Raw genomic sequence first — 112001 nt, forward strand, 5'->3', positions numbered from 1 at the left:
GCGGGTGTACCCCACCGTGCTCGACGAGGCCGGGCTGCGCGCCGCGCTGGAGGCGGTGGCCGAGCGCTGCCCGCTGCCGGTGCGGCTGGACTACCGGCTGCCGGCCGAGCCGGATCCGGCGGTGGCCGCCGTCGCCTACTTCGTGGTGTCGGAGGCCGTCACCAACGCGGTCAAGCACTCCGGCGCGCGAACGGTCTCCGTGCGCCTCGCGCCCGGCGACGAAGCGCTGACCCTGACCGTGACCGACGACGGCGCGGGCGGCGCCGACCCGACCGGCGGCGGCCTTCTGGGCCTGGCCCGCCGCGCGGCGGCGCTGGACGGCACCCTGCGGGTGGACAGCCCGCCCGGCGGACCCACGACGATCACCGCGGAGCTGCCGTGCGCGTGATGCTGGCGGACGACTCGACACTGCTGCGCGAGGGCCTGGTGCGGCTGCTCGCCGAGGAGGGCCACGAGGTGGCGGCGGCGGTCGGCGACGCGGAGGCCCTGCTGGCGGCGGTGGCCGCCGACCCACCGGAGGTGGCGGTGCTGGACGTGCGGATGCCCCCGACGCACAGCGACGAGGGCCTGCGCGCCGCCCTGGAGATCCGCGGCCGCTGGCCGGGGGTGGGCGTGCTGGTGCTGTCGCAGTACGTCGAGGGCCGGTACGCCACCGAGCTGCTGACCGACGAGGCGACCGGCGCGGGCGGCCTGGGCTATCTGCTGAAGGACCGGGTGGCGGAGGTGGACGAGTTCCTGGACGCCCTGGAACGCGTGGGCGCGGGCCGGACGGCGTTCGACCCCGAAGTGGTCCGCCGCCTCCTGGCCCGCAGCACCCACACCGACCCGCTGGCCCGCCTCACCCCCCGCGAGCGGGACGTCCTGCGCGAGATGGCCCAGGGCCACACGAACGCGGCGATCGCGGAACGCCTGTGGGTGTCGCGCAGCGCGGTGGAGAAGCACATCAACGCGATCTTCGACAAGCTCGATCTGCCCGCCTCCGGCGGCTACAGCCGCCGGGTGCTGGCGGTGCTGCGGTATCTGGGGTCATGAACGGCGCGCGGCGCGGGGAAGGATGGCGAGCCGGCGGAGCTGGTCCAGCCATCCGCGCAGGAGCGCCGCGGCGTCCCAGCCGCATGAGTACGGCCGGTCCGCCGCGACGACCACGCAGACCACCTGTGTGACAGGCCCGTCGGGAAAACCGTTGCGAGCCTCGCAGCGGGCGCCGACGGCCGGCTCGCTCCGGCCGTCCAGCCGTGGGTGGACCGGCCGGATGACGAGAACTCATCCCGGTGCCGCGTGCTTCTCCGCGGAAGCGCCTCAGCGCACCAGCCGCAGGGACATCGCCCCGATGAAGCGGAACTCCTTTCCGAAGGCCGTGCGTGCCGCGCCGACCACCAGTGCCACCATGCCGACCAGCACGTAGCAGGCCGCCAGCATCATCGGCAGCGGCTGTGTCCCCGACGAGGAACCGGATGTCTCGTCCAGGTCGAGCAGGACCGACAGCAGGGCGCCGGTGACCAGGACGATCAGGGAGGTCAGGCCGAAGTTCACGGCGGCCGTGGCGTGGTGGCGCGTCGCCGGGTCGTGCGTGCGGGCGCGGATGATCAGTGGCGGGAGCCAGAGCGCGAAGACGCCGAACAGCGTCCACGCGACCACGGCCGCGCTCAGATAGGACCACATCGGACCCCTGCGGCTCGCCGTTGCCTCCATCACCGCGCCCACCTCGCTTCTTCCTCTCGGTGGGAACTGTCTATCCCTTCGTGCCCGGGAGGGGTCCCGGGGCGGTGAGCCCCTGGAGGCCCAGGAGGAACGGTTTGACGTCCGTGGCGTCCACCGGGTCGCCGGTCAGGGCGTCGGGGGCGGAGCACAGCAGCAGCGGGCCGTCCCCGGGGGTGTCGGGGAGGCGGCCGTGGCTGCCGCGCACGTAGGACGGGTCGAGGGGGATGACGTTCATGCGGTAGCGCAGGCCCAGCTTCTTGCGGGCCAGGGCGAGGGCGGCGCGGGGTTTGGCCAGGCGGTCGGCGGGGTCGAAGAACAGCTCGGCCGGGTCGTAGCCGGGCTTGCGGTGGATCTCGACCGTGGGCGCGAAGTCGGGGGCGCGGGCGTCGTCCAGCCAGTAGTAGTAGGTGAACCAGGAGTCGGGCTCGGCGACCGCGACCAGTTCGCCGGCGCGTTCGTGGTTGAGGCCGTGCTTGGCCAGGCCCGTGTCGTCGAGGAGTTCGGCGATGCCGGGGACGTCCGCCAGGACCTCCCGGGTGCGGCGCAGGTCGGCGGGGTCGCGGACGTAGACGTGGGCGACCTGGTGGTCGGCGACGGCGAACGCGCGGGAGACCCAGGGGTCGAGGTACTCCATGCCGGCCTGGGTGTGGACCTCCAGCAGGCCGGCGGCGCGCAGGGCGCGGTTGATGTGGACCGGGCGGCGCACGGGCGTGATGCCGTATTCGGAGAGCACCACGACGGTGGCCCCGGCGGCCTCGGCCGCCTTGAGCAACGGGGCGATCTCCGCGTCGAGTTCGGCCGCGGCGGCGCGGGCCCGGGCGCCGCGCGGGCCGTACCGCTGGAGGTCGTAGTCCAGGTGGGGGAGGTAGACCAGGGTGAGGTCGGGGCGGTGGGTGTCCAGGATGTGGCGGGCGGCGCCCGCGATCCAGCGGGAGGAGACGATGGAGGCGGTCGGGCCCCAGTACTGGAAGAGGGGGAACGGGCCCAGCAGGGAGGTGAGTTCGTCGTGCAGGTCGGCCGGGCGGGTGTAGCAGTCGGGGTCCTTGCGGCCGTCGGCGTGGTAGACGGGGCGGGGGGTGACCGTGAAGTCGGTGTCGGCGCCCATCGCGTACCACCAGCAGACGTTGGCCACCGTGTAGTCGGGTCGGACGCGGCGGGCGGCGTCCCAGATCTTCTCGCCGCCGACCAGCGCGTTGTGCTGCCGCCACAGCAGCACGTCGCCCAGGCCCCGGAAGTACCAGCCGTTGCCGACGATGCCGTGCCGGTACGGCGGGGCGCCGGTGAGGAACGTGGCCTGGGCGGAGCATGTCACCGCGGGCAGCACGGTGCCCAGCGGCGCGGACGAGCCGGTGCGGGCGAGGCGGGCCAGGCTCGGCAGCGCGGGCAGCAGGTCGGGAGTGAGGCCGACGACGTCGAGCACGACGACCGGGCGTGTCATGGCAGCTCCTTGAGGCCGAGGCCGGTCAACAGATCGCGGGCGAGGGCGAGTTCGGCGGCGATGCCGTCGGCGAGCGCGTCCGGGGTGGTGGGGCGCAGCGCCGGGGGCAGGACCTGCCAGGTGTAGGTCTCGACCTCCAGGTGGCGGGTCAGCGGCGCCGGTCCGCCGACGAGCCGGGTCAGGGCACGGGTCAGGTGCGGCAACGTCGAGGTGAGCGGCGGGGCCGGGCGGTGGTGCAGCGGAACGTGGAGGTGGACGCGCCAGGGGCCCCGGCCGGGCAGCGGCTCGGGGCCGAACAGCGCGGTGTCCAGGTCGTCATGAGCTTCGACGATGCCGCCGGCGTTCTCCCTCGTCTGGTGCAGAAAGCGCGGCTCGGCGAACTCGGCGAGCGCGGCGCGGACTTCGGGCCGGTCGGGGTGTTCGGCGTGCAGCGCGGCGGAGAGCTGCGACTTGACGACGGGCACCCCGGCGGCGGCCAGGCCGTCCAGCGCCCGGTCGGGGTCCTCGAACGCGGTGGCCAGATGGCAGGTGTCCAGGCAGACGCCGACGCGGTGTGCGGGCGGGGCGCCGGGCGAGGTCAGCACGCGGGCGGCCTGCTCGGTGGTCTCCACGACGCAGCCGGGTTCGGGTTCGAGGGCGATCCGGATGGAACGGCCGGTGGACTCGGCAAGGTCGTCCAACCGGTCGGCCAGCTCGGTGAGATGGGCCAGCGCGCGGTCCTGGTCGGCCGGGGAGTACGGCTCGCGCCAGGCCAGCGGCAGCGTGGAGATGGTGCCCTCGGGCTCGTCGTCGGGCAGCAGCTCGGCCAGGACGCGGGCGAGGTCGGCGGTGTGGTCGAGGCGTTCGCGGCTGGTCCAGTCGGGTGTGTAGACGGCGTACTTGACGCGTTCGCCGCCGAACCCGCGGTAGGGGAAGCCGTTGAGGGTGACGACCTCCAGGCCGTGGCCGTCCAGCGCGGCGCGCAGGGCGCGGCGCGCGGCGGGCTCGGCGACGAGGGCGCGGGCGGCGTCGCGGGCCAGCCACAGGCCGATGCCGAGGCGGTCGCGGCCCAGGCGGCGGCGGACGGGCGCGCAGTGCTCGGCGAGCTGCGCCAGCACGCCGTCCAGGGTCTCGGCGGGGTGGACGTTGGTGCAGTAGGCGAGGTGGACGGTGGAGCCGTCGGGGTGCCGGAAGCGCATGGCCGTCACCGCCCCGCCGGCTCGGCGGGGGTGCCGCGGAGGATGGAGTTGCCCTCGTAACTCTCCGGCTGGGGGCGGCCGTCCAGGTCGAGCCGGCCGCTCTGGGCAAAGAACGCGACGGGGTTGCGCCACAGCACCCGGTCCACGTCGTCCTCGGTGAAGCCGGCGTCGAGCATGGCGTCGGCGACGCGGCGGGTCTTGAGCGGGTCGCTGCGGCCCCAGTCGGCCGCGGAGTTGACCAGCATGCGGTCCAGCCCGAAGCGGCGCAGCACGGCGACGGTGCGGCGTTCGTCCATCTTGGTGTCGGGGTAGACGGAGAACGCCATCCAGCAGCCGGAGTCGGCGGCGCGTTCCACCGTGGTCTCGTTGAGGTGGTCCAGAACGACGCGCTCCGGGGCGAGTTCGGACTCGGCGAGCATCGCGAGGGTGCGTTCCAGACCGGCCGCCTTGTCGCGGTGCGGGGTGTGGACGAGGGCGGGCAGGCCGTGCCGGGCGGCCAGTTCGAGCTGGGTGGCCAGCGCGGTGTCCTCGGCGGGGGTGAGGGAGTCGTAGCCGACCTCGCCGACGGCGACCACGTTGTCCTTGTCGAGGTAGCGCGGCAGTTCGGCGAGCACCGGGGTGCAGCGCGGGTCGTTGGCCTCCTTGGGGTTGAGGGCCAGGGCGCAGTGGTGGGCGATGCCGTACTGGGCGGCGCGGTAGGGCTCCCAGCCGAGGAGGGAGTCGAAGTAGTCCAGGAAGGTGGCCGCCGAGGTGCGGGGCTGGCCGAGCCAGAACGACGGCTCGACGACGGCCGCGACGCCCGCGGCGCGCATTCTCTCGTAGTCGTCGGTGGTGCGGGAGGACATGTGGATGTGGGGGTCGAAGATGCGCATCATGCCTCCGGGATGAGAGTGAGGACGTAGGCCACGTCGGGCGGCACGGGGCGGCCCGCGGCGGTGCGTTCGGCGGCGAAGTCGGTGAGCATGCGGGCGAGTTCGGGGTCGGCGCGGTCGGCGAGGGCGGCCACCTCGGTGACCGGGACGCCGGTGAACACGCACTTGAGAACGGCGTGCCGCCACAGGTGCTGGCCGAGGTGGCGGGCGGCGTAGGGGCCGACGGCGGCCTCGATGAGCCGGGCGTCGTTGGCGCGCAGCGCGTCCTCGACCAGCGGCAGCGCGTCGGCGCCGACGGGCAGGTGCGGCAGGGCGCGGAGCACGGCGCGGCGTTCGGCGGCGTCGCCGTGCTGGTAGAGGCGGGTGACGGTGGCGGCGTCGGCGCGGGCGGTGCGCAGCAGCAGCACGCGGACGGCGTCGGCGGCGGCGCGGCCGACGTGCCGCCCGGCCGCGGTGAACGCGGCCTCCCAGTCCGGGCCGCCCAGCACGGAGTCCAGCCAGGCGCGGCCCTCGGCGGTGAGCCGGATGTCGGTCAGCACGGCACGGCCTTCCGCTGGGCGGCGGTGAGGAAGTCCATGGATTCGCGGGCCAGTTGGGGCCCGGCGTGCGAGTGGCGCGGCAACTCCACAGATATCAGGCCCGGATAGCCGGTGGCGGCCAGCGCGGCGAGCACCGGCGGGAAGTCCATCTCGCCCTCGCCGAACGGCAGATGCTCGTGCACGCCGCGCCGCATGTCCTCGATCTGGACATGCGCGAGCCAGGGCGCGGCGGCGCGGACGCAGTCCGGCACCGGGTCGGGCTCCAGACAGTGGCAGTGGCCGAGGTCCAGGGTGAGGCGCACGCCGTCCAGTTGGCGGCGCAGCCGGTGGAACGCGGCGAGGGTGTCGACGAGCATGCCGGGCTCGGGCTCGACGGCGAGCGGCACGCCGAGGCGGGTCGCGCGCTCCAGGACGGGGGCGAGCGCGCCGGTGAGCCGGGACCAGGCGTCGGCCTCGGCGGTGCCCGGCGGCACGCGCCCGCTGAAGCAGTGCACGGCGGTGGCGCCGAGGTCGGCGCCGACCTGCACGGCGTCGAGCAGCAGGCCGACGCGCCGGGCGCGGGCGTCCGGGTCGGGATCGAGCAGGCTCGGCCCGTGCTTGGCGACGGGGTCCAGGACGTAACGCGCCCCGGTCTCCACGGCGACGCCGAGCCCGAGCCGCGCCAGCCGCCGGGCGACGCGGGCGGTGCGGTCGGCCAGGCCGGGGGCGCACGGGTCGAGGTGCATGTGGTCGAGGGTCAGCGCGACGCCCCGGTAGCCGAGGTCGGCGAGCAGCCCCAGCGCGTCGTCGAGCCGGAGGTCGGTGAGGCCGTTGGTGCCGTAGGCGGAACGGAGTTGAGCGCTCATGTGGGCGTGACCTTCCGCGACAGCCGCCGCGCGGCGGCGAGCATGAGGAGCAGGCCGGGCACGGCGCGCGGCGCCCCGGCGCGGGCGGCGAGCGCGGCCTGGAGGGGCACCATGGCCTGGAGCCCGGCGACGACACCGCCGCGCACGCGCTCCCCGCTGGGCCGCCGGGTGGCGCGCGCCAGCGGCGGCACGGCGGTGAGGAGGTAGGCGGCGGCCCCGGCGCCGACGGGTACCTGGGGCCGGCGGCCGGCCAGGGTGGTGCCGATGGCCGCGGTGGCGGCGAGGGTGGCCAGGGGGGCGGTGCGGGGGCCGCCGTGCGCCTCGTGCCGGGAGAGCGCGGTGACGGCCAGGGTGTGGCCGGCCGTCAGGGCGGCGGGCGCGAGGGCGCGGCCGGGAACGCGGCCGGTGGCGGCGGCGCCGAGGAGGACGTTGAGGCCGCGGGCGGTGGCCATGGCCGCCGGGCCGGCGGGGGTGTGCTTGAGGCCGAGGTCGTAGGCCCAGACGGTGGTGGCGATGGCCGTTGCGGTGGCGAATGCCTGGCGGGGGCCGGTGGCGGCGAGGGCGAGGCCGGTGGCGGTCAGGCCCGCGGCCGCGGCGAACGCGGCGGCGGGGCGGATCCGGCCGGACGGCAGGGGGCGTTCGGGTCGTTCGCGGGCGTCGATGTCGCGGTCGGCCCAGTCGTTGAGCGCCATCCCGGCCCAGTACAGGCACAGCGAGGACGCGACGGCCGGGGCGAGCCGCCGCGGCCGGCCGCCGCCGGCCGTGACCGCGCCCGCGACCAGGTCGCCCGGCACGGTCAACGCCGCTGGTCCGCGCAGGAGTTCGACCCAGGCGCGGGTCACGGGCGGGCCCGCAGCGCGTCGGCGAGGGCGAGCAGTTCGCGGTGCTGGTCGGCGAGGGCGGCGGGGCCCGTGTCGGGGTCCTTGAAGTAGAAGCCGAGGCCGGGCACTGGCCCGGACAGGCCGGCGGCGTGCGCGCGGGCCAGCAGCCGGGCGAGGTCGAGGACCAGCGGCGCGGCCAACGCGGAGTCGCAGCCCTGCCAGATGGTCTGGAGCACCATGCGGGTGCCGAGGAAGCCGTCGAACGCGACGTGGTCCCAGGCGGTCTTCCAGTCGCCGAGGGCGGGGACGTTGTCGATGTGCACGGTGCCCTCGGGGGTGGTGCCGAGGGTGTCGGCGAGGACGCGGGCCTTGCCGGCGTTCTTGGCCGCGGCGGCGGCCGGCTCCTCCAGGGCGGCGCCGTCGCCGCCGCCCAGCAGGTTGGTGCCGGACCAGGCGCGGACGTCCAGGGCGCGCTGGGCGAACATCGGGGCGAGCGCGGCGCGCAGCAGCGTCTGGCCGGTCTTGCCGTCGCGGCCGGCGTGTGGGAGTCCGGCGCGGTGGGCGCGTTCGGCGAGGCCGGGGGCGCGCATGCCGGTGGAGGGCGTGAAGTTGACGTAGGCGCAGCCCGCCTCGATGGCCGCGGACGCGTAGGCGGTGCTGATGGCCGGGGCGGTCTCGGTGGTGGCGACGTTGACGACGACGGTGCGGGCGAGGCCGTGGCGGCGGGTGAAGTCGGCGATGTCGGCGGCCGGTTCGGGGCCGGGGGTCTTTATCTCGGCGTCGGCGGCGGCGAGTTCGGCCGCGATGGCGGCGGGCAGGCCGGGCGGCAGGACGCCGGCGGCGACGAGCTGTTCGGCGCGTTTGGGGAGCGGGGTGTCGGCGATGTCGTGGCCGCCGACGACAAGGTCGTCCAGGGCGGGCAGGGCGCAGTCGGCGAACGGCGGCAGGGCGGTGACCAGGCCGGTGGGCGGGAAGAGTCCGGCGGCCAGCGCGGCGCGGCCGGCGATCGTGGTGGTGGCGACGGAGCCGCGGGCGCCGATGAGCCAGAGGCCGGCGCGTTCGGGGGAAGCGGTTGTCATGGGCCCTCCTCCTTGATGGGGTGCGGCGGCGGGGTGGGTTCGGCGTCACCACCCGCGCCGCCGGCTTGCCGGCCGCGCGTGGATCCGCGCGGCCGGGTCCGTCGCCGCCGCGGCGCGCGGCGGGGACGGGTCTGGTGGGGGAACGGGAGTCGGTGGGGACGGGGGTCATTGCGTCGGCACCGGGGTGCGGTCGGTACGGAAGGAGACCGTGCGTCGTTCATTCATGATTTTGCAGCCGGACACGGCTTCGCGTCAGGCTCCGTGCGGGGGTTGGTCTGGGTGAAGTCGTTGACCGGCGGCCACGTTCCAGGTCCCGGACCCGGCGACAGCAGGAACATCCGCCTGACGACGGCGGTGGAGACAGCGGCCCAGCCTGCCCGAAGCGTCCGTTTCGCCGGATCCCGCACGGGTACTCGCCACGCGGGCGCGGTCCGGGGGCCGGGTCGGCCGAGCCGTGAAGCAGAAGGGCCGGATGCCGATGCCGCAGCACAACCAGGACCGACGGGAGCAGGGCGACCGTTACGCCACCCTCACCCCCGATGAGCTGGCGGCGGTCGACGCGCAGTGGCGGGCGGCGAACTACCTCTCCGCCGGCCAGGTCTACCTCCTGGCCAACCCGCTGCTGACCGAGCCGCTGGAGCCACGGCACATCAAGCCCCGGCTGCTGGGCCACTGGGGCACCTCGCCGGGGCTGAACCTGATCCACGCCCATCTCAACCGGGTGATCCGCGCCCGCGACCTGGACACCATCGCCGTCTGGGGCCCCGGGCACGGCGGTCCGGCCGTGATCGCCAACTCCTGGCTGGACGGCAGCTATTCGGAGACGTATCCGGACATCACGCGGGACGCGGCGGGCATGGGGCGGCTGTTCAAGCAGTTCTCCTTCCCGGGCGGCGTCCCCAGTCATGTCGCGCCGGAGACGCCCGGTTCCATCCACGAGGGCGGCGAGCTGGGGTACTCGCTCGCGCACGCCTACGGCGCCGCGTTCGACAACCCGGACCTGCTGGTCGCCTGCGTGGTCGGCGACGGCGAGGCGGAGACCGGCCCGCTGGCCGCGTCCTGGCACGCCAACAAGTTCCTCGACCCGCGCCACGACGGGGCCGTGCTGCCGATCCTGCACCTCAACGGGTACAAGATCGCGAACCCGGCGGTGCTGGCCCGCCTCCCCGAGTCCGAGCTGGACGACCTGCTGCGCGGCTACGGCCACCACCCGCTGCATGTCAGCGGCGACAAGCCGGAGGTGGTGCACCAGGAGCTGGCCTGGGCGCTGGACACCGCGCTGGAGCGGATCGCCGCCGTGCAGCACGCCGCCCGCCACGAGGGCGCCACGCGCCGCCCGCGCTGGCCGGTGATCGTGCTGCGCACCCCGAAGGGCTGGACGGGCCCGGCCGAGGTGGACGGCCTGCCGGTGGAGGGCACGTGGCGGTCGCACCAGATCCCGCTGAAGGCGGCCCGCGAGAACCCCGAGCACCTGCGCGAGCTGGAGCGGTGGCTGCGTTCCTACCGGCCCGAGGAGCTGTTCGACGCGGACGGCCGGCCGACCGCCGACGTCCTCGCCCAGCTCCCGGCCGGGCAGCGGCGGCTGGGCGGCAACCCGCACGCCAACGGCGGGCTGCTGCTGCGTTCGCTGCCCACCCCGCCGGTGGAGGACCGCGCGGTGCCGGTGGACACCCCGGGCACCACGGCGCACGAGCCGACGGAGGCGCTGGGCGAGGTGCTGGAACGGCTGATGGAGGCGACGGCCGAACGGCGCGACTTCCGGCTGGTCGGCCCGGACGAGACGGCGTCCAACCGGCTCCAGGCGGTCTACCGCGCGACCGGCAAGGCGTGGGAGGCGGAGACGCTGCCGGTGGACGAGAACCTGGCGCGCGGCGGGCGGGTGATGGAGGTCCTGTCGGAACACCTGTGCCAGGGCTGGCTGGAGGGCTATCTCCTCACCGGGCGGCACGGGCTGTTCTCCAGCTACGAGGCGTTCGTGCACATCGTCGACTCGATGGCCAATCAGCACATCAAGTGGCTGCGCACCTCCCGCCGGCTGCCCTGGCGCCGGCCGACCGCCTCGCTGAACTACCTGCTGACCTCGCACGTGTGGCGGCAGGACCACAACGGCTTCTCCCACCAGGACCCGGGCTTCGTCGACCACGTCCTCAACAAGAGCCCCGAGGTGGTCCGCGTCTACCTGCCGCCGGACACCAACACCCTGCTGGCGGTGGCCGAACACGTGCTGGCCAGCCGCGACTACGTCAACGTGGTGGTCGCCGGGAAGCAGCCCTGCTTCGACTGGCTGAGCCTGCCGCACGCCCGGGCACACTGCGCGCGCGGCGCCGGGATCTGGGAGTGGGCCGGCTCGGAGGCGGACAACCGCGAGCCCGACGTGGTGCTGGCCTGCGCCGGCGACGTGCCCACGCAGGAGACGCTGGCCGCCGCCGACCTGCTGCACCGCCACCTGCCCGGGCTCGCCGTCCGGGTGGTCAACGTGGTGGACATCGCCCGGCTGATGCCCGCCGACCAGCACCCGCACGGTCTGTCCGACCGCGACTACGACGCGCTGTTCACCCGCGACCGGCCGGTGATCTTCGCCTACCACGGCTACCCATGGCTCATCCACCGGCTCACCTACCGGCGGGCCCACCACGACGACCTGCATGTGCGCGGCTACATGGAGGAGGGCACCACGACCACGCCGTTCGACATGGTCGTGCGCAACAACCTCGACCGCTATCGGCTCGTCATGGACGTCATCGACCGGGTGCCGGGCCTGGCGGTCCGGGCCGCGCACGTCCGGCAGCACATGGTGGACACCCGCTACCGGCACGGGCGCTGGATCCGCGAGTACGGCACCGACCTGCCCGAGGTGGCCGACTGGAAGTGGGGGGCACGTGGCTGACCCGACAGAAGAGATCGAAGAGAACCGAGCGAGAACCGAGAAAGGACTGTCCTCTCATGCTGGCCCTGGGCCTGTTGGCGGGCTTGACCGGCTATCTGCTGGGCGCGCTGCTCACGGCGCGCGTGGCCTACGGGGTGCAACGGGCGAGCCTCATCGAGCAGGAGGAGCTGTGGCACGCGGGTCAGGACCCGGTGGAGAGCTTTGAGGTCAACGACCGTTCCTCGGCGGTCACCGGCGCGTTCCTGTTCGGACTCGCCTGGCCGGTGACCGTTCCCGCCTCCTGTGTCCGCCGCTGCGCTACCTTCGTGATCACGGCGCGCCCTCCAACGACCCGTCAGGATCGTGAGCGGCGCGCCCAACATCTCCGGCAGCGGATCCACGCTCTTGAGGAGTCGCTGCTCGAGGATTCCCTGGACGCCCCGCTCGAAGAGTGAACGTCCACCCAACTCCCGTACAGCGCCGGGCAACCGCGCGCTTGCCACAGAGGTCTATGTCCGCATGAAGATTTCTTTCCTCCTCCACAACGGATATGGGATCGGAGGGACCATCAAGACCACGTTCAACTTGGCCCAAGCCCTTGCCGAACGGCACGAGGTGGAGATCATCTCCGTGCACCGGCACCGGCAGGAGCCGACGTTCACCCTTGGCGGTGGTGTGCGGATGCGCCATCTGGTGGATGTGCGGACCGAGAAGGACCACCCGCTGCACCAGCGGCCCGCGAAGATCTACCCCGCGACCGAGTACCGCTACGACCAGTACAGCGAACTGACGGACCAGCGGATCACCGAGTGCCTGACCGGACTCGACTCGGACGTGATCATCGGCACCCGGCCGGGCCTCAACGTGCACCTCGCGCTGCACGGCCCCAGGCGCGCGGTGCTGGTCGGCCAGGAGCACCTGACCCTGGACAACCACTCCCCCGAGCTGCGCCAGGACCTGCGCGCCGCCTACCCCCGGCTGGACGCGATCACCACGGTCACCGAGGCCGACGCGGAGACATACCGGCGCAAGATGCGGCTGCCCCGGGTACGGGTGACCGCGCTGCCCAACAGCGTGCCCGAGCCGGCCCTGCCGCCGGCCGACGGCCACGGCCGGTATGTGGTGGCGGCGGGCCGGCTGATCCGGTCCAAGCGGCACGAGCTGCTGATCCGGGCGTTCGCGAAGGTCGTCGCCGAACGGCCCGACTGGCGGCTGCGGATCTACGGCCGGGGCGAGGAACAGGACCGGCTGCGCCGACTGATCAACGACCTGGGCCTGTACAACAACGTGTTCCTGATGGGTGCCGCCTCCCCCATCGAGGCGGAGTGGGTCAAGGGCTCCATCGGCGTGGTGACCTCCAGCTACGAGCCGTTCGGCATGACGATCGTCGAGGCGATGCGCTGCGGGCTGCCCGTCGTCTCCACCAACTGCCCCTATGGACCGGCCGAGATCATCCGGGAGGGCGAGGACGGCCGGCTCGTTCCGGTGGGTGACCGGGACGCGCTGGCCGCCGCGCTGCTGGACCTGATCAACGACGACGAGCTGCGGTTGCGGATGCGCGCCGCCGCGCTGGCCAACTCCCGGCGCTACGACCCCTCGGGCATCGTCAAGGAGGCCGAGGCACTGTTCACCGAGCTGGCCGAGGCCAAGGGCACCAAGCGCGCCCGGGTCCACGTACCGCTCGGCCGCCGGCTGGCCGCCGCCGCCGTCAGCGGCGGGCACGCCGTCAAGGACGCGACGCTCGCGTTCGTCTTCTCCACCCTGCGGACCGTTCGGAAGGGCGGACGATGACCACCACCGTCACCAAGGACAAACTGCCGCGCGCCGACTGCGCGATGGACGCCGAGGGCCGCCTCACCACCGAGCTCAGCAGCCTGCCCGGCGACGCGGCCGAGCCCGAGCTGCGCATCGGCCTGCGGCCGAAGAAGGGCGAGCCCGAGACCACCGCCCACACCGTGCCGCTCTCCCCCGACCCCGGCGCGCCCGGCCGGTGGCGCGCCGACCTGGACGGGCTGCCCCAACTGGCCGAGGGCCGCTGGGACGTCTGGGTGCTGCCCGGCCCCGGCGCCGACCGGCTGCGCGTGGTGCCCGGGCTGCGGGACCTGCGGGTGCTGGCCGGCGGCCGGAGCGCGGTGGCCGACGGCCCGCTGGCGGTGCGCGTGCCCTACGCCACCAAGGACGGCTACTTCGCGATCCGCGCCTGGGTGCGGGCGGCGCACGCCGAGGCCGGGGACCTGCGGGTGGCCGGCCGCGAGCTGACCGTCCGGGGCACGCTGGTCGGGGCCCGGGCGGGTGCGGGGGCGGCGGGCCTGCTGAAGCGGCGCGGCAAGGGCGGCCCAGTGGTCGAGGTGCCGCTGAGTGACGGCGGGGACGGCTCGTTCTCCTTCACCGTGCGCTACGAGGACCTGCCGTCCGAGCCGGTGGAGGGCGAGCCGGTGTTCTGGGACGTGTTCGTTCGGCCCGCGGCCAAGGCGAGCCGCGTGCGCGTCGCGCGGCTGCTGGACGACGTGGCGGACAAGAAGCACGTGTTCGTCTACCCGGCGACCGGGATCGGGCCGCTCTCCTTCCGCCCCTACTACACGGTCGACAACGATCTGTCCGTGGAGGTGGCGCGCGGATGAGGGCATGCTTGGCTCATGAGCGGTGGTGACGCGCACAACAGCATGTCCGGGGGCACGGCGCGCAATCTGATCCAGGCTCAGACGGTGGGCGCCGTCTATCTGGACGGCGCGCCGCCGCCCGTTGCCTGGGAAGTCCCGCCGCCGCGCCCCGGCTTCGTCAACCGCACGGCCGAACTGGTTCGGCTGAACGCCCTGTTGGACCGCGACGGGGACCGGCCCGGGCCCCGGGTGCTGGCGCTGTGCGGGCTGGGCGGGGTGGGCAAGTCGGAGCTGCTGGCCCAGTGGGTGGACCGCCGGGCGGAGCGCTTCGCGGACGGCGTGCTCTATGTGGACCTGGCCGAGTGGCGCCAGCAGGGCGCGGTGGAGGTGGGCGACGTGCTGGCCGAGTTCGCCCGCTCGCTCGGGGTGCACGAGTCGTACATCCGGCCCACGCCCGCCGCGCGGCGGGCCGTCTACCGCTCGGCCACGCGCAACCGGCGGCTGCTGGTCTTCATCGACAACGCCGACCACGCCGCCGAGGTCCGCGCTCTGCTGCCCGCCTCGGGCGTGACCGTGGCGACCAGCCGGAACCACCTGGGCGGCCTGAGGCTGGACGGCGCGGACGTGGTGACCGTGGAGCCGCTGGCCGCGCCCGCGGCCGGCGAGCTGCTGCGCGGCTGGCTGGCCGGCGGCCCGGGCGGCGACGACGAGGTGGCCGAGCTGGTCCGGCTGTGCGGCGGCCTGCCGCTGGCGCTGCGCGCGCCGCGTCCGTCACGGGCCGCAGCGCGCCGGGCGTGAACTCCTTGGCGGCCCGCAGCAGTTGACCGTACAGATCGCCGTCCGGGTCCAGCGCGGGCGCGCGGCGCCCGAAGGCGTGCATCGGCGAGGCCGGGTCCAACTCCGCCTCGCCGCTGGCCGCCAGCAGCGTCACCAGGTCAAGACCCGCGCCGTAGAAGGTGACCGAGCCGGTGTCGCCGATGACCCAGTCGGCGGCGATCAGCGCGGCCTGCCAGCCCTTCTCCGGCGGCACGATCATGAGCCCGGCCTCGGTGGCGTCGGCCAGTTCCCGGTCCGCCACCTGGTAAGGGCTGTGCCACGCCCACACGTTGGGGTGCAGCACCAGGGCGACGGCGAACTCGTCGGCGGGCAGCGCCTCCATCAGGCGCACCGGCAGCCGGGGATGGCGGCCCAGTAACGAGTGCTCGCCCCAGGTGGAGTTGAGCACGACGAGGCGGCGGCCGTTCACCGCGCCGAACAGCGCGCGGTAGTGGTCGTGGAACCGGACGTTCTCCTGGATCCGGTCGGCGCACGGGTCGCCGACGACCCGTGCGCGGGGCACCGCCTCGGGGCAGGAGCGGGCCAGCCGGTCGAGTTGTTCCTCGTGCGAGAGGCAGATCATGGCGGGCACCACCCGCCCGCGGTGGGTCAGCTCGCGGCGCGAGAGCCCGGCCGCCGAGGTGGCGTCGCCGGTGGACCGGCGCACCAGCCGGTTGTAGCCGACGCCGTGCGGCAGGACGACCAGCGGCGCGTCCAGCCGCCGCATGGACGCGTTCACGGCACAGGCCACGGCCAGGCCGAAGCGCTGCCGCACGGCCTCCCGCCAGGGCAGCACGTCCAGCAGCCGGGTGGCGGAGGTCAGGGTGCGGGCCACCGCCAGGACCTCGATGTGCCGCGGCAGGGTGTCCCAGGGCGCGGGCTCGCGCCTGCGGAACAGCGACACGGGCACTCCGGATTCGGGTCGGCGCGGGCGGGCAGCGGACGTTTCGCATCGTAACCGGCGCCCGCCGGCGCGCGGCGCGGGCCGGGAAGAGGTTCGATGGAGACAGGGACGCGCAGCGACGGAGGTGCCGGGATGATCTACGCCGACCGTATCGACGCCGGGCGGCGGCTCGCCCATGAGCTCGCGCATCTGCGCGACGCGGACGTGGTGGTCCTCGGCCTGCCCCGGGGCGGGGTGCCGGTCGCCGCCGAGGTCGCGTCCTCGCTGGGCGCGCCGCTGGACGTGGGGGTGGTCCGCAAGCTGGGCGTGCCGTTCCAGCCGGAGCTGGCGATGGGCGCCATCGCGGAGGACGGCGCGCGCGTGATCAACGACCAGGTGGTGACCACCGCCCGCGTCGACGACGGGGACATCGCCCAGGTGGAGGAGTCCGAACGGGCCGAGCTGGACCGCCGGGCCCGCGAGTACCGGGGCGGGCGGCCGCCGGTCTCGGTGGCGGGCCGGACGGTGGTGGTGGTCGACGACGGCATCGCCACGGGCGCGACGGCGCGCGCGGCGTGCCGCGCCGCGCGCGCCCGGCACGCGGAACGAGTCGTGCTGGCCGTCCCGGTGGCGCCGCGCGACGCGAAGGCGCGGGTGGGCGCGGACGCCGACGAGTTCGTCTGCCCCGAGCTGCCGTACGACTTCGCGGCGGTCGGCCAGTTCTACCGCGACTTCGCGCAGACGACGGACCACGAGGTCGTGGAGTGCCTGCGGCAGGGCAGCACCCGGCAGGTGACGATCCCGGCCGGCGAGGCGGAGCTGCCCGGCGAGCTGAACATCCCGCAGGGCGCGCGGGGCGTCGTGGTGTTCGTGCACGGCAGCGGCAGCAGCCGCCTCAGTCCGCGCAACCGCTTCGTCGCCGACGCGCTGAACGGCGCGGGCCTGGGCACGCTGCTGTTCGACCTGCTGACGGAGGCGGAGGAGCACGACCGGGCCAACGTCTTCGACATCGGAATGCTGGCCGACCGGCTGGCGACGGCCACCCGCTGGCTCGAAGGGGACCTGCCCATCGGCTACTTCGGCGCCAGCACGGGCGCGGCGGCGGCCCTGTGGGCGGCGGCGGACCCGGACCTCCCCGTCGCGGCGGTCGTCTCCCGCGGCGGCCGGCCCGACCTGGCGGGCGAACGCCTGGGCTCGGTCACGGCCCCCACGCTGCTGATCGTGGGCGGCAACGACCCGCAGGTGCTGGAGCTGAACCACACCGCGCTGCTGTCGCTGGGCGACGGACACGACCTGAAGGTGGTCCCCGGCGCGACCCACCTCTTCGAGGAACCGGGCGCGCTGTCCCAGGTGGCGGAGCTGGCCCGCGACTGGTTCACCACGCATCTGGGAGGCTAGGTCAGCGGCCCGGCCGGCCCGGTGCGCGGAAGAAGCGGCGCAGGCGGCCCAGCGGCCAGGTGTTGATCACCTCGTCCGCCGTCAGCCAGCCCCGCTGCGCCGTGCCCACCCCGTAGCGGATGTGGCCCAGCTCGCCCGTCGTGTGCGCGTCGCTGTCGATCGCGAACTTCACCCCGTGCCGCCGCGCCAGCAGGATGTGCTCGTCGCGCAGGTCCAGCCGGTTGGGGTGGCCGTTGACCTCCAGCGCCGTGCCGGTGCGGGCGCAGGCCGCGAACACCTCGTCCAGGTCGGCGTCGATGCCCGCGCGCGAGCCGATCTTGCGGGTCGTCGGGTGGCCGATGACGTTGACGTGCGGGTTCTCGCAGGCGCGGATCAGCCGCCGGGTCTGTGCCGCGCGGTCCAGGCCGAAGTGCGAGTGGATCGACGCCACGCACAGGTCGAAGCCGGCCAGGAACTCGCCGGGCCAGTCGACGTTCCCGTCCGGATCGATGTTCAGCTCGGTGCCGTGCAGCAGCCGCAGCTTCCGGTGCTTGCCGTCCAGCGTTCGGACCTCCTCCCGCTGGGCGAGCATCTTCTCCTCGGTCATCTGCTGCATGCGCAGCTCCGGCGCGTGGTCGGTCACGGCGTAGTACGAGTAGCCGCGCGCCGCCGCCGTCTCGACCATCTGGGCCAGGGAGGCCAGCCCGTCCGTCAGGTCGGTGTGCGTGTGCAGGTCGCCGCGGATGTCCTCCAGAGTGACCAGTCCGGGCAGTTCGTCGCGCTGGGCGGCGGCCACCTCGCCGCGGTCCTCGCGCAGCGTGGGCGGGATCCACGGCAGGCCGAGCCGGTGGTAGACGTCCTCCTCGGTGCGGGCGGCCCGTTTCTTCCCGGTCTTGGCGTCGAACAGCCCGTACTCCGACAGCTTCAGCCCCTTGCGCAGCGCGATCTCGCGGGTGCGGATGTTGTGCGCCTGGGAGCCGGTGAAGTACTGGAGGCCCGCACCCCAGGAGTCGGGTGGCAGCACCCGCAGGTCGAGCTGGAAGCCGGCCGTGGTGCGCACCGTTGTCTTCTTGCTGCCGTGCATGACGACCTCGGCGACCAGCGGCAGCGCGGTGAACGCGTCCATCACCGGGTCCGGGTCGGTGGCGGCGGCCAGGATGTCGATGTCGCCGATGGTCTCCTTCATGCGCCGCAGCGAACCGGCGAAGGCGACGCGTTCGCAGCCTTCTGCCCCGGCCAGTTCGCCCACGGCCTCCTCGGCGAGGCTGCTCGCCGCGTCCAGCAGGATCCGGCCGCCCGCCTGCCGGGCCAGCTCCACGCCGTGCAGAATGTTCTCCTGCGTCTTGGGGCCGAAGCCCTTCAGCCCCTGGAGCTCGTCGCGCCGGATGGCCGCCACCAGGTCGTCCACCGAGGCGATGCCCCGGTCCTCGTAGAGGCTCATGGCCTTCTTGGGGCCCAGCGTGGGGATCGACATCAGCTCCCGCACGCCCGGCGGGATCGTCGCGCGCCGCTCGTCGATGACGGAGACATGGCCGGTGTGCAGGTACTCGTCGACCTTGTCGGCGATGGACTTGCCGACGCCCGGGATCTCGCGCAGGTCCGCCGGCTCCAGCCGGGAGATGTCCTCCGGATGGCCGCCGATGGCGCGCGCGGCCCTCTCGTAGGCGCGTTGCTTGAACGCGTCTCCGCCGGTGATCGCGATGAGGTCGGCGTACTCCCGCAGGAGCGCCTCGACCTCCTCGTTGGGCCGGGCCATGTCTCCACTGTAGGGAGGGCCGCGCGAGTCGGCATGGCGAGCGGCGGGGCCGGGTACCCGGCGCCGGTCCCACGCGGAGCCGATGAGAAGCGGGGTGAAACGCTGTGCGGGCGACGTTCTCACTGGGGCGGATCGCGGGTGTCCGGGTCGGGGTGCACTGGAGCGTGCTGCTGATCTTCGCCCTGATCGCGACCGGCCTGGCCACCGGCCGGCTGCCGGAGGCGTACCCGGACCGGGCCTGGCCGCTGTACGCGACGGCCGGCCTCGGAACGGCCCTGGTGTTCTTCGCGTCGCTGCTCGCGCACGAGCTGGCACACGCGGTGGTGGCGCGGCGGAACGGGGTCGGGGTCGACGACATCGTGCTGTGGCTGCTGGGCGGCGCCACGCGGATGCGCGGCGAGGCGCCGAACCCGGGCGCCGAACTGCGCATCGCCGGGTCCGGGCCGCTGACGAGCCTGCTGGCGGGCGTGCTGTTCGCGGCGGTGACCTGGCTGATGGACGCGACGGAGACGTCCGGCCTGCTGGTGGAGGCGGCGGCCTGGCTGGCGGCGATCAACCTGCTGCTGGCGCTGTTCAACGTGATCCCCGCCGCGCCGCTGGACGGCGGCCGGCTGCTGCGCGCGCTGCTGTGGTGGCGCACCGGGGACCGGCTGCGGGCGCAGGTGGGCGCCGCGGCGGCGGGCCGGGTCTTCGGCTGGCTGCTGCTGGTCGCGGGGATGTGGTGGTTCCTGTGGTCGGCGTGGTTCGGCGGGCTGTGGCTGGCCCTGATCGGCTGGTTCCTGGTGGCGGCGGCGACGGAGGAGGCCCGGCAGGCGCGGGTGCGCGAACTGCTGGGCGGGATCATGGTCTCGGAGTCCATGACGCCGGACCCGGTCACCGTGCCCGCGCGGCTGCCGGTGGCCGAGCTGCTGTCGGACCGGGCGTTCCCGCGCCGGCACGCGGCGTTCCCGGTGACCGAGTGGAACGGCGACGGCGACGCGGCCGGGCACCCGATCGGGCTGGTGACGGCGGACCGTGCCGGCCAGGTGCCGCCGGAGGAGCGTGAACGCACGACCGTCCGGGAGATCATGCAGCCGCTGGAGGAGAGCCGGGTGGTGGCGCCGGACGAGGCGCTGGCCGATCTGGTGCCCCGGCTCGAACCGGGCGCCGAACACCGGGTGCTGGTGCTGGAACGCGGCCGGCTGGTCGGCATCGTCGCGCCGTCGGACGTCAACAGGACGGTGCGCTGGCTGGCCGCGGCCCGGCCCCGGGAGGACGCGGGGATGTAAAGCGGTCGTTGCTGGGCCGGGCCGGCGCTGCCTGGCGTGGGACTCCGCTGGGAGGTGGCGGCGCCGGCCCGGCGGTCTTGGGGTCAGATCCTCTGGTCGCCGGCGGGTTGGCGGCCGCGGCGGCGCAGCAGCAGGAGGCCGCCGGTGAGCGCGGCGATGCCCGCCCCCGCGCCCCAGGCCAGGGTGTCGCTGTCCGAACCGGTGTCGGCCAGGTCAGCGCTGCCGCCCTGCGGGCGCGCGCCGTTGCCACCGGCCTCCGGGCCGGCCTCGGTCGACGGTTCGCCCGGGGCGGGCGTTGCCGATTCAGCTGGTGCGGCCGGTGCGTCGGCCGGGTCCTGGGTCGAGGTGAGGGTGCCGAAGCCGAGGTGGTCGAAGCCGCCGCTGTTGGGGCCGCGGTGACCGCCGCCGTCCTCGGGTGCGATCTTGTCCTTGTAGGCGGTGATGTTGGGGACGTCCAGGCCGCGCCGGAACGCGTAGTGGTTGTGGATCAGCGCCCAGATCGGCCGGGTGTTGCCCCGGCCGCCGGCGCCGAGCGCGGACTCCGTGTACCAGCGGCCGTCCTGTCCCATCTGGCGGGAGTACTCGGTGTACGGCACGTCGTGGCCCAGGTTGTAGCGGGCGACGTACTCGGCGCCCTTCATGAACCGGTTGTCGTCGTAGCCGTAGAGGTCCTCGCCGAGGTTCCACGCCATCTCGCACACCACGGCCATCGCGCCCAGGCCGCCCATGGTGTGCTCCTGGTCCCGGCCGCTCTCCTCCCACTGACCGAGAGTGCCGTCCTCGTGAAGGAAGTTGACCGCCCGGTGGATGTTGCCGTTGCCGGAACCGTTTTTAAAGTAGTCCACGGCCTGATCGACCATGGCGTCGTCCTCGGTGAACGCGCCGATGGCCAGCACGGAGGCCATGTTCACCGCGTCCCAGTTGTTGCGGTAGTTGGTGTCGACCGCGCCGTTGTGCTCGCGCAGAAAGTGGTCGTTCATCGGGTAGAAGATGTCGGTCAGCATCGTGCTGAACCGGTCCAGTTCAAAGCCGCCGTAGTCCCGGATCAGCTCACCCGCGGCGGCCAGTTGCCAGCCCTGGCTGCCGGCCATCAGGAACCGGTCGGCGTTGCCGCCGAGTTCGCGCAGCGTGCCCGACCAGGCGTTGAGGATGTCCCGGGCCGTGTCGCCGTGCGCCCGATCGCCGCCGATGTGCCAGCGCAGCGCGTTCTGGTAGGCGGCGTGCGCGTCCTGGAACAGCAGCACCGCGTTCTGGCCCTCGCCGCCGCGCAGCACCCGGGCGGTGGCCCGCGCCTGGTAGTCGGCCTGGGCGTAACGGCCGCTGATCAGCTTCTCCCAGCCCGCGGTCCACGGCTGCTCGCCGGCGGCGACCTTCTCGGCCATCCGGTCCAGGTCGGCCCGGGTGTGCAGCAGACCGGGGTGGGCGTACGTCCGGCCGGCCGGCGCGGCGGGGCGGACCCGCGGCCGGGCCTGCGCGGTGGGCCCGGCGGCGAGGACGGCGCTCGCGCCAAGACCGGCCGCCCCGGTGAGCCGGAACAAACTCCGGCGGCTGACCGGGCGTTGGGGGGTGGGGGTGAGGTGCCGCACGTGGGTGACTCCCGTTTCCGTTTCCGCGTTCCCGTATCGAGTGGGCTTACGGACTGGGAGACGGACGGGCCGGGGCCGGATAACGGAAACCGTCAGATCTTCTGCAGATCCGCGACGCTCGCCGCGTCCATATAGTCGCGAACGTGGACGATCCGGCCGTCCCGGACGCGGATCACGAGCAGTCCCGGGACCTGCGCGTGCTCGGCGCCGTCGGGGCCGGCGAGCACGACCTGCTCGGCGATGATCACCTGTGGGTCGGTCGTCTCGTGCACCGCCACCTCCCGGACGGACCGGGCCCGGACGGCGGTGGCGCCCCACAGTTGCCGGTATCCGGCGCGCACGGCCTCCCGTCCCTCGAAGCGGCCCGGCAGCCCCGGGAAGCGGAACGGGAACTCGTGCACGGCGTCATCCGCATACAAATCGGCCAAATCATCGGCGGACTTGTCCAGCATGGCCTGCTGGTAACGGGCCAGCACGTCGCGTGGGTTCATGGCGCTCCCCGAGGCTCGAATACCCTCAACGGGCGTTGAGGCAATTTCACTCAACGAGTGTAGAGCACGGATCACGACAGTCAACGGCTGTGGAGCCAGTTGTAGAGTCGTTGCCCATGAGCGAGTCCCCCCGCCTCTCCCGGGCCGAGCGCCGCCGCAGGACCGAGGAGCGCATCCTCGACGCGGCCCGGGAGCTGTTCGCCGAGCACGGCTTCGAACGCACCACCATCCGCGCGGTCGCCGCCGCGGCCGGCGTCGATCCCGCCCTGGTCATGCAGTACTACGGCTCCAAGCAGAAGCTCTTCGCCCAGGCCGCCGCGGTACGCCTGCCCCAGCCCCCGGCCGAGGGCCCGCGGCACCCCGATGAGCTGATCGACGCCCTGCTCACCGCCCTCGGCGTCAAGCTCGACGGCCTGCCCGCCACCTCGCTGGCCACGATGCGGTCGATGCTCACCCACCCCGAGGCCGCCGAGCTCGCCCGCGAGACCCTGACCCGGCAGATCGACGACATGACCGGCGCGCTTTCCGGCCCCGACGCCCGGGCCCGGGCCGCGCTGCTGATCTGCACCACCGTGGGTGTGACCATCGGCCACCAGTTGCTGAGCCTTGAACCGCTGCGCGACGCCCCGCCCGAGCGGCTGGCCGACCTGCTGCGGCCCGCGCTGCGCGGGCTGATCACCCCGCCCGAGTCGCCGGCGCCATGAGAACGGGTCCCTCCGGCCGGAGCCGGAGGGACCCGTTCTCACGTACGCCAACGGCTCATGAACCGGCGTAGATCGTGGCCTCCTTCGAGGTCTCGCCGATGCCGTTGGGCCCGTTGAGGAACCGTTCGCCCCAGCTCGTCAACGAGTTGGGGTCGAAGCCGTTCACCATGTCGAGGTACTCGACGCCACCGCCGTTGCCGCTCCAGGACCAGCCGATGTAGCCGAGCCCGAGCGACTGGGTCACCGACATGATGGCGTCCTCGTCCGGGTCGCCGTCGGAGTGGTTGTGGCCGAACTCCCCGACCAGGATGGGCAGTCCGGCGTCCACGAACGCGTTCAGGTAGCCGCTGACCAGCGACTCGTTCGGGTAGACGCCGTACATGTGAACCGAGAAAATCAAGTTCCCGGTCGGGTCGGAGGCGTAGACGGCCGCGGCGTTGTCGCGCATGGTGTTCGACCAGTCCTGGCCCCAGTTGGGCGCGTCCACCATGATCGTGTGCTCGAAGCCGGCGTCGCGCAGCTTTCCGACGGCGGCCCGGGTGTCCGCCGTCCACTGCTGGTAATGGGTGTTGCCGAACGGCTCGTTGCCGATGTTGAGGATGACGTGGTCCTCCTGGCCGGCCAGCGCGGACTGCACGCGGATCCAGTAGTCGGCGGCCACGTCGAGCGAGACGGCCGCGCCCTGCTCGCCGTAGCCGGTGGTGTCGTGCACCTCCAGCACGCAGATAAGGCGGTTCTCCTTGCACTCGGCGACGATCGTGGACACCTCGGCGGCGCTGGTCTCGGTCCACTGGTCGCCGCTGGACAGGACGACGCGGACGGTGTTGGCGCCCTCGGCCTTGATGGCGGCCAGCGAGTCCAGCTCCTGCTGATACCAGGCGTGGGGGTGGTTGACGCCGCGGATGACGAAGTCGTTGCCGTTGCTCTCCAGCAGCCGGCCGTCACTGATGTGCAGTCCGGTGGCGGCGGTACTCGGCGGCTCGGCGACGGCGGCGGGCACCGCCGCCACCAGGCCGACGAGCCCGGCGACGACGGCGGCCAGCAGGCCGCCCATTCGGGTCTTGGTGATCAAAGGTCTTCTCCTCAAGGAGTTCCGTCCTTAGGGCCTGTATCGAGTTCCCGCCCGGGCCCGCGACGCCAGTCACGGCACCTCGCCGCTCCCCCAGACTCCGTCTGGGAGGTGCCCCCAGCCGAATCGCGCGAATACGGCCGGGTATGAGCTGCGATCCGGTGCCTTGCTGGGGGTACCTCCCAGGCCCCCAAGGGCCTGGGGGGGCACCGCGTCTGACGCCGCGGGCTGATCCGACCGGGAACTCGACACAGGCCCTAGGACTCCGAGTGGGTGGGGGGTTGAGACCTGACCCCATGGCAGGCATGGAAGCGCTCCCACGAGTCCTGCCCATCACGCCATCGCGGCGGTCACCCCGTCAAGACGCGGGACGCACCGAACGTCCCCGGAGCCGCGTCCCGCCTCTCAATTCCCATCCTCATTTGTAGTGATTTGCACCGCCATTCGGCCGCATCTACCCTGAGAACGACTGCGGAGAGTGAGGAGGCGTGCGATGTCCCGGTCCCCGGCCGGCCGGCTCTCGGCCTTCGCGGCGACCGGTCTGCTGGCCGCCGCGGCATTCGGCGCGCCGCCGGCCGCGGGCGGCGGCACCCCGGACGACGGCGCGGGCGCCGGCGAGGCGCGCGGCGAGGTCGTCGCCCGCGCGGGCGCACCCCTGCGCCAGGCCCCGGCGGCCACCTCCCCCGCGCCGGCCACCGCGGCGCACGGCGAGCGGGTGTCCGTGCTGTGTGCGGCCGAGGGCGAGAGGCGGTCGGCGTGGTACCTGGTCCGCACGGACCACTACGCGTGGGCGGCGGCCGGGGACATCCGCGTCCCGGGGGCGGCCCCGCCCCGGTGCTGAGCGGCCGGCCCACGCCAAGTGCGTTCGGCCGCCGTGACGTTACTCCCAGGTGGGCAGGGACTGGCCGGCGTAGCGGGCGCCGAAGCCGCCGGTGGGCAGGATGTCGTGGATCGCGGCGAGTTCGGCCTCGGTCAGGGTGACGTCGGCGGCGGCGGCGTTCTCCTCGGCGCGCCGGGGGCTGCGGGTGCCGGGGATGGGGACGATGTGCTCGCCCCGGGTGAGCAGCCAGGCCAGGGCGAGTTGGGAGACGGTGGCGCCCTTGCCCGCCGCGAGGTCGGCCAGCCGGTTGACGGCCTCGACGTTCTTCTCGAAGTTTCCGGGCTGCCAGCGGGGGTCGGTGTTGCGCATGTCGGCGGGGTCGTACTGGCCGGCGGGCTTGGCGGTGCCGGTGATGAAGCCGCGGCCGAGCGGGGAATAGGCGACGAAGCCGATGCCGAGTTCGTCCAGGGTGGGGAAGAGCCGCTCGACGTCGCGCTCGAAGAGGGAGTACTCGGTCTGCAGGACGGAGACCGGCTGCACGGCGTGGGCCTTGCGGATGGTCTCCGGCCCCGCCTCGCTCAGCCCGAAGTACTTCACCTTGCCCGCGTCGATCAGCTCCTTGACGGCGCCGGCCACGTCCTCGATGGGCACGTCGGGGTCGACGCGGTGCTGATAGAGGACGTCGATGCGGTCGACGCCGAGGTGGCGCAGGCTGTTGTCCGCCACCTCGCGGATGTGCTCGGGGCGGCTGTCGGTCCCGAAGTCGCGGGTGAAGCCGAACTTGGTGGCGATGACCACCTCGTCGCGGAAGCCGGCGACGGCACGGCCCACGATCTGCTCGTTCTCGCCCCAGCCGTAGAGCTCGGCGGTGTCGAAGAACGTGACGCCGAGGTCGTGGGCGCGCTGGATGGCGGCGACGCCCTGCTCCGCGTCGCCGGGGCCATAGAACGCCGAGATGCCCATCGCGCCGTAGCCGAGGGCGGAGACCTTCAGCCCCTGACCGCCGAGAGTCCTGTGCTGCATGACGCGCTCCTCCTCATGTCAAACCGAACTGTTTGGTTTGATGCTACTGCGGCCTTCCACCGGGACCAAACCAATCAGTTCGGTAGCCTGGACGTATGTCATCCCAGCCCGGCGCCGACTCCACCCGTGACCGCGTCGTCACCGCGGCCACGGCCGAGTTCTCCCAGTACGGGATCGCCGGAGCCCGTATCGACCGCATCGCCAGGGCCGCCAGGACGAGCAAGGAACGGGTCTACGCGTATTTCAGCAGCAAGGAAGCGCTCTACCGCTTCGTCTCCGCCCAGGCGCTCGCCGCTGTCGCCGAAGCCACCCGCATGGACCCCACCGACCTGCCCGGCTACGCGGGCCGGGTCCACGACTACTTCGCCGCCCACCCCGAACGGTTCCGGCTGATGACCTGGGGCCGACTGGAACTGAGCGACTCCGGCACACCGGCCTACGACCCGGTGCAGCAGACCGTCGCCCACAAGGTCGAACAGTTGCGCAAGGCCCAGGAGGCCGGGCACCTCGATCCGGCCTGGGACCCGCTCGACATCCTCGTCTTCGTCAATCAGCTCGCCGTGTCCTGGGCCGACCAGCCCGACCTCACGGGCACGCTCCCGGCACACGAGCGGGCCGACCACCTGGCCACCCGCCGCGCGGCCATCGTCACCGCGGTCCAGCGCCTGTTCCCCGCCGCCGCCTAACGCCCCACGAGGGCCGGCCAACCGCCCGGTAGCCGCCGCTGATCGCGGGCCCGTCCTGGTGCTGGCACCTCCGGCCGGGGCCAGATCCGACGCCGAGTCGCCGTGGCCGAGGGGGAATTGACCCCGGCCGCCTCAAGACAACCACTGAGTGGTCATCGCGGTGTCCACCTGTGCAAGCGGGGGCCGAGGCGGCGGCCGCACAGCACGCAGTTGTCGCCCCGCCATTGGCCACTTGTCAGCCGCTCGTCGAGATCCAGCCCCATCAGCGCGATCGGCAGGCGCTCCGGCGGCGCCGGGCACAGATGCCGCGTTCCCTCCGGGTAGAGGCCGCGGCATCCACCGCAGGTGAGCAACGGCCGGGCGGCCGGAAGACGTTCAGGCACGGCCCGCCCTGCCGAGGCCGAGCACGTGACGCAGCGCGTCGTACAACGCCCCGGGGTCGGTGAGGCAGTCGCCCCGCGCGGGCCTCAGCCACCGCGTGGACGGCCCGCAGCGCCAGGACGCGGGCGGCACGGCCAGCGACCGGCCCGCACCGAGCACCGCGACCCCGGGCACCCGCTCCTCCCAGCCGTCCGCTGCCCCGGGCTTCACCAGCCACGACAGCGTCTCGGCCACCTGATCCTCGATCACCGGCCCGGAGCGGTCCAGCATCCGGGAGATGACGCGGGCCCCGACGAACGTGGGCAGTTGCAGGGCGTCGAAGCAACGGCCGCACGGCAGCAGTTCCACGCCCTCCACGGGCATCCACTGGGGCGGGTCGCGGTACCAGTCAGGGCCGATACCGGCAGCGGCCTCGGCGAGGGTCGCGCGACGATCGAACTGGGCGGCGATGCGCCGGGGCACGTCAGGCATGATCGACTCCTGTGACGCATCGATTACGGAACGTCGACGCAGGAGACGTTATTGAGCACCCGATACGCACTCAATGGCACTTCGCACGCGGGCAGTTCAGAAGTGCCACAAGCTGCTACAGGGGCAGCCTGACCAGGTTCGCGAGCCGCCGCATCTCCGGGGTGAGAGTCCGCCGCCGGCGCACGACCAAGCCCAGAACCTCGCGGGCGTACCGCTGGTGCGGCAGCCACTGCGGGGCGTCCTCCTCGATGGTGAGGAACGTCCCCACCGCGTCGGAGTGCCGCCTCATGAGGACTTGGGCGTGCGCGACATCCAGCAGGTGCCGGTTCCTGTTGCCGGTGGTGGGCGGCAGCTTGTCGGCGCGGATCTTGTCCGCGAGGCGCAGCACAGCGTCCGGCCGGTCCTCGACCATGGCGTGCTCGGCTTGCTGCATCGCCACCGTCAGCCTGGAGTACCGGCGAATGAAACCAGCCCGCTTCGTGGTGGCCGACGTGCTGGCGCGTCCAAGGGTGACGGCCGCCGCGGTCGCCAGCCGGAGCGCGTGCTCGGCCTCATCGGGCCTGTTGTCGCGGGATGCCGTGGCGGCGACACGCAGAAGCAGCCAGCCCCAGGCGCTCAGTTCCCCGGCTGTGGCCCGGGACAGGCGTCCCGGCTCGGTGTCATCCGCCCACTGGATCGCGAGCGCCCGGGAGTCCGCCAGCCGACCTCGTCGCAGCAGGAGCCACACCCGGTTGTTCGCCAGGGCGGCGCCGTGGAGGGTGTCGGGAGCGTCGCGCTCGGCGCGGTCGAACGCGGTATCGGCGGCGTCGTAGTTCCGGGTCTGGGTCATCAGGCGGCCCGCGATCTGCATGACGCCCATCCGTAGGGCCCGGCCGCGCGGGTCGTGTTCGGCCAGTGCGTGGGCGTCCCGGATCAGCCGGGGCAGTGCCTCACCGATCCCTGCGAGGTCTCCTTCGGAATACAGGGCGATGGCGGAGTCGAGTTCGGTCCGCACACCGACGACCGTCGGCAGCTCCTCGACGTCGTCCCGAGCGGGCCCTGCCAGGGCAGCGCGGACGGGCGCCCACCGGTCCGCTTCCGGGCCGACGGCGGCCTCGGCGTCCGTGGCTTCAGCGGGAATCAGATGGCTGGTCGGGATCCGCAGCGCCGAGGCAAACCGCCGCGCTGTCTCCAGCCGGGTGTCCTGCCGTTCCCCTTGTTCCAACTTCCGGATGAGAGAGAGCGATACCCCGGAGGCGTCGGCCAACTCCCGCTGCGAGAGTCCGCGCCGCTTTCGGGCCTCCTTCAGGCGCTCTCCAATGCTGCGCGCAGCCATGGTTCAACGAGCTCCGTTCTGGTCTCGACAATCGGAACGGTACCCCTGCTCGTTGACCGGGGAACAGCGAACGGCCCCGCCTCGGCGGGGCCGTTGTGCGTGCGCCCAGCGCGGGCGATCACATGCGGGGGCCCATACATGTCCTGGCCCACGTTCCAGTGCCAGAGGTAACCGGACTACCGGATCACTTGGAGGTGTGAATCAGCTCGCGGTTGCGCGGCACACCCCCAGCCGTGCCTCGACCACTCCCTATGTGCGCTCTTGACGCCCTGCGCCCGACCGAACGATTCTTATGCAAGTTCATGCAACCCACTCAATAGGTGAGGTCACCATGGCACTACGGTTCGTCGGGATCGACCCGGAGACCGGTGGCGGTAACTGCCCCGCTGTCTGGGTCGACGACGAGAAGCAGGAGATCGTTCTTCAGGGCTGGAAGGCGGACGGCGAAACCACGGCTCGAACCCGGCAGGACAGCCCTCTCCCCAACACCGAGGCGGTCATCCGCCTCCCTTACCGCATGATCGATACCGTCAGGAAGGCCCTTGATGAGGCAGGTTCCTAGCTTCGACGAACTCCTCTCCTCCGCCACTCGCTCCGCCGTCCATCTGGAGATGCGGGACGTGTACGCGGTCGTGGAGGAAGCGGGGGAGTTGAAGCTCTGGCGCTCGGGCCGCTGGACCCTGGACGACGGGCGCAGGGCTCTCGGGGAGTGGATGGAACTCGTCGCGAGCGTGGCGAAGAGGGGAGTCGCCGTCCGACGCGCTCGTATCGTGTCCGAGCCCGTGACCGACTACATCAAGTACGAGCACGCCCTCACTCCCCTGAACGTCCGGGCCGGCGAGGAGGTGCGGTGGCTGCCGCGCCGCCAAGCGCTGGGCATCCCCCTGCCCGCCGCCGACTTCTGGCTCATCGACGACCGCCTCGTGCGCTTCAACCACTTCTCCGGCGCCGGAGAGGCCGTCGAGCCGGAGATGAGCGAGGATCCGAAGATCGCCGCGTTGTGCTCCTCCGCATTCGAGGCCGTGTGGAACGCGGCCGTTCCCCACGATAAGTTCGAGGTCTGAGTCAGCCACCGCACCGGACAGTCAGTCATGTCGTCGCCGTCTTCCAGCGCCCAAGAGGCCCGGAGAGCCATCGCTACCCGGCTTGGGCACTTGCGCCGGGACGCCAGCCTCACCGGGCGCGACCTGGCGATCCGGTGCGGCTGGCACCCGGCCAAGGCGTCTCGCATCGAAAACGCCAGGACCAGACCCTCGGACGATGACATCCGTGCCTGGTGCGCTGCCTGCGGCGCCGAATCCGAGGCCGCCGATCTCATTGCCGCCTCGCGCGACGTGGACTTGATGTACCGCGAGTGGCGGGAACTTCAGCGCACGGGGATGAAGCGCAACCAGACGTCCGACGTCCTGCTGTACCAGCGCACCCAGCACATGCGCGTCTACTGCTCGAACGTCATCCCCGGCTTGTTGCAGACGCAGGGCTACGCGGAGGCTTTGCTCGGCACCATCGCCGACGTCTTCGACACGCCCAACGACGCTCCCGAGGCCGCGACCGCTCGCGTCGAGCGTTCCAAGGTGCTCTACGACGGCTCGAAGCGCTTCGCGCTGCTCGTTGAGGAGGACGTGCTGTACTTCCCCTTCGGGGACGCCGAGACCATGGCCGGCCAGCTCGGCTATCTGATGACCGCGATGTCCCTCCCGACCGTGTCCCTCGGCGTGATTCCCCGGGGGACGCCCCGTCGCATGTGGACCCTTGAAGGGTTCCTCGCTTTCGACGACAGGCGCGTGCAGGTCGAAACGCTGTCCGCCAACATCATCGTCACCCGACGAGCCGAGATCGGACTCTATTTGCGGGCCTTCGAGCGGCTGTCGAAGATGGCCGTCTACGGGGCCAGGGCTCGCGCGCTCATCCTGGAGGCCACCGCCGCTCAGGGGTGAATTTCTGCAATCCTGTGCAATCTCGTAGCCTCGCAACTCCCCTCCTCCCTAGCGTTGTCGGTGTCGCGAAGCGACAGAAGGAGGCGGAGAGCCACTCTCCGCACACCGAGGCAGCAGGAGGTTGGATTCATGAGCAGGGACCTCTACGACCTCCCCATCGAGGGAGCGGACTTCACGAACTTCTGCGGAGGCAACCTCTCGGGCGAGCACGAATCATGCGTCGAAGTCGCGCGAATTCCTGGCGAGGCCGCGGCTTTCGCCATCCGCGACAGCAAGCCCGAGGGCGCCGGCAGGGAACTTCGCTTCACCGGGGCGGAACTCGACGAATTCGTCATCGGGTACGCCACGCGGCGGGGACTGAAGCTCTGACCTGGCCCCTCCCACGCTCCGGAAAGGCGTCGATGAGCTGGTCAGGTCACTGGCACGGTTACGGTCCGTGGATCGGGACCAGGGACTCCTACGGTGCGGAGAATCTGCGCCGGCCGGGAACTTCCCCGAACGATGAGCAGACCCGCGTCTTCCTCTCGCAGACTCTTCCGCCGATGCAGCTCGGCCACTGGTTGATGCGCCGGGATCAGACCGCGGCGGACCGCACCTGGACCGAGGTGACCGGCGCGGTGAACTGGCTGAGGGAGAGCTACGACGCGAACCCGCCCATGGAGCGCGATGACGGCAGGCAGGCGTACGTGGACCTCGACACGAAGACCCGCTATGCGGCCGACTCCCTTCCGCGGGGAGTTGATGTGTCCTGGGTCCACTACATGAGATCGCAGAACTTGGTGTCGTTCTCGGTCGTGTGCTGCCCGCACCGGTTCCACCCGCGGACCCCGTGTCCCCTACCGCCTGGCTGATCAGGCACCAGAGAGAGGAGAGCAACGATGTCGCTCGGCTTTCTGCTTCCCGAAGAGGGAGTCGCGGATCTCCTGACATCGTGGCCGGACGAGCCCCGCGTGTACGAGCGTGACGCGGGCGACTTCGATCGCAACGTCACCGCCGACCGTCTCAACGAGTACGTCGACACGGGCTGCGTGCCGGCCACCGAGATCGCCGTCGTGAAGGCGCCCGGACCGTCCCTGAACCAGAACGCCCACCTGACCAACGGGCGCACCGATCCGGTCAAGCTTCGCAGGCTCTATGAGAACGGGTTCACGATCCGCCTGGGCAACCTCCAGCGGGTCATCCCGTTGATGGCGGCAGTCTCCCGCGCCATTCAGCGGGAAACCGGGTACAGCAACTACATCCACGCTTTTTTAACGCCCCCCGCCAACCAGGGACTTCGCCACCAGTGGGATCAGCAGATGGCCGTGATCGTGCAGACGGCGGGCGTCAAGCGGTGGCGCCTGTGGCGCCCGCCTGTCGAGGCGCCCATGCGTGAATACAACGAGTCATGGCGGGTCTGGCGCGAGAGCTACATCCCGGACTGGGAGGCCGCAGGCCCGGATATGGAGATCGACCTCCGGGCCGGACAATCGCTCCTCCTGCCGAGAGGCTGGGTGCACAACCCCTACGTGGCCGACGCCCAAACGCACAGCGTCCATCTGACGTTCGCCATCCGCGAGCGCACTCCGCTGTGGCTGGCCGAGAAGCTGATCCAGGGTGCGATCGAGGACCCGGAGTTCCGCCGAATCGTCCTGCCCGGCGACCTCAACGGCTCAGCGCTCACTGAGCACCTACGAGAAACCCGTCGGGCACTCGTGCGGTACTTGAACGGCCTCGACCTGAACATGCTCACCCCGGCCGTGCGCCGGGCCGCCATGACCGAGCTCGATTACTCGACCTAACTCTCAGCCCCGGGGAGTCGCAACATCACCATGCACAGCCACGTCTTCGGCCGCGTCGCCCCCGCCCTCCCCGTCGTGGACGATCCTGGGCTCTGCCCCGTCCAACGTCGCTCCTTGGCAGGCAGTTCAGGGCATCGTCCAGGACTTCCAGTACACCGACACGGTCCGCGTCACTCCTCCCACACCGGCACGAGCGGCAGACCGCGAGCGGCGCGCTCTCGATCGACGACGTGCTGGATCAGCTCCGTCTTGCGCTTGGTGTAGGCGAGTCCATCTTCTTCCTCGACGGCGGCGCGCCGCTTCAACTCGCCGTACTCGGTGGCCACTTCGGGATGCGCTCGGAGGTGGTCGCGGAACAGCCGCTCGTTACGGGTCTCCCAGGTGTCGGCGGTGACGATGTGCAGGTGATGGCTGCGCCGCCCGGCATCGGTGTCCCGGTAGTAGAACAGCCGCCCGGGCATCCCCGTCTCCTGCGACCGGTAGCCCAGCCGCTCCAGCACGGCCTCCCGGTCGGCGGTGACGTCGTCCAGCGCGGCGACCGACGCCATCAGATCGATCACGGGCTTGGCGACCAACCGCGGCACAGAGGTACTGCCCACATGCTCGACGTTCAAGAACAGCCCAGGCAGAGCGTCAATCAGCTCCGCCCCGGCCCGCGCTCCCTGGTCGGGCCATGAAGGGTCGTGGTCCGCTATGTCAATGGCCATGCGCACATCCTAGGAACCGCCGGAGCCCGCATACGGCGCGGCCCCGCCGGGCGCGTCTTCCGCTATGCGCGCGGGGACGCGGCCGGGCGCCGGGCGGCCGAGGAGTACGCCCGCTCGGGCGGCGTGCCCGACGCGCAGCTGGACTGGGCGGATTAGAACGCCGCGATCGGGCCGGTGGCGCGTTCGCGGCGGGACAGGGCGCGCATCACCGGGAGGGCTCCGTGCCGGGCCACCGCGATGCGGGTGAGGCAGACGGTGACCGCGTCGCTGGCCTCGGCGGGCACCGGCGGCGTGGTGACCTCCAGGCTGACGGCCAAGTCGTCGAGGTGGACGACGAGTTCGACGAGCCGGGTGAGCAGGCACTGCTCCAGGGGCAGCAGATGGGCGAACACGCCGACGGGCCGGTCGAGCGGGAGGGTCGGCAGCAGCGCCGCCAGCCGGGCGCGGGCCGCGTCGAACTCCTTGGCCAGGGCGGCGGGTCCACCGGCCGCCTCCTGCTCCCCCACCTCGCGGATCCGGCGCGGCACCGCGCCGTCCAGATCCGGGGCCGGGTCGGCGCCGGACAGGAAGTAGGCGACGGCGTCGATGGGTGTCCCGCCCGACCGTGGCGGCTCCGCGAGCCAGCGCTCGACGTTGAAGACCGCTCGCGCCAGGTGCCCGGCCAGGCCGCTGACCCGGAACTCGGCCAGCGCGCTGGGCCGTTCCCAGCGTTCGGCCAGCGCCGGCGAGCGCAGCAGCCCGGACACGACCTGGGCGGTGTCGAGAAACGGGGTGATCACGCCGGGAGGTTAACGGCCTCGGGAATATCAGTACAGCGGTTATCGGTGAGAACGATCACGGTCCGATCGGTGCGAGAGTGCCGACCCTGGTGGAGCACGTCCCCGCCGGGCCGGCCGCAGGTGCTCGCTACTCGGCCGAGCCGGTAGCCGGAGGCACCTCCAGAACGAAGAGGAGGAAGCACATTCTGGTCGACAGGTCGTCGAAGTCGTCGGGGTACAGCTCGCGGGCGGCCGGATCGGGCTGTGGCTCGCTGATGACGGCCAGCCGGAAGCCGGCTGCCGTGAAGGCATCGGTCATCGCGTGCAGTGGCCTGCGCCAGAAGCTCATCCGGGCGGCCTGCCCCACCAAGTCGGTCCAATCCTGGGTGTAGTTGGTGGTCGCGTGATAGTCGGGCCGAGGATCCTGGGTGGCGTAGTCCACGAAAGGGTGCTGCACCGATGTGATCAGTCGACCGCCGGGCCTGAGCACTCGCCGCATCTCGGCCAGCGTCGGTCCCCAGTCCTCCAGGTAGTGCAGCACCAGCGAGGCGAGGACGTCGTCGAACGCGCCGTCGGCGAACGGCAGCGGGTCGCCCAGGTCGGCCACGTGCAGGTCCGCGTCTGCACCCAGCCGCCGCCGGGCCAGCTCCACCATCCCGGCGCTGGAGTCGAGGCCGGTAACGAGGGCACCTCGTTCGCGCAGTGCGGCGAACAGGGGGCCGGCGCCGCAGCCGGCGTCGAGGATCCGGCGGCCTGTCACGTCCCCGGCGAGGGACAGCATCGCGGGCCGCTCGTAGTAGGCGTTCAGGAGGCTGGTCTCGCCGAGGGCCGAGTACGCCTCGGCGAAGCTGTCATAGTCGTTCACCCGGGCCGGAGGTGCGGGCTGGGCATGGTGGTCGGCGGTGGGCAAGCTGCGGTCTCCGTCATGTCATCTCGGCATATCGCACTGGCGTCGTCCTGGCGATCGACGTCAATTCGGCGCGTCCCGGTTCCGGCGTCGCCGGAGGGCCCGCCTGCCACGGCGGGTGGCGTCAGCCGTGGGCGCCCAGCAACTTGCCGAAGAGATCGGACAGTTGCTCCCGCTCGGCGGGGGTGAGGGACTCGAACGTGTCATCGAGGAACGCGGGCACCGCCGCCTCGGCCCGGGCGAGTTCGCGGTGGCCGGAGTCGGTGATGGTGACGGCGTAGGCGCGGCGGTCGCCGGGTGCGCGTTCGCGGCGGACGTGGCCGGAACGTTCCAGGCTGTCGCAAATGCCGACCATCACGCTGCGGTCGATGCGAAGTTCGTCGCTGAGGACCCGCTGCGAGCTGGGCCGACCGCCGCGAGCATCTTCAGGACCAGGTGCGGCCCGACGCCCAGGCCGAGTTCGTTCGCCCGGGCCTCCGCGGCGCGGGCGACGGCTGCCGAGGCCCGGCACAGGGCGATGTCCGGGCGCTCCCCGGCAAGGCGCGGAAAGGCCCGCCCACCGGATTCCCCGGGATCAAGTCCTGCACTGGGAGCGGTGGTAGCGCCTCAGTCCGTGTCGGTCGCCGCCAGCACCGCCAGCCGCCGGCGGCCGTCGGTGAGCGCGGCCAGGCCGATGTCCCATGATTCGCCGAAGTACCAGCGGCTCTGCGCGCCGAACCGGTACAACTCGGCCCCGGCGGCCCGCCGTTCGATCTCCTCGACGAAGGGCCAGGGGTCGGCTCCGGACAGCGCGCCCAGCGACTCCCAGGCGGCCAGCCGGCCGTGGGCCCCGTACCAGCCGCTGCTGTAGGCGCCGCCGGCGGAGGCCGCCCGGAACAGGGTGTCCCAGACCTCGGCGGGCGGACAGGCGGCGAAAAAGAAGCCGGTGCGGGGGCCGAGCCCGCGCAGGCAGTCCAGGTCCAGGGCCGCCAGCGCGGCGGGCACGTCCCCGACCGGCTCGGCGAAGGCGAACGTCCGGGCCTCGATCCGGCCGTTGGAGCCCTCGGTCCAGCTGGTGACGGCGCGCGCGAGGGCCCGGGCCGTCGGCGGAGCGGTCGTCTCCGCCACGACGGGCACGGCGGCCGGACGCGGCAGCGGGTCGTCGTGGTCCCGGAGCCAATCCAGGCCGGCCGAGCTGCCCGAGCCGTTCACGCCGTAGTGCGGCATCGGCGGTCGCCCCTCCAACTCCCGGAGAAACAACGGAAGTCGGCCCAGCGGATGATGCCGCTGGCCGGGTGACTGACCCCGCAGCCCGGCGACGATGCCCTCCGCACCACCGGTCGCGGCTACTCGTCGGCCACGGGGCACAGTTCCTCCGGAAGCATCGAGCCGAGCCACGCGTCCACCCGTTGCCCGCGGTGCACCACGCGCTGCCGCAGCGTCGCCTCGACCCGGAACCCGGCCTTCTCGGCGACGCGGCGCGAGGCGTCGTTGCCGACCTCCGCGCGCCAGTGGACGATGCCCAGGCCCAGGGTGGCGAACGCCCAGCCGCACAGGGCGGTGACCGCCGTCGTCGCCACGCCCCTCCCCCGGGCGGCGGGGTCCACCCAGTAGCCGACCTCGGCCGCGCCGCCCGTCTTCAGGCTCAGCCCCGCGCGGCCGAGGCGTTCGCCCGTGGCGGCGTCCTCGGCCAGGTACTCCACGCGCCGCCGGGTGGCCCAGCCCTCCCTCACCAGGCGCTCGACGAAGTGCTCGGCGTGCTCCCGCCGGTAGGGCGACGGCAGGTCGATGAACGTCCGCATCAGCGGGTCGAGCGCCACCTGGTGCACCCAGTCGATGTCATCCGCGGTGAACGGCCTCAGCCGCAACCGCCCCGCGTCGATCGTCGGTTGCTCCACCCGATCGAGCCTAAAGCGCGCTGCGGTGGCGTGCCAACGCCCTTCTGTGCGGCGGATGGTGACGGAATGTCCGCCTCCCGCTCCCCCACCTCGCGGTTTCGGGAAGTAGGCGACGGCATCGATGGGTGCCCCGCCCGACCGTGGCGGCTCCGCCAGCCAGCGCTCGACGTCGAAAACCGCTCGCGCCAGATGCCCGGCCAGGCCGCTGACCCGCAACTCGGCCAGCGCGCTGGGCCGTTCCCAGTTCAGGGCACCGGGGTGGTGTACAGCTCCGGCGGCGTCGGGCCGGGTGGGGTCTCGATGATCGGCACGGGTTTGCCGCCCGGGTCGCCCTGGCGATCCGTGGTGAAGTGCAGCGTTCCGCTGGCGGCCTCCACCGCGTTGCCCAGGTGCAGCAGGAACAGCGCGTCGCCGACCCGGTCGCTGGTCATCGGCGACTCCGGGTCCTGGGCGTGGCTCACCCGGATGGCGCGGATGGCCGTCGCCATCGCGTCGTGGTTGGCCACGGCGTAGCCGTCCGCCAGGGCCGCCGGCACGTCCTCCACATACCCGATGTGCGTGTCGTACTGCTCGAAGAAGCCCTGGAACCCGGCGGGCGCGTCCGACTCGGGGCCGAAGTCCCGGGACCAGGCCGGATCCATCGCCGACGCCTGGACGATGGTGATGTTGTTCTCGGCGAGGCGCTGTTCCGCGTCCACGTCGACCACGGGGCCGGTCTCCACGAAGAGCACCGTCATCGGCTCCTCCCGGCAGGAGCGGCTGTGCAGGGATTCGACGAACGCGTGCAGGTCGCCGGTACGGCCCGCGAAGAGCACCATGTCGACCTCGGCCTGGCAGATGTTCCGCACCGCGGCGTCGAACAGGGCGGCCGAGGCGTCCCGGTCCACCGTGGTGCCCTGGAAGGGCTGGTCCGGGTTCGCGCCGAGTTCGTCGGCCATCAGCTCGCGGAACGCCTCGGTCAGGGTGGTCACGTGCAGATCGGGCGCGTTCTCGTCGTAGACCAGGATGGCCTCGGTCAGCTGCTCGCGGTCCCGGACGTACTGGCGCAGCGCCGTGACGAAGTCGGTGTTGCTCGCGGTGACGCGGATCAGACCGGGCACCGAAGCGGAGTTCAGCCCGTCCGCGCTGGCCGACGAGGCGACGATGGGAATGCCGTGGTCGGCCAGTCGCTTGGCGGCCTCCTGGCTGTGCCGGGTGCTGACGGACAGGCCGACCACGGCGACCAGCGGGTCGGTGTCGTCGGCCATCGACACCAGCCGGTCCACCGCGGGCTGCCACTGTTCATGGCGGCTGCCCACGTTGGCGAGGTGCAGCTGGATCTGCGGCGCGGGGTCGCCGAGCTGCCGGGTCTGGTTGGCGCGCATCTGGGCGGTGTACGCGCCCTCCAACGCGTGCAGGACCCGCTGCGGCGCCTGCGGGCCCTCGTCGTCCGGGGTCAACGTGGCCAGCAACCCGACCTTCACGTACGGGTCTCCCTGCTCGGCCACCCGGTCGTTCTCCTCCTTGATCAGCTCCTGGACCGCGCGGAACCCGTCGTCCAGTTCGTCGTCACCGGTGGGCAGGAAGGCGGGGGAGCCGTCCGTGACGCCGACGCACTCGCCCTCGCGCTCCGTCAGGTCGGCGCCGTCGCAGTCGAGCCGGTCCGGCAGCCAGACGACCAGGAAGGCGACGAGCACGACGGTGATGACGCCCGCCACGCCCAGAAGCAGCCTGGCCCCGCGGCGAGGCGGGTTCTCGAACTCGTTCCTGCCGGCCGCCTGGCGAAAGGACATGGGCCCTCCTCGGACATCGGCGTCAGCCCCACCACTGCGCCTGCTGCTGGTACTCGGACACGGCCCGCTGCAACACGACGAGGCCGTCCGGCGACTTCGGGGCCAGGGCACTCAGCGTGCTGGCGATCTGGGCATGGAGAAATTCCCGGGACACGCCGCACAGCGGATCCTGGACGATCCGCAGCGCGGCCACCAGGTGAACGACCTGGGTCGCCGTGGCGTCGAGGGAGACGACCGACATCCCGTTCACGCACTCGTGGAACAGGGCGTAGGGATCCCGCAGGTGCCGCTCGGCCGGACCGATGGGCGCGGTCGCGGTGGCGCGCAGCAGGTCCAGCCACTCGCGGCCCGGCGTCGCCGGCAGCCGCCGGGCCAGTTCAAGCGCCACGTCCGCCAGGTCGTCCATGGCCAGCCGGTGGTACAACTCCCCGGCCTGGTCGCCGCGTTCCTCGCAGAAGCCGCGCAGCCGCCGGTGCACGGTCATCCAGTCCGCCGGATGGTCCGGCGACCTGGCGGCCAGTCGGCGCAGCAGCAGCCGCCGCAGCACCGCCGTGCCCGTTTCGCTCTCGGCCGCCCAGGGGGCCGCCCGCCGCACGCGGTCGCCCGACACCGCGTCCACCAGGTCCGACTGGTGGCTGAGCCACAGGCCGCTCGTCTCGCTCCGGGCCGCGGCACAGGTCGCGAGCGCGGCGAGCTGGGGCTCCTCGGCCGCCCCCAGACGGGACAGCAGCCACTCCTCGGCCGTGCCCGCCGCCGTGGTATCGGGCTCATCGGCGGCCGGCACGGGCTGCGCGAGCAACTGTCCAACGCCGTCGGCCGGATAGGGCGGGCGCGCGGCGACCGCGGCCAGCACCCCCACCGCCTCCGGATGTCCGGCGGTGAACTCGTGCACGAGCCGGACCAGCCGCCGGTCCACCCGGCCGCGGCCGGAAGCACCGTCCATGAGGCGCTGGATGTCCGCCCGCGTCAGATCCGGTAGCCGGTAACGGAGCCACGCCGGATACTCGTCGCCCGGCCCGTCGGAGCTGCCGACCACCTCCTCCAGCCGGGCCACCGGGCCCTCGGACATCTCCGGAATCGGGCCGCGGCCGGTGGCGACCACGGTCAGCGGCTCGGCGTGGTCCGTCGGCTGGAGTGGAGGCCGCGCCTCCTGTAAGCGCCGCAGGAAGACCCGGCCGGCGGGCTGGTCCGCGTTGTCGAGCAGGAGCAACGGGGTCTGGAGCCCGCGCACCCGCCGCGGGCAGTCCCGCAGATCGGCGAGGAACGCCTCGCAGAGCAGGCCCGCCACCCGGTCCCGGGCCGCCCTGCCTTGTGGGCCGGCCGGATCGTTCCGCGCCTCCTGCGCCCAGGCGTTCAGCTCGACGAGGGTGTCCACTCCCTTGTTGGTCAACCCGCGGTCCCGGTGGCCGAACCACCGCTGCGAGCGGCTGGTGAAGGTGAAGCCCATCAGCGCGGCCAGCGCGTTGAGCGGCAACTGCACGAGCAGTCCGATGAGCAGCCGGGGAAAGCGGAGTCTTGCGTACCGCGGCCGGTACCGGGTGAGCTGCCCGGCCAGGTCGGACAGGGTGTGCGGGATGTCCTCGTGCCGGGGCTCGGCGAAGTCGACGCGCCCGTACGGCACGTGCTGCTCGATCCGGGCGGTGAGGTCGTCCAGGAGCAGTGTCTTGCCGCTGCCGTGCCCGCCCTCGAAGAACACAACGGGACGGCGGTGCTCCGGTGGCAGCGGATAGGTCGGCTGGATCAGCGCGCGTATCCCCTGGATGGCCGTCTGCCGCTCGAAGACCGGCTGTCTCGCCCCCGCCATGTAACCCCCCGGGTGCCCGTCGGCACGGCATCGACTGACGCTTCATCACCTTAACGAATTCGTCGCCGCGGTGCGGGGCTCCGCCCGTCCTGTTGCCGGACAGTGACTCTGCGGTGTCCTCGCCGGGGCGCACTCGGGTGCCGGTGGTGGCGTTCACGATCGGCACCGACTTCAGGCCCGCCCACCGGATCCCCCGGGATCAAGTCCTGCACTGGGAGGGGTGGTAGCGCCTCAGTCCGCGTCGGTCGGTCAGGACGAGGAGACGCTGAGCGGCAGAGCTCGGACCACCGTGGCGCCCGCCAGGCGTGCGATGTCGGTCGACGCGGTCACCGGACGGCCGGTTCCGGCAGGGCCCGCGTCAGCAGCCAGGACAGGACGGGCAGCGCGATCAGCGGGGCGAGCGCGGTGCCCAGGGACGTCGCGTCCGCCAGGGCGCCGATGAGCGGGGTGGCGATGCCGCCGATGCTGACGGTCAGGCCCAGGGTGACGCCGCTGGCGGTGCCCACGCGGGTGGGCAAGTAGTCCTGCCCCAGGGTGACTTGGAGCGAGAACGGGATGTACAGCGCGGCCGAGGTGAGCGCCACGAACCCGTACCACGCCGCGCCCGGCACCAGCACGACACCGGCCACGGCGGGCACGGCCGCCGCGTACGACGAGGCCACCACGCGCACCCGTCCGAACCGGGTGGCCAGCGCGCCGCCCAGCACGGTGCCGACCGCGCCGCCGAGGTAGAGCGTGAACAGCGCGACGGCGCCCGCCGTTTCGCCGCCGCCGGTCCGTTCGCCCGCGTAGACACCGATGAACGAGCTGAGGCCGACGAACACGATGGCGCGGAAGACGATGGCCCCCGACAGCCTGCGGAACGAGCCCAGGTCGTCGGCGGCGGCCGGCGACCGCTCCCCGGGGGCCGCGCCGGGCACGACCCGCGCCCGGCCCGCCCGGAGCGCCGCCGCGCACAGCGCGCTGCCGGCCACGGCGGGCACGACCAGCAGCGGCGAGGCGCCCAGCCCGCCGAGGGCGATGACGGGCGCGACCAGGAGCGGCGCGGCGGCGAACCCCACGTTGCCGCCCAGCGCGAACCAGCCCATCGCCGTGTGGCTGCCCCGGCTCGCGGCGCGCGCCACGCGCGCCGACTCCGGGTGGTAGGCGGCGACGCCCACCCCGGAGAGCGCGACGGCGGCCAGCGTCGGCGCGTACGCGTCGCTCACGCCGCTGAGCCCGATGCCCGCCCCGGCCACGGCCGTGCTCACCGGCAGCAGCCAGGGCAGCGCCCACCGGTCGGTGAGCGCCCCGAAGAGCGGCTGCACCACGGACGACAGGAGCGACGCGGCGAGCACGATCCCGGAGGCGGCTGCGTATCCGTAGCCGCGCTCGGCCACCAGGAACGGCACCAGCGCGGCGACGGCGCCCTGGTAGAAGTCCACGCAGGCGTGTCCGGCGGACAGCAGCGCGATGACTGGACGGGCTTGGTTCATGTTCGGTTCGGCGTTCGGGGACGACACCTTCCGATCATCGAAGCAACGGCCGTTGTCCTGCTTTCGTTAAAATGCCAGATCATGTCGAATTCCCGCCATGAGCCGGTCGCGCCCACCACGGTGCGCACCCTGTCCTCCGGCGCGCGGATCGACGCCCACCGGCACGACGACCACCAGATCCTGTACGCGGGCCGCGGCGTGCTCTCCATCACCACCGACGCCGGCACCTGGGTGGCCCCGGGCACCCGCGCCCTGTGGGTGCCCGCCGGAACGGTGCACGCCCATCTCGCGCACGGCCCCTCCGCGTTGCACACGGTGGGCCTGCCCGCCGGGGAGAACCCGCTGGGCCTGGCCACGCCCACCGTCCTGACCGTCGGCCCCCTGCTGCGCGAACTGATCCTGGCCTACACCGCCGAGCCGGACGACGACACCGCCGAACGCCGCCGGCTGCGCGCCGTCCTGCTGGACCGGCTGCGCGCCTCCCCCCAGCAGCCCGTGCACCTGCCCACCCCGACCGACCCCCGGCTGACCGAGGTCTGCGCGCTGCTGGCCGCCGACCCCGCCGACACCCGCACCCTCGCCGAGCTGGGCGCCCGGGTGGGCGCGAGCGAACGCACCCTGACCCGCCTGTTCCGCGCCGACCTCGGCCTGACGTTCCCCCAGTGGCGCACCCAACTCCGCCTGCACCACGCGCTGTTGCTGCTCGCCGACGGGCTGCCGGTGACCACGGTGGCGCACCGCTGCGGCTGGTCATCGCCCAGCACGTTCATCGATGTCTTCCGCCGCGCGTTCGGCCACACGCCGGGCACCCACCGGTAGGGCCCGTTCCCCGGAGGGCTGCCCTGAGCTTTCCGACCGGACTGGAAACCTTCCGGGCACTACGTCGGGCGAGCGCCGCTCGTTGAACACGGCGCACCGCCGCCACCCCGTCCCCATCCGCGTCAGGCCCCGACGTATCGGAGGAACCACCCATGACCATCGCCACCCGCCCGCCCGCCGACGGCAGCCTCCGCAGCGCCGCCTGGCGCGCGGCGTTCGCCGCCGTGCCCCGCGAGGCGTTCGTCTCCCCCGTCGGGAGGGGCGAGGAGCCGGAGCCCTCGCCGGTCCTGACCGCCATGTGCGAGGCGCTCGACGTGCCGGACGGGGCCGGGGTGCTGGAGGTGGGCACCGGGACCGGCTATGGCGCGGCGCTGCTCAGCCAGCGTTACGGCGCGGACCGTGTCGTGTCGCTGGACGCCGACTCCTGCACCGTGGCGGCGGCCCGCACCCGGCTGGCCCGGGCCGGGTACACGCCCCGGCTGATGACCGGGGAAACGTCGGCGGGCTGCCCGGAGTTCGCGCCGTTCGGCGGGCTGCTGGCCAGTTGCGGCACGGTCACCCGGGTGCCGGTGGCCTGGCCGGAGCAGGTGCTGCCCGGCGGCACGCTGGTCGCGGCGCTCGGCTTCGGCCTGGTGGCGCTCACCATCGCGCCGGACGGCTCGGCGGCGGGCCGTTTCCTGCCCGTGCTGACGCCGGAGGGCCCCCGGGCGGAGACGTCGGTGCGCAGCTACATCCCGGCGCTGCTGGTCCCGCTGGGCACGCAGGCGGACGTGGAGCTGGCGGCGGACATGGCGGCGGAGGTGCCGCGCTTCCTCGGCGGCCTGCTCCAGCCCGACGTGTACGAGCTGGCGCTGATCGACGCCGACGGGCGGCGCGTGTTCGGGCTCGTGCACCCGGACACCGGCTCCTGGGCGCGGGTGGCGCCCCGGGACGACGGCACGGCGCGGATCCAGTACGACGGGCCGCGCGACCTCTGGGCGGAACGCGCCCCCGCGCTCGCCGCCTGGGCCGAGGCCGGGCGGCCCGGACCGGAGGCGTACGGGCTCACGGTCACGGCCGAGGGGGCGCACCGGCTCTGGCTGGGCGCCCCCGACGGGCCGGGCTGGGACCTCATGTACTGACCGGCCATGTACTGACCGGCCCCGGCAAACGCCCCCGGGGGCGAGGTCAGGCCATCACCGTGGTCGTCTCGCTCTCCCGGGGCACCCCGGGCGGGCTCAGCAGCTTGGGCGGCAGCGCCACATACGCGGAGACCCCGGCGCCGCGCGCGGACGCGGTGGTCGGGGCGCTCTGCGTGTGCCGGACCTCGACCTGGACGCCGAGGCGGGCGGCGATGGTGCCGACGACGTAGTGGCCCAGGAAACGGGTGGGCGCGACAAGGAAGTTCTCCTTGCCGGCCAGCCGGGCGTTGGCGCGCGCCAGCTCCTCCTCGGTCATGCCGTTGCCCCGGTCGACGATGGCCAGGCAGTACTCGGTGCCGTCCCACCAGCCGTACACCTCGACCGGGCGGGCCGGTGGCGAGGCGGTGAGCGCGTTCTCGATCAGCTCGGCGAGGAGGTGGGACAGCTCGTAGACGGCCGAGCCGTGGATCTGGCACGGCTCGGACTCCACCAGCGTGACGCGCCGGTAGTCCTCCACCTCGGAGACGGCCGAACGCACCACCTCCGCGACCTCGGCGGTGCCGGTCCACACCCGGGGCGGCAGTTGCTGGCCGGTGAGGATCAGCAACGAGTCCGCGTTGCGGCGCATGCGGGTGGCCAGGTGGTCCAGCTCGAACAGCTCGGCCAGCGCGTCCGGGTCGAGTTCCTTGCTCTCCAGCGCGGTGATGAGCCGGAGCTGGCGGCGGACCAGCGCCTGGTTGCGGTGGCCGAGGTTGGCCAGGGACTCGGTGCCGTTGCGGCGCAGCACGGTCTGCTGGGCGGCCAGGCCGACGGCCGTGCGCTCCACGTCGTACAGCGCCGCCGCCAGCCGGGCCACCTCCTCGGCGCCGCCGCCGAGTCCCGGATCGGGCTCGGGCGGCTCCAGGCGTTCGGCCTCCTCCGGCTCGGCCTCCTGGATGACGCGAACGGTCTCCGGCAGCCGCTGTCCGGCCACGGTCTCGGCCTGCCGGGTCAGCTCGTCCAGCGGCCGGGTGATGGAGCGGGAGGCGAGCAGCGCCAGCGCGACGGCGACGGCGAGGATCAGCACGCCCAGGGCGAGGAAGCCGGCGAGTTCGCGGGTGGCGCCGCCGCGCAGTTCGTCGGCGCGGTCGGCGACGCGAGGGCCGAGGTCCTGCTGCACCTCGTGCAGGGCGTCGGTGAGCGCGGTGGCGGCGGTCCACCAGTCCCCGGCGTCGCTGACCAGCGCGCTGCCGTCGGCGTGCGCGTCGGCGCGTTCCTCGAAGACGGCCACGCGGCGGGCGGCGTCGCTGTCGAACACCTCGTCCAGCGCCGCCCGTTCGGACGAGGAGACGAGCTGTTCATAGGTGCGCAGCGCGGTGTCGCGGTCGGCGCGGGTGGTGACGAACTCCAGGTACTGGCTGTTCCCGAAGTGCCCCTCGACGAACACCCCGTTCATCAGGCCGCGTTCGCGGGCCAGCGCCTCGGTGGCGGTGGACAGCGCCTGGAGCGCGGCCATGCCGTCGCCGAGCCGCTGGTCGCCGTGGGCCGGGCCGTCGGCGAGCTGGGCGTCGTTGAGCGCGCGGATGGCCTCGGTGAAGTAGGCCAGCCCGGTGCCGCGGTCGATGCTGTCGTCGTCGATGCGGGCGCGCGTCTCGGCGAGGTCGTCCAGGGAGCTCAGCGCCTCCTCGATGGCCGGCGCGTCGTCCTCCGCGACGCGTCTCGCGAGCTCGCCGTGTATCGCGTCGACGCGGCGGCGGGTGTCGGCCAGCTCGGGGCGGTACTGGCCGGCGCCGACCAGCAGCCCGCTGGTCAGCCCGTGTTCGCGCTGGAGCTCGCGGACCAGGTTCTGCGCGTCCAGCGCGAGCTGCACCCGGTCGCCGCTCTCCCGCGCAGCCGACCAGTCCTCGGCCCGGTCGGCGACGCCAGCGCCGGTCAGGACGAGGAGAAGACAGGTGGGCACCGCGAGGACGATGGCCACCCGGCCGCGGATGGTGCTCCACCTGGGGAGCCAGCCCGTCGGTCGTCGCTGCATAGTTCCCCAGCACAGCGCACGGCGGTTACCTAAGCCCCGGGAGCCCATGGCCGCGAAGTGAATTCGACGCGTGGGCCTGCTGATGAACGGGGCATGTCACGGAGGGCCGCCAGCACACGCCCCCGCGTTCACATGCCCCGATCCGGGCCGGGCCCCCTCCCGGGACGGGCGGTTACGCTCGGGGAATGACCAGCCGACCACCTCAGTCCGGTCCGGCCTACCGCAGACTCGGCGTGGCCGAGCGCCGGGGACAACTGATCGCCACCGCGCAGCGGCTGTTCGCCCGCACCCCGCCCGAGGGCGTCTCGCTCGACGACGTCGCGCGCGAGGCCGGGGTCTCCCGGCCGCTGGTCTACCGCTACTTCCCCGGTGGCAAGCAGCAGTTGTACGAGGCCGCGCTGCACAGCGCGGCGGCGGATCTCGAACTGTGCTTCGCGGTGCCCGCGTCCGGGCCGTTCAGCGAGCGCCTCGCCCACGCCCTGGACCGTTATCTGGCCTTCGTGGACGAGCACGGCGAGGGGTTCGCCGCGCTGCTGCGCGGCGGCAGCGTCGTGGAGACCTCGCGCACCACCGCCGTCGTCGACGGCGTGCGCCGGACCGCGGCGGAGCAGGTAGTGCGGCACCTGCCCGTGCGGCATCCGGGCCCGCGGCTGCGGATGGCGGTGCGCACCTGGATCACGGCGGTCGAGGCGGCCTCGCTCATCTGGCTGGACGAGGACCGGCAGCCGCCCATCGGGGAGTTGCGGGACCTGCTGGTGGACCAGTTCGTCGCCCAGCTCTTCGTCATGGCCGTGCGCGACGGGCAGACCGCGCGTGTGCTGCGCGCCGCGGCGGCGCTGGAGCCGCGCGGCGGGCGGATGGACGCCCTGGCCGACCGGACGCTGACGATGTTCGCGCCCGCCCGGCTGGAATCCTGAGAACGGACCCCGAGGTGCACCCATGAGAAGCGGAGGATCGTGAGAAGCGAGAAGACGCGGTTCGTCGGCGGACCGCTGGACGGCCGGGTGCTGCCCGTGCTCGTCGGCCCCACCGGCAAGCCGCCGCGCGTCTACGAGGTGCCGGTGCCCGGCGAGGGCGACGACCCCGGCACCGTGCACGTCTACCACTTGGAGGCCGCCGGACACACGCCGCTGCTGCGGCTGCCGCGCGGCTGGGTGTACGTCTACGCGCCGGACGCCACACCGGGCCGCGCCCACCGCCGCCGGACCTGATCACCCGGCCGGACGCGCTCGGCGCGCGCCCGGCGCGAACCTGTGCGCACCATCTGTCCGTCGCGCCGTGCCAGCGGCGCGGGAACGAACGGACGAGCCCGGCAGCCGGGAAGAGGAGCGCGCCCCCTATGACCCGAGCGACCCTGACCTGCGCGGTGGCGGCCCTGGCCCTGGTGGCCGTGCCCGCGCCGCCCGCCGCCGCCGAGCCGGACGCGGAGCCCGGGCGGGGCACCGGCGCGCTGCTGGCCGAACTGCGCACCCTCCACCGGGAGACGGGCGCGGCCAACGAGGCGTACAACGAGACGGCGCAACGGCTGCGCGCCCAGCGCGAGGAGACCGCGGAGCTGACGAAACGGCTCGCCGCCACCCGCACCGAACTCGCCGACGCCCGCGACCTGGCCGGCGCCGTCGCACGCGCCCAGTACCGCGGGGGCGGGGTAAGTCTGCCCCCGGCGCTGCGGCTGCTCACGGGCCAGGACCCGGACCGCGCGCTGCACGACCAGACGGTGGCCCGGCGCGCGGCCCGTGCCCAGGTGGCCGAGATCGAACGGCTGGCCCGCGGCGAGCGGGAGGCGGACGACCTGGCCGCCGCCGCCCGCAAGGCGCTGGACGCCGAGCAGACGCTGGCCGAGGAGCAGCGGCGGCGGCGCGACGAGGTGCACCGGCGGCTGGACGAGGTGGCCGCGCTGCTGGCCGGGCTCTCCCCGGCGGAGGCCGCGGAACTGGACGCCCCGGAGGAGGAACGGGCCGCCTCCGCCGCGCCGCGCGGCACGGCCGACGACGGCGAGCCGCCCCGCACGGCCGACGACGGCGAGCCGCCCTCGCCCGCCGGGGCACGCGCCGCCGACTGGGCCCGGGGCCAGGTCGGCAAGCCGTACGCCTGGGGCGCGGACGGCCCCGACGCGTTCGACGCCGCCGGTCTCACCGCCGCGGCCTGGGACCACGCGGGCCGCACGATCCCGCGTTCCAGCACCGGCCAGTGGGAGGAGCTGCCTCGCGTGCCCCTGGACGCGCTGCGGCCGGGCGATGTGGTGCTCTACTTCGACGACGCCACCCACGTCGGCCTCTACGCGGGCGACGGCCAGGTGGTGCACGCGCCCCATCCGGGCGCCGAGGTCACCCTCGCGCCGCTGGACGTGCACCCGCCGCTGGGCGCGGTCCGCCCGGCCTGAGCCGGCGCCGCCTGTCACAGCCCCGCGCGGAGGCGGTCGCCCGAGGTCGCCCTCTCCGGGCCGACTACGGCAGACCGCCGGGAGCGCATCAACTCGCGCCGCGACGCGGAGCGTTCACCGCACCGTTCACCTGGCAGCCCGTTCGGCGAGGAGCCGGGGGGCGGCCCGGGGCCCCGGCACGGCCCGGTTCGGGCACGGCATCTCCGTCGAGTCCCGCCGGTCCCGGGAGAGCGCCGACACCACCGTGCCCACCTGGTCGGCGCCCATCCCCCGGCACCCCTCAGCCGAACGCGCCGTGCGGCACCGACTGGCGCAGCTCCGCCCGCAGTTCGGGCGTCAGCAGGTGGCCGGCCCGGCCGACGAACAGGGCCATGTGGTAGGTCACCACGCCCATGTCGGCGGTGGGCGCGGTGTGGACGCCGAGCAGCGAGCCGTCGCTGATGGACATCACCAGCAGGTTCCCGGTGTCCATGGCGACCAGCGTCTGGCGCACCCGGCCGCCCTCCATCAGGGTGGCGGCGCCCACCGTCAGGCTGCCCAGGCCGGAGACGACCGTGGCCAGGTCGGCGGCGGCGCCCATGGGCCCGGCCGCCCGGCCGGTCGCGGGCAGCGACCGCTCCGGCCCGGAGGACAGCAGCGGCAGCCCGTCGGCCGAGACGACCGCGACCGACAGGACACCGGGCACCTCCTCGACCAGGCGGGTCAGCATCCAGCGCAGGTCGGCCCCGCCCCGGCTGCTGTGGGCACCCGGCGGGGGGGTGCGGATCCCGGAGGTCATGACGGCATCTCCTCTCCCATCTCGCCGGGGTACTGGCCCGCGGCCCGGGCGGCGTCCCGGTGTCCGTCCCGGGCGCCGCGCTGGAAGCCGCCCAACCGGCGGCGCAGATCCTCGGCGTCCACGGCCCGCGCCCGCGCCGGTGCGGGCCCTCCGGCGGGCGCCCCCCCGGCGCGGCTGCGCAACGGCAGCCCACTCTCGGTGACGGCACCGGCCCGGGGCGTTGTGTCGGCGGCCCGCCCGTGCTGCGGCAGGTCCTCGGCCGACGCGACGGGCGACGGCGCGAGAACGGACGCCGGCGCGGGAACGGAGGGCGTGGCGGCAACGGGCGCCGGCGCGGGAGCCGCGTACGGCTCGGTCAGCGGCTGGATCAGCGCGCCGGGCACTATCACCTGGGCGATCGTGCCGCCGCCGGGCCGGGGGCCGAGCCAGCAGCGCAGCCCGTGCCGGGCGGCCAGCCGCGCCACGGTGTACAGGCCCATGCCGATGCCCAGGCCGTTGGTGGCGTCGGCGCCGGGCGGCGGGGTGACGGGGTCGGCCAGCCGCGCGTTGAGCTCCGCGATCCGCTCGGGCGACAGGCCCATGCCCTCGTCCTCGACGCAGAACAGCAGCTCGTCGTCCACCCACCGCGCGGTGAGCCGCACCCGGGCGCCCGCCGGGGAGAACGCCGTGGCGTTGTCCAGGAGTTCGGCCAGCAGGTGGCTGACGTCCCGCGCGGCGATGCCCACGATGCGCGCGGGCGGGGGCGGCGGGGCGGTCTCCACCAGCTCGTAACGCTCTATCTCGCTGACGGCCGCGCGGGCCACGTCGATGAGGGGCAGCGGCTCGGTGAGCTGGGTCAGCGGCTCCGCACCGGCGAGGAGCAGCAGGTTCTCCGCGTGCCGCCGCATACGGGCGGCCAGGTGGTCGACGCTGAACAGCACGGCGAGCCGGTCGGGGTCGGCCTCGTGCTCCTCCAGGCCCTCGATCACGGCGAGTTGGTCGCCGACCAGGAGCAGCAGCCGCTGCGCGTGGTGCGCGAACATCCCGTGCACCGCGCCGTGCAGGGCGGCCAGGCGGGCGTTCAACTCGCTCTGCTCGGCCAGCAGCCGGTCCCGCTCGGCGCGCAGCCCGCCGCTGTCGCGGCTGGCCTGCTCGGCGTCGCGCAGCGCCGCGCTGGCCTGCTCCTGAAGAGTGACGGTGCGGGCGCGCAGCGCGTTGACGGAGGCGACGACCTCGGCGAACTCGTCGTTGCGCCCGGTGTACTTGACCGGCTCCTGGCCGGCCGGGTCGGCGGCCACGCGGCGGGTGCCGAGCCGCACGGCGGCCAGCGGCCGGGTCAGGGAGCGCGCGGTGTGCACGCTGACGGTGAGCCCCAGCAGCAGCGCGGCGCCGACCAGCGCGACGATGAGCTGAAGGTCTGTCATGTCCGAGGAGCGCAGGGCCTCCAGCGCCGCGGTCCGGTCGGCGGCCAGGGCCGACAGAACGCCGCGCTGCATGCCGGTGCGGGCCTGCAGCGCCTCGTGCACGGCGGCCTCGTCCAGCGCGTGGTCCTCCGCGGACAGGCCGGGCTCGTCGGTGAGCTGGGCGACGAACTCCTCGGCGGCCTCCACCTCGAGCCCGGTGACGGTCCGTTCGTAGGCCCGCGCGCCCGTGTCCCCGGCGGCGGCGGCGAAGTCGGCGAGCGCGGCCTCCTCGCGGGTGGCCTCGCGCCGGGCCAGCGCGGTGAGTTCGGGCTGCTCGCCCTCGCCGCGCAGGGCCGCCAGCAGCAGGCCGCGGGTGGCGGAGGAGGCATGCACCGCGCGCGCGAGGTCGGGCAGCGCGTCGCCGGTGGCGTCCGCGGCGGCCTCGGGCCGGCCCCGGGTGACGGTGCGGAAGAGGGTGTCCAGGTCGTCGATGACGGCCGTGTACGCGGCGTACGTCTCGGCCGGGGTGCTCTCGCCGGACAGGGCGCGCTCGCGCACGGCGGGCAGCGTGTCCAGCGCGCGCCGCGTCTCCCCGCCGACGTCGCCGCGCAGGTCGGCGACGGCGCGGTCGGCGCGGGACCGGGCGTCGTCGGTGAGCACGTCCGCGAGCGTCGCGGGGTCGCCGCCGGCCGTGGCCACGACCAGCGCGTCGCGCTCGTCGGCCACGACGCCCGAGAGGGAGATGGCGCGTTGGCCCAGGTCGGCGTCCGCGACGGCGGCCCGGGCGTCCGACAGGTCGGAGACGGCGGCGTGCACGGCGGGCGCGCCGGCGGCTGCCACCGCGGCTCCCGTGAGCAGCACGCCCAGCAGCAGCCGGCTGCGCACCCGCACACGCCGTCGGCGGGCCGCCCGGGCCCGGGATCCTGACGATGCGGAAGGAGGCGGATCGGCGGGTTCGGGCAGTGTCGTCTTCCGCACCTGTGCTCGCATTCTCGTCACTGAGGCACCGACCTTGCCAGCGCCGGCCGGGCCGGAGGAGGACTCCTCTGTCCGGCCACCCGAAGGAGTGAACCCCACACGGGAGTTGGTGGACAAACCGAAGGCGGAATCCCGCATTCCGGCGGCGTGGAACCGATTGGAATTCCGTGGCGGCTCCTGGCAGGATCCGCCTCCGCCCGGACGCGCGGCCCGAGTTACCCCCACATTCGCTGACAAATGCCAGCCTACGGCAGACTGATCACCATGCGCATCCAGATCACCACGGAGCCGGGCACCCCGGGGCTGCCGAACGACGACTTCGCGGCCACGGCGGTCCCGGCCGGCGGGAGCGGCGGAGCGCTCGTCCTCCTGGACGGCGTGACGGCTCCGGCGGGGGAGCGAGGGTGCCGGCACGGCGTCCCATGGTTCGCGGCGCGCCTGGGGGGCGCGCTGCTGGAGTTGTGCGCCTCTCGCCGGGGCGACTCGCTCACCGCGTGCCTCGCGGAGGCCATCTCCCGCACGGCGGACGCGCATCGGGGGACGTGTGACCTTTCTCACCCGCGAACTCCGCAGGCCACGGTCGTGTGCGCGCGCTGGGACGACGCGTCGGTCGACTACCTGGTGCTTTGCGATTCCGTGCTGCTGATCGAGGAGCCGGACGGCGTGGTCATGCCGGTGCTCGACACCCGGCTCGACGATCTCCGGCCGGGGGCGCGGCTGTTGGCGCCGGAGGATCCGGGGGCGTTCATCGAGGCCCTGCGGAACGCGGAGGGCGGCTTCTTCACCGCGGCCGCCGATCCGGCGGTGGCCACCCGGGCGGTGACCGGTTCGGCGCCGGCCGGCGCGGTGCGTTCCCTGGCCGCGGTGACGGACGGCCTGGGCCGCTGGGTGGAGGTCTTCGGGCTGGGCGGCTGGCCGGAGTTGTTCGCGCTGCTGGCCAAGGAGGGCGCCGAGGAGGCGATCCGGCAGGTGCGGGCGGCGGAGGCGGCCGATCCGGCGGGGACGGCGTTCCCCCGTGGCAAGGCGCACGACGACGCGAGCGCGATTCTCGTCACCCCATAGGACGCCGCGCCGGGCGGAGCACCCTTTCACCGCTGAAAGCCGACCGGGACGCAAAGCCGCAGGCACACGCGTTCGACGCCGCCACCGGGATAGACCAACGGCGGTCCGGGGGCCCCTTCCTTCCGCTGTCTACCCGCGTTACCGTCCAACGTGGCATGACCACATCACGTGGCGCCGACGGGAGCGCGCTGACGAGCCGTTTCCCGTCTCCCCCACAGCGTCCCCGAAAGGCAGCGTCCGCCCATGCACGGATCCGGTAAGACCAGAGCGCGCGCCGGGCTCCGCCGGCACCGCCGCACCACCGTCATCGGAATCATCTGCGCGGCCATCGCACTGCTGATCACCACCCCGGGTGTCGCCGGCGCCGACGACACCCCCGCCATCGGCTCGGCCTACATGGGCTCCACCGTCCTCGAACACGAGGGCGGGAACCGGCAGTACCGCGAGCCGACCGTGACCCCGCTCGCCACCGTCGAGGGCGTGGACGTCTCCAGCCACCAGGGCAACGTCAACTGGTCCTCCCTGTGGAGCAGCGGCGTGCGCTTCGCCTACGTCAAGGCCACCGAGGGCACGACCTACGAGAACCCGTACTTCGCCCAGCAGTACAACGGTTCGTACAACGTCGGCATGATCCGCGGCGCCTACCACTTCGCGCTGCCCAACGTCTCCAGCGGCGCCACCCAGGCCAACTTCTTCGCCAGCAACGGCGGCGGCTGGTCCCGTGACGGCAAGACGCTGCCCGGCGTGCTCGACATCGAGTACAACCCCTACGGCGCCACCTGCTACGGGCTGAGCCAGTCCGCGATGGTCAACTGGATCCGCGACTTCCTCAACACGTACTACGCACGCACCGGCCGGTACGCGGTGATCTACTCCACCACCAACTGGTGGACGACGTGCACCGGCAACTACGGTGGGTTCGCGAACAACCACCCGCTGTGGATCGCCCGTTACGCCTCCTCGCCCGGCACCCTGCCGAACGGCTGGGGCTTCTACACCTTCTGGCAGTACACCTCGACCGGCCCGATCGTGGGCGACCACAACCTGTTCAACGGCGCCCAGGACCGCCTGGTGGCCCTGGCCAACGGCTAGCGCCCCCTTCCTGCACCCGGCACGGGGCCATGCGCGAAAATGGCGCGCATGGCCCCCGCCCCGCTCCCCGACGACGACTCCCGCCCGGTCGTGCTCGACCGCCGGGACGGGCCGTTCGGCGAGGTGGTCCTGCGCCGCCACGGCGAGCTGCTCCAGATCATCGCCAACGGCTGCTTCCTGATGGACACCTCCGACGGCCGCTCCGAACGCCTGCTGGTCACCGCCGCGTTGGACGCGCTGGACGACCGGCCCGACCCCGCCGTGCTCATCGGGGGCCTGGGCGTCGGCTTCTCCCTGGAGCAGGCCGCCGCCGAGCCGCGCTGGGGACGCGTCACCGTGGTGGAGCGCGAGCCCGCCGTCATCGACTGGCACCGCGCCGGCCCGCTGGGCGCCCGCACCGCGCCCGCGCTCGCCGACCCGCGCACGGAGTTGGTGCGCGCCGACCTGCTGGACCACTTGCGCACCGCGAGCGCGACGTACGACGCGCTCTGTCTCGACATCGACAACGGCCCCGACTGGACCGTCACATCCGGGAACGATGGGCTCTACTCCCCCACCGGGCTCGCGACTTGCCGTGCCCGGCTGAATCCGGGCGGTGTGCTCGCCGTCTGGTCCGCCCAACCATCGGAGGATTTCCCCCGGAAGCTACGGAATGCCGGGTTCACGGACGTTCGCACCAGAGAAATCCCCGTCGCCCGAGGTGTTCCGGACGTGCTCTTTCTCGCCAGCCATCATCTCGCCAGGCAGTCCGCGTAGCCTCGGTACGACAGAGCGCTCTACGCTGCTGCCAGTGCTCATCAGCACACCAACAGCCAGAACCAGCCGACTGGCTACCAGGACGATCCCGGGGGCGGGATACATGAATCAAACAGAAACCAGGACACCAACGATGGACCGGAACCATCAGGAGAAAGCACCCTCACCGTCGCTCAACGGCCACGCCGAACCGGCCGCCGCGGAACGGCCCGGCCACCACAGCGCCACGGTGACCACGCCGGGTGCCCAGCGGCGCGTCCTGGTGGTCGAGGACGACCCGACCATCGTCGAGGCGATCGCCGCCCGGCTGCGCGCCGAGGGCTTCCTCGTGCAAACAGCCGCCGACGGACCGGCCGCGGTGGAGACCGCCACCGCCTGGCACCCCGATCTGCTCATCCTCGACGTGATGCTGCCCGGCTTCGACGGTCTGGAGGTCTGCCGCCGGGTGCAGGCCCAGCGCCCGGTGCCGGTCCTGATGCTCACCGCGCGGGACGACGAGACCGACATGCTGGTCGGGCTCGGCGTGGGCGCCGACGACTACATGACCAAGCCGTTCTCGATGCGGGAGCTGGTCGCCAGATCGCACGTGCTGCTGAGACGAATCGAGCGGGCCGCGGTCGCCGCCACCACCCCCCGGCCGGGCAGTGTCCGGCTGGGCGACCTGGAGATCGACCGCACGCAGCGGCGGGTCCGGGCGGCGGGCAAGGACATCCACCTCACCCCCACCGAGTTCGACCTCCTCATGTGCCTGGCCCGTTCGCCGCGCGCGGTCCTCACCCGCGAGCAGTTGCTGGCCGAGGTCTGGGACTGGGCCGACGCGTCGGGCACCAGGACGGTCGACAGCCATGTGAAGGCGCTGCGCCGGAAGATCGGCGCCGAGCGGATCCGCACCGTGCACGGGGTCGGCTACGCGCTGGAGACACCGCCCGGCTTCGCCGGCGAGTCCGCCGGCCGCGGTCAGGGCCCGGGCGAGGTCTAGAGGTCGAGGCGTGTCCGAGCCGCTGTGGCATTCCCTCCGCCGGGGGATATGGCCCATGATGTGGCGCGTGCTGCGCCCGCTCGACCCCTTCCGCTCGGTCAAGGCCGCGCTCGGCTGGCTTGTGATCATCTCGGTCGCGATCACGACCCTGCTGAGCCTCATGGCCTATCGGTCCGACATCGGTCTCCAGATGATCGCGATCATCGCGATCATCGCCTCGCTGCTGGTCACCCAGTTCGTCGCGCACAGCCTCGCGGCACCCGTACTGGAGATGACGTCCGCCGCCCGCGCCATGGCGCGCGGCGACTACGGGCGTCGGGTCCGGGTGTCCCGCCGGGACGAGCTGGGCGACCTCGCGCTCGCCTTCAACCGCATGGCCTCCGACCTCCAGGCGGCCGACCGGCACCGCAAGGAGCTGGTCGCCAACGTCTCGCACGAGCTGCGCACCCCCATCGCGGGGCTCCGCGCCGTCCTGGAGAACGTGGTGGACGGCGTCTCCGAGGCGGACCCGAGGACCATGGCCACCGCGCTGCGCCAGACGGAACGCCTCGGGCGGCTCGTCGAGCAGCTTCTGGACCTGTCCCGGCTGGAGGACGGCGTGGTGCCGCTGCAACCGCGCGCCTTCCAGGTGGAGCCCTATCTGTCCGCCGTGCTGAACGACGCCACCGTGGCCCTGCGCCGCGGCCACGCCCGCACCGACGTGCGGTTCCGGCTCCAGGTGACGCCGGTCAGCCTGCGGGCGCACGCGGACCCCGAGCGGCTGGACCAGGTGGTGACCAACCTCGTGGACAACGCCGTCAAGCACAGCCCGCGGGGCGGTCAGGTCACCGTGCTGGCCAAGCCCGGCCAGGAGGCCGGGGGCCTGGTGCTGGAGGTGCTGGACGAGGGTCCGGGCATCCCGCACTCGCAGCGCGAACTGGTCTTCGAACGCTTTGGGCGCGGCACCACGAACGGGGTCACGCCGCGTGACGGCGGCACCGGTCTGGGGCTGGCGATCGCCCGCTGGGCGGTCGATCTGCACGGCGGAACGATAGGGGTCGCCGAGTCCGTACGCGGCTGCCGCATCCGGCTCACACTTCCGGGTAACGCTCAGGCAAACAATTGACGTAGGGTCGGCTTCGGACCCCCGCGACGGGCGCCCGGCCCCGGACCTCCGGCCCTACGCCGGCGGCGCCCCGCGCGCCGCTTCGTGCTGTCGCCGCAGCTAAGGAACGGCTCCTGGCGGTCGCTGTTCGGCATTGCCAATTCGTTGCCGTTTCGGGCCGAACTTGGTGCCGTTCCCGGCCGTTCACGACCTGAAACCCCTTCCGGAATGTGGTGTAGGCCACGACTGGCGGGTGAGGACTGCGCCGGACGGCCAGGGAGGCGTAGCCTTGTTTTCCGCTGTCCATGACCTTGCGGAGCGGAAGAGGGCGGTTGCCGCCGTGTCGCCACAGTCCCCGAACACATCGAGTGTCGAGACCGACCAAAGCGCAGACGAGAAGAAGAACCCTGCCGCTGGTTTCGGTGCCAACGAATGGCTCGTCGACGAGATCTACCAGCAGTACCTCCAGGATCCGCATTCCGTGGACCGAGCCTGGTGGGACTTCTTCGCCGACTACAAGCCGGGCGGTGGCGGCGAGGCCGCCGCCGAGCGTCCGGGGGCGACCGGAGCGGCCACCGCACCGGCCCCCGCCGCACCCGCCCAGGCCGCGCCGCAGGCCGCGCCGGCCAAGCCCGCGCCCGCCGCGCAGCCACCGGCCGCCGAGCAGGCCGCGGCACCCGCTGCGGCCCCCGCCGCGGCACCCGCAAAGCCCGCGGCCGCAAAGCCCGCGGCGGCGAAGCCGGCCGCAAAGCCCGCGGCCAAGCCCGCCGCCGAGGAGGGCCCCGAGCTCGTCACGCTGCGTGGCCCGGCCGCCGCCGTCGCCAAGAACATGAACGCCTCCCGCGACCTGCCCACGGCCACCTCGGTCCGCGCGGTCCCGGTGAAGCTCCTGTTCGACAACCGCATCGTCATCAACAACCACCTCAAGCGCGCCCGCGGCGGCAAGGTGTCCTTCACGCACCTCATCGGCTATGCCATGGTGCAGGCGCTGAAGGCGATGCCTTCGATCAACTACTCCTTCACCGAGAAGGACGGCAAGCCAACTCTGGTCAAGCCGGCCCACGTCAACCTGGGCCTGGCCATCGACCTGGTCAAGGAGAGCGGCGACCGGCAGCTCGTCGTCGCGGGGATCAAGAAGGCCGAGACGCTGACCTTCTTCGAGTTCTGGCAGGCGTACGAGGACATCGTCCGCCGCGCCCGGACCGGCAAGCTGACCATGGAGGACTTCTCCGGCGTCACCGCCTCCCTCACCAACCCGGGCGGCATCGGCACCGTGCACTCCGTGCCCCGCCTGATGCCCGGCCAGGGCGTCATCCTGGGCGTGGGCGCGATGGAGTACCCGGCGGAGTTCCAGGGCACCTCGCAGGAGACGCTGAACCGCCTGGGCATCTCCAAGGTCATGACCCTGACCAGCACTTACGACCACCGGGTGATCCAGGGCGCCGCCTCCGGCGAGTTCCTGCGCCAGATCAGCCAGCTCCTCCTGGGTGAACACGGCTTCTACGACGACATCTTCGAGGCCCTGCGCATCCCCTACGAGCCGGTCCGCTGGCACCGGGACATCGACGTCAACCACGACGACGAGGTCACCAAGGCCGCCCGCGTCTTCGACCTGATCCACTCCTACCGGGTCCGCGGTCATCTCATGGCCGACACCGACCCGTTGGAGTACAAGCAGCGCAAGCACCCCGACCTGGACATCAAGGAGCACGGGCTCACCCTGTGGGACCTGGAGCGGGAGTTCGCGGTCGGCGGCTTCGCGGGCAAGTCGATGCTCAAGCTCCGCGACATCCTCGGCGTGCTGCGCGACTCGTACTGCCGCACCACCGGCATCGAGTACATGCACATCCAGGATCCCAAGGAGCGCAAGTGGATCCAGGACCGGGTGGAGCGCCCGCACACCCCGCCGGAGCGCGAGGAGCAGCTCCGCATCCTGCGCCGGCTGAACGCCTCCGAGGCGTTCGAGACGTTCCTCCAGACGAAGTACGTGGGCCAGAAGCGGTTCTCGCTGGAGGGCGGCGAGACCGTCATCCCGCTGCTGGACTCCGTGCTGGACGAGGCCGCGGCGGACAAGCTGGACGAGGCCGTCATCGGCATGGCGCACCGCGGCCGGCTCAACGTCCTGGCGAACGTCGTCGGCAAGTCGTACGCGCAGATCTTCCGGGAGTTCGAGGGGAACCTCGACCCCAAGTCCATGCACGGCTCGGGTGACGTGAAGTACCACCTGGGCACGGAGGGGACGTTCACCGGCCTGTCCGGCGAGCAGATCAAGGTCTCCCTCACCGCCAACCCGTCCCACCTGGAGGCGGTCGACCCGATCGTCGAGGGTGTGTCCCGCGCCAAGCAGGACATCATCGGCCGGGGCGGCAAGGACTTCACGGTCCTGCCGATCCTGATCCACGGCGACGCGGCGTTCGCCGGCCAGGGCGTGGTGGCCGAGACGCTCAACATGTCGCAGCTCCGCGGCTACCGCACCGGCGGCACGGTCCACATCGTCATCAACAACCAGGTGGGCTACACCGCCACCGCCGCCGCCGCCCGCTCCTCCACGTACTGCACCGACGTGGCGCGGATGATCGAGGCGCCGATCTTCCACGTGAACGGCGACGACCCCGAGGCCGTGTGCCGGGTCGGCCGGCTGGCGTTCGAGTACCGGCAGGCGTTCAACAAGGACGTCGTGATCGACCTCGTCTGCTACCGCCGCCGCGGGCACAACGAGACGGACAACCCGTCCTTCACCCAGCCCCTGATGTACGACCTGATCGACAAGAAGCGCTCGGTTCGCAAGCTCTACACCGAGTCGCTGATCGGCCGGGGCGACATCACCCTGGAGGAGGCGGAGCAGGCGCTCCAGGACTTCCAGGGCCAGTTGGAGAAGGTGTTCAAGGAGGTCCGCGAGGCCACCGTCACCCCGGCCCCAGCCGAAGTCCCCGCTCCCCAGCCGGAGTTCCCGGTGGCAGTGGAGACCGGCGTGAGCGCCGAGGTCGTCAAGCGGATCGCCGAGTCCCAGGTCAACACCCCCGAGCGGATCACCGTGCACCCGCGGCTGCTGCCCCAGCTCCAGCGGCGGGCGGCGATGGTCGAGGAGGACGCGATCGACTGGGCGATGGGCGAGCTGCTGGCCATCGGTTCGCTGCTGATGGAGGGCACGCCGGTCCGGCTGGCGGGCCAGGACTCCCGGCGCGGCACGTTCGGCCAGCGGCACTCGGTGCTGATCGACCGCAAGACCGGCGAGGACTACACCCCGCTGCTGTACCTGTCCGAGGACCAGGCCCGGTTCAACGTCTACGACTCGCTGCTCAGCGAGTATGCGGCGATGGGCTTCGAGTACGGGTACTCGCTGGCCCGGCCCGAGGCGCTGGTGATGTGGGAGGCGCAGTTCGGCGACTTCGCCAACGGCGCGGCCACCGTGATCGACGAGTTCATCTCGTCGGCCGAGCAGAAGTGGGGCCAGACCTCCGGCGTCACGCTGCTGCTGCCGCACGGCTACGAGGGACAGGGTCCGGACCACTCCTCGGCCCGGATCGAGCGCTTCCTCCAGCTCTGCGCGCAGAGGAACATGACGGTGGCGATGCCGACCTCCCCGGCGAACTACTTCCACCTCCTGCGCTGGCAGGTGCACAACCCGCACCACAAGCCGCTGGTGGTCTTCACCCCGAAGTGGATGCTGCGCCTGAAGGCGGCGACGTCGGCGGCGGAGGAGTTCACCACGGGCGGCTTCCGTCCGGTCATCGGTGACACCACCGTGGACCCGGCCGGGGTCACCAAGGTCGTGCTGTGCTCGGGCAAGGTGTACTACGAGCTGGCCGCCGAGCGCGACAAGCGCGGCGCGAACCACGTGGCCCTGGTCCGGCTGGAGCGGCTGTACCCGCTGCCGAGCGACGAGGTCCGCATGGAGCTGACCCGTTACCCGAACGCGCAGTCCTACCTGTGGACCCAGGAGGAGCCGGCGAACCAGGGCGCCTGGCCGTTCATCGCGCTCAACCTGGTGGAACACCTGAAGGACGGCCCCCGCCTCCAGCGGGTGTCACGCCCGGCATCATCCTCCCCGGCAGTCGGCTCGGCCAAGCGCCACCAGGCCGAACAGCAAGCACTCCTGGACGAGGTCTTCGGCGAACGCTAGGCGCTCCGCTGGAAACGCGGTGAAGAAGCTGCGGGCCGTCCGTGGCCGATCGCGCAGTTCCCCGCGCCCCTTACGGGGCGCGGTACCGCACGGGAACGAATGAGGGGCCGGTGGCCGCCACGCACGGCGGCCACCGGCCCCTTCCGCGCCCCGGAAGGGGCGCGGGGCAGTGTCCTTGTGCGGCTCCGCCGCGTGGGCGCGACAAGCCACCTACAATCCGCCCGTACGCGACCGCATTTCCCGCTAACCGCTCAACTGAGCAATGGCTCAAAATCCCAAAGCGGCCGGACCCGCGACCGCGCACTCACCGTCTGGACGTGCTGCGAGCCCAGCGTGGCGACCAGCCCGGACAGCGCCTGCTCCTCCACCTTGTCCGCCTCCTGGCGGCGCCGCAGCCCACGCAGGTCCGTCGCCAGCGCCACCTGGACGGACAGATACAGCGGGTGCTTGCGCCCCAGCATCGCCGCCGCGCGGCGCGAGGTGTCGGCCGTCAGCTCGGCGGCGCCCTCCAGATCACCCTCCAGGTTCCGCCCGGCGCTGGTGTTCAGCGCGACCCCGAGGCTCCAGGAGTGGTCGGGACCCAGCGCGCGGCGCATCTCGGTCAGGCACTCCTCGTGGAGCAGCAGCGAGTGCTGCCGCTCCCCCGCGGCGCGCAGCACCAGCGCGTGGTTCATCGTGGTGCCGATGGTGAACGGGTGCTGGTCGCCGAGGGTGGTGCGGTAGTGCGCCATGGTGCGCTCGCCCAGGTCCCGGGACTGGTCGAGCTGGCCGTGGGCGCGCTGGACGAACGAGCAGCACGTGGCGATGCGCAACGTGAGCGGCGAGGTGTCGCCGAGCACCCGCTCGGCCCGCTCCAGGAGGTCGCCCAGCCGGGCGTTCGCGGTGGCGCGGTCGCCCGAACGCAGCACGCACATCGCGAGGTTGAGCTCGGCGGTGAGCGTCTGCGGGTTGTCCGGGCCCATCACCAGGCGGTGGGTCTCGACGCTCTGCTCCATCACGGACAGCGCCTCGGCGTACCGGCCCAGCAGCCGCAGGTCCAGCCCATAGGCGTCCTCGGAGGACAGCGAGAGGGTGTGCCGGGGCCGGTGCAGCTCGCGGCGGGCCTGGAGGTTGTGCCGGTCGGCTTCCAGGGCGGCGGCGTAGCGGCCCAGCAGCCGCAGCGAGGCGGCGAGGTTGTGCCGGGCGTTGAGCGTGCGGGGGTCGTGCTCGCCGACCAGCTCCTGGTACGTGTCGAACACCCGCTGGCTGATCTCCAGCGACTCGGTGTAACGGGCCTGGCCGCTGAGGTCGGCGCCCAGCCCCTCCTCCGCGCGCAGCACGGTGAGGTCCCGGGGCCCGCGGTGCACGCCGAGGCGTTCGATGACCTTGCGGTCGATGGCCTCGGTCTCCCGGTAGGCACCGGTGGCACGCAGCAGGGTGGCCTTCTGGGAGGCGAGGTCCCACACCAGCGGGTCGTCCTCGCCGAAGACGCTGTGCCAGGTCTGTTCGGCGCGCTCGGCCAGTTGGATGCCGGTGGTGTACTCGCCGGCCAGGTAGAGGTAGCTCAGGCAGTGGAAGATCAGCCGGTGCATGTCGGCGTTCCGGCTGGCGAGCGCGCCGGAGGCGTCCAGGTGCGGCACGATCTTGGCGAACCGCGACCAGCGGCGGGTGTCCGAGGGACGCCCCGGGTTGGCGGCGGACAGACCGCGGCGCACCGCGCGGGAGTAGAGCTCCTGGTCGTCCTTGGACATGCCGTCGCGAACGGTCTGGTGGACCATGCGGTGCACGTGGATGGTGCCGGAGCTCTCCGGGTCGCGCTCCTCGTCGGGGGTGTCCCAGCGGATCACGGAGTACTGCACGAGCTTGCTGATGGCGGCGTTCCACCGGAGGGAGTCGTCCATCAGGCCGGACAGCTCCTCCGGCAGGTTGGCCGCGGGGATGTCGCGAACGAGCTGGACGGGGATGGCGCCGGGCGCGAAGAAGGCGCACAGGCGCAGCAGTTCGACCGCCTCCGGCACCGTCTCGCGCAGCCGGTTCAGCAGTATTGAGAACGCCGTGTAGTAGGTCATGGGGAAGTCGGCGGCGACGCGCAGGCCGACCTCCAGGTCGGAGCCGCTGCCGAGCAGGTCGATGTACTCGGCCACCGACATCGAGGAGTCGCTGAGCCACCCGGCGGTCTGGTCCAGCGCCAGCGGCAGATCGCCCAGCGCCTCGGCCAGCGCGTCGGCCTCGGCGTGGCCGATGCGGGGCGCGCGGCGGCGGATGAACGCCACCGACTCGTCGCGGTCGTAGACGGGGACCTCGTGCAACGCCGCGTTGTGCTCGGCCCATTCGCGGTTCTGCGAGGTGATGATCACGTGTCCGGGGCCGCTGGGCACCAGGTCGGCGATCGGGCCCGGGTCGTCCGCGCCGTCCAGCACGACCAGCCAGCGGGAGTACGGGGCGCCCCGGCGCAGCGCGTCGCCGACGGCGCGCAGCCGTTCCCCGTACTCGGGGCCGGTGGTCAGGCCGAGGGCGGGGGCCAGCTCCGCGAGGCGCTGGCGCAGCGTGCCGCGCTGGTCGGCCGGCACCCACCACACCATGTCGTACTCGGAGCCGAAACGGTGCACGTACTCGGCGGCGATCTGCGTCTTGCCGACGCCGGACATGCCCAGCAGGGTGGCCACGCCGGCGCCGGACTCGGCGCGCTGGAGCGTGTCGTACACCGTCTGGAGGGTGTCCTCGCGGCCGGTGAAGCGGATGTTCCGCCGGGGGACGCCGCCCCACACATGCGGCTGGTCGTGCGGGTAACGGGGGGCGGCGCGCCCGCCGAGGGTGCCGGAGGAGGAGACCTCGGGGCCGGGCCCCAGCACGTTCATCAGACGGCGCTCGGCCTCGCGGGCGCCGATGCCCCACAGCTCGGTGGTGCCGCCGAAGGCCGCGGCGGCCGTGGGCATGGGCTGGGCGGCCACGGAGACGGCGGCGAAGCGGTGGGAGTTGGGCGCGACGACGGAGCGCAGGGCGGCGTTCCACTCGGCGTCGGTGCGCGGGCCGAGCTTGAAGTACCAGTCGCTCAGCACCACCAGGATGCGGCCCTCGACCAGCAGGAGGTCGCGCAGGGCGACTTCGAGGGGCACCTCGACGGGTGGGTTCCACCGCTGGAAGACGACCTGCCAGCCGAAGCGCTCCAGGCGGTCCCCGATCCACGCGGCCCAGGCGCGGTTGAACCCCGCGAAGCTGATCGTGACCCGTGGGTTGCCCCCGGGGCTGTCCTTGCCGGCCATCCGACTGTCTCCCTCGTCCTGCCGAACGGACCCCCTGGTGTGCGACGGCCCGTCAGATGTCCTTGCAGGGAACATACACCTCACCTACGACACGTAACCGCTCAGCGCGGGTGCTGACGCAGCCACAGGGTGCGCGCCGTCTCCACATACGCCGTGGCGCGGACCACATGCCCCTCGGGCGGGGCGGGTTCCCGCAGGCGTTCGTGCCGGTCGGCCATGGCATCCACGAACACCCGTCCGGCGTCGGTGAGTCGGCGGGTGCCGCGCAGCATGGGCAGCACCGCGCCGACCTGGGTCCAGCAGCGGGCGTGGGCGGCCCAGGCGTGGTCGCGTTCCGTCGCGTCGTCGAGGGCGACGGCGAGGTGCTGCCAGAAACCGGCCAGGGCCAGATGGGCGTATGTGCCGTGCAGCAGGGCGTGGAACGGCCGGGGCTCGGGGCGCCAGGGGGCCCAGTGCCGGGGCTCGGGGCCGACGGTGTGCAGCGGGGTCAGCTCGCTGAGGGCGGTGAGCTTGGCGTGCTGGAGCTCGTGGGCGAGCCCGGCCGCGAGGTGCGCGGGGCCGGGCGGCGGGCTGGCCATGACGGCGCCGAACGCGGTGGAGGTGGTGCCGCTGGTGTGCGCGCCGCCCGGCTTCCCGGCGGCCGGGCCGTAGGTGGGCACGATGCAGTCCAGCAGGGCGAGTTCGGCGGCGCGGGCGGCGCCGCCGAGGCCGAGCAGCGGCAGCGCGTCGCGCCAGAGCCCGGCCCAGCGGGCGCGTTCCTCGGGGCGCAGGGCGTCGCGGGCGCCGCCGCCGAACGGGCCGGGGTCGAGGTCGTCGAGCAGCACGGGCCGGGGCCCGCCGTCGAGGGTGTGCAGCGGGGTCCAGCCGGGGTCGGGCGAGCGCCAGGAGCCGGTGTCGTCGGGGTGCAGCTCGGCGGGTGGGCGGCCGGGGGCGCGCAGGGTCAACCGGCCGTGTTCGCCGGTGAGTTCGGCCGGGGTGCCGTCGGGCGCCGGGCAGGCGAGGGCGCCCAGGGTGGGCAGGGTGATCCGGCCGCCGTGCACGGGGACGCGGGTGGCGAAGCCGAGTCCGGAGCGGACCGCGGCGGCGGCGGCGAGCGAGCCGAGGTGGGCGAGGTCGCGGGCGGCGCCGGGCGCGGCGCCGGGGTGGGTGCCGGTCTCCAGCCACTGGACGCAGCGCTCGGCCCAGGGGCCGGTGAGGGAGTAGAAGAGCACTTGGCGGGCGGCGGCGGGGGCGGCGCGTTCGATGGTCTCCAGCAGCCCGGCGTGGTCGCGGGCCAGCGCGGCGGCCGGGTCGCGGCCGGCGCCCGCGGCGCCCGTCGCGTCGACGGCGTCCAGCAGGACGCGCCACAGCAGCAGGCGGCGGGTGTGCTGCCCGGCGGCGAGGCGGGCGATGGTGTCCGCGTCGCCCTCGGTCTGGCCGAGGTCGCGGACCTGGTCGGCGGTGAGCGTGGCGGTCATGGCGTGGCCGCCCGGTGCAGCGCGTCGGCGATGTGCCGGATGAGGCGGCTCAGGTCGGCGCAGTAGACCGACGGGTTGCGGAAGCCGTGGCCGGCCCGGTAGCGGTGCGCGTAGTGGCCGCCGCCGCAGACCTTGAGGAGGGGGCAGCTCAGGCAGGCGTCGGCGAGCGCGGCGGTCCCGGCCTGGCGGGCGGCGACGCCGGGGTGGTCCAGGGCCTGGTCGAAGCTGTGGTCGAAGACGTTGAGGCCGGTGGCGGCGGCGCCCTCGTAGGCGGACTTGAGGGAGTCGACCTGTTCGATGCCGCCGTCGGTCTCGATCACGACGGCGGTGAACGGCTGGAGGCCCAGGGCCTCGGTGGCGGCGGGCAGACCCAGCAGCAGGGCCAGGCACTCCTGGAAGAGGCGGACGCGGACCCGGCGGCGGTCGGCTCCCCACCACTGGTCGAAGACGGCGCACAGCCAGTCGCCGTACGGGGTGGGCGCGGCGGCGGGGGCGGGCAGGCCGGGCGGCGGGCGGCTCCAATTGCCGTGCGGGAGCAGGAAGTCGATGGCGGGCGGGTCGAGGGCGAGCAGGGAGGCGTACGCCTCGGCCGGGTCGGTGGCCAGGTCGATGACGCTCAGCACGCCGTTGAACGAGCCGCGGTGCCGGTCCTCGGCGAGCAGCCGGGCGGCGCGCCGGATGGCGGGCCAGGCGGGGCGTCCGGCGTGGTCGACGCGCTGGTGGTTGTGGGCGGCGAGGCCGCCGTCCAGGCTGAGGCCGACGGTGATGCCGTGCTCGGCCAGCACGGCGAGCTTGTCCTCGGTGAGCAGCACGCCGTTGGTCTGCACGGCGGCGCGCACGGAGCAGCCGTCGCCCGCGCGGTCGCGGACGTCCGCCGCGAACGCGCCGAGCACGGCCGGGTCGGTCAGCAGGGGCTCGCCGCCGTGCAGCACGAGCGAGAGGGCGCGCAGGCCGTGGGCGGTGACGTGCTCGCCGATGCGGTGCGCGATCTGCCGCAGCGTCACCGCGTCCGCGGTGACGGGCTGGCGGCGCCAGCCGGTGTCGGCGGCGAAGTACATGTAGCAGTAGCGGCAGGCCAGGTTGCAGCGGCTGTTCACCTTCACCACGAACTGCTGGAACGGCACGGTCCCGAGTGTGGGTGCTCCGGCCGTCGATCCGCTTGCGTGCACGTCCCGCGCGTGCCCCCCTGTTCTGGTCCTCGTGCTGCCCCCGCCGGTTTTTCTTCCAAGATCGCCACAAGATAAACGAATTCCATCAACTTCTGTCCGTTAAAAGGCGACAACGGGCCGAAAGCGATCCCACAGCGGGCCCGGAGATCCCAGAGATCCCGAGGGCTCAGATTTCGTCGTCGAACTGCGTGAAGCCCCACAGCCCTTCGCGCTGCCCGACCACTCGTTCGCGCAGCTCGGCCAGCACCTCGCTGAGCACGGGATGGTCCAGGTCGCGCAGCTCGGCCAGGCTCAGTCCGAGCAGATCCGGCAGCGGCTCGCGCGTGTCGCTCATGGTTCCTCCCGCGGGACTGGGCGACGTGGGGATGTCATCGGGGCGAAACAGGGCCGAGAGGAGATTCCCGCCCCGGCCCGGGGGGAAACACTCGCCGGCGCGCCGGGAGGGGCGCGCGAGGCGTCAGATGTCGCGCCGTAGCGCGTCCAGACGCGCGGTCGTATCCGGGAGCCCCGACTTCTCGTCCTCGGGCAGCCGGTGCCACAACTGGAGGGCGGAGCGGTACGCCTGACCCGCCGCCAGCGGCCGGCGCGCGGTCTCCATCACCACGCCCCGCTGGTGCAGCGCGGTGGCCGCCAGCCGCACCAGCTCGTCCGACTCCCCGGTGGGCTCCACCCCCCGGGCCACCATCGCCGTCCGGCGATAGGCGTCGCCCGCCTGGTCCAGCCGCTCGGTCCGGCGGGTGTGCCGGTAGGCGCGGCGGTGCGTCTCGCCCAGCTCGAACCACGCCCGGGCCTGGACCAGCGGCTCCTCGGCATCGTGCGCGGTCAGCGTGAACAGGTGCTCGGCCTCGCGCAGATCGACCAGGTCCTCCGCGTCCTGGTAACGGGCGATCAGCGCCTGCCCGAGCATCAGCAGCCGGGGCGGCAGCCGGGGGTCCCCGGCCGGGGTCTCCATCCGGCAGTCCCGCAGCACCCGCACGGCCTTGGAGATGAACGCGCCGCCGTCCGGCCGCTGGGCCCGGCGCAGCAGGGCCGCGCCCCACTCCTCGATCAGATCGCTGTACTCCGTCTTGTCCCGGGACACCGACCGGCTCGCCTCCTCGAACCGGCGGGCCGCCTCCTCCAGATCGGCCGGCTCCCCGTTCGCGTCGTACCGGCGCACGGCCAGCCGCCCGGCCCGGATCAGACAGGCCGCCAGCAGCGCCGGACGCTCGGTCAACCGCCGTGCCTGGGCGATCACCTCACCGGCCCGGAGCCACTCGCGCTCGGTCAGCAGCAGCGCGTCCACCAGGTCCAGCAGCGCCCGCACCCGGCCCGGAACCGGCGCCGACTCGGCCTCCAGCGCCCAGCAGCCCAGCCGCAGCGACTCGGCGGCCTGCCCGGCGTACACCCGGGCCGGCTCGGCGCCGGGCGCGGCGGCGGCCAGCCGCAGCAGGGCCCGGCCGTGCGCCAGCGGCAGCCCGCTGGGCTGCGGGTCGCTCTCCGGCCAGGCGTCCGCGACCGCCTCCACCATGCCGATGCTGCGCTGGAGCAGCCGGGTGTCCCCGCTCAGCCGCCACTCCTGCTCCAGCACTTGGATGTGCTCCAGCGTCAGGTCCACCGCCAGCCGGGGGTCCAGGCCCGGCGTGGCGCACACCGCCGCGAACTCCCCGTCCGCGCGCCGCCACAGCTCCAGCGCCGTCCGGGTGTCCCCGGCCGCCCGCTTCTCCCCCGCCACCGCGTGCAGCACCCGCGCCAGCGCGGCCCGCGCCGACAGCGAGCCCGGGTGCGCGGCGGCGATCCGCGCGGCGTCCTGCGCGTCGTTCAGCAGCTCGCCATCGCGCTGCACGCGCCACAGCCGCAGCAGTTGCTCGGCCAGCTCGCTCCACAGCTCGGGGTCGGACGGCAGGCCCGCGGTCCGCTGGCTCTCGGCGGCCTGCCGCAGCAGCCGCACCGCGTCGAGCTGGTGCTGCACCTTGCCGTCCGCGTCGAACCGCTCGGCCAGCGCGCGGGCCTGGCCGACCGCCAACGACGGCTCGGCCGCGGCCGGTCCGGCCGCGCCGGGGGTCAGCAGCGGGGTGCCCGGCAGGAAGTGGCGCAGCACCTTCGCGGCGACCTCGGCGAACGGCCGCGGCAGCCGGCCCTCCGCCGGCTCCTCCCCGGCGGGCGGCGTGAGGGCCGCCGGGTCGGCGTCGCCGGAGAGCTGGGCCAGCGCCAGGGCCGGGAAGTTGGGCCCGGCCTTGCCGAACCGCTGCTCGACATAGCCCGAGCAGTGCTTGAGCACCAGCAGCGCCTCGTCCTGCCCGAGCTCCCGCAGCAGCTCGTCGTGCACGCCGTCGGCGAACTCGTACCAGCGCCCGTCGTCCGGCGAGCCGCTCATCCGCCGCAGCAGCCCGCTGAGCAGCACCTCCGACAGCTCGGCCGGGCCGGAGTCGGGCACCATCGTGCGCTGCACGAGCTGCATCACCGGCAGGAACAGCGGCGCCGCCGACAGATAGACCGCGAGCTGCCCCGCGCCCGGCGAGGCGGTCGACCGGAACCGGGCCACCAGCCCCGCCGACGTGCGCGGCACCCCGCCCGGCCGGCGCGCGGGCGCCGGCGGCTGGTCCGCCCGCACCCAGCCCACGGCGGCCGGCACGGCACCGGCCCCCGGCCCGGACAGCAGCCGCGCCCAGGCGCCCAACGAGGCGGCGGTGGGCGGCAGTACGGGCACCGCGACGGTGCCGGCCCGCGGCTGCGGCGCCGGATAGCCCAGGTCCTCGGCGACGAACCGCAGCCGCGCCGAGCCCGCCGGCCCCTCCTCCCGCTGGAGCAGCCCGTGCCGCACGGGCAGCCGGGTGCGCGCCCACAGCCGCTGCGGCAGCGGCTGAACGACCGCCACCGGCGCGTACCGGGACAGCCGGTGCAGCAGCCGGTGCGCGGCGCCCTCGCGCCACAGCGGCCCGGCGCAGTCGCTGACGACGACGGTCAGCCGCCGCCCGGTCGGGTCGGCCAACTGGCTGGCCGGGCGCAACGGGGCCTCCGCCGGGTCGAACCGGCGGCTGACGGCCGGGCTGCCGTCCGGCGACCGGTGCAGATAGTGCACCTGGATGTCGCGGAACGCGCCGAGCCGGGCGAACACCTCGGACAGCTCGCCGAACATCCGCTGCCACACCCGCATCGCCGACGAGGAGTCCATCAGCAACTGGAGCTCGGTCTGCCCGGAGTCGTCCTGGAGGAAGGCGGGGCTGAGCACGCCCCCGGCCCGGGCTGTGCGCTCCACGGTGGCGCGTTCGTCCAGGGCCCGGGCGGTGGGGCGGCGCGGGGGCCGGGCGGGCGGTCGGTAACGCTGTAAGGGCCGGAGCGCGCGCTCCAGTTCGAGCAGGCTGGGCAGGGCCCTGGCCTCCGGGACCCCGACCCGCATCGCGTCGTCGGGCAGGCCGGACGCGGCCCGTCCGGAACCGGCCGGATCCGCGTAGAGCCGGACGGTGTCGTCCTGCGCCCGGGGCGCGCGCGTGCCCGCCGGGCGCCGGGGCTCCTCGCCCGGGTCGGCCACCGGCCGGTCCCCGGGCGGCCGGGAGTCCGCCTCGGCCCGGGCCGGATCGCGGCCGGGACCGGCGCCGGGGCCCGGCTCGCGCGGACCGGACCGGCCGCCCTCGGCCTCCTCGGGCGCGTGGGCCGGCCGGGAGAACTGCGCGAGCCACAGGGCGTCGGCCAGCCCCGCCCAGTCCGGGTCGAGCCCGGCGCCGCGCAGGGCGCGGATGAGGGCGGCGAGGTCGTCGCGCTGCCGTTCGGCGGACATGTCGGCCTACCTCGGCCGGTCGAGCCGTTGAATGAGCATGTCGGCCAGCCTGTCGCGGGTCGGGGGCTCGGCGTGGTGGGTGAGGTAAATGGCGTTCAGCAGCTGGTCGGTGGCCAGCTGCTCGGTGCGGGACCGGTCCAGGAAGCGGGCGATCAGGTCCTCGCCGACCCGGGTCAGCTCGTCGCCGAGGTGCGCGCGCACCACGGTGGCCAGCCGCTCGTGATCGGGCTTGCCCAGCTCCAGATGGATGCAGCGGCGCAGCAGCGGCGCGGGGAAGTCGCGCTCGCCGTTGCTGGTGAGGACGACGAACGGGAACGCGTGGCAGCGGATCCGGCCGTCCCGGACGGTGACCTTGGCGCCGTCGTCGGTCAGCACCTCCACCTCCGGCTCGCGCTCGGCGATCCGCCCCAGTTCGGGGATGTCGAACTCGCCCTCCTCCAGCACGTTCAGCAGGTCGTTGGGCAGGTCGATGTCGCTCTTGTCCAGCTCGTCGATGAGGAGCACCCGGGGCTTGGCCGTGGGCAGCAGCGCGGTGCCCAGCGGGCCGAGCCGCAGATAGCTGCCGATGCCGCCGGGCACGGCGGCGGGCGGCGCCCCGGCCGCGCGGCTGCTGGCCGCGATCTGGGTGTCCTGGAGCCGGGCGATGGCGTCGTAGTGGTAGAGGCCGTCGCTCAGGGCGGTGCGGCTGACGATGGGCCAGTGCAGCACGCGGCCCAGGCCCAGCTCATAGGCCACGGCGTGGGCCAGGGTGCTCTTGCCGGTGCCGGGGCTGCCGGTGACCAGCAGGGGGCGGCGCAGATACAGCGCCGCGTTTATGATCTCCAGCTCCTCGGCGCTGGGCCGGTGCATCTCGGCCAGGTGCCGGAACGCGCCCAGCCGGCGGGTCGAGGCGCTGTCGGTCTCGGGGCCGGGGGCGACCAGGGGCTGGCCGTCGAAGTCGCGCCAGGGCGGCGGCTTGGGCAGCGCGCGGATCCCGTCGTGCGGCTCGCCGGCACCGCGATAGATCAGCCACTCCCCGGCGGCGGCGCCTTCCTGGGGGTCCGGGGTCGCGTCAGACTCTGGCACAGCATGCTCCTCGTCGCTCGGTCACCGTCCGGAAGGCCGCCATCCGCGAACCGACCGTATCGGTCCGCGCGGGTGGCACAGAAGGCTTTCGCCCACCACGTACGTCCGCCGCGTGTGCGTCGCTCATGGCGTCTCCAGAGGCTCGTCCATGCCCGGCAGCGGCCGGCCCGGGTCGGCGTACAGCAGGGCCAGGCCCCGGGCCCAGGACGCGGCGGGGGTCTCGCCGCCCTGAGCCGCCTGCGCCGCGCGCAGCCGCCACAGCGCGCCGGGCAGCCGGCCCGCGTGACCGGCGCCCGTCACCGTGCGGTCCACCCCGCGGTGGAAGTCGCCGCAGTCCGGCTCGCGGTCGGTGATCTCCCGTCGCCACAAGATGACGTTGTACCCGCTCGCCATCACGCGATGCAGCGCGGCCGGTTCGCCGCCGGTGGTGGGCGTGTGGCACAGCACCGGGACGGATGCCGGGTCCCGGCTGATCAGCACGCCGGGCCCGGGCAGTGGACGGGGGTGGTTGTCCACGCAGTCGAGTATGTCCGGGATCACCCGGCTCACGTGGACCTTCGTCCAGCGCGCCAGCCGCAGTGTGCGCAGCTCCTCGCTGTCCTCCGCCTCTGGCACGGGGTCCGTGCAGCGGACCACGACCGGCCGTTGTTCACCCAGTCGGGGGCCGCCCGGCACGGGGCGCCACTCCTCCACCGGGAAGCCGAGCAGCGAGTACGGCACCGCGACGTGCAACGGCACGGGCGCGTCCGGCTCGTCGCCCCGGCGGAACGCCTCGGCCAGCGCCGCGCGCAGCCGCTCCGGCGGCTCGTCGGGGCCCCGCGCGCGGAAGTCCTCGGCGATGGAGGTCAGCTCCCCGCTCGGGCCGGCCACGCACACCCGCCAGTCGTAACGGCCGCGCTCCCAGCCGTGCGGGGTGATCTCCAGCAGGACGAAGGGCTCGCTCTCGGCGCCGACCAGGCCCTCCGTCAGGTCCGTCTCGTAAAGCCATTCGTCGGGTTCGGCGGGCTCGGCGGCGAACCTGCGGGCGTCCCGCTCGCGGAGCCTGGCGTCCTGCTCCAGGTGCAGGTTGGTGCGGTACCAGCGGGGCGTCTCGGCGCTGGCGGCGGTCCGGTGGACCCAGTCCAGCAACCGCGCCTCGGCGTCCGGCGCGGCCGGGTAGGGGCGGTCCGCGGTGGCCGCGTACATGGCGTACCGCAGCAGCGTCTCCAGCTCGCCCGCGCCGTGCCGGGATTCGTACAGCAGGCCGAGCCCGTCGCGCCAGCCGCGCGGCGCGGGCAGCGTGCTGGGGAACGCGGGCCGGCCGAGCAGCGCGGTGATGCTCTCCTCCAGCCGCCGGGTGGACACCGGCGGCGGCAACTGGCTGAGCAGGCCGAGCAGTTCCACCCGCTGGCCGGGCGTGAGGGCGCGTCCGGTGGTCGCGCGCAGCTCGCTCTGCGCGTCGGTCCAGGTGCCGCCGGGGTCGGCGACGTCCTGGTGCCGGTCGGCGTGGTAACGGTCGTGGCCGCGCAGGACCCGCTGGTACAGGTCGTCGTGGTCGTCCAGCACGGGGTCGGCGGGCAGCGGCAGCCGGCGCAACTGCACGACGGACGTGGCCAGTCCGCCGTCGCGGCCGGCCGAGCGGCGGGCCTTGAGCACGCCGATCACCTCGCCGCGTTCGAGGTCGACGACGGGCCCGCCGGAGACGCCCTCGGGGACCTCGTCCTCGCCGCCGAGCTTCATCTGCCCCTCGCTGCCCCGCTCGCCCCGGATGGAGCAGCGCCCGCTGACGTCCTCGATCCCCTCGTCGGTCTCCACGCACCCGAAGAACGCGACCTCCCCCTGCGTGAACACGCGTGCGGTCCGCTCGGTAAGCCACACACAGGGGTGCGGGACCGGCTCCAGCAGGCGGATCAGCGCCAGGTCGGGCGCGGGCCACAGCCCACCGGCCGCGTTGTGCTCGGGCTGGGCCCACTCGACCCGGCCGGTGAGCAGCCGCTCAACGCCTCTGACGCTCAGCCCCACTTCGCGCCCTCCTCCTTCGCCGCCGCCCCCGCGAAGTGCCACGTGGGCGCAGGTGAGCACCCAGTTCGGAGCCACGAAGAAACCACTGCCCCAGGGCCGGGTTACCGGCTCGCCCCCGTCATACCCGGTGGGCGCGGCATGGATGCGTACGGTCGCGGCGGCGACGAGCGGCGCCAGGGTCTCGAAGGGGTCCGCGTCCATCGGCTGTGCGCCCCCGCTGTCCACCCATGTCATTCAGCCTGCCCCAGCTCCTCCGGTGGTCCGCCCTGCCAGGTCAGGGTCACGGTGATGGCGCCCTTGGCCTCGCCGTCGGCGAGGAGGCCCACGATCCGGCCGGCGCGGGCGGTCAGTTCGATGCCGAAGGAGACGCTGACCTCGTCGGGCTTGGCGGCGCGCAGCCCGTCGGCGACGGACGCGGCGACGCCCGTGATCAGGCTGTGCAGGCTCGCCATGCTGGTGGCGGCCCGGTCGGCGAGGCCGGTGTCGGCGTAGCCGTAGCCGGCGGTCGGCTCCGGCGCGGGGAGCTGATCGGCCCCCGAGACGCGGGCCCAGACAGGGGTCCCGTCGGGCAGGCTGACCCGAGTGATTTCGCTGCTCATACGGCCCCCCGTCGCTCGTGTGTGCATGCAGGTTAACCGCACGTGCTGACACCTGCCTATCCTGGGCTTTTCTTTCCCCATCTGGCGTTCCGGGAGCACGTCGTGTACTTCACCGACCGCGGTATCGAGGAACTGGCGCAGCGGCGCGGCGAGGAGGAGGTCTCCTTCGAGTGGCTGGCCGAGCAGCTCCGGCACTTCGTCGATCTGAATCCCGACTTCGAGGTGCCGGTGGAACGGCTGGCCACGTGGCTGGCGCGGCTCGACGACGAGGACGAGGAGTAGGACGAGGACCAAGGCTCCGGAACGGGTCGGCTTGACTTCCCCGTTACGCGATATATCGTGTCTGGCAGAGACGCGATATATCTTCGTGTGCCGGACAGCGGGGAGGACCCATGACGGAGACTGCGGAGTGGTCGGTCGCCCAGGCGCGGACCCTCACCTTCGACGCTCCCATCGACGAGCTGGACGTCCGCATCGTCCACGGCGCGGTCAACGTCGTGGGGACCGATCACCCGGTCTCGCGGGTGGAGATCACGGAGGTCTCCGGCCCGCCCCTGATAGTGCGGCGGGAGGGTTCCCGGCTCACGGTCGCCTATGACGACCTGCCCTGGAAGGGCTTCCTCAAGTGGCTGGACCGCAAGGGCTGGCGGCGCACGGCCGTGGTCTCCGTCTCGGTCCCGGCCGCCGCCCGGCTGCATGTCGGCGTGGTCGGCGCCTCGGCGGTCATCAGCGGGATCGCGGGCCCGGTCGACGTCCGGGGCGTCAGCGGCGGCTCGACGCTCGTCGGGCTGACCGGCGCGGTGCACGCGGACACCGTGTCGGGGGACATCGACGCCCAGGCGCTCACCGGTGAGCTCCGGTTCAACTCCGTCTCGGGGACCCTGACCGTCATCGACAGCCGGGGACCGCTGCTCCGGGGGGAGTCGGTCAGCGGCGACATGGTGGTGGACCTGGCCCCGGGCGAGCGCCCGGCCGGCCTCCGGCTCAACACCGTCTCGGGCGAGGTCGCCGTCCGGCTGCCGGATCCGGTGGACGCCACCATCGCGGCGAGCACGGCGTCCGGCGCCATCTCCTCGGCCTTCACCGAGCTGCGGGTCGGCGGCATGTGGGGGGCCAAGGAGCTGTCGGGGACGCTCGGTTCGGGGGAGGGCCGCGTCCAGTGCACGACGGTCTCCGGCTCGATCGCGCTGTTGCGGCGCCCACCCGCCGAGTACGACACGGCCGCCGCCTCCTCCCTGCGTAAGGACGTGTGACATGCCCCCCGTTTTCGGTCACGGCCGCCTCCGCCTCTACCTGCTGAAGCTCCTCGGCGAGTCCCCCCGCCACGGCTACGAAGTGATCAGGTTGCTGGAGGAGCGCTTCCACGGGCTGTACGCGCCCTCCGCCGGGACCGTCTACCCCCGGCTGGCGAAGCTGGCCGCCGAGGGGCTGGTCAGCCACACCGAGGAGGGCGGGCGCAAGGTGTACTCGCTCACGCCCGACGGGCAGCGGGAGTTGACGGCCCGTGAGGACGAGCTGACGCAGTTGGAGCGCGAGATCCGCGACTCGCTGGCCGCGCTGGCCGCCGACATACGGGAGGACGTCAGCGGCTCGGCCCGGGATCTGCGCCAGGAGGTGCGGGAGGCCACCGCCGCCGCGCGGACGACGACCACCACGGCCGGTGGCCGCGCGGCCTGGGCCGCGCAGGCCCGCCGGGCCAAGGAGGAGAGCCGCCGCGCCCGCCAGGAGGCGCGAAAGGCGCAGGAGGCCAGCGACGCCGCCCGGCACCACTTCGAGGAGGCGGCCCGCCGCATCCACGACCGGGTGCAGTCCCACGCCAGCGCCGGGGACTGGACGGGCGCCGTCCGCGAGGGACTGGAGGGGCTGAGCTCGGAGATCGGCGGCTGGAGCCGGTTCATCGAGCACCCGTCCACGCCCTGGCCCGTCTGGGGCCGGGAGCCGGCCGAGCCGGTGGCCGACCCCGAGCGGGAGTTGGAGCGGCTGCTCGACAAGTTCCGCGACGACGTGCGGGACGCCGCGCGCGACCACGGGGTGAGCCAGGAGGCGCTCGGCGAGGCCCGCCGTCACCTGTCCACGGCCGCCGCCCACTTGGTCGCGCTGCTGCGCTCCCCGCACGGCTGAGCGGATTCAACGACGGGTCTACGGGTTGAAGACGATCTTCCCGAAGACGTCACCGTGCGCCATCTTGGTGAAGCCCTCCTGGGCCCGCTCCAGGGGGAGCACGGTGTCGATCAGCGGGCGCACGCCGGTGGCCGCGCAGAAGCTGAGCAGCGAGGCCAGCTCCTCCTTGCTGCCCATCGTCGAGCCGATGACCTTCAGCTCCAGGAAAAAGATCCGGTTCAGCTCGGCCGAGGGCGGCGCCTGGCCGGAGGTGGCGCCCGAGATCACCAGCGTGCCGCCGGGCCGCAGGGACTTGACCGAGTGCGACCAGGTGGCCGCCCCCACCGTCTCGATCACGGCGTCCACCCGGCGCGGCAGGCGCGCGCCCGACTCGAACGCGCCCTCGGCGCCCAGCTCCAACGCTCGCTTGCGCTTGGCCTCGTCGCGGCTGGTGACGAGGACCCGCAGCCCGGCCGCCGCGCCCAGCACGATCGCGGCCGTGGCCACGCCGCCGCCCGCGCCCTGCACGAGCACGGTGTCGCCGGGCCGCACGCCCGCGTTGGAAAAGAGCATGCGATAGGCGGTCAGATAAGCGGTGGGGAGGCAGGCCGCCTCCTCGAAGGACAGTTCCTTCGGCTTGGGCAGGACGTTCCAGCTCGGCACGGCCACCTTGGCCGCGAACGTGCCCTGGTACTTCTCGGTCAGCAGGCTCCGCCGCTCCCCCGGCGGCACGCCGTGGCCGGTGGCGCCGATGACGGAGTGAACGACGACCTCGTTGCCGTCGGGATCGGTTCCGGCCGCGTCGCAGCCGAGGATCATCGGCAGCGCCTCCTCGCCCAGGCCGATGCCGCGCAGGGACCACAGATCGTGGTGGTTCAGCGAGGCCGCGCGGACGTCCACCACCGTCCAGCCGGGCGGCGCGACGGGCTCGGGGCGGTCGCCCAGCTCCAGGGCATTGAGCGGGTGTTCCCGGTCGAAACGTGCGGCATATGCAGCGAACATGCCCTCACGCTAGTCGCCGGTGACCGCCTCATTCCAGAAGCGGGCCCCGGGGTGCCACGATGGACATTCTTGGGGAGGTTGACATGGGCACAGTGTTCTTGCGGCGGTTGAGCAGGTGGCAGGCCGAGACGGAGCGGGAGGCCATCGGGGATACGTATGTGGAGGGCCACCGGGACGCGCCGGGCACGCGCGCGCTGGAGCGCGAGGCGTTCGTCCGCCGGTTCGTCGACGAGGATCTGCGGCAGCAGGACTTCGACATGATGGTCGCGAGCGATCCGGCACCGGCCGGGTTCGCGTATGGCTTCCGGGCGGACCGGGACGGCAGTTGGTGGGAGACGTTCACCGGGGTTCCCAACGAGATCGACGAACTGACCGGCGCGCGCCAGGTGTTCGTCGTGGCGCAACTGCTGGTGGCGCCCCGGCGGCGGCGTCAAGGCGTGGCGACGCGGCTGCACAAGGAGCTACTGGGCCGCAGCGGCGCGGCACTGTTCCTCGCCCTGCTCCAGCCGGGCAACGCCCCCGCCCGGACGGCGTTTCAGACGTGGGGCTGGAGCAAGGCGGGTCAACTCACGCCGCGCGACGGGGCGGAGGCCCCGCTGGAGGCGTGGGCGCGGACCAAGAGCTAACGGGCCGCGTAGCCGAGGAACGCGGACCAGGCGGAGGCGGACACCTCGAAGGACGGCCAGGCGGTGTCCTTGGAGTCGCGGACGTGCACGGCGCGTTCGCAGGTGGCGACCTCGACGCACTCGCCGCCCTGGCCACTGCTGTAGCTGGACTTGTGCCAGTCGACGGCCACCTCCACGCAGTCGCCGCCCTGGTCGCTGCTGTAGCTGCTCTTGAACCAGCTCAGTTCACTGTTCACAGTTCTCCTGCCAGCTTCTCGATGAATCGTGCCGACTCCGAGGGGGAGAGGGCCTGCGCCCGCAGGATCCCATACCGCTCCTGATAGTGCGCCACTCGCTTTTTGTCGGAAACGAGCTCACTTCCGCCCGGATATTCCAGGTAAACGAACTGCCGGTGCTCCCTGCTGGTCACCAGCGTCATGTAGCCGTTCAGCCCGGCGTGCTCCTCCCTGCTGGTCGGCATCACCTGGAGCGTGACGAAGTGCAGCCGGGCGCACTCCAGCAGATGCAGCAACTGCTCCTTGAGGACCTCCTTGCCACCCAGGGGCCGTTGCAGAACGGACTCCTCGATGATGAAACCGAGATACGGCTTGTTGTCCCGCTTGAGCAGCTCCTGCCGCTCGATCCGAGCCGCGATCTCCCTCTCGATCTCCTCCTCGCTCATCGCCGGTGCCCCCGCCCGGAAGGTGGCCCGGGCATACGCCTCGGTCTGCAACAGCCCCGGAATCAGCAGGGGCGCATAGGCGTTGAGCGCGTGACACGTGCGCTCCAGCCCCGCGTAGTCCCGGAAGAACGCGCGGTACTTCTCGGTCGCCATGTACTCCGCGACGGACGACAACAGCCCCTTGGCGTCCAGAGCCTTGTCCAGATTGTGGATCAGCGCGGTGTCCGGAATCCGCTCCCCCCGCTCCACGGCGCCGATCATCGACCCCGAGCAGTGGCAGGACTCCCCCACGTCGTCCCGGTTCAACTGCTGCTTCTCCCGCAGCATCCGCGCCTGCCTGCCGAACGACAGCCGCAGCGCGGAGATTTCCTGTTCGCTCATCTGCTTCCACCCACCCTTCAGGCCAGCCACGCATGACCGGCTGTGACGGCTTGATCACGGGTCACGCTAGCGGCGACGCCGTTGCCCGGCAGGCGAAAAGCCGGAATCCATCCCGACGGGTTACGGAGCTGTTCTCGGCTGCCACGCGGTGCGCTCGGTGCTCTTCTTCCGATTCGCTGTCAGGCGCGCGCTGCCCTCTCGGCGTCGTCCTCCATCGAAAGTCACACCACAAACAGAGGACGACTCATGTCTCACACAACCGGGGCCCGCGCGCACGGCACGGACCACAGATCGATCGACAGCGTGGCGGCGCGGCTGGACGACGAGCTCATCGCGTTGCGCCGGGACATCCACCACCACCCCGAGGGGCCCGGCGAGGAACGCCGCACCGCCGCCATAGTCGCGGACCGGCTCCGCGCCGCCGGTCTCGCCGTAACCACCGGCGTCGGCGGGCGCGGTGTCGTGGGCGTCTTGCGGGGCGGCAGCCACCGCCCGGGCCGCGCGGTCGCGTACCGGGCCGACATGGACGCGGTGCCGCCCAAGGGCCAGATCTCCGGCGGCGGCACCGAGCCGGCCCACCTCTGCGGCCACGACGTGAACACCACGGTCGGCGTCGGCGTCGCCCAGGTCCTGGCGCGGCTGCGGCACCGGCTCAGCGGCACCGTGATGTTCATCTTCCAGCCGGCCGAGGAGTCCCTGACGGGAGCCCGCGACATGCTCGACGCCGGTGTGCTGGAGGGCGGCCCCGCCGGCCCCGAGGAGATCCACACCCTGCACTGCGGCCCGTTCCCCGTCGGCCAGTTCGGCATCACGCCCGGAACCGGAATGCCCGGCCAGGACCGCGGCTCCGTCACGCTCTCCGGGCCCGGCGCCGCCGAGCGCGCCCGGCAACTGGCCGCCGAGATCAACGCACTCGCCACGGTCACCACCCCCAAGACCGCCGCCGACGTGGAACAGCTCGTCGCCGACTTCCAGACGCCGGACGGACCGCTGGCCCGTTTCCTGTTCGTCCAGGCATCGGCGAGCGAGAAGGGCGTGGTGTCGCTGTCCTACCGCTGCTGGCCGGAGGAGCGGTACATGGAGGTCCGCGAGACGATCCGCGGCATCGCACAGCGGTACGACGGCGCCCAGGTGAGCTTCCCCGACGAACCGTTTCCCGCCATGGTCGGCCCCGCCGATCTGGGGCACGCCGCGGGCCGGTACCTGCGCCGCCACCTCGGCCCGGACGCCGTCACCGTGCTGCACGCCGCGATCCCGTTCAGCGGCGAGGACTTCGCGCTCTTCCTCGACCGCGTCCCCGGCACCTACACCTTCCTCGGCGTCCGCGCGCCCGGTGCCGGCATCACGACCAGCTATCCGCACTTCGGCGACTTCGATCCGGACGAACGCGCCATCGGCCACGGGGTCCGCGCGATGGCAGGCTGGCTCGCCGAACGCGCTCGCCGCGGCTAGAACTCCAGTCTCAGATCGCTGTCGCGCCGATCAGCGGGATGCTTCTGAGCGCGCTCACCTGATGTGCCGTCAGGTGAGCGGTTCGTCCGGGGGGAGCCGTCGCCGGTCACCGCCCCGGGGCTCGCCATTCGGGGGCGAGGACCGCCCAGAGCTGCTTGTCGTAGCGCACACCCTCGTACGGCCATGCCTCGCGTCGCACGCCCTCCAGCGTCATGCCAAGCCGCTTGGCCACCGCCGAACTGCGGTCGTTGTCGGCGCGGCAGTGCCACTCGGCCCGGTGCAGCCCCCGGGACGTGAACGCCCAGTCCACCAGCGCGCCACACGCCCGCGTGACCAGACCGTGGCCCTCAGCGGACGGCTCGAGCCAGCAACCGATCTCACACGAGCCGACAGCGGCGTTGAAATCGGTGAACATCACGCCGCCGGCCAACACCCCGTCGCGCCAGATCCCATACAGGCGAGCACCGTCGCCGGCCTGGCGTTCGGCATACCGCTTGAGTGTGGCCCGCGCCCCCTCCACATCGTCGGTGACGAACGTGGGCCCGACCCACGGACGAATGTGCTCGCGAGCCCGGTCCAGATGGCCGGCGAACTCCTCGGCGTGCCAGACCTCCAGCGGACCGAGGCGAGCACCGTGGCGCAGCGACAGCGAGAACATGAAAGCCTCCATTCACATAACAAGCGTTGTGGCAATGTAGCGTGGCAGCATGGCACGCACCAAGGGAGATCACGAGGCCCGCCGACGCGACGTCTCCCAAGCGGTCTGGCAGGTCATGGCCACACGCGGCTTCGCCGGCCTGACCCTGCGGGCCGTCGCCGCCGAACTCGGCGCGACCACCGGACTGCTCACGCACTACTTCCCCACCAAACGCGCCTTGGTGGAGTACGCCCTTGACCTACTCGAACAGCGCACCATCTCCCGCCCCCGCCGCCACGCGGGCAAAGGTCTGACCGCCCTCAGGGACGCACTGCTGGACATCCTGCCGCTGACCCCCGAGGCCACCGACAGCAACCGAATCTGGGTCTCCTCCTGGGACGCCGCACTTTCCGACCCCGACCTGAGCACCGACTACGCCCGCAAGTACGCCCAAAGCCGCGACAGGCTGAGCGAGCGGGTGGCCGCAGCCCAGAAGCTCGGCGAACTGCCCCCCGGCGACCCCGCACACATCGCGGCCGGCGCTCAGTCCTTCGTTCTCGGCCTCGTCGTCCAGGCCCTGTTCGACCCGGCGACGTTCCCGCCACAGCGTCAAGTCGAGCTTCTGGACGACTACTTGGCCAGACTGACCCACCCGCGTTGAGACAACGACGAGCTGGGCGCGCACACCGCGCCCACCTGCTGACCGGGAATCCGTCGACCCCGGCTACCGTCTGCTCGTCGCGGGGCATGACGCGGGCGGCAACGGCGGTCGTTGGGCGAGAGGACGAGAAGACGTGGATGTATATGAAGCCGTGGACAGTCGCCGGGCCGTGCGGGCGTTCAGCGATGAGCCGGTGCCCAAAGAGGTACTCGAACGAGTGCTGGAGGCGGCGACGCGGGCCCCGTCGAGCGGGAACCTCCAGCCGTGGCATGTGTATGTGCTGAGCGGCGAGCCATTGGCCGAACTGAAGAGGCGCGCGACGGCCAGGGCACTGGCGCGAGACCCGGGCGATGAGCGGGAGTACCCGATGTACCCGGCCGAACTGACCTCGCCGTATCTCGACCGTTTTTCCGCCGCGGCCGCCCAGCGGTACGAAGCGCTGGGAATCGAGCGCGACGACCTCGACAGACCCACAAAGATCGCCGCCTTGAACTCGGGGGTCCCCGGCAAGGCGGGGAACCGGTCCGGGGCGCGGCAGAGTTGGGCAGTGTCTCGCGGGCCGATGGCCGGCGGTGCGGTCAGCAGCTCGCGGCCTGCGCGCACCTCATCGGACAGAACGTGCCGAGTGCTCAACGGCCGCCTGGGCGGCGTTCCGCACGGCCGGTCCGGGTGCGGTCCAGCAGATGCCGCACTTGCTCCCGGAGCACCGGCTTGCCGCCCAGAGGTCATGCGGCATGGACTCCTCGATGATGAAGTGAGGTGGGGCACGTTCTCCCGGCTGATCAGGTCCGGCCGCAGGCACCGGGCCGCGAGCTGCCTCTCGATCTCCTCGTCGCTCATCGCGGGCACGGCCGCACACCGACGGCGACACCAGCCCAACTGTGCGGGGAGACGCCAAAACGCAGCCGCCGTGGCGGAGAGCGAACGCGCACAGCGGAGGCCGGACCGATTACCCCCAGAGGCCCGCCAGGTGCGCGTGGAGGACGTCGTGCGCCTCGTGCGGGGTGAGGTGGCCGATGAGGACGTGCGTGGTGAGGCCGTCCGCGAGGGCGAGGAGGGTGCGGGCCTCGCGTTGTGGATCGAGGGGCACGGCGCGTTCGGTGCCCTCGTCGGCTTCCGAGATGAGGCGGGTGAACGCCTCCTGAAGGGCCGCGTAGTTCGCCTTCAGCGTCCTGGCGAGCGCCTCGCTGACGGCCGCCTGCGCGACAAAGGCGAGCCAGACCCTCGCCTCGGCGCGGTGCTCTTCCCCGAGCAGTGAGATCTCGGTGGCCGCGTGGCCCAGGGCGGTGCCGGCCGACTGGGCCGGGCTCCTGACGAGGCGGGCCTGCACCCGCTCGCTGATCCGCTCGCCGATGTGCCCGAGAGCGAATACGAGCATCTCCTCCTTGGTGCGGAAGCACCGCTGAACGGCGCCCATGGACACCTGCGCGCGGGCGGCGACGTCGCGGAGGGTCACGCCCTCAAGGCCGTGTTCGTCGGCGAGTTGGCAGACGGCCTCGGCGATGAGGCGGCGTCGGCTCACGTGATCCACGTGCCTGGGCATACCCGGTGGCCTCCCTGCTCCGATGCGCTCGTATCGGTTCCAGGGTACGGTTGCCGTTCCGATGCAGGTGCATTGGTACGGAGAGGGAGGAACGAAAGGCCATGCGGGACGCCCTGTGGAAGATGTCGGCCGCCGCCCAGGCGGAGGCCGTGCGCGGCGCGCACGTCTCGGCCGTCGAACTGGTCGACAGTCACCTCGATCGCATCGCCGAGGTAAACCCCCAGGTGAACGCGGTCACGCAGCTCCTGGCGGAGCGGGCACGCGAGGCCGCGAGAGCGACGGACCGTCGGCGGGCCGCCGGTGAAGCGCTGGGGCCGCTCGCGGGCGTGCCGTTCACCGTGAAGGAGAGCACCGCCGTCGAAGGCGTGCCGACCACGTTCGGCACGGCGCGCTTCCGCGATCTGGTGGCACCGGCCGACGCGCCCCCGGTGGCGCGGCTGCGCGCGGCCGGGGCCATCCCCATCGGGCACAGCAACATTCCCACCCTGATCCTGGCGGGGATGCACACGCGCAGCGAACTGTTCGGCGACACGGTCAATCCGTGGGACGGCAGCCGGACCCCGGGCGGCACCAGCGGGGGCGACGCGGTGGCCGTGGCCACGGGCATGGCGGCGCTCGGGCTCGGCAACGACTCCGGGGGCTCGGTGCGCGTTCCGGCCCAGTTCTGCGGCGTGGCCGGGCTGAAGCCGTCCACCGGCCGGTTTCCGGCGGACCACCGCGTTCTCGGCCCGGACGACCCGGGCCCGGCGTCCCAGATGCTGGTCACCGACGGCCCGCTGGCCCGGAGCGTGGGCGATCTGCGGCTGGCTTACGAGGTGCTGGCCGGGGCCGATCCGCGAGACCCGCGGGCCGTACCGGTGCCCGCGTACGGCGAAGCGCTCCCCGGGCCGGTGAAGGTCGCGGTCGTCGCGGACCCCGGCGGGCGCGGCGTCCACCCCGCGGTTCGCGGAGCGATCGAGACCGCGGCCGACGCGCTCACCGACGCCGGATACGACGTGCGCGAGGTGGGGGACGTGCCGCGGATGGCCGAGGCACTCGAGGCATACGGCCGGATCACCGTGACCGAGTTCGCCCCGAACTGGCCGGTGGTGCGCCAACTGCTCGGCGAAGGCGGGGACCGCTACATCGAGATGGCGATGGAGCGGACCCCGCCCGCGAGCGCGGACGAGCTCATGAAGCTGATGGGCACCTGGCTGGCCATTCGCCGCTCGTGGGCCGAATTCCTCGACGCGTACCCGCTGTTGCTCGGCCCGTCGTTCACCGAACCACCGGTCGAGCCGGGGCTGGAGTCGCGCGACAGGGCGGGCCGGGACCGGGTCGGGTCGGGAATGCGCCTGTGCACCGTGACCAGCTTCGTGGGCGTGCCCGGCGTGGCCGTACCGACCGGCGTGGTCGACGGGCTCCCCACCGGGGTGCAGATCGTCGGGCGCGCGTTCCGGGAGGACCTGTGCCTGGACGCGGCCCAGGCGATCGAGGACCGGCTCGGCGTTCTCACACCGGTCGACCCGCGTGACCCGGGGCGGACAGTCGACGGTCAGACGACGGCCGACTGAACCGTCAGCGTTCCGGCGGCGGTGTCGATGGTGGCCCGAGTGCCGAGCGGGATGGTCGGAGGGTGCGGGCCGTGTCCGGCGGGGAGCCCGCCGAGGACAGGCACGCCCAGGCGAGCCAGCCGGTCGCGCAGGACATCGGCGATGCCCCATCCCCCCAGGGACGGGTCATCGGCATCCCGCTCGAACCCGATGAACTGGCCCAGCGCGACACCGTGCAACCCGTCCAGAGCCCCGGTACGGGTCAACTGGGTCAGCGCGCGGTCGACCTCCCCCAGCCCTGTGCCGCGCTGGTGTTCGAGAAAGAGGATCGCCCCCTTGAGGCTCGGCAGACCGGCGCCGGCCTCGGTGCGGATCGCGTCAAGGTTGCCGCCGACCAGGACACCGGTCGCGGCGCCCTCGACGGTGACCGCCGCACTGACTTGGCCGGTGTCCCGGTGGATGACGACGGGGTCGGTGGTCATCAGCGCGCAGCGAAGCGCGTCGGCCGACGCCGGCCCACACCATGCGTCGCCCCAGTTGGCGAACGGACCATGCAGCGAGGCCAGACCGCATCGCGCCCACAGGGCAAGGTGGAGGTGGGTGATGTCGCTGAAGCCGACCACCGGTTTCGGGTCGCGCCGCAGCGCGTCGGTGTCCAGGTCGTCGACGATGCGGTAGGCGCCCTTGCCGCCCCGTGTGGCAATCACCGCACGGACTCCCGGGTCGCGGAACGCGGAGTTCAGGTCGGAGACGCGATTCTCATCCCGGCCGGCCATATACCCCCATTGGTCAAAGACGTGCTCACCCAACTCGACCCGCAGCCCCCATGAGGTCAGTAGCTCAACGCCACGGGCGACTCCCTCGCGGCCGGGTGGACTGGCCGGAGAGACGATCCGCACCCGGTCCCCGGGCCGCAACCGCGGCGACCGCACGCTCTGGAGACTGTCGAAGGAGTCCATGCCGCGATCTTGCTGCACACGTCCAGCCGAGGCCAAGCCCCGGCAGCGAGCCGGCCGTCCCGTCAGAGCGCTGTCGCACGCTGCCCCGCGGCCTCCCACTCCTGGTGCGCGATGCGAACGCGGTGCCACAGCGCCGCCCGCGCGGGGGCGTCGACGTCGGTCAGGTCCAGGTGGAACACGTCGGCCAGTACGTCGTACCAGTCGTCGGCCGAGTCGATGGTCCGCTCGTCCGTGCCTCCGGCGTCGATCCGGCGCAGCATGCGGCCGCGCAGCATGTCCACGCCCTTGGCGTCGCGGAGCTGGGCCTGGAGGACCCGGACGAATCCGGACTCGGGGGAAGTGGACAGCCGGTGGTGCTCGGCGGCGAAGGAGGACAGCTCCACGGGCTCCGGCGCGAAGACCATCGCCGTGAAGGCCCCCCGGGGGTCATGGGCGAACCGCCAGCCGCCGGGCACCACCACCGACGGGGCCATCGCGTAGGTGAACGGCCCCTGGGTATAGGTGCCTTCACGCAGCGGCAGCGGCTCGTACATTCCGCCGGCGAGCCCGGTGTCGACCAGCCACCGCTCGCCGTCGAGCCCCACGGTGAGCGCGAGATGGTCCCCGCCCGGGCCCTCGGGGTCCTCGACCTCGTCCTGCACCCCGGCCCGGTGCAGGGTCACGTCGTAACCGAGCGCCGTCAGCAGCGCGGCGAAGGCCCCGTTGAGCTGGAAGCAGTAGCCGCCGCGCCCGCGCAGGATCCGGGCCACGGATTCGGCGGCGTCGATGCCCGTCGGCCGTCCCAGTTGGTTGTCGAGGGTCTCGTAGGCGACCCGCTCCACCTGCGCCCGGTGCAGGGCCCACAGCACCTCGGCGCTCGGCGCCGCCGGCCGGGCCACCCCCAGCACGGCCAGATACCCGTCGACGTCGATCATGCTTCACCTCACCGTTCAAACGATGAGCAGCCTAGCGCCGGTACCGCCCGTCCCACGCCCCTGGGTACTACGTCACACGTGGTCCCGGGAGCCGCGATGTTCGCGAAGAGCACGTCGTACTCGTGAATGGCATAGTCACTGATCGGCCGGACGCGGCGACATCAGGCCGGGTCCTCGGTCTGGATGCCGCGGACCACGTCGAGCGCCTCGTTGACGTGCTGGCCCGTGTTGGTCAGCGAGTTGAAGACATGCCGGACCGTACCCTGACGGTCGATGACGTAGGTGACCCGGCCCGGGACGATGCCCAGCACGGCAGGAACGCCGTACTCCTTGCGCACCCGCCCCTTCTCATCGCTCAGCAGCGTGAAGGGCAGGTTGTGCCGAGCGGCGAAGGCGGCGTGCTTGCCCACCGAGTCGGAACTGACGCCGATGACCTCGGCCCCGGCGTCGGTGAAGACCTCGTGGCTGTCCCGGAAGGCGCACGCCTGGGCTGTACAGCCGCGGGTTTCGTCCTTGGGATAGAAGTACAGGACGACCACTCTTTCGCCGAGCCGGTGGTACAGCCGGACCGGTGCACCGGATTGCGACGGCAGGGTGAAGTCCGGTGCTTTATCGCCTACTTGTATGCCTCTTGCCATGTCTGTCTGCCTCTGTTCTTCCGCCGCGGAGAGGAGAGTGGTGCGGCTGCGGGTGGGGTGAGAGATCGGGTGTACCGACAAGGTAGGTGATCCCGGCACCTACTGCTCGACGGATTCCGGGCCGAACGGGCGCGGTCAGGTTCCCCGCAACCGCTCGAAGACCCGCGGAACCGACCCGTTGGTGCCCGCCCGCGCCACGACACCCGCTGGACGGTCATGTCGGGTGCCGTCGACCGCGCCCTCAGCCGGACTCGCCTGCTCCTCAGCGGACGGCAGCCCTCTCCCGTTCCGGGACCGCCGGCCGTGACGGATCGCGGACCAGGAGCGCGACCAGGGCGGCGGTGGCCACGGCCGCCAGGCCGGCCGTCAGGTAGACCGCGTCCAGGCCGTCCGGGAAGCCGGCCGGGGAGCGGCCGTCCCCGGCCGAGGTGAAGATCGTACCGAGCACCGCGACGCCCAGCGCGAAGCCCAGTTGGCGGCAGGTGTTGACCGCGCCGCTCGCCATTCCGGCCCGTTCCGGCGGGACGGCCGCGAGGACCGCGGAGACCAGGACGGGGATGGCCAGCCCCACGCCGACGCCCGTCACCGTCAGGCCGGGCGCCAGCACCGGCCACTCCGAGCCGGGCGCGATCGCCGTCTGGAGCAGCAGGCCGACCCCGATCAGCAGCATCCCGGCCGCGATGGAGACGCGCGGCGACACCCGGGCGAGCAGCCGCCCGCTGGCGCCCGCGACGACGAACGCCGTCGCCGCCATCGGCAGCACCGCCAGCCCGGCGCGGACCGGGCTCAGCCCCAACGGGCCCTGGAGCCACAGCATCGTGTAGCCGTAGTGCGCGAACGCCGCGGCGGTGAGCACCAGTCCGGCCACCATCAGGGCGGCGAACGACGGGCGGCGCAGCAACGACAGGTCGAGCAACGGCCGCCTGCGCGGGCCGCGTTCGACGGCGACGAAGGCGGCCAGGGCGACGGCCGAGGCGACCAGCGCGGCCATTGTCAACCCGTCGGCGCCGCCGCTGTTCGACCGGCCGGTCCTCACGCACGCGCCCGCCCGCACGGCCCTGCGGCGCCTGCACGAGGCCCTGGTGAACGGGGCCGATCCGCTGGTCACCGACGAGCGGCTGACCGCCGCCGTCATCACCCTGGTGCGCGGCGCCGCCACCCGCCCGGCCCGGACCGGCCGCGACGCGGGCACCCCGGCCGCGCGCCGGGCCCGCGACCTGCTGGCCGGCGCCTACCAGGAGACGATCAGCGCGGAACGGCTGGCCGACGCGGCCGGTTGCAGCCGGTTCGCGCTGTACCGCGCCTTCCGCGCGGCCTACGGCATGTCGCCGAGCGACTACCAGCGCCAGTTGCGGCTGCGCGCCGCCCGCCGCCTGCTGGCCCGGGGCTTGAATCCGGCCGATACGGCGGCGGCGACCGGGTTCGCCGACCAGAGCCATCTGCACCGCTGGTTCGTCCGCGCCTATGGCGTCACCCCGGCCGCCTACCGTGGGGCCGCGGCGGCTTAGACACGCACGTTGCCTAGACGCGCGCGGCGGCCAGCGTGCCGTCGCCGCCGAGCAGGAGCACCATGCCATCGCCCGACACGGGGCGGCTGACGTCGGTGGCGTCGAACTCGCCCTCCCAGACCGGGTTTCCGGTCTCCACCTCGACGATCGTCACCCTGGTCCAGTCGTTCTGGAGGAGCTGCGAGGTCCTCCGGTAGAGCGCGGCGTACGCGCCGTTCGCCCCCACCGCCTCGGTCCGCCCGTTCGCGTCGCGCCAGCGTTCACTGCCGTCCTCGGCGCTCAGGCACACCACCCCGTCCTCGGTGGGCAGGAGGAACCCGCCGGCCACCCCCCGGCCCCGCCCGTGCACGCCGGGGCGGCTGGGGCCGTCATAGGCCCACTTCACCTCGCCCGTCAGGCCGTCGAGGGCGACCGGCTCCGGGCGGTCACCGCCGGCCACGGGCACGAACACGGTGGTGCCCGACGCCAGCAGCTCGGGCAGCTCCTGGAACTCCTCGCGGTACGCGTCCTCCTCGAAGCCCTCCTGGAACGGTATCGACCACACCACGTCGCCGCGCCGGGGCTCGCGGAAGACCAGGTCGGTGCCGCCCTCCGCCCCCTGCTCATAGCCGAGAACGCCGGTCCCCCGGCCGAGCCCGCGCGGCGAACTCCGGGTGTACCAGGGGAAGTTGTCCGACGGCCAGGTCCGCTCGCCGGTCGCGCCGGCCAGCACCACTCCCCCATGGAGGATCAGCAGGTCGCCGACGGTGTCGACGCTGCCCACCCCGGTGGCGTCCTCGTCGGCGGTCCACCGGTTCTCGCCGGTGCGCGGGTCGACCCCGGCCATGTCCGCGCCGCCGCCGACGATCACCAGGCCGCTGGGCCGGTGCAGGCAGAGCGTCTCGCTGGTGACGGCGCGGTCCCACAGGCGCTCGCCACTGGCGGCGTCCAGGGCGTGCACGCGGTGGCCCGACGAATCGCTCAGGGCCGTCATGACGAAGACGGTGTCCGGCGTGGCCTCGATCTGCGGGTGCCCGATCGTGCTCCTCGCCCAGTCGCTGTCGAAGGAGACGTCCCACAGGCGCTCGCCACTGGCCTCGTCGAGGGCGTACAGGCGGGGCGCGTCGCCGGCCGCGAAGCAGCGGCCGGAGTTCCGGGCGGCCGGGGTCCGGCTCACATCCAGCGGGCCGGTGTCGCCGAGGCCGCGGGACCAGACGACCGGGCCCAGGGACGGCTCGCGGGTGGCCAGCACGACCCCGGTGCCGCCGAGGAGCGCGGCACCCGCGAGCAACCCGCCGCCCAGCAGCAGACCGCGCCGCGACGGCCCTCGCCTCGGGGAGGGTGGCCCGGACGGCGATCCGTTCGGGGGCGGTGGCCCCGGCGCCCGGACGGTGGGCGCGTAATGGGGCGCGGTAGCCGGAAGCGCGTTGTTCATGTGCCGCAGCGTCGCGGCGAGCGCCGCCGCGGAGCCGTACCGTTCCTCGGGGCGCTTGGCCAGCAGCGTGCGGATGATGTCGTCCCAGAGGGCGGAGACGCCGGGCGCGAGGGTGCTCGGCGCCGGGGGCTCGTCGGACAGATGCGCCGTGAGATAGCCCATCGCGTCCGGGGCGTTGAACGGCAGCCGTCCGGTGAGCATTTCGTAGAGCACACAGCCGAGCGCGTACAGGTCGCTGCGCGGCTCCGGGCGCCCGCGCGCCTGCTCGGGCGCCATGTACGGGGGCGTGCCCACCACGAACCCGGTGTGGGTCAGCCTGCCGCCCGCCGTGGAGGGGTCGGCGGCGCGGGCGATGCCGAAGTCGAGGACCTTCACCGTTCCCGAGGCGGTGATGAGGACGTTGGCGGGCTTGATGTCGCGGTGCAGGATGCCCCCGGCGTGCGCCTCGCCGAGCGCGTCGCATATCTGCACGCCCCACGCGGCAACGTCCGCCTCGTGGAGGGGGCCGCGGCGGATGAGGGCGTCGAGCCCCTGGCCGCGCAGCAGTTCCATCACGAGGAACGGCGTGGTGCCCTCGTCGGTGGCCGCCTCGCCGAGGTCGTGGACGGTCACGATGTTGGGGTGCTGGAGGGCCGCGGTGATCCGCGCCTCCCGGATGAACCTGGCCCGGTCCTCGTCGCCGCGGCTGCCGCCGCCGGCCAGGACGGAGATCACCTTGACGGCGACCGGGCGCTTCAGGCTCTCGTCGTGGGCCTCCCACACCTCCCCCATGCCGCCGTGTCCGAGCGGCCTCAACAGCCGGTAACGGTCAGCGAGTAGGCGGTTGTTCACGGACCACATCCTCGGCGCGTCGCGCATCTTCACAGCGGGCAGGGCGCATGCTAGCCGCCGAGGGGTGGGCGCGATGCGCGCGGGTCGGCGTGACCCGCGCGTTCTGATGGTCCTGACCGCCGCGGCCGGGAGCCGACCGCCGCCGCAGGGACGTGAACGGCCCTCTTACAGCACCTTGGAGAGGAACGCCCGGGTGCGCTCATGACGCGGGTCGGACAGCACGTCGCGGGGCCGGCCGGACTCCACGACCACGCCCTCGTCCATGAAGACCAGCGAGTCGCCGACCTCCCGGGCGAAGCCCATCTCGTGCGTGACGACGATCATCGTCATCCCGTCCTCGGCGAGCCCCCGCATCACGTCCAGCACCTCGCCGACCAGCTCCGGGTCCAGCGCGGAGGTCGGCTCGTCGAAGAGCATCAGCTTGGGGTCCATGGCCAGGGCGCGGGCGATCGCCACGCGCTGCTGCTGCCCGCCGGAGAGCTGCGACGGATAGTTCTCCATCCGGTCGGCGAGCCCCACCCGGGCCAGCAGCGCCTCGGCCCGCTCCCTCGCCTCGGCCTTCCGCATGCCCTTGACCTGAACCGGCGCCTCCATGACGTTCTCGGCGGCGGTCATGTGCGGGAAGAGGTTGAATCGCTGGAAGACCATGCCGATGTCCCGGCGCTGGGCGGCGACTTCGCGCTCCTTCATCTCGTAGAGCCGGTCGCCCTTCTGGCGATAGCCGACGAGATGGCCGTCCACCCACAGCCGGCCCGCGTTGATCTTCTCCAGGTGGTTGATGCAGCGCAGGAAAGTCGACTTGCCGGACCCGGAGGGACCGACGACGCAGAACACCTCGCCGGACTTGACCTCCAGGTCGATGCCGCGCAGCACCTGAACCGCGCCGAACGACTTGTGGACCCGCTCGGCCTTCACCATGGGGTGACCGGTGCCCGCGCCGTTCGTACCGACGTCGCTCATACCGTCGTCCCTCCCACCCGGCTCGGGGTGCGGAAGCGCGTCAACTGTGCCCGCAGCCGTTGCAGCGGCGTGGGCGGCTGGCTGCGCCCGGACCCCTTGGAATAGTGCCGTTCAAGGTAGAACTGGCCGATGTTGAAGATCGTGGTGAGCGCCAGGTACCACACGGTCGCCACGAGCAGCATCTCCATGATGGCCAGGTTCCGCCCGGCGACCACGTCCTGGGCCCGGAAGAGGTCGTCGTACTGGACCACCGAGACCAGCGAGGACGTCTTCAGCATGTTGATGAACTCGTTGCCGGTCGGCGGGATGACCACCCGCATCGCCTGGGGCAGCACGATCCGGCGCATCGTCTTGCCGTTGTTCATGCCCAGGGCGTGCGCCGCCTCGGTCTGGCCCTGGTCCACGGACAGGATTCCGGCCCGCGCGATCTCCGCCATGTAGGCGGCCTCGTTCAGACCCAGGCCCAGCAGCGCGGCCACGAACGGCGTGATGATGTCGTTCGTCTCGTCCTTGTAGAAGCCGAAGTTGAGCGTGTCGAAGACGATCGACAGGTTGAACCACAGCACGAGCTGCACCAGCACCGGCGTGCCCCGGAAGAACCAGATGTAGCCCCAGGCCACGCTGGCGAGCACCGGGTTCCCCGACAGCCGCATCACCGCCAGCGCGATGCCGAGCACCACGCCGATCACCATGGACAGCACGGTGATCCACAGGGTGTTGCGGGCGCCGTCGACGATCGTGTCGTAGGTGAGGTGGTCCCCCACGACGTCCCAGCTCACATCGGCGCCCGCGAACGCCCGCACCAGCAGGGCGAGCAGCACGAGCACCACGGCGGCGCTGATCCAGCGGCCGTAGTGGCGCACCGGGATGGCGACGATGGCCTCGGGCGGAGTCGCGTCCGGGGCCTCGGCGGGCGTGCCGTTACCGGAGGGCTTGTCGAAGTCGGCCACCGGTCACTCGCCGGCGTTGATGGTCGCTTCTTCGATCGCCCCGGCCTCGGCGTTCCACTCGGCCAGGATCTCGGCGTAGGTGCCGTTGTCGATGATCTCCTGGAGCGCGGCCTGGATGGCGTCCCGCAGCTCCGGGTTGTCCTTGGGCACCGCGATGCCGTAGGGCGCGGCGTCGATCTGCTCGCCCACGACCTCGAACGCGTCGCCGCCGCCGGCGGTCAGCTCGTTGTAGAGGGCCACCGGGTAGTCGGTGATCACGGCGTCCGCCCGGCCGCTCTGGAGGGCGGTGATCGAGTCGGAGTCCACCGGGTTGATCACGTCCTCGATCGGCTCGTCGCAGGCGCTCTGCTGCTCCTGGATCAGCGCCTCGTTGGCCGTGCCCTGCTGGGCGGCCACGGCCAGCCCGCACAGGTCGTCCAGCGTCTCGATGCCCTCGGGGTTGCCCGCCGGGACGAGGATGGCGGAACCGGCCTGGAAGTAGTTCACGAAGTCGGCGCCGCCCTCGGCGTCCTCGCTCGCGCCCTCCTGGCGCTCCTTGGTGTCCGTCATGGCCGACATGACGATGTCGTGACGGCCGTTGTTCATGCCCAGGACCAGCCCGTTGAAGGTGCCGTTCTCGAACGTGAACTCAACGCCCAGGACCTCGCCCAGCGCGGTGGCGATAGCCGGGTCGATGCCCGTGATCTCGTCGTTCTCGTCGTAGAACTCGATCGGGGCGTAGGCGATGTCCGAGCCGACCTTGATCTCGCCGGCCTCGCGGATGTCCGCCGGCAGCAGCTCGGCCGCGGCGCCCGTGCCCTCGCCGGCCGGCGACTCCTCGGCGGAGGAGCCGTTCCCTCCGGTGTCCCCGCCCTCGTCATCGGTCTGATCACCGCACGCGCTCAGCAGCAGCGCACCGGCGGCGACGAACGCCCCGACCGCGGCGAGGCGGGGACGGCGGGTGGTGCTGGCGGTCATGGCGTGATCCTCCTGGGGTGGCGGAAGGTCCGAGGGGGTCGAGCACGCTTCTTCGGGTGTCACGACTGTGTGCGTTTTTCGATGGAGGGCATCCTGCCATCCGGAACAGGTTCTCCGGCGCCGCCCGACGTCAAGATCGGATAACGGACACCGGGTACCGGTCACCGGGAGTGAACAACTGCCCCTCCGGCAGCGCCCTTGAGGCATGGTGAAGCCCCGCCGGGGGGCCGCTGAGAGATGCGTCACGATTCGTGCCGCGTAAGCGCCGGGAGTAGCTCCTCTTTAGCGGCGAGGCGCACGCTTTCCGTGCCCGGAGAGCGGGCGTTCATGATCCGGTTACCGAACGCGCTCGTATGTGGAGCGCCAGATCAGGTAGAACGAAGCGTTAACACCCCTCACCCGGGGACCTGGGCGCGTGTGCGACGCGTCCGGCGTCCGCTGCTCACCCTCGCGGACGTGGTGCCCGCCCGTTCCCGATCAGGGAGCGGCCACCCTCAACCTGTGATGCGAATAAGGGGTTCAACCAGTGGCATCGGAGATCGTCAATCCGACAAATGAGCTGGCGGATGCGGGGCTCGATCCCGCGTTCGCGCTGCACCGGGGCGGGAAGATGGCCGTCACCGCCACGGTGCCCGTGCGCGACGCGGACGACCTGTCCCTCGCCTACACGCCCGGGGTCGCAAGAGTGTGCGGCGCGATCGCCGAGCAGCCGGAGCTGGTGCACGAGTACACCTGGAAGTCCTCGGTCGTGGCCGTCGTCACGGACGGCAGCGCCGTTCTCGGTCTCGGGGACATCGGCCCGGAGGCGTCGCTGCCCGTGATGGAGGGCAAGGCGATCCTGTTCAAGCAGTTCGGCGGCGTGGACGCCGTCCCCATCGCGCTCGACTGCCGGGATCCCGACGAGATCGTGGAGACCGTCGCCCGGCTCGCGCCGTCCTTCGGCGGGGTGAATCTGGAGGACATCTCGGCGCCGCGCTGCTTCGAGATCGAACGCAGGCTCCAGGAGCGCCTGGACATCCCCGTCTTCCACGACGACCAGCACGGCACCGCCGTCGTCACGCTGGCCGCGCTGCGCAACGCCGCGCTGCTGTCCGGCCGGCCGCTGGCCGAGCTGCGCGTGGTGATCTCCGGCGCCGGGGCGGCCGGGGTCGCCATCGCCAAGATCCTGCTGGGCGCGGGCGTCGGCGACGTGGTGGTCTGCGATCGCAAGGGCATCGTCTCGGGCGACCGCGACGACCTGACGGACGTCAAGCGCGAGCTGGCCGCCCTCACCAATCGCGGGGGCCTGTCCGGCCCACTGGCGGCGGCGCTGGACGGCGCGGACGTGTTCGTGGGCGTCAGCGGCGGCACGGTGCCGGAGGAGGCGGTCGCCAAGATGGCGCCCGGCGCGTTCATCTTCGCCATGGCCAACCCGGACCCGGAGATCCACCCGGTGGTGGCCGCCAAGTACGCGTCGGTCGTGGCGACCGGGCGCAGCGACTATCCGAACCAGATCAACAACGTGCTGGCGTTCCCGGGGATCTTCGCCGGCGCCCTGGGTGTGCGGGCCACCCGCATCACCGAGGGCATGAAACTGGCGGCGGCGGAGGCGCTGGCGGCGGTCGTCGCCGACGAGCTGTCGCCGTCGCGCGTGATCCCGTCCCCGTTCGACGAGCGGGTCGCCCCGACGGTGGCGGCCGCGGTCGCCGAGGCGGCGCGCAGCGAGGGCGTGGCGCGGGCGTGAGCGGCGGGGGCCCGGTCGCCTCGTGCGGCCGGGCCCCCGGCCCGTGCGTCGACGCGCCGCTTGAACGCCCCACTTCAAGGCGCCGTTCGGGCCCTCACCGCAGGGCGACAACGAGGGCGTCGGTCAGGGATCTCCACGCGGTGCGCGCCTCGCGGAAGCCCGCCGTCCGCAGCGCGTCGGTGTGCCAGGCGACGGGGTGGACCTCGCCGTCGCTGTGGTCGCCGTCCGCCGGGTTGCCGTAGATGGCGAACCGCTCGACCGCCCGCTCGGCCAGCTCCGGCGCCTCGGCCACCGCCCGCCACCAGTCCGCCCAGTCCTGGATCCCGGCGGCCTTCTCCCGGGCGCGGCGGGCCTCGGTGTACGCGCGTTCGGCCGCGTTGAGCAGGGGCGTCGACTCGTCGGGCATGTGGTCGGCGTTGAGGAACACCCCGCCCGGCCGCACCAGCCCGGCCAGTTGCCCGTAGAGCGCGCGCAGCGGCTCCCCGCGCAGCCAGTGCAGCGCGGTGGCTGTGAGGACGGCGTCGTAGGAGTCGTGCGGCAGCGCGGCCGGCCAGTCGGGGTCGGTCAGATCGGCCGTGACGAACGAGACCCGTTCCTCGTTGGCGAAAGAGCCGCGCGCGATGGTCAGCAGCGCCGGATCGAGATCGACGCCGGTGCTGGCCGCCCCGGGAAAGCGCCGCAGCACGCGGGCGCTGATGCTGCCCGTCCCGCAGGCCAGGTCCAGCACGCGCGGCTTGTCCCCCACCACGGCCTCGACCACGTCCAGCATCACCCGGAACCGCTCCTCGCGGTCCGGCAGATACCACTCCTGCTGCCGGTCCCAACTGTCCTGCCACGCCTGCCAGTCAGTCATGCACCCTCCTCGGCACGGCTTGAACGGTAATAGCCGTTCTCGATCCCCGCCCCTTACTAGTACGCTGTTGACCATACCCTGCCCCCGTAAGGAACACAATTGGAACTGACCTATTACTCCGACTTCGCCGTGCGACTGATCAACACGGAGGAGCCAGAGCGCGGGACGGACACCCTGACCTCGGTGGACGCCGTTCGCGCCCTCTTCGGCGAGGCGCAGCACGCCGCCCGCCGGGCCGGCGAGGGCGATGTGACCCGCCTGCGCGGGGTGCGGACGCGACTGCGGGCCGTCTTCACGGCCGCCGCCGAGGGCGACGAGGTGCGGGCGGTGGACCTGCTGAACGCGCTGCTGCTGGAGTACCCGGCCAGCCCGCAGATTTCCGGCCACGACTACCTGGACGAGGCGGGCCGCCCGCGCTGGCACCTGCACCTGGCCGAACACCCGTCCAGCGCGACCGCCGGCTACGCCGCCATCGCCTGCATGGGGCTGGCGTTCCAGCTCACCGACCTGGGCGTGGACCGCCTCGGCATCTGCGGCGCCGCCCCCTGCCGGAACGCCTATATCGACACATCGACCAACCGGTCCAAACGCTACTGCTCCGACCGCTGCGCCACCCGCGCCAACGTGGCCGCCTACCGCGCCCGCAAGCGCCGTGAACGCACCCTGAGCGGCCGGACGGCGGACACGAGCGACCCGACCGCCACCCCCTGAGGCCCCCGGCGCGGCGACCGCAGGCGCAGCACCGCGCGCGCCACCACGAGCCCGTCGGGCACCACGCCGAACTCCCGGCTGTCGTTGGTGACCTCGGGGTTGTCCCCGACGACCCACCACCCGCCGCCGCGCCGCTCGACCGCGCGTTTGACGATCAGCAGATCGTGCTGGAACGGATGCCGCATCACCACCACGTCACCCGGCCGCACCCGCGACCCATAGCTCAGCAGCAACTGGTCGCCCGGCCGCAACGTGGGCAGCATCGACGGGTTGTACACCTCGGCAAGTCCCAGCCTCATCGCACCACCCGTCTCCTCGGCCGCCCTTGCCGGCCATCGTCCGCCATCGGGCCCAGTCAAGCACCGGACTTTCGACCTAAGCCGCCCCCCGCCCCCCGGGTCGGCCGAGAAAACCCGCCCTGCACGGAGTAATGTCGCCCGTGAGAAGACGATCACGAGGAAGGACAGCTTCATGCTCTCCCGCCTGTTTGCCCCGAAGGTCATGGTCAGCGCGCACTGCGACCTCCCCTGCGGCGTCTACGACCCGGCCCAGGCCCGGATCGAGGCCGAGTCCGTCAAGGCCATCCAGGAGAAGTACCAGGCCAACGAGGACCCGCACTTCCGCGCCCGGGCCACGACGATCAAGGAGGAGCGGGCCGAGCTTGCCAAGCACCACGTGTCGGTGCTGTGGAGCGACTACTTCAAGCCCCCGCACTTCGAGAAGTACCCCGAGCTGCACCAGCTCGTGAACGACACCCTGAAGGCCCTGAGCGCCGCCAAGGGCTCCACCGACCCGGCGACGGGCCAGAAGGCGCTGGACTACATCGCCCAGATCGACGCCATCTTCAAGGAGACGAAGAAGGCCTGATCACAGCGCCATCTGTCCGCACCCGGTCCGCGACCACCGAACACGGTGTCAGTTACGGACCGGGTGCGGTCGTTTTCCGCCGACATCGGTCCTCCGGGCCGGGCCTCGCGGCCACTCAACGTCGGCAGACCAGGATGCCGCCCAGGCAGTTGACCTCGAAGGCGCCGTTCCGAGCGATGTGGTCGATGAGGATCGCGCGGGCACGCTCGATGGTCGCATCGAAGGGCACGTCGTGCTGGTCGGCCCACGCCCGGTAGGAGGACATATGAGCGATGACCGGCTCCGGGTCGCGGACCGTGATGGTGCCGGGCAGCTCGATCGTCTCCACCCGGCCGAACACCTCCTCCAGGAAGACCGGCGCCTTCTCCAGCGAGAAGCGGGCGCTGAGCGAGATCCGCGCCGGGCCGCGTTCGATGCCGAGGACATCGCCGGCGGCTCGCTGCCACAGGTCGTCGAGTTCGGCCTTGTCGCTATCGCTGTTGGTGGAGGCGACCACCAGCCCGTCACGAGTCACCACTCGGGACAACTCCCCGACTGCCCGGGCGATGTCTGGGACGTGGTAGAGCATGTGCAGCGCCAAGGCCGCGTCAGCACTCGCCGTCGCCAGTGGCAGGCGGTCGGCATCCGCAACGGCCAGCGGCCCGGGGACACCGGCGAGGATGCCAGGGGCGATATCCAGCCCCAGCACCGTCAGATCGGGCCGGTTCCGGCGGAGCTGCCGGAGGAACTTGCCGTTGCCGCAGCCAACATCGACGACCCACCCGCGCCCGCGCACCTCCCTCAGTTGCCCGGCAACGATCCCGGGCAGGTCGTAACGGGGCGTCTGCCACCGGTAGAGCGACTGACGGGCGGCCAAGTCCCGGTCGCCGTTGTAGGCGCTCCCGACAAGGCGGTTCCGGTCGGTGACGGCGGCGGCATGTGCGGCGGACAGATCGGTCACGTCGGCGGCTCCGGAGAGTGGGCGGCGGGTAAGGCCGCAAGGACGGCCGTGTGCTGGAGTCGTTCGCGCAGGCGTGCCGCTCGCGCCGCTCCACCGTACTGCGGCCCGCCCAGTTCCCGGCCCAGAGCAGTGATCCTTCGCACGATACTGGCCGACATGCGCTCGGGCGGGGAGTCAAGGACGAAACCGAGCATCGCCTCGGTGCCGTCCAGGTCGCCGAGACGCAGATGGCCACGGGCAAGGTCGACGTGCGCGGCGAACAGGTCGCCAACCGACTGATCGTCGTCCTCGGCGCCGCGGTAGAGCTGGATCGCGGTGTCCGCGCTGGCGATTGCCTGCTGGACGTGCTCCCGGCCGCCCAAGGTCAGGTGGGTCGTCCCGGCGTACGCGAACTGCTTGGCAGTCGGGAAGGCGAAGACGCCTGGTGCCTCGTCATGGCCGGGCACTGCCTCGCGGGAGCGTGCGGCGTCCGCCAGGGCAGCCACCGCGCCTGGTCGGTTTCCGGCCATGGCCAGCGCACGCGCTTCCAGGCTCGCCAGCCGGGCGGTAATGGTGCCGCCCGCCCGGTGCTGCCGTCCGGCCCGCGCGAGCCGCCCCGCGGCCTCGTACCGCCCGGTCCAGTAGGCGATCAGAGACTCCACGGCCCGCACCCAGGCGAGCATTCCCTCGTGCCCGGCCGCCTCGGCACACGCACGGGCGGTGCGGGCGTGGGTGGCCGCGGAGTTGTAGTCCCCCAGGTCCAAGCAGACGTGCGCGGACAGCCCGCACAACCGGGAGGCGGCGACATACAAGTCAGTGGTCTGCCGAGGATGCTGGCGCCCGCGCAGTAGCTCGAACGCCCCGTCCCGCAACCGCTTGATCTCCACGTACAGCTCCAGCAACGGATGACTGACGTAGGCGCGGGCGAGCCGGGCGACATCCGCCTCCAACTGCTCAACGACGAACTGATCGGCGTTGCGCAGCGCGACGAACCGGGCGAAGTCGTCCGACATCACCGCGTCCGCCGACACAGCACCCGCGCCGGAGCGTGGAGGCACGGCAGGCCGCGCTGTCCACTCTTGCGAGAACCCGGAGGAGCTGCCCTCCTCTCCCCGAAGGCTCTTGCTGAGGGCCACAGCCCGGTCGAGCACCGCGACTTCGATGCCGAAAGCCTGAGCCAGGTACTTGCGGGTGTACGGAACCGGGATGCGCACCTCGCGCTCGTAACGCCCAATCTCTTTACCGGTCTTGGCGGCACGCCCCTCTAGGGCCTGTATCGAGTTCCCGGTCGGATCAGCCCGCGGCGTCAGACGCGGTGCATCGCAAGGCACCGGATCGCAGCTCATACTCGGCCGTATTCGCGCGATTCGGCTGGGGGCACCTCCCAGACGGAGTCTGGGGGAGCGGCGAGGTGCCGTGACTGGCGTCGCGGGCCCGGGCGGGAACTCGATACAGGCCCTAGTCGGCATGGCCAAGGTCGAGTTCGGCGACCACACCCGCTACGCCGTGAAGTGGGCCACGGCCACCTCTCTGGTGGTCCTGGGCTCGGGAGTGTTCCTCGGCATCATCTGACCAGCACGGGCGACTCGTTCTCGCACCCGCGCCCGCGTTCCCCAGGGGGTCGTGACTAGGATGAGGTGGAGTGCGCGGGGCCCGGGCACGTCCTCGACGCGGTCTGGTGCGGTGTCACCGGTAGCGCTGCCACTCGGCGGGCGGCTGACGTCAGCGGTACCACGCACCCCCCGAGGTCGGCGAGGTAAGGCTTGCCTAATATCCTGAGGTCGCTCCTGGGCCGATCAGACAGGCCCGTGGCATGTACGACAGGAACCTCATCATGCGCCCCAGCTTCCGCGGCCTCATCGCCACCCTCGTCATCTCGCCCCTGCTGGCCAGCTGCTTCGTCTCCGGCGACAGCTCCGCCTCCGACGCCGCTGACGCCGACGCGCGCCTGCGGGTGGCCCTCGCCATACCGCCGGTGCAGGCGCTCTCGCCGTACAGCAACGACGCCACCGTCCTGGACAAGCTCGCCGTCGCCGAAGGCCTCACCGTGCTCGGCGAGGACGGCACCGCAGAACCCTCGCTCGCCGAGTCCTGGACCCGGGAGAGCGACACCACCTGGACCTTCGAGCTGCGCGAGGCGTCCTTCCAGGACGGCACCGAGGTCACCGCCGAGTCCGTGGTCAACGCCCTGACACGGGCGAACGACGCCGAGCCAAAGCCTCGCGTGCTGAGCGATGTGACGCTGACCGCGACGGCCGTCGACGTCGACACGGTCACCCTCACCACCGGGTCGCCCGATCCGGTGCTGCCGCTGCGCCTCGCCAGCCCGGCGCTCGGCATCTTCTCCGCCAACGCGTACCGGGAGGACGGCACCGTCTCCCCCGTCGGCACCGCGACCGGAGCCTTCGAGATCACCGAGCTGAACGGCCGGACCTCGGTAACCGTCGACCGCTTCGACGACTACTGGGGCGGCCCGGCGAGGGCCTCCGGCATCGACGCCACCTGGATCCCGGACGGCACCGCCCGCGCGAACGCGCTCCGCGGCGGCGACGTGGACATCGCCGAGTGGATACCCACCGCCCAGGCGGCGCTGCTGGACGAGAGCACGCGGCACGAGGTGCCGTCCGTGCGCACCGACAGCCTGATCCTCAACACCGGCAGCGGCGTCTTCACCGACGCGGCGCTGCGCGCCTCCGCCCGCGAGGCCGTGGACGGCTCCGCCCTCGTCGACTCCGTCTTCGGCGGGTACGCCGACTCCGCGCAGGGCCTGTTCGGCCCGGCGGTCCCGTGGGCCGCCGACCACCGCGTCGGGTCAACCGACCGCGCCGAGGCGCTCAGCACCGCCGAAGTGAGGGCCAGGACCGAGGACAGGACGGTGCGGCTCGCCACCTACACCAACCGCGCCGAACTCCCGGAGGCCGCCACCGTGCTCCAGCAGCAGCTGGAGCAGGCCGGGTTCACCGTGCGGCAGGACGTCCGCGAGTACTCGCAGATGGAGGCCGACCTCCTCGCCGGCGAGTACGACGCGCTGGTCTTCTCCCGGGTGACGCTGCTCGACACCGGTGACGCGGTGGCGTACCTCGCCAGTGACTACACCAGCGACGGCGTCTACAACATCGCCGGGCTCGCGGACCCGGACGTCGACGAGGCCATCAGGGCCGCTGCCACGGAGAGCGACCCCGAGCGGCGACGGCAGCAGATCATGCGGGCCGAGGCAGAGATCCTGCGCACCGACGCCGTCGTCCCGCTGGTCCACCAGCAGGTGGTGCAGGGGATCGCGGACGGCGTGGAAGGGGTGCTCCTCGACCCGCGCGAGCGCTCCCTGATCGGTCTCGACACGCGCCGTGCGTAGCCGCACGGGCAGGAGGAACAGCCGGTGACTGCTGCCCTCGACGGTCTTGCCCGCCAACGCGCCGCGTGGCGGGCCGGGGCCGGCCGGGTGCTCGCCGGAACCGTAGTGCTCACGACGGTCGCGCTGCTGCCCTGGCTGTCCGGCAGCGATGCGGCGCTCACCGTGCTGCGGGCACGCTCCGGTGAGCAGGACCCGACACCGGACGCGCTGGCCGCCGTGCGGGAACAACTGGGCCTGGCCGACGGGCCCCTCGTCCTTCTCACGGGCTGGCTCGGCGGGCTCCCGCGCGGTGACGCGGGCAACTCGTGGGTATCGGGTGAGCCCGTCCTGCCACAGGTCACCGCCGCCCTCGGCGTCTCGCTCACCCTGCTGTCGGGCACTCTCCTCGTCACCCTCGCCGTCGCCGGACTCGTCTGCTTCCGCACCGTCCTCCTCGGCTCCCGGCGCCGGCTGCGGCACGACCGGGCGGGAACCGGCGCCGCCGTCCTCGCGTCGCTGCCGAAGTTCCTCCTCGCCTCGGTACTGGCGACCGCCTGCGGGGTCTGGCTGGGCTGGTTCCCGTCCAGCGGCTGGGACGGGCCGGCGTCGATGGTGCTGCCCTCGCTCGCCCTGGGGCTGCCGTCCGGAGCGATGATCGGCGGGCTGCTCGACCAGTCGCTGCCCGCCGCGTTCAGCGAGGCGTGGGCACGGACCTGGCACGCGGCCGGCTTCCCGCCGGGCCACACGGCCCGGCACGCGCTGCACCGCGCCCTGCCCGGTGTCCTGCCGCAGTTCGTCCCCACGGTCGTCGGGCTGCTCGGCGGCGCCGTCGCCGTCGAGAAGATCTTCAACATCCCGGGACTCGGCCGGCTCGTGCTGGACGCCGCGGTCTCCCAGGACCTGCCCCTCCTCCAGACCGGCACCCTGGCCATCATCCTCATCGGCACGGCCGCCGGCCTCCTGGTGCGGGCCCTGCGGCTGGCCCTGCTCGGCCCGGCGCTCCGCGACGGCGGCCTGCCCGCCCTGGGACGCCCCGCCCTCCCCCGCCGGAGGTCGCTGCGGTACGTCGCCGGGGTCTGCGCCGTCGCACTGGTCGTGCTCGTCGTCGCCGGGATGCTGCGCGACCCCCTGAACGTCGACACCACGGCCCGCCTCCTGCCACCGTCCTTCGCTCATCCGCTGGGGACAGACTCACTGGGTCGCGACATGGTGGCCCGGCTCGGCCATGGGGCGCTGCGCACCGCCGTCGCGGCGCTGGTGGTGACGGCGGTCAGCGTGCTCACCGGCGTGGCGCTCGGCCTGCTGCCGCGGGCGGGCGCCGGCCTGACGGATGTGGCGGCGACGCTGCCCGCCGTGCTGGCCGGGCTGTTGGTCACCGGCGTCACCGGCCCCTCCACCGGCGGCGCGGTGCTGGCGGTGTGCCTGGTCGGCTGGAGTCCGTACGCCGCCCAGACCTCGGCCCTTCTCGAACAGGAGCGGGCGAGCGGGCACATCGCCGCGGCGGTCTCGATGGGCGCCGGCCGGCGCCATCTGCTGCGCCGTCATCTGCTGCCCGCCCTCGTGCCGGCCCTGCTCCGCAACGCCCTGCTGCGTTTCCCCACGGCCGTCCTCGTGCTGGCCTCCCTCGGCTTTCTGGGACTTGGACAGCAGCCGCCCGCGCCCGAGTGGGGACGGCTGCTGTCCGAGAACCAGGCGTACGCCGAGATCGCGCCCTGGACGGTACTCGGCCCGGCCGCCGCGCTCACGGTACTCGCCGTGCTCGCGACCACCGTCGTGAGAGCGGACGGGCGGATGCGCCTCGCCGGGCGGTAGCCGCCGATCGGTTCGCCCGTGAAGTTGTGCGCGGTGTGCTAGGGCGCGTATTGAGTCGTGATCAAGGGGTGGTCCGGGTGAGGTCTTTGACCCAGATCATTGAGGCGCGCAGGTGGAGGCCGGCGAGGTAGCTGTCGGGGGTCTTGTCGTATCGGGTGGCGATGCCTCGCCATGCCTTGAGCTTGTTGATCAGTCGTTCAACGGTGTTCCGTTCTTGTAGGGTCGAAGGCACAACCCGCAGATTGATCACGACTCGATACGCGCCCTAGTACTCCAGCCGTAGATCGTGATCTTGCTGGTCGGGGCGGTGCGGAGACGGTTGCGGCCACCGTTGATCATCGTGAGTTGTGTCGACAAACGAAGATCAGGCGGTGGCCGCGGGTCACAGCGTAGTGCCTGCCCGGTGGCGGGCGATGTTCGATCAGTTGATGGGCCGCGTCGCCGGCCGGTTCGCGCGGGTTGAACCCCGCCGCCGCGCAACGGCGTTGGTGCTGGCCTGCTCGCGGACCTGCCAAGAAAGAACTGCTGGACCCTGGCCGAGCACGCGGGCGACGCCAGCCCGGACGGCATGCAGCACCTGCTCCACCGTGCGAAGTGGGACGCCGACGCGGTCCGCGACGACGTGCGCGCCTACGTGGTCGAGCACCTCGCCGACGACGCGGCGGTACTCGTGGTTGATGAGACCGGCGACCTGAAGAAGGGCACCGCGACGGTCGGCGTCCAACGCCAGTACACCGGCACCGCCGGGCGGATCGAGAACTCCCAGGTCGCCGTCTACCTCGTCTACTCCGCCGCACGTGGCCATGCCGCGATCGACCGGGCCCTGTACGTGCCGCGCTCGTGGACCGACGACCCCGACCGGTGCCAGGCCGCAGGCATCCCCGACGACCTCACCTTCGCGACCAAGCCCCAACTGGCCACCCGAATGATCCTCCGGGCGCTGGACGCGGGCACGCCCGCCCGCTGGATCGCGGGCGACGAGGTCTACGGCGACAACCCGCACCTGCGGGCCGCGCTGGAAACCCGCCCCATCGGCTACGTGCTGGCCATCTCCAGCACCCACCGAGTGGCCACGCGCGCCGGAAAGTTCCAGGCGAAGGCACTGACCGCGCGCATCCCGAAGCGGGCCTGGCAGCGGCTGTCGGCCGGAGCGGGCGCCAAGGGCGAGCGGTACTACGACTGGGCCCAGGTCGACATCATCGGCCCAGCCGGACGGCCCGGGCACCGGTGGCTGCTGGTCCGCCGCAACCGGCGAACCGGCGAACTCGCCTTCTACCGCTGCTTCTCACCGCACCCGGTCCCGCTGTCCGAGCTGGTACGCGTCGCCGGACGACGCTGGACGGTCGAGGAGACCTTCCAGGCCGGCAAGGGTCTGGCGGGCCTCGACGAGCACCAGGTCCGCCGCTGGACCTCCTGGCACCGCTGGGTCACCCTCGCCATGCTCGCCCACGCCTTCCTCGCCATCACCGCAGCCACCGAACGTCACGACCATCCCACACCCGACGACCTGATCCCCTTGACCGCCAACGAGATCCAGCACCTGTTCACCGCGCTGATCAGCCCGGTTCACGCCCTCCGGCACCGACTCCGCTGGTCGCAGTGGCGACGCCGATACCAAGCCCGCGCCCGCAACTCACACTACCGACGGCAGGCAGCCGCACAGCCATGAAGATCACGATCTACGGCTGGAGTACTAAGTGCCGACGACGCATACAGAGTCATCACCTCGGCACCAGGCAACCAGTCTCGCGCACCTACGACATTTCCATGCGCATTAAGCAAGGGGCCTCCGCCCTCTACGAATGTCCGTAGGAATCGTCCCGCTACTCTGCCCTGGGCACCCTGCGGGTCGTCATCGCACTGTCGGTGCTGGCATCATGACCGACCGCAGGCACCGACTCTCGGCCCCATCCAGCATCGCAAGAGATGGAGTAGAGACCTTGGGACGGTCACTGCCTCCACTCCGTCGTCACGGATCGTGTACCCGCAGGATGGGGAGTGCCGTCGTCCTCGACTACGAGACGGGCCGGGGTGCCTCCGGCTGCACTCCTTCTACAGCACGACGGGGGAGATCCTGCATCGGCCGGTGAATGACAGTCACAGGGCCCCACATCCGTCACCAGAACGACGCCAAGTCCGTAATCACGGAGATAACGCCGAGCCGCCATCAGTCCGCACCCAGTCCGCAAGACACCCGCCAAAGACCGTCGCACCCCATCGCCACCAATCGCCAAAAGGCCAGGTCAGCGACCCACAGCAAGGATCCCCGCAGGTCACCGACCCGGCCCATTATTAGGAGACGAAGAAGGCCTGATCACAGCGCCATCGGCCCGCACCCGGTCCGCGGCCACCGAACACGGTGTCAGTTACGGACCGGGTGCGGTCGTTTTTCCGCCGACATCGGTCGGCCCACGCGGTGCGCGTTCATGTCGGCGGCTCCGGGGGCGGGAGGAGCAGCCGGTGGTCGGCGTTCGCGCCGGTGATCACCACGGCCGCGAGGGCGTCCGCGAGTCGGCTGCTCAGGGCGGCCGCGCCGGCGAGGGCCGCCGCTCCGGATGGTTCGGCGATCAGGCCCGTGGTGCGCAGCAGCAGGCGCATGGCGTCGAGCAGTTGATGGTCGCTCACCAGGATGAACTCGTCGACCGTCGCGCGCATGTCCGCCACGGCGCGGGGTGCCGGTACGCGGCCGGCCAGGCCCTCGGCGATGGTGGTCGTCGGTGTCGTGCTGGGCGCCATGTCGCCGGTGTGCCAGGCGCGTTGAGTGGCCGGTGCGCCGGCCGCGCCGACGGCGATGACCCGTGTCGACGGGGCGACGGACTTGAACCACGCCGCTACGCCGCAGGCCAGGGAGCCGTTGCCCGCCGGCACCAGGACCACGTCGGGGACCGGGCCGCCCCGGGTCAGCTCCACCGCGATCGTTCCGGCGCCTTCGGCGAGCGGAGGGGTGCTGCCGTCCTCCACGAGGGTCCAGCCGTGCCGTTCGGCCGCCGCGGTCGCGGACTGCCGGGCGGCGTCGAAGTCGCCGTCGACCAGGTGGACTTGCGCGCCCAGTCGGCGCATGGCCGCGAGCTTGTCCGGGGTGACGGTGGGGGCGCTGAAGATCACGGTGGAAAGGCCGTGTTCACGTCCCGAGTAGGCGAGTCCTTGCCCGAGGTTCCCGGCCGACGCGCACACCAGGACGTCGCCGCGGGGGCGGGTCCGGGCGAGGAAGTCGGTGCCGCGCCCCTTGAAGCAGCGGATCGGGTTGACGGTCTCGACCTTCAACAGCGTCCGCACTCCCACCGCTTCGCCGAGCCGTTCGGCGAGGAACTGCGGTGTGTCGCGGAACACGGGGGTCACACAGGCGGCGGCCTTCGCGATCTGGTCGACGTCGACGAGAGGTTGGGGCATGGGATCCTTGGCTATTGAAGCAGTCAGTGGCGGCTATTAAACTAGCCACTATGGATGATCCGGTCAACGCCGTCGGCATGAACCTGCGTCGTCTGCGCGCCCGTCGGCAGTTGACGACAGCGGAGCTGGCCCGTAAGTCGGGAGTGGCGCGGGCCACGCTCACGGCGCTGGAATCGGGCCGGGGCAACCCCACGCTCGACACCCTGTACGCGCTGGCGAAGGTGCTCGACGCGTCGCTGGCGGACCTCATCGTCGACGTCCGCGCGCCCCGCGCACGGGTGGTGCGCGCCGGCGAGGGGTCGTGGGTCGGCGGGTCCGCGGTCGATGGCCGTCTGCTGGACCACCTCGATCCCCATCTGCGCACCGACCTCTACGAGTTGGTCATCCGTGCGGGCGCGCCGCGGCATTCGGAGCCGCATCAGGCCGGGGTGGTCGAGTGCTTCGTCCTCCAGGAGGGCCGGGTGCGCATAGGCCCCCGGGAGGAGCCGGTGGAGCTCGCGGCCGGCGACTTCGTGCGCTTCCCCGCCGACGTGCCCCACCTGTACGAGGCGCTGGGGGACGACGCCCGCGGGCTGCTCGTCATCCAGACGCCGTTCGGCGCGCCCGAGCGGAAGGAGGACGTCCGATGGACCGGAGAGAAGCGATCGTCGCGGTGATAAGGCGCGGCCCGCGGGTGCTCGTCATCGAGCGGGGGCCGCTGGCCCGGATGCCGGGATACTGGGCGCCGCTCAGCGGCACGATCGAGCCCGGGGAGACCCAGGAGGAGGCCCTGGTGCGGGAGGTGCGCGAGGAGGTGGGCCTGCGGGTCGCACCCGGCCGCAAGGTCTGGGAGTCGCACACCGCCGACGGAAGGTATCGCCTGCACTGGTGGACCGCCGAGGCCGGGAACGGCGACGTGGTCGTGCATCCGGGCGAGGTGAGCGCCGTACGGTGGGTCACCGCACGGGAGTTCGCCGAGCTGCGGCCCGTTTTCGAGGAGGACCGCGCGTTCTTCAACCGCGTGCTGCCGGTGCTCTGACCGTCCGGGCCGGAAGGGCGCCCGGCCTCCGCCGAGGCCGGGCGCCTTTGCCGTTCAGGCCAGTTGGGCGCTCTGGAGCGTCGTGTACGCGCCGCCGCGGCGCAGGAGTTCCGTGTGGGAGCCGATCTCCTCGATGCCGCCGTCCCGCATGACCACGATGCGGTCCGCGTTGCGGATCGTGGAGAGGCGGTGTGCGACCACGAACGTGGTACGGCCGGTGACCAGGCGGGTCAGGGCCTGTTGGACCAGGGCCTCGGAGTGGGTGTCCAGGGCCGAGGTGGCCTCGTCCAGGATCAGCACGCGGGGGTTGCGGATCAGGGCGCGGGCGATGGCCAGGCGCTGGCGCTGGCCGCCGGAGAGGCGGGCGCCGTTCTCGCCGACGACCGTGTCGAGTCCGTTCGGGAGGCGGTCCACGAACTCCAGGGCGTTGGCGTCGCGCAGGGCCCCCCGGACCGTTTCGTCGTCGGCGCTGTCCATGCCGTAGGCGACGTTCTCCCGGACGGTGCCCTCGAAGAGGATCGACTCCTGCGGCACGACGGACACGAAGTGACGGTAACTGCGCAGATCAAGTGTGTTCATGTCCGTTCCGTCCAGGAGCAGTTGGCCCGAGGTGGGACGGATGAAGCCGATGATGAGATTCAGCACGGTGGACTTGCCCGCGCCGGAGGCGCCGACCAGGGCGACCGTCTCGCCGGGGGACACCGAGAGCGTGAAGTCGCGCACCGCCGGCCGGCCGCCCTCCTCGTAGACGTAGCCGACGTTCCGGAACTCCACCGCGCCCCGCACGTCGGACACCTCGGCCTTGCCCGCGTTCTGTTCAAGCTCGGGGGCCTGGAGCACCTCCCCAATGGAACGGACCGATTCAAGTCCCTTGGTGATGACGGGGGTCAGCCCCATCAGGGTGCTGGTCGAATTGGTCAGCGTGGTGAGGAACGCGCTCAGCATCACCACGTCGCCGGGCGTGATGGGCCACACCTCGAAGTAGGCGATCAGCGCCGCGCCGGTGAGGAAGCTGACGCCGAGAGCGTTCAGGAACACCCAGGTCAGGGACGCGAACCGGCCGTTGAGCAGATCCAGGCGCTGCCCCGAGTCGAGCACCCGCCGCAGGGTGGCGTCCATCCGGCGCAGCGCGTCGCGCTCCAGGCCGTGGGCGCGAGTGATGGAGATGAGCCGCGTCATCTCGCTGACCCGCGAGGAGAGATGCTCCACCTCCTGGCGGAAGATCTCGTTGTGCCGCCGCAGCCTGCTGCGCAGCCGGACCACCAGCAGGGCGGCGACCGGGACCACGAGGAAGAAGACGGGCAGGAACTGCGGGGTCCGTATCGTGATGATGACCAGCCCGCCGATCAGCACGGTGGCCGCGCCGAGGCCGGTCTCCGAGGTCTGCTGCACCATCTGCTCCACGGTCTCCACGTCGCGGACGACCTTGGTCTGGAGCACACCCGCGCTCACCCGCGAGTGGTAGCCGATGGAAAGCTGCTGCATGCGCGTGCACAGCGCGGAACGCAGCGCGGTGCCGGTGCGGCGCACACTGCCGTACATGAGCCGCACCCACAGCAGGTGCAGCGGCGGGTTGATCAGGAGGATCACCATGATGAGCCCGGCGCTGCTCCACAGCCGGGCCAGCGGCAGGTGCAGCACCACGGTGTCCACGATGGCGGCGGTGACCAGCGGCAGCAGCCAGATCGGGCTGTGCTTGACGGTGAAGACCACGAACGCGGCGAGCAGCCGCCAGCGGTCGGCGCGAAAGAGGTAGGCGAGGGTGCGGACGGGATGTTCGCCGCTGTAGCGGTGGTCGAGTGGGCCTTCCGGCGACGCCACGGCTGGGACCTTTCATCTGGCAGGGGAGCACATTGAACGCGGGCCGGTGGTCCGGCCCCTGCTCCTCTTCCCCCTGCCGTGCGCCGCCCAAAGCAGCACAAAGACGTGATCTCCGGCCGGTTCAGCCCCCTTCCCGCCAGCCCAGCTTGATCAGCATGTTCTTCGCCTCCTCGGCCACCTCCGGGTCGGCCACCACGTCGTAACGGGCCGCGACGATCTGGCTGCGCGAGGAGAAGTCGCGGGTCCCGCGCGTGAAGGCGTGGCCGGCGAAGCCGAAGACGGCGCCGAACACCGCGCCGTAGACGATGCCGCTGAGGATCAGCACCACCACGGCGTTGCCCTCGCCGGCGAACACCGACAGCAGCAGGCCGATCAGCAGCCCGAACCACGCGCCGGTGCCGGCCCCCATCGCGGCGGCCCGGCCCCGGGTCAGCCGGCCCAGGACGGTCTCCACCATGCGCAGGTCCGAGCCGATGATGGCGGTGTGCTCCACCGGGAACTCGTTGTCGGACAGGAAGTCGACCGCGCGCTGGGCCTGCGGGTAATTGGGATACGTCCCGACGACCGGGCGGTCGGCCCGCACCCCGGGTGGTTTCTGGGTCATCGCAGGGCTCCCTTCCTCCTGCCCCCAGCGTGGCCCCGGCCCGCCGCCCCCGCAACGCGAGGCGTCGCCGGTGCGCCCTCCCCGTGGGGCGCACCGGCGCGCGTGTCACAGGACCTGGCCGCTCCACAGCGGGGTGTCCATGCTGCCGAACCACGTGCCGGAGATCTCCACGTCCCGGCCGTATGTGTCGAGGTCCAGGCTCCAGGCGTGGAGCACCTCCTGCGTCTGGCCGGGCGCCAGGGTGCCCTCCGGGAGGCCGGTGCCGTCAATGCCGACCGTGGTGCCGGAGCCGCCGGCCGGGGACTCGGCCATGAGGCGGAGCTGGGAGAGGTCGGCCGGCACGTCACCGTTGTTGACGATCGTCACCTCCGCGGTGAACGGGGTCTCCCCGTCCGGAACGAGGTCGGCGGGCCCGGGGTTGGGGTACTCGACCGGCTGCGACACGGTCACGGTGAGGCCGTCGTCCCACGCGTAGGACTCGTCGAAGTGCAGGGTGGTCGAGGTCGGGCCCCCGGGCTCCTCGCTCATGTCGAGGCTGCCGCCGTCGCTCCCCAGGTCGTCCAGATCGTCCAGGTCATCGAGGTCGTCGTCGTCGAAATCGGAGTGGCCCCCGCTGGAGCTCGAACCCCCGCTGCTGGAACGCCCCCTGCGGCCACTGCCGTCGCCGCACGCGCTGAGCGTGACGGCTATCACGACGGACATGGCGATGGTGGCGATGACGCGACGGTTCCGCACGCCCGTCTCCCCCTCGGTCGGTGGTCGCCGGGCGTCTCCCGGCGGCCTGTGCGAGGAGGATGCCCCGTCGGCCGCCGCGTTGGGAAAGTGACCGGCGAGTTCGTGACATGTCCGTGACGCCTCGGCCACGGAAGGGACCAACTGGTCGCGTGAACAGGTCATTTCACGACCCTTCACCGAACCGTCGCCCCGCCCGTCAGCGCGGCGGCCGGGCGCCCGGCGCCGGCCCGAGGCGGGCCGCCACCTCTCCTCGGTCTTGACCTTGAGGCCGGCGCGGCGGCGGTCTTCCTCATGGCCAACTCCTACGCGACCGGCTCGGTGCTGACGCTGGACGGCGGCCAGTCGCTGGCCTGAGCGAGGAGGGAACGACCGGGACCTTGACTGTTTCGTGGTCGGGAGTTAGCAACTTATTGAACAGGAAACGACCATGAAACGAACGCGAGGAGCCCGGTCATGGCCGAACGCCCCCGGTTTCTGCATGGCCTCCTCCGCGGTCTCCTGTCCCTCGGAGTCATGGCCATCGGGTACGCCCCGCGCGAGTGGTGGGACAAGCCGGGCGAGGAATGGTGGGAGCGCCCCGACTTGCCGCAACCGGCTGCCGGGACGGAATCACGGGCCGGGGCGGAATCACCGGCCCTCACGTTCCGGCGCGTGCCGGCCGTCCACCAGGAGTTCGTGCCCTCCTGGCACCCGGAACGCTGACGTTCACGCCACCAGGCGGGCGGCCAGATCGGCGGCCGGGCCGGTCGGCGGTCCGGAATGGATCAGTTCAACCCGGTGGACCAGCCGGGGCGCGGCCAGCGGCACGGCCCGCACGCCCGGTGCCGTCTCCGCCGTCGCGTGCGGCAGCACGGCCAGCCCATGGCCGGCCGCGACCAGGGCGAGCAGCCCGGCGGGGTCGGCGCCCGCGTAGCCGACCGCCGGGCGGAAGCCGTCGGCGGCGGCCGCCGCGCGCAGCCGGGCCAGCGGCACGGCCGCGGCGGGGGCGTCCAGCCAGCGGGCATCCGAGAGGTCGTGCAGCCGCAGCCCG

Annotated in this window: 103 protein-coding genes and 4 pseudogenes (2 of these 107 only partly in view); 48 read left to right on the forward strand and 59 right to left on the reverse strand. The window is 72.7% G+C overall.

Going from position 1 to position 112001, the window contains the following annotated elements:
• Together RM590_RS02675 and RM590_RS02680 are read left to right on the forward strand one after the other, a co-directional pair.
• Window positions 1-388 carry the end of a sensor histidine kinase gene (locus RM590_RS02675; RefSeq protein WP_311702678.1) on the forward strand. 707 nt of this gene lie to the left of the window's left edge, so only the last 388 of its 1095 coding nucleotides appear in the window; the start codon falls outside the window, past its left edge; its stop codon occupies window positions 386-388.
• Window positions 388-1032: a response regulator gene (locus RM590_RS02680; RefSeq protein ID WP_394813774.1), complete on the forward strand. Its 645-nt coding sequence runs from the start codon at window positions 388-390 to the stop codon at window positions 1030-1032. The genes RM590_RS02675 and RM590_RS02680 overlap by 1 nt, the downstream gene beginning before the upstream one ends.
• 267 nt (window positions 1033-1299) lie before the next feature.
• On the opposite strand, the gene RM590_RS02685 is transcribed toward RM590_RS02680, so the two are convergent.
• Genes RM590_RS02685 through RM590_RS02720 form a run of 8 tightly spaced genes read right to left on the reverse strand, consistent with a single transcriptional unit; the run spans window position 1300 to window position 8473 of the window.
• Entirely contained in the window at window positions 1300-1692 is a 393-nt protein-coding gene (locus tag RM590_RS02685; RefSeq protein ID WP_311702680.1) for a DUF4870 domain-containing protein, read from the reverse strand.
• A 40-nt stretch (window positions 1693-1732) separates the two neighbouring features.
• On the reverse strand, window positions 1733-3139 hold the full coding sequence (locus tag RM590_RS02690) for an alkaline phosphatase family protein (RefSeq protein ID WP_311702681.1): 1407 nt from the start codon (window positions 3137-3139) through the stop codon (window positions 1733-1735).
• Window positions 3136-4317: a metabolite traffic protein EboE gene (gene eboE, locus RM590_RS02695; protein WP_311702682.1), complete on the reverse strand. Its 1182-nt coding sequence runs from the start codon at window positions 4315-4317 to the stop codon at window positions 3136-3138. Before eboE ends, RM590_RS02690 begins: the two co-directional genes overlap by 4 nt.
• A gap of 5 nt (window positions 4318-4322) precedes the next feature.
• The gene (locus RM590_RS02700; RefSeq protein WP_311702835.1) at window positions 4323-5189 is read right to left on the reverse strand and encodes a TatD family hydrolase; all 867 of its coding nucleotides are present in this window, start codon (window positions 5187-5189) and stop codon (window positions 4323-4325) included.
• Entirely contained in the window at window positions 5189-5728 is a 540-nt protein-coding gene (locus RM590_RS02705; RefSeq protein WP_394813763.1) for an EboA domain-containing protein, read from the reverse strand. Before RM590_RS02705 ends, RM590_RS02700 begins: the two co-directional genes overlap by 1 nt.
• Complete coding sequence (locus RM590_RS02710) at window positions 5722-6573, reverse strand: sugar phosphate isomerase/epimerase family protein (RefSeq protein WP_311702683.1); 852 nt, start codon at window positions 6571-6573, stop codon at window positions 5722-5724. The genes RM590_RS02705 and RM590_RS02710 overlap by 7 nt, the downstream gene beginning before the upstream one ends.
• Window positions 6570-7415 carry an SCO3242 family prenyltransferase gene (locus tag RM590_RS02715; RefSeq protein ID WP_311702684.1) on the reverse strand — a complete coding sequence of 282 codons (846 nt, stop codon included), beginning with the start codon at window positions 7413-7415 and terminating at the stop codon, window positions 6570-6572. The genes RM590_RS02710 and RM590_RS02715 overlap by 4 nt, the downstream gene beginning before the upstream one ends.
• Window positions 7412-8473, reverse strand: coding sequence for an inositol-3-phosphate synthase (locus RM590_RS02720; protein ID WP_311702685.1), 1062 nt, complete (start codon window positions 8471-8473; stop codon window positions 7412-7414). Before RM590_RS02720 ends, RM590_RS02715 begins: the two co-directional genes overlap by 4 nt.
• A gap of 472 nt (window positions 8474-8945) precedes the next feature.
• Between RM590_RS02720 and RM590_RS02725 the strand changes: the two genes are divergently transcribed.
• The 6 genes from RM590_RS02725 to RM590_RS02755 all read left to right on the forward strand — a co-directional run bounded on the left by RM590_RS02725 (window position 8946) and on the right by RM590_RS02755 (window position 17036).
• The gene (locus tag RM590_RS02725) at window positions 8946-11360 is read left to right on the forward strand and encodes a phosphoketolase family protein (protein WP_394813764.1); all 2415 of its coding nucleotides are present in this window, start codon (window positions 8946-8948) and stop codon (window positions 11358-11360) included.
• A 56-nt stretch (window positions 11361-11416) separates the two neighbouring features.
• Window positions 11417-11794 (forward strand): hypothetical protein, encoded by a 378-nt coding sequence (locus tag RM590_RS02730; protein WP_311702686.1) that lies wholly within the window; start codon window positions 11417-11419, stop codon window positions 11792-11794.
• A 64-nt stretch (window positions 11795-11858) separates the two neighbouring features.
• On the forward strand, window positions 11859-13130 hold the full coding sequence (locus RM590_RS02735; RefSeq protein ID WP_311702687.1) for a glycosyltransferase family 4 protein: 1272 nt from the start codon (window positions 11859-11861) through the stop codon (window positions 13128-13130).
• Window positions 13127-13960 carry a hypothetical protein gene (locus tag RM590_RS02740; RefSeq protein WP_311702688.1) on the forward strand — a complete coding sequence of 278 codons (834 nt, stop codon included), beginning with the start codon at window positions 13127-13129 and terminating at the stop codon, window positions 13958-13960. Before RM590_RS02735 ends, RM590_RS02740 begins: the two co-directional genes overlap by 4 nt.
• Before the next feature lie 15 nt (window positions 13961-13975).
• Window positions 13976-14737 (forward strand): ATP-binding protein, encoded by a 762-nt coding sequence (locus RM590_RS02745; RefSeq protein WP_311702689.1) that lies wholly within the window; start codon window positions 13976-13978, stop codon window positions 14735-14737.
• 1054 nt (window positions 14738-15791) lie between these two features.
• A complete protein-coding gene (locus tag RM590_RS02755) occupies window positions 15792-17036 on the forward strand; it encodes a phosphoribosyltransferase family protein (protein ID WP_311702838.1) in 1245 nt (414 codons plus the stop codon).
• A 1-nt stretch (window position 17037) separates the two neighbouring features.
• On the opposite strand, the gene polX is transcribed toward RM590_RS02755, so the two are convergent.
• Window positions 17038-18771 carry a DNA polymerase/3'-5' exonuclease PolX gene (polX, locus tag RM590_RS02760; RefSeq protein WP_311702690.1) on the reverse strand — a complete coding sequence of 578 codons (1734 nt, stop codon included), beginning with the start codon at window positions 18769-18771 and terminating at the stop codon, window positions 17038-17040.
• Between the two features lie 104 nt (window positions 18772-18875).
• Between polX and RM590_RS02765 the strand changes: the two genes are divergently transcribed.
• On the forward strand, window positions 18876-20039 hold the full coding sequence (locus tag RM590_RS02765; protein ID WP_311702691.1) for a site-2 protease family protein: 1164 nt from the start codon (window positions 18876-18878) through the stop codon (window positions 20037-20039).
• An 83-nt stretch (window positions 20040-20122) separates the two neighbouring features.
• Here RM590_RS02765 and RM590_RS02770 read toward each other — a convergent pair whose 3' ends face one another.
• Window positions 20123-21625, reverse strand: a complete 1503-nt coding sequence (locus RM590_RS02770; protein WP_311702692.1) for an alginate lyase family protein — start codon at window positions 21623-21625, stop codon at window positions 20123-20125.
• Window positions 21626-21717: 92 nt separating this feature from the next.
• Entirely contained in the window at window positions 21718-22116 is a 399-nt protein-coding gene (locus RM590_RS02775; RefSeq protein WP_311702693.1) for a nuclear transport factor 2 family protein, read from the reverse strand.
• 116 nt (window positions 22117-22232) lie between these two features.
• Between RM590_RS02775 and RM590_RS02780 the strand changes: the two genes are divergently transcribed.
• Window positions 22233-22820, forward strand: a complete 588-nt coding sequence (locus tag RM590_RS02780; RefSeq protein WP_311702694.1) for a TetR/AcrR family transcriptional regulator — start codon at window positions 22233-22235, stop codon at window positions 22818-22820.
• A 55-nt stretch (window positions 22821-22875) separates the two neighbouring features.
• Here the strand turns inward: RM590_RS02780 and RM590_RS02785 are convergent, their stop codons facing one another.
• Window positions 22876-23892, reverse strand: coding sequence for a glycoside hydrolase family 5 protein (locus RM590_RS02785; RefSeq protein WP_311702695.1), 1017 nt, complete (start codon window positions 23890-23892; stop codon window positions 22876-22878).
• A 490-nt stretch (window positions 23893-24382) separates the two neighbouring features.
• Between RM590_RS02785 and RM590_RS02790 the strand changes: the two genes are divergently transcribed.
• Window positions 24383-24730: a hypothetical protein gene (locus RM590_RS02790; RefSeq protein WP_311702696.1), complete on the forward strand. Its 348-nt coding sequence runs from the start codon at window positions 24383-24385 to the stop codon at window positions 24728-24730.
• Between the two features lie 39 nt (window positions 24731-24769).
• Here the strand turns inward: RM590_RS02790 and RM590_RS02795 are convergent, their stop codons facing one another.
• Window positions 24770-25732, reverse strand: a complete 963-nt coding sequence (locus RM590_RS02795; RefSeq protein WP_311702697.1) for an aldo/keto reductase — start codon at window positions 25730-25732, stop codon at window positions 24770-24772.
• Window positions 25733-25827: 95 nt separating this feature from the next.
• On the opposite strand from RM590_RS02795, the gene RM590_RS02800 reads away from it, so the two are divergent.
• Complete coding sequence (locus tag RM590_RS02800; RefSeq protein WP_311702698.1) at window positions 25828-26418, forward strand: TetR family transcriptional regulator; 591 nt, start codon at window positions 25828-25830, stop codon at window positions 26416-26418.
• 375 nt (window positions 26419-26793) lie between these two features.
• Here the strand turns inward: RM590_RS02800 and RM590_RS02805 are convergent, their stop codons facing one another.
• Window positions 26794-27270: a hypothetical protein gene (locus RM590_RS02805; protein WP_311702699.1), complete on the reverse strand. Its 477-nt coding sequence runs from the start codon at window positions 27268-27270 to the stop codon at window positions 26794-26796.
• A 115-nt stretch (window positions 27271-27385) separates the two neighbouring features.
• Window positions 27386-28585, reverse strand: a complete 1200-nt coding sequence (locus RM590_RS02810; RefSeq protein WP_311702700.1) for a helix-turn-helix domain-containing protein — start codon at window positions 28583-28585, stop codon at window positions 27386-27388.
• Between the two features lie 331 nt (window positions 28586-28916).
• Between RM590_RS02810 and RM590_RS02815 the strand changes: the two genes are divergently transcribed.
• The 6 genes from RM590_RS02815 to RM590_RS02840 all read left to right on the forward strand — a co-directional run bounded on the left by RM590_RS02815 (window position 28917) and on the right by RM590_RS02840 (window position 32303).
• Window positions 28917-29147, forward strand: coding sequence for a hypothetical protein (locus RM590_RS02815; protein WP_311702701.1), 231 nt, complete (start codon window positions 28917-28919; stop codon window positions 29145-29147).
• Entirely contained in the window at window positions 29131-29649 is a 519-nt protein-coding gene (locus RM590_RS02820; protein WP_311702702.1) for a DUF6879 family protein, read from the forward strand. The genes RM590_RS02815 and RM590_RS02820 overlap by 17 nt, the downstream gene beginning before the upstream one ends.
• 27 nt (window positions 29650-29676) lie before the next feature.
• The gene (locus RM590_RS02825) at window positions 29677-30522 is read left to right on the forward strand and encodes a helix-turn-helix domain-containing protein (protein WP_311702703.1); all 846 of its coding nucleotides are present in this window, start codon (window positions 29677-29679) and stop codon (window positions 30520-30522) included.
• Between the two features lie 129 nt (window positions 30523-30651).
• Window positions 30652-30891, forward strand: coding sequence for a DUF397 domain-containing protein (locus tag RM590_RS02830; protein ID WP_311702704.1), 240 nt, complete (start codon window positions 30652-30654; stop codon window positions 30889-30891).
• Between the two features lie 32 nt (window positions 30892-30923).
• Window positions 30924-31373 carry a hypothetical protein gene (locus RM590_RS02835; RefSeq protein WP_311702705.1) on the forward strand — a complete coding sequence of 150 codons (450 nt, stop codon included), beginning with the start codon at window positions 30924-30926 and terminating at the stop codon, window positions 31371-31373.
• 27 nt (window positions 31374-31400) lie between these two features.
• Window positions 31401-32303: a JmjC domain-containing protein gene (locus RM590_RS02840; protein ID WP_311702706.1), complete on the forward strand. Its 903-nt coding sequence runs from the start codon at window positions 31401-31403 to the stop codon at window positions 32301-32303.
• A gap of 170 nt (window positions 32304-32473) precedes the next feature.
• Here the strand turns inward: RM590_RS02840 and RM590_RS02845 are convergent, their stop codons facing one another.
• The 9 genes from RM590_RS02845 to RM590_RS02885 form a co-directional block, all read right to left on the reverse strand.
• The gene (locus RM590_RS02845) at window positions 32474-33010 is read right to left on the reverse strand and encodes a GrpB family protein (RefSeq protein ID WP_311702707.1); all 537 of its coding nucleotides are present in this window, start codon (window positions 33008-33010) and stop codon (window positions 32474-32476) included.
• Window positions 33011-33162: 152 nt separating this feature from the next.
• On the reverse strand, window positions 33163-33789 hold the full coding sequence (locus RM590_RS02850) for a maleylpyruvate isomerase N-terminal domain-containing protein (protein ID WP_311702708.1): 627 nt from the start codon (window positions 33787-33789) through the stop codon (window positions 33163-33165).
• A gap of 127 nt (window positions 33790-33916) precedes the next feature.
• Window positions 33917-34678, reverse strand: coding sequence for a class I SAM-dependent methyltransferase (locus RM590_RS02855; RefSeq protein ID WP_311702709.1), 762 nt, complete (start codon window positions 34676-34678; stop codon window positions 33917-33919).
• Between the two features lie 121 nt (window positions 34679-34799).
• A complete protein-coding gene (locus RM590_RS02860; protein ID WP_394813775.1) occupies window positions 34800-35030 on the reverse strand; it encodes a MarR family winged helix-turn-helix transcriptional regulator in 231 nt (76 codons plus the stop codon).
• 251 nt (window positions 35031-35281) lie between these two features.
• A complete protein-coding gene (locus tag RM590_RS02865; protein WP_311702711.1) occupies window positions 35282-36052 on the reverse strand; it encodes a DUF6183 family protein in 771 nt (256 codons plus the stop codon).
• Entirely contained in the window at window positions 36001-36552 is a 552-nt protein-coding gene (locus tag RM590_RS02870) for a GNAT family N-acetyltransferase (RefSeq protein WP_311702712.1), read from the reverse strand. Before RM590_RS02870 ends, RM590_RS02865 begins: the two co-directional genes overlap by 52 nt.
• A 245-nt stretch (window positions 36553-36797) precedes the next feature.
• Window positions 36798-38324: a type 1 periplasmic-binding domain-containing protein gene (locus tag RM590_RS02875; RefSeq protein ID WP_311702713.1), complete on the reverse strand. Its 1527-nt coding sequence runs from the start codon at window positions 38322-38324 to the stop codon at window positions 36798-36800.
• A 22-nt stretch (window positions 38325-38346) separates the two neighbouring features.
• Window positions 38347-40128 (reverse strand): hypothetical protein, encoded by a 1782-nt coding sequence (locus RM590_RS02880; protein ID WP_311702714.1) that lies wholly within the window; start codon window positions 40126-40128, stop codon window positions 38347-38349.
• 326 nt (window positions 40129-40454) lie between these two features.
• On the reverse strand, window positions 40455-41603 hold the full coding sequence (locus RM590_RS02885; RefSeq protein ID WP_311702839.1) for an MFS transporter: 1149 nt from the start codon (window positions 41601-41603) through the stop codon (window positions 40455-40457).
• Between the two features lie 81 nt (window positions 41604-41684).
• Between RM590_RS02885 and RM590_RS02890 the strand changes: the two genes are divergently transcribed.
• Complete coding sequence (locus RM590_RS02890; RefSeq protein WP_311702715.1) at window positions 41685-42422, forward strand: AraC family transcriptional regulator; 738 nt, start codon at window positions 41685-41687, stop codon at window positions 42420-42422.
• 152 nt (window positions 42423-42574) lie between these two features.
• On the forward strand, window positions 42575-43543 hold the full coding sequence (locus tag RM590_RS02895) for a methyltransferase domain-containing protein (RefSeq protein ID WP_311702716.1): 969 nt from the start codon (window positions 42575-42577) through the stop codon (window positions 43541-43543).
• Window positions 43544-43589: 46 nt separating this feature from the next.
• Here RM590_RS02895 and RM590_RS02900 read toward each other — a convergent pair whose 3' ends face one another.
• Window positions 43590-45554 (reverse strand): sensor histidine kinase, encoded by a 1965-nt coding sequence (locus RM590_RS02900; RefSeq protein ID WP_311702717.1) that lies wholly within the window; start codon window positions 45552-45554, stop codon window positions 43590-43592.
• 185 nt (window positions 45555-45739) lie between these two features.
• Between RM590_RS02900 and RM590_RS02905 the strand changes: the two genes are divergently transcribed.
• The 3 genes from RM590_RS02905 (at window position 45740) to RM590_RS02915 (ending at window position 47937) form a co-directional block, all read left to right on the forward strand.
• Window positions 45740-46471, forward strand: coding sequence for a TetR/AcrR family transcriptional regulator (locus tag RM590_RS02905; protein ID WP_311702718.1), 732 nt, complete (start codon window positions 45740-45742; stop codon window positions 46469-46471).
• Between the two features lie 39 nt (window positions 46472-46510).
• Window positions 46511-46765, forward strand: coding sequence for a hypothetical protein (locus tag RM590_RS02910; RefSeq protein ID WP_311702719.1), 255 nt, complete (start codon window positions 46511-46513; stop codon window positions 46763-46765).
• Window positions 46766-46893: 128 nt separating this feature from the next.
• Window positions 46894-47937: a C40 family peptidase gene (locus RM590_RS02915; protein WP_311702720.1), complete on the forward strand. Its 1044-nt coding sequence runs from the start codon at window positions 46894-46896 to the stop codon at window positions 47935-47937.
• Between the two features lie 126 nt (window positions 47938-48063).
• Here RM590_RS02915 and RM590_RS02920 read toward each other — a convergent pair whose 3' ends face one another.
• The 3 genes from RM590_RS02920 to RM590_RS02930 are packed head-to-tail and all read right to left on the reverse strand — an operon-like array spanning window position 48064 to window position 50982.
• The gene (locus RM590_RS02920; RefSeq protein WP_311702721.1) at window positions 48064-48204 is read right to left on the reverse strand and encodes a hypothetical protein; all 141 of its coding nucleotides are present in this window, start codon (window positions 48202-48204) and stop codon (window positions 48064-48066) included.
• Between the two features lie 13 nt (window positions 48205-48217).
• Window positions 48218-48715: a roadblock/LC7 domain-containing protein gene (locus RM590_RS02925; RefSeq protein ID WP_311702722.1), complete on the reverse strand. Its 498-nt coding sequence runs from the start codon at window positions 48713-48715 to the stop codon at window positions 48218-48220.
• Entirely contained in the window at window positions 48712-50982 is a 2271-nt protein-coding gene (locus RM590_RS02930) for a sensor histidine kinase (protein WP_311702723.1), read from the reverse strand. The genes RM590_RS02925 and RM590_RS02930 overlap by 4 nt, the downstream gene beginning before the upstream one ends.
• Window positions 50983-51339: 357 nt before the next feature.
• On the opposite strand from RM590_RS02930, the gene RM590_RS02935 reads away from it, so the two are divergent.
• From RM590_RS02935 to RM590_RS02960, 6 genes are all read left to right on the forward strand, one after another.
• Complete coding sequence (locus RM590_RS02935) at window positions 51340-52137, forward strand: protein phosphatase 2C domain-containing protein (protein WP_311702724.1); 798 nt, start codon at window positions 51340-51342, stop codon at window positions 52135-52137.
• A 243-nt stretch (window positions 52138-52380) separates the two neighbouring features.
• The gene (locus tag RM590_RS02940) at window positions 52381-53229 is read left to right on the forward strand and encodes a lysozyme (RefSeq protein ID WP_311702725.1); all 849 of its coding nucleotides are present in this window, start codon (window positions 52381-52383) and stop codon (window positions 53227-53229) included.
• A gap of 39 nt (window positions 53230-53268) precedes the next feature.
• A complete protein-coding gene (locus RM590_RS02945) occupies window positions 53269-53985 on the forward strand; it encodes a spermidine synthase family protein (protein ID WP_394813765.1) in 717 nt (238 codons plus the stop codon).
• A gap of 133 nt (window positions 53986-54118) precedes the next feature.
• The gene (locus RM590_RS02950; RefSeq protein ID WP_311702727.1) at window positions 54119-54964 is read left to right on the forward strand and encodes a response regulator transcription factor; all 846 of its coding nucleotides are present in this window, start codon (window positions 54119-54121) and stop codon (window positions 54962-54964) included.
• Between the two features lie 58 nt (window positions 54965-55022).
• On the forward strand, window positions 55023-56069 hold the full coding sequence (locus tag RM590_RS02955) for a HAMP domain-containing sensor histidine kinase (protein ID WP_394813776.1): 1047 nt from the start codon (window positions 55023-55025) through the stop codon (window positions 56067-56069).
• Between the two features lie 319 nt (window positions 56070-56388).
• Complete coding sequence (locus tag RM590_RS02960) at window positions 56389-60171, forward strand: multifunctional oxoglutarate decarboxylase/oxoglutarate dehydrogenase thiamine pyrophosphate-binding subunit/dihydrolipoyllysine-residue succinyltransferase subunit (protein WP_311702729.1); 3783 nt, start codon at window positions 56389-56391, stop codon at window positions 60169-60171.
• Between the two features lie 251 nt (window positions 60172-60422).
• Here RM590_RS02960 and fxsT read toward each other — a convergent pair whose 3' ends face one another.
• The 8 genes and pseudogenes from fxsT to RM590_RS03000 form a co-directional block, all read right to left on the reverse strand.
• A complete protein-coding gene (fxsT, locus tag RM590_RS02965; protein WP_311702730.1) occupies window positions 60423-63413 on the reverse strand; it encodes an FxSxx-COOH system tetratricopeptide repeat protein in 2991 nt (996 codons plus the stop codon).
• Window positions 63414-63514: 101 nt separating this feature from the next.
• A complete protein-coding gene (locus RM590_RS02970; RefSeq protein WP_311702731.1) occupies window positions 63515-64870 on the reverse strand; it encodes an aKG-HExxH-type peptide beta-hydroxylase in 1356 nt (451 codons plus the stop codon).
• Entirely contained in the window at window positions 64867-65994 is a 1128-nt protein-coding gene (locus RM590_RS02975) for an FxsB family cyclophane-forming radical SAM/SPASM peptide maturase (RefSeq protein ID WP_311702732.1), read from the reverse strand. The genes RM590_RS02970 and RM590_RS02975 overlap by 4 nt, the downstream gene beginning before the upstream one ends.
• A gap of 211 nt (window positions 65995-66205) precedes the next feature.
• Window positions 66206-66373, reverse strand: a complete 168-nt coding sequence (gene fxsA / locus RM590_RS02980) for an FxSxx-COOH cyclophane-containing RiPP peptide (protein ID WP_311702733.1) — start codon at window positions 66371-66373, stop codon at window positions 66206-66208.
• Window positions 66374-66496: 123 nt separating this feature from the next.
• A complete protein-coding gene (locus RM590_RS02985; protein WP_311702734.1) occupies window positions 66497-69796 on the reverse strand; it encodes an SAV_2336 N-terminal domain-related protein in 3300 nt (1099 codons plus the stop codon).
• A gap of 6 nt (window positions 69797-69802) precedes the next feature.
• Entirely contained in the window at window positions 69803-70861 is a 1059-nt protein-coding gene (locus RM590_RS02990; protein WP_311702735.1) for an AAA family ATPase, read from the reverse strand.
• Window positions 70862-70984: 123 nt separating this feature from the next.
• Window positions 70985-73063, reverse strand: coding sequence for a VMAP-C domain-containing protein (locus RM590_RS02995; protein ID WP_311702736.1), 2079 nt, complete (start codon window positions 73061-73063; stop codon window positions 70985-70987).
• A 50-nt stretch (window positions 73064-73113) separates the two neighbouring features.
• Window positions 73114-73461: pseudogene (locus tag RM590_RS03000) on the reverse strand (CU044_2847 family protein); the annotation flags it as partial.
• A 102-nt stretch (window positions 73462-73563) separates the two neighbouring features.
• Between RM590_RS03000 and RM590_RS03005 the strand changes: the two are divergent.
• The 3 genes from RM590_RS03005 (at window position 73564) to RM590_RS03015 (ending at window position 75582) form a co-directional block, all read left to right on the forward strand.
• The gene (locus RM590_RS03005) at window positions 73564-73743 is read left to right on the forward strand and encodes a DUF6104 family protein (RefSeq protein WP_311702737.1); all 180 of its coding nucleotides are present in this window, start codon (window positions 73564-73566) and stop codon (window positions 73741-73743) included.
• A 110-nt stretch (window positions 73744-73853) separates the two neighbouring features.
• Entirely contained in the window at window positions 73854-74714 is an 861-nt protein-coding gene (locus RM590_RS03010; protein ID WP_311702738.1) for a DUF4097 family beta strand repeat-containing protein, read from the forward strand.
• Window position 74715: 1 nt separating this feature from the next.
• Window positions 74716-75582: a PadR family transcriptional regulator gene (locus tag RM590_RS03015; protein WP_311702739.1), complete on the forward strand. Its 867-nt coding sequence runs from the start codon at window positions 74716-74718 to the stop codon at window positions 75580-75582.
• Window positions 75583-75600: 18 nt separating this feature from the next.
• Here the strand turns inward: RM590_RS03015 and RM590_RS03020 are convergent, their stop codons facing one another.
• Window positions 75601-76563: a zinc-binding dehydrogenase gene (locus tag RM590_RS03020; RefSeq protein ID WP_311702740.1), complete on the reverse strand. Its 963-nt coding sequence runs from the start codon at window positions 76561-76563 to the stop codon at window positions 75601-75603.
• An 83-nt stretch (window positions 76564-76646) separates the two neighbouring features.
• Between RM590_RS03020 and RM590_RS03025 the strand changes: the two genes are divergently transcribed.
• Window positions 76647-77189, forward strand: coding sequence for a GNAT family N-acetyltransferase (locus tag RM590_RS03025; RefSeq protein WP_311702741.1), 543 nt, complete (start codon window positions 76647-76649; stop codon window positions 77187-77189).
• On the opposite strand, the gene RM590_RS03030 is transcribed toward RM590_RS03025, so the two are convergent.
• Together RM590_RS03030 and RM590_RS03035 are read right to left on the reverse strand one after the other, a co-directional pair.
• Window positions 77186-77425 (reverse strand): DUF397 domain-containing protein, encoded by a 240-nt coding sequence (locus RM590_RS03030; RefSeq protein WP_311702742.1) that lies wholly within the window; start codon window positions 77423-77425, stop codon window positions 77186-77188. The genes RM590_RS03025 and RM590_RS03030 overlap by 4 nt on opposite strands.
• Window positions 77422-78231 carry a helix-turn-helix domain-containing protein gene (locus RM590_RS03035; RefSeq protein WP_311702743.1) on the reverse strand — a complete coding sequence of 270 codons (810 nt, stop codon included), beginning with the start codon at window positions 78229-78231 and terminating at the stop codon, window positions 77422-77424. Before RM590_RS03035 ends, RM590_RS03030 begins: the two co-directional genes overlap by 4 nt.
• Before the next feature lie 246 nt (window positions 78232-78477).
• On the opposite strand from RM590_RS03035, the gene RM590_RS03040 reads away from it, so the two are divergent.
• Window positions 78478-79683 (forward strand): M20 metallopeptidase family protein, encoded by a 1206-nt coding sequence (locus RM590_RS03040; protein ID WP_311702744.1) that lies wholly within the window; start codon window positions 78478-78480, stop codon window positions 79681-79683.
• 106 nt (window positions 79684-79789) lie between these two features.
• On the opposite strand, the gene RM590_RS03045 is transcribed toward RM590_RS03040, so the two are convergent.
• Window positions 79790-80341 carry a GNAT family N-acetyltransferase gene (locus RM590_RS03045; RefSeq protein WP_311702745.1) on the reverse strand — a complete coding sequence of 184 codons (552 nt, stop codon included), beginning with the start codon at window positions 80339-80341 and terminating at the stop codon, window positions 79790-79792.
• A 49-nt stretch (window positions 80342-80390) separates the two neighbouring features.
• Between RM590_RS03045 and RM590_RS03050 the strand changes: the two genes are divergently transcribed.
• Together RM590_RS03050 and RM590_RS03055 are read left to right on the forward strand one after the other, a co-directional pair.
• Window positions 80391-80981, forward strand: a complete 591-nt coding sequence (locus RM590_RS03050) for a TetR/AcrR family transcriptional regulator (RefSeq protein ID WP_311702746.1) — start codon at window positions 80391-80393, stop codon at window positions 80979-80981.
• Window positions 80982-81114: 133 nt separating this feature from the next.
• A pseudogene (locus tag RM590_RS03055) lies at window positions 81115-81489 on the forward strand (nitroreductase family protein); the annotation flags it as partial.
• Window positions 81490-81930: 441 nt separating this feature from the next.
• Here the strand turns inward: RM590_RS03055 and RM590_RS03060 are convergent.
• The gene (locus RM590_RS03060) at window positions 81931-82524 is read right to left on the reverse strand and encodes a TetR/AcrR family transcriptional regulator (RefSeq protein ID WP_311702747.1); all 594 of its coding nucleotides are present in this window, start codon (window positions 82522-82524) and stop codon (window positions 81931-81933) included.
• Between the two features lie 101 nt (window positions 82525-82625).
• On the opposite strand from RM590_RS03060, the gene RM590_RS03065 reads away from it, so the two are divergent.
• A complete protein-coding gene (locus tag RM590_RS03065) occupies window positions 82626-84077 on the forward strand; it encodes an amidase (RefSeq protein ID WP_311702748.1) in 1452 nt (483 codons plus the stop codon).
• Here RM590_RS03065 and RM590_RS03070 read toward each other — a convergent pair.
• From RM590_RS03070 to RM590_RS03085, 4 genes are all read right to left on the reverse strand, one after another.
• Window positions 84059-85015: a S66 peptidase family protein gene (locus tag RM590_RS03070; protein WP_311702749.1), complete on the reverse strand. Its 957-nt coding sequence runs from the start codon at window positions 85013-85015 to the stop codon at window positions 84059-84061. The genes RM590_RS03065 and RM590_RS03070 overlap by 19 nt on opposite strands.
• A gap of 62 nt (window positions 85016-85077) precedes the next feature.
• Complete coding sequence (locus RM590_RS03075; protein WP_311702750.1) at window positions 85078-85929, reverse strand: arylamine N-acetyltransferase family protein; 852 nt, start codon at window positions 85927-85929, stop codon at window positions 85078-85080.
• Window positions 85930-86090: 161 nt separating this feature from the next.
• On the reverse strand, window positions 86091-86567 hold the full coding sequence (locus RM590_RS03080; RefSeq protein ID WP_311702751.1) for a peroxiredoxin: 477 nt from the start codon (window positions 86565-86567) through the stop codon (window positions 86091-86093).
• Window positions 86568-86829: 262 nt separating this feature from the next.
• The gene (locus RM590_RS03085) at window positions 86830-87603 is read right to left on the reverse strand and encodes an MFS transporter (protein WP_311702752.1); all 774 of its coding nucleotides are present in this window, start codon (window positions 87601-87603) and stop codon (window positions 86830-86832) included.
• Window positions 87604-87649: 46 nt separating this feature from the next.
• Between RM590_RS03085 and RM590_RS03090 the strand changes: the two genes are divergently transcribed.
• Window positions 87650-88075: a helix-turn-helix domain-containing protein gene (locus RM590_RS03090; protein WP_394813766.1), complete on the forward strand. Its 426-nt coding sequence runs from the start codon at window positions 87650-87652 to the stop codon at window positions 88073-88075.
• A 13-nt stretch (window positions 88076-88088) separates the two neighbouring features.
• Here the strand turns inward: RM590_RS03090 and RM590_RS03095 are convergent, their stop codons facing one another.
• The 4 genes from RM590_RS03095 to RM590_RS03110 all read right to left on the reverse strand — a co-directional run bounded on the left by RM590_RS03095 (window position 88089) and on the right by RM590_RS03110 (window position 93187).
• Window positions 88089-90320, reverse strand: a complete 2232-nt coding sequence (locus tag RM590_RS03095) for a protein kinase domain-containing protein (RefSeq protein WP_311702753.1) — start codon at window positions 90318-90320, stop codon at window positions 88089-88091.
• 165 nt (window positions 90321-90485) lie between these two features.
• Window positions 90486-91280: an amino acid ABC transporter ATP-binding protein gene (locus RM590_RS03100; RefSeq protein WP_311702754.1), complete on the reverse strand. Its 795-nt coding sequence runs from the start codon at window positions 91278-91280 to the stop codon at window positions 90486-90488.
• The gene (locus tag RM590_RS03105) at window positions 91277-92230 is read right to left on the reverse strand and encodes an amino acid ABC transporter permease (protein ID WP_311702755.1); all 954 of its coding nucleotides are present in this window, start codon (window positions 92228-92230) and stop codon (window positions 91277-91279) included. The genes RM590_RS03100 and RM590_RS03105 overlap by 4 nt, the downstream gene beginning before the upstream one ends.
• A gap of 3 nt (window positions 92231-92233) precedes the next feature.
• The gene (locus RM590_RS03110; protein WP_311702756.1) at window positions 92234-93187 is read right to left on the reverse strand and encodes an ABC transporter substrate-binding protein; all 954 of its coding nucleotides are present in this window, start codon (window positions 93185-93187) and stop codon (window positions 92234-92236) included.
• Between the two features lie 526 nt (window positions 93188-93713).
• Here RM590_RS03110 and RM590_RS03115 point away from each other — a divergent pair.
• Complete coding sequence (locus RM590_RS03115) at window positions 93714-94910, forward strand: NAD(P)-dependent malic enzyme (RefSeq protein WP_311702757.1); 1197 nt, start codon at window positions 93714-93716, stop codon at window positions 94908-94910.
• Between the two features lie 94 nt (window positions 94911-95004).
• On the opposite strand, the gene RM590_RS03120 is transcribed toward RM590_RS03115, so the two are convergent.
• A complete protein-coding gene (locus RM590_RS03120; RefSeq protein WP_311702758.1) occupies window positions 95005-95763 on the reverse strand; it encodes a class I SAM-dependent methyltransferase in 759 nt (252 codons plus the stop codon).
• A 99-nt stretch (window positions 95764-95862) separates the two neighbouring features.
• Between RM590_RS03120 and RM590_RS03125 the strand changes: the two genes are divergently transcribed.
• Window positions 95863-96474 carry a CGNR zinc finger domain-containing protein gene (locus RM590_RS03125; protein ID WP_311702759.1) on the forward strand — a complete coding sequence of 204 codons (612 nt, stop codon included), beginning with the start codon at window positions 95863-95865 and terminating at the stop codon, window positions 96472-96474.
• Here RM590_RS03125 and sodX read toward each other — a convergent pair.
• Window positions 96396-96773, reverse strand: coding sequence for a nickel-type superoxide dismutase maturation protease (gene sodX / locus RM590_RS03130; protein WP_311702760.1), 378 nt, complete (start codon window positions 96771-96773; stop codon window positions 96396-96398). The genes RM590_RS03125 and sodX overlap by 79 nt on opposite strands.
• A 172-nt stretch (window positions 96774-96945) precedes the next feature.
• Between sodX and sodN the strand changes: the two genes are divergently transcribed.
• Window positions 96946-97341, forward strand: a complete 396-nt coding sequence (gene sodN, locus RM590_RS03135; RefSeq protein WP_311702761.1) for a superoxide dismutase, Ni — start codon at window positions 96946-96948, stop codon at window positions 97339-97341.
• A 115-nt stretch (window positions 97342-97456) separates the two neighbouring features.
• Here sodN and RM590_RS03140 read toward each other — a convergent pair whose 3' ends face one another.
• Both RM590_RS03140 and RM590_RS03145 read right to left on the reverse strand, forming a co-directional pair.
• A complete protein-coding gene (locus RM590_RS03140; RefSeq protein ID WP_311702762.1) occupies window positions 97457-98281 on the reverse strand; it encodes a class I SAM-dependent methyltransferase in 825 nt (274 codons plus the stop codon).
• Window positions 98278-99606, reverse strand: coding sequence for an XRE family transcriptional regulator (locus RM590_RS03145; protein WP_311702763.1), 1329 nt, complete (start codon window positions 99604-99606; stop codon window positions 98278-98280). Before RM590_RS03145 ends, RM590_RS03140 begins: the two co-directional genes overlap by 4 nt.
• Before the next feature lie 70 nt (window positions 99607-99676).
• Here RM590_RS03145 and RM590_RS03150 point away from each other — a divergent pair, with 70 nt between their 5' ends.
• The 3 genes from RM590_RS03150 to RM590_RS03160 all read left to right on the forward strand — a co-directional run bounded on the left by RM590_RS03150 (window position 99677) and on the right by RM590_RS03160 (window position 103403).
• A complete protein-coding gene (locus RM590_RS03150) occupies window positions 99677-99832 on the forward strand; it encodes a hypothetical protein (RefSeq protein ID WP_311702843.1) in 156 nt (51 codons plus the stop codon).
• Window positions 99833-100094: 262 nt separating this feature from the next.
• On the forward strand, window positions 100095-101612 hold the full coding sequence (locus RM590_RS03155; protein ID WP_311702840.1) for an ABC transporter substrate-binding protein: 1518 nt from the start codon (window positions 100095-100097) through the stop codon (window positions 101610-101612).
• 24 nt (window positions 101613-101636) lie between these two features.
• Window positions 101637-103403, forward strand: coding sequence for an ABC transporter permease subunit (locus RM590_RS03160; protein WP_311702764.1), 1767 nt, complete (start codon window positions 101637-101639; stop codon window positions 103401-103403).
• 61 nt (window positions 103404-103464) lie between these two features.
• Here the strand turns inward: RM590_RS03160 and RM590_RS03165 are convergent.
• Window positions 103465-103620: pseudogene (locus RM590_RS03165) on the reverse strand (IS5/IS1182 family transposase); the annotation flags it as partial.
• A 211-nt stretch (window positions 103621-103831) separates the two neighbouring features.
• Between RM590_RS03165 and RM590_RS03170 the strand changes: the two are divergent.
• Window positions 103832-105072 (forward strand): annotated as a pseudogene (locus RM590_RS03170) (IS701 family transposase).
• A gap of 755 nt (window positions 105073-105827) precedes the next feature.
• On the opposite strand, the gene RM590_RS03175 reads toward RM590_RS03170, so the two are convergent.
• Complete coding sequence (locus tag RM590_RS03175; RefSeq protein ID WP_311702765.1) at window positions 105828-106793, reverse strand: threonine ammonia-lyase; 966 nt, start codon at window positions 106791-106793, stop codon at window positions 105828-105830.
• 50 nt (window positions 106794-106843) lie between these two features.
• Between RM590_RS03175 and RM590_RS03180 the strand changes: the two genes are divergently transcribed.
• Together RM590_RS03180 and RM590_RS03185 are read left to right on the forward strand one after the other, a co-directional pair.
• Window positions 106844-107449, forward strand: coding sequence for an XRE family transcriptional regulator (locus RM590_RS03180; RefSeq protein WP_311702766.1), 606 nt, complete (start codon window positions 106844-106846; stop codon window positions 107447-107449).
• Window positions 107419-107811, forward strand: coding sequence for an NUDIX domain-containing protein (locus tag RM590_RS03185; RefSeq protein ID WP_311702767.1), 393 nt, complete (start codon window positions 107419-107421; stop codon window positions 107809-107811). The genes RM590_RS03180 and RM590_RS03185 overlap by 31 nt, the downstream gene beginning before the upstream one ends.
• A gap of 54 nt (window positions 107812-107865) precedes the next feature.
• Here the strand turns inward: RM590_RS03185 and RM590_RS03190 are convergent, their stop codons facing one another.
• From RM590_RS03190 to RM590_RS03200, 3 genes are all read right to left on the reverse strand, one after another.
• On the reverse strand, window positions 107866-109632 hold the full coding sequence (locus RM590_RS03190) for an ABC transporter ATP-binding protein (protein WP_311702768.1): 1767 nt from the start codon (window positions 109630-109632) through the stop codon (window positions 107866-107868).
• A gap of 121 nt (window positions 109633-109753) precedes the next feature.
• The gene (locus RM590_RS03195; protein WP_311702769.1) at window positions 109754-110236 is read right to left on the reverse strand and encodes a general stress protein; all 483 of its coding nucleotides are present in this window, start codon (window positions 110234-110236) and stop codon (window positions 109754-109756) included.
• A 105-nt stretch (window positions 110237-110341) separates the two neighbouring features.
• Window positions 110342-110971, reverse strand: a complete 630-nt coding sequence (locus RM590_RS03200; protein WP_311702770.1) for a hypothetical protein — start codon at window positions 110969-110971, stop codon at window positions 110342-110344.
• A 453-nt stretch (window positions 110972-111424) separates the two neighbouring features.
• On the opposite strand from RM590_RS03200, the gene RM590_RS03205 reads away from it, so the two are divergent.
• Window positions 111425-111673, forward strand: coding sequence for a hypothetical protein (locus RM590_RS03205; protein WP_311702771.1), 249 nt, complete (start codon window positions 111425-111427; stop codon window positions 111671-111673).
• 3 nt (window positions 111674-111676) lie between these two features.
• Here the strand turns inward: RM590_RS03205 and RM590_RS03210 are convergent, their stop codons facing one another.
• A protein-coding gene (locus RM590_RS03210; RefSeq protein ID WP_311702772.1) for a LysR family transcriptional regulator crosses the window boundary here: on the reverse strand, window positions 111677-112001 show its end. The gene runs 557 nt beyond the window's last position; the window shows 325 of its 882 coding nt (coding positions 558-882); its start codon lies off the right edge, out of view; the stop codon is at window positions 111677-111679.

Source organism: Streptomyces litchfieldiae, assembly GCF_031845365.1.
GTDB classification, from domain to species: Bacteria; Actinomycetota; Actinomycetes; order Streptomycetales; family Streptomycetaceae; genus Streptomyces; species Streptomyces litchfieldiae.

What these genes read in the sequence shown, in the direction of transcription:
- RM590_RS02680 (WP_394813774.1), top strand. Translation starts at nt 388, where the DNA reads ATGCTGGCGGACGACTCGACACTGCTGCGCGAGGGCCTGGTGCGGCTG.
- RM590_RS02685 (WP_311702680.1), bottom strand. Translation starts at nt 1,692, where the DNA reads ATGGAGGCAACGGCGAGCCGCAGGGGTCCGATGTGGTCCTATCTGAGC.
- RM590_RS02690 (WP_311702681.1), bottom strand. Translation starts at nt 3,139, where the DNA reads ATGACACGCCCGGTCGTCGTGCTCGACGTCGTCGGCCTCACTCCCGAC.
- eboE (WP_311702682.1), bottom strand. Translation starts at nt 4,317, where the DNA reads ATGCGCTTCCGGCACCCCGACGGCTCCACCGTCCACCTCGCCTACTGC.
- RM590_RS02700 (WP_311702835.1), bottom strand. Translation starts at nt 5,189, where the DNA reads ATGCGCATCTTCGACCCCCACATCCACATGTCCTCCCGCACCACCGAC.
- RM590_RS02710 (WP_311702683.1), bottom strand. Translation starts at nt 6,573, where the DNA reads ATGAGCGCTCAACTCCGTTCCGCCTACGGCACCAACGGCCTCACCGAC.
- RM590_RS02720 (WP_311702685.1), bottom strand. Translation starts at nt 8,473, where the DNA reads ATGACAACCGCTTCCCCCGAACGCGCCGGCCTCTGGCTCATCGGCGCC.
- RM590_RS02725 (WP_394813764.1), top strand. Translation starts at nt 8,946, where the DNA reads ATGCCGATGCCGCAGCACAACCAGGACCGACGGGAGCAGGGCGACCGT.
- RM590_RS02730 (WP_311702686.1), top strand. Translation starts at nt 11,417, where the DNA reads ATGCTGGCCCTGGGCCTGTTGGCGGGCTTGACCGGCTATCTGCTGGGC.
- RM590_RS02735 (WP_311702687.1), top strand. Translation starts at nt 11,859, where the DNA reads ATGAAGATTTCTTTCCTCCTCCACAACGGATATGGGATCGGAGGGACC.
- RM590_RS02740 (WP_311702688.1), top strand. Translation starts at nt 13,127, where the DNA reads ATGACCACCACCGTCACCAAGGACAAACTGCCGCGCGCCGACTGCGCG.
- RM590_RS02745 (WP_311702689.1), top strand. Translation starts at nt 13,976, where the DNA reads ATGAGCGGTGGTGACGCGCACAACAGCATGTCCGGGGGCACGGCGCGC.
- RM590_RS02755 (WP_311702838.1), top strand. Translation starts at nt 15,792, where the DNA reads ATGATCTACGCCGACCGTATCGACGCCGGGCGGCGGCTCGCCCATGAG.
- polX (WP_311702690.1), bottom strand. Translation starts at nt 18,771, where the DNA reads ATGGCCCGGCCCAACGAGGAGGTCGAGGCGCTCCTGCGGGAGTACGCC.
- RM590_RS02775 (WP_311702693.1), bottom strand. Translation starts at nt 22,116, where the DNA reads ATGAACCCACGCGACGTGCTGGCCCGTTACCAGCAGGCCATGCTGGAC.
- RM590_RS02780 (WP_311702694.1), top strand. Translation starts at nt 22,233, where the DNA reads ATGAGCGAGTCCCCCCGCCTCTCCCGGGCCGAGCGCCGCCGCAGGACC.
- RM590_RS02790 (WP_311702696.1), top strand. Translation starts at nt 24,383, where the DNA reads ATGTCCCGGTCCCCGGCCGGCCGGCTCTCGGCCTTCGCGGCGACCGGT.
- RM590_RS02795 (WP_311702697.1), bottom strand. Translation starts at nt 25,732, where the DNA reads ATGCAGCACAGGACTCTCGGCGGTCAGGGGCTGAAGGTCTCCGCCCTC.
- RM590_RS02800 (WP_311702698.1), top strand. Translation starts at nt 25,828, where the DNA reads ATGTCATCCCAGCCCGGCGCCGACTCCACCCGTGACCGCGTCGTCACC.
- RM590_RS02805 (WP_311702699.1), bottom strand. Translation starts at nt 27,270, where the DNA reads ATGCCTGACGTGCCCCGGCGCATCGCCGCCCAGTTCGATCGTCGCGCG.
- RM590_RS02810 (WP_311702700.1), bottom strand. Translation starts at nt 28,585, where the DNA reads ATGGCTGCGCGCAGCATTGGAGAGCGCCTGAAGGAGGCCCGAAAGCGG.
- RM590_RS02815 (WP_311702701.1), top strand. Translation starts at nt 28,917, where the DNA reads ATGGCACTACGGTTCGTCGGGATCGACCCGGAGACCGGTGGCGGTAAC.
- RM590_RS02820 (WP_311702702.1), top strand. Translation starts at nt 29,131, where the DNA reads ATGAGGCAGGTTCCTAGCTTCGACGAACTCCTCTCCTCCGCCACTCGC.
- RM590_RS02825 (WP_311702703.1), top strand. Translation starts at nt 29,677, where the DNA reads ATGTCGTCGCCGTCTTCCAGCGCCCAAGAGGCCCGGAGAGCCATCGCT.
- RM590_RS02830 (WP_311702704.1), top strand. Translation starts at nt 30,652, where the DNA reads ATGAGCAGGGACCTCTACGACCTCCCCATCGAGGGAGCGGACTTCACG.
- RM590_RS02835 (WP_311702705.1), top strand. Translation starts at nt 30,924, where the DNA reads ATGAGCTGGTCAGGTCACTGGCACGGTTACGGTCCGTGGATCGGGACC.
- RM590_RS02840 (WP_311702706.1), top strand. Translation starts at nt 31,401, where the DNA reads ATGTCGCTCGGCTTTCTGCTTCCCGAAGAGGGAGTCGCGGATCTCCTG.
- RM590_RS02845 (WP_311702707.1), bottom strand. Translation starts at nt 33,010, where the DNA reads ATGGCCATTGACATAGCGGACCACGACCCTTCATGGCCCGACCAGGGA.
- RM590_RS02860 (WP_394813775.1), bottom strand. Translation starts at nt 35,030, where the DNA reads ATGGTCGGCATTTGCGACAGCCTGGAACGTTCCGGCCACGTCCGCCGC.
- RM590_RS02875 (WP_311702713.1), bottom strand. Translation starts at nt 38,324, where the DNA reads ATGTCCTTTCGCCAGGCGGCCGGCAGGAACGAGTTCGAGAACCCGCCT.
- RM590_RS02880 (WP_311702714.1), bottom strand. Translation starts at nt 40,128, where the DNA reads ATGGCGGGGGCGAGACAGCCGGTCTTCGAGCGGCAGACGGCCATCCAG.
- RM590_RS02885 (WP_311702839.1), bottom strand. Translation starts at nt 41,603, where the DNA reads ATGAACCAAGCCCGTCCAGTCATCGCGCTGCTGTCCGCCGGACACGCC.
- RM590_RS02890 (WP_311702715.1), top strand. Translation starts at nt 41,685, where the DNA reads ATGTCGAATTCCCGCCATGAGCCGGTCGCGCCCACCACGGTGCGCACC.
- RM590_RS02895 (WP_311702716.1), top strand. Translation starts at nt 42,575, where the DNA reads ATGACCATCGCCACCCGCCCGCCCGCCGACGGCAGCCTCCGCAGCGCC.
- RM590_RS02900 (WP_311702717.1), bottom strand. Translation starts at nt 45,554, where the DNA reads ATGCAGCGACGACCGACGGGCTGGCTCCCCAGGTGGAGCACCATCCGC.
- RM590_RS02905 (WP_311702718.1), top strand. Translation starts at nt 45,740, where the DNA reads ATGACCAGCCGACCACCTCAGTCCGGTCCGGCCTACCGCAGACTCGGC.
- RM590_RS02915 (WP_311702720.1), top strand. Translation starts at nt 46,894, where the DNA reads ATGACCCGAGCGACCCTGACCTGCGCGGTGGCGGCCCTGGCCCTGGTG.
- RM590_RS02920 (WP_311702721.1), bottom strand. Translation starts at nt 48,204, where the DNA reads ATGGGCGCCGACCAGGTGGGCACGGTGGTGTCGGCGCTCTCCCGGGAC.
- RM590_RS02925 (WP_311702722.1), bottom strand. Translation starts at nt 48,715, where the DNA reads ATGACCTCCGGGATCCGCACCCCCCCGCCGGGTGCCCACAGCAGCCGG.
- RM590_RS02935 (WP_311702724.1), top strand. Translation starts at nt 51,340, where the DNA reads ATGCGCATCCAGATCACCACGGAGCCGGGCACCCCGGGGCTGCCGAAC.
- RM590_RS02940 (WP_311702725.1), top strand. Translation starts at nt 52,381, where the DNA reads ATGCACGGATCCGGTAAGACCAGAGCGCGCGCCGGGCTCCGCCGGCAC.
- RM590_RS02945 (WP_394813765.1), top strand. Translation starts at nt 53,269, where the DNA reads ATGGCGCGCATGGCCCCCGCCCCGCTCCCCGACGACGACTCCCGCCCG.
- RM590_RS02950 (WP_311702727.1), top strand. Translation starts at nt 54,119, where the DNA reads ATGGACCGGAACCATCAGGAGAAAGCACCCTCACCGTCGCTCAACGGC.
- RM590_RS02955 (WP_394813776.1), top strand. Translation starts at nt 55,023, where the DNA reads ATGTGGCGCGTGCTGCGCCCGCTCGACCCCTTCCGCTCGGTCAAGGCC.
- fxsT (WP_311702730.1), bottom strand. Translation starts at nt 63,413, where the DNA reads ATGGCCGGCAAGGACAGCCCCGGGGGCAACCCACGGGTCACGATCAGC.
- RM590_RS02970 (WP_311702731.1), bottom strand. Translation starts at nt 64,870, where the DNA reads ATGACCGCCACGCTCACCGCCGACCAGGTCCGCGACCTCGGCCAGACC.
- fxsA (WP_311702733.1), bottom strand. Translation starts at nt 66,373, where the DNA reads ATGAGCGACACGCGCGAGCCGCTGCCGGATCTGCTCGGACTGAGCCTG.
- RM590_RS02985 (WP_311702734.1), bottom strand. Translation starts at nt 69,796, where the DNA reads ATGTCCGCCGAACGGCAGCGCGACGACCTCGCCGCCCTCATCCGCGCC.
- RM590_RS02995 (WP_311702736.1), bottom strand. Translation starts at nt 73,063, where the DNA reads ATGGACGCGGACCCCTTCGAGACCCTGGCGCCGCTCGTCGCCGCCGCG.
- RM590_RS03010 (WP_311702738.1), top strand. Translation starts at nt 73,854, where the DNA reads ATGACGGAGACTGCGGAGTGGTCGGTCGCCCAGGCGCGGACCCTCACC.
- RM590_RS03015 (WP_311702739.1), top strand. Translation starts at nt 74,716, where the DNA reads ATGCCCCCCGTTTTCGGTCACGGCCGCCTCCGCCTCTACCTGCTGAAG.
- RM590_RS03020 (WP_311702740.1), bottom strand. Translation starts at nt 76,563, where the DNA reads ATGTTCGCTGCATATGCCGCACGTTTCGACCGGGAACACCCGCTCAAT.
- RM590_RS03025 (WP_311702741.1), top strand. Translation starts at nt 76,647, where the DNA reads ATGGGCACAGTGTTCTTGCGGCGGTTGAGCAGGTGGCAGGCCGAGACG.
- RM590_RS03035 (WP_311702743.1), bottom strand. Translation starts at nt 78,231, where the DNA reads ATGAGCGAACAGGAAATCTCCGCGCTGCGGCTGTCGTTCGGCAGGCAG.
- RM590_RS03040 (WP_311702744.1), top strand. Translation starts at nt 78,478, where the DNA reads ATGTCTCACACAACCGGGGCCCGCGCGCACGGCACGGACCACAGATCG.
- RM590_RS03045 (WP_311702745.1), bottom strand. Translation starts at nt 80,341, where the DNA reads ATGTTCTCGCTGTCGCTGCGCCACGGTGCTCGCCTCGGTCCGCTGGAG.
- RM590_RS03050 (WP_311702746.1), top strand. Translation starts at nt 80,391, where the DNA reads ATGGCACGCACCAAGGGAGATCACGAGGCCCGCCGACGCGACGTCTCC.
- RM590_RS03060 (WP_311702747.1), bottom strand. Translation starts at nt 82,524, where the DNA reads ATGCCCAGGCACGTGGATCACGTGAGCCGACGCCGCCTCATCGCCGAG.
- RM590_RS03065 (WP_311702748.1), top strand. Translation starts at nt 82,626, where the DNA reads ATGCGGGACGCCCTGTGGAAGATGTCGGCCGCCGCCCAGGCGGAGGCC.
- RM590_RS03070 (WP_311702749.1), bottom strand. Translation starts at nt 85,015, where the DNA reads ATGGACTCCTTCGACAGTCTCCAGAGCGTGCGGTCGCCGCGGTTGCGG.
- RM590_RS03075 (WP_311702750.1), bottom strand. Translation starts at nt 85,929, where the DNA reads ATGATCGACGTCGACGGGTATCTGGCCGTGCTGGGGGTGGCCCGGCCG.
- RM590_RS03080 (WP_311702751.1), bottom strand. Translation starts at nt 86,567, where the DNA reads ATGGCAAGAGGCATACAAGTAGGCGATAAAGCACCGGACTTCACCCTG.
- RM590_RS03100 (WP_311702754.1), bottom strand. Translation starts at nt 91,280, where the DNA reads ATGAGCGACGTCGGTACGAACGGCGCGGGCACCGGTCACCCCATGGTG.
- RM590_RS03110 (WP_311702756.1), bottom strand. Translation starts at nt 93,187, where the DNA reads ATGACCGCCAGCACCACCCGCCGTCCCCGCCTCGCCGCGGTCGGGGCG.
- RM590_RS03120 (WP_311702758.1), bottom strand. Translation starts at nt 95,763, where the DNA reads ATGACTGACTGGCAGGCGTGGCAGGACAGTTGGGACCGGCAGCAGGAG.
- sodX (WP_311702760.1), bottom strand. Translation starts at nt 96,773, where the DNA reads ATGAGGCTGGGACTTGCCGAGGTGTACAACCCGTCGATGCTGCCCACG.
- sodN (WP_311702761.1), top strand. Translation starts at nt 96,946, where the DNA reads ATGCTCTCCCGCCTGTTTGCCCCGAAGGTCATGGTCAGCGCGCACTGC.
- RM590_RS03145 (WP_311702763.1), bottom strand. Translation starts at nt 99,606, where the DNA reads ATGAGCTGCGATCCGGTGCCTTGCGATGCACCGCGTCTGACGCCGCGG.
- RM590_RS03155 (WP_311702840.1), top strand. Translation starts at nt 100,095, where the DNA reads ATGCGCCCCAGCTTCCGCGGCCTCATCGCCACCCTCGTCATCTCGCCC.
- RM590_RS03175 (WP_311702765.1), bottom strand. Translation starts at nt 106,793, where the DNA reads ATGCCCCAACCTCTCGTCGACGTCGACCAGATCGCGAAGGCCGCCGCC.
- RM590_RS03180 (WP_311702766.1), top strand. Translation starts at nt 106,844, where the DNA reads ATGGATGATCCGGTCAACGCCGTCGGCATGAACCTGCGTCGTCTGCGC.
- RM590_RS03185 (WP_311702767.1), top strand. Translation starts at nt 107,419, where the DNA reads ATGGACCGGAGAGAAGCGATCGTCGCGGTGATAAGGCGCGGCCCGCGG.
- RM590_RS03195 (WP_311702769.1), bottom strand. Translation starts at nt 110,236, where the DNA reads ATGACCCAGAAACCACCCGGGGTGCGGGCCGACCGCCCGGTCGTCGGG.
- RM590_RS03205 (WP_311702771.1), top strand. Translation starts at nt 111,425, where the DNA reads ATGGCCGAACGCCCCCGGTTTCTGCATGGCCTCCTCCGCGGTCTCCTG.